The organism is Pseudomonas sp. GD03903 (assembly GCF_029840045.1).
GTDB lineage: Bacteria > Pseudomonadota > Gammaproteobacteria > Pseudomonadales > Pseudomonadaceae > Pseudomonas > Pseudomonas pseudonitroreducens.
Map to the genome: position 1 here is coordinate 275,742 of NZ_JAOCBT010000002.1, position 109,869 is coordinate 385,610.

General features: G+C 65.6%; 105 protein-coding genes and 5 tRNA genes (2 of these 110 running past the window's edge). 52 read left to right on the forward strand and 58 right to left on the reverse strand.

All coding sequences use genetic code 11. The annotated features are described in order from the left end of the window. The 3 genes from sugE to rdgC form a co-directional block, all read right to left on the reverse strand. A protein-coding gene (gene sugE / locus N5C91_RS03905; RefSeq protein ID WP_236171542.1) for a quaternary ammonium compound efflux SMR transporter SugE crosses the window boundary here: on the reverse strand, positions 1-40 show its beginning. The gene continues 275 nt to the left of window position 1, outside the view; 40 of the gene's 315 nt are visible here — the first part of the coding sequence; it begins with the start codon at positions 38-40; its stop codon lies beyond the left edge, outside the window. A gap of 134 nt (positions 41-174) precedes the next feature. Next, positions 175-1,131, reverse strand: a complete 957-nt coding sequence (locus N5C91_RS03910) for a bile acid:sodium symporter family protein (RefSeq protein WP_236201687.1) — start codon at positions 1,129-1,131, stop codon at positions 175-177. A 71-nt stretch (positions 1,132-1,202) separates the two neighbouring features. Next, positions 1,203-2,123 carry a recombination-associated protein RdgC gene (gene rdgC / locus N5C91_RS03915; RefSeq protein ID WP_024763419.1) on the reverse strand — a complete coding sequence of 307 codons (921 nt, stop codon included), beginning with the start codon at positions 2,121-2,123 and terminating at the stop codon, positions 1,203-1,205. A gap of 177 nt (positions 2,124-2,300) precedes the next feature. On the opposite strand from rdgC, the gene N5C91_RS03920 reads away from it, so the two are divergent. The 4 genes from N5C91_RS03920 to N5C91_RS03935 all read left to right on the forward strand — a co-directional run bounded on the left by N5C91_RS03920 (position 2,301) and on the right by N5C91_RS03935 (position 4,293). Continuing rightward, positions 2,301-2,376, forward strand: a tRNA-Val gene (locus tag N5C91_RS03920). A gap of 13 nt (positions 2,377-2,389) precedes the next feature. Continuing rightward, positions 2,390-2,466 (forward strand) — tRNA-Asp (locus tag N5C91_RS03925). A 286-nt stretch (positions 2,467-2,752) separates the two neighbouring features. Then, the gene (locus N5C91_RS03930; protein WP_236171537.1) at positions 2,753-3,493 is read left to right on the forward strand and encodes an FKBP-type peptidyl-prolyl cis-trans isomerase; all 741 of its coding nucleotides are present in this window, start codon (positions 2,753-2,755) and stop codon (positions 3,491-3,493) included. 374 nt (positions 3,494-3,867) lie between these two features. Further along, a complete protein-coding gene (locus N5C91_RS03935; protein ID WP_236171535.1) occupies positions 3,868-4,293 on the forward strand; it encodes a DUF1232 domain-containing protein in 426 nt (141 codons plus the stop codon). Here the strand turns inward: N5C91_RS03935 and N5C91_RS03940 are convergent. Next, positions 4,281-5,039 (reverse strand): transporter substrate-binding domain-containing protein, encoded by a 759-nt coding sequence (locus tag N5C91_RS03940; protein WP_279828228.1) that lies wholly within the window; start codon positions 5,037-5,039, stop codon positions 4,281-4,283. The two genes, N5C91_RS03935 and N5C91_RS03940, sit on opposite strands and share 13 nt — an antisense overlap. Positions 5,040-5,124: 85 nt before the next feature. Here N5C91_RS03940 and N5C91_RS03945 point away from each other — a divergent pair, with 85 nt between their 5' ends. The 3 genes from N5C91_RS03945 to N5C91_RS03955 all read left to right on the forward strand — a co-directional run bounded on the left by N5C91_RS03945 (position 5,125) and on the right by N5C91_RS03955 (position 6,291). Continuing rightward, entirely contained in the window at positions 5,125-5,442 is a 318-nt protein-coding gene (locus N5C91_RS03945; RefSeq protein WP_279828045.1) for a helix-turn-helix transcriptional regulator, read from the forward strand. Next, positions 5,439-5,804 carry a hypothetical protein gene (locus tag N5C91_RS03950; protein ID WP_236171532.1) on the forward strand — a complete coding sequence of 122 codons (366 nt, stop codon included), beginning with the start codon at positions 5,439-5,441 and terminating at the stop codon, positions 5,802-5,804. The genes N5C91_RS03945 and N5C91_RS03950 overlap by 4 nt, the downstream gene beginning before the upstream one ends. 70 nt (positions 5,805-5,874) lie before the next feature. Beyond that, the gene (locus tag N5C91_RS03955; protein ID WP_236171977.1) at positions 5,875-6,291 is read left to right on the forward strand and encodes a sel1 repeat family protein; all 417 of its coding nucleotides are present in this window, start codon (positions 5,875-5,877) and stop codon (positions 6,289-6,291) included. A gap of 1 nt (position 6,292) precedes the next feature. Here the strand turns inward: N5C91_RS03955 and N5C91_RS03960 are convergent, their stop codons facing one another. Beyond that, positions 6,293-8,041, reverse strand: coding sequence for a bifunctional diguanylate cyclase/phosphodiesterase (locus N5C91_RS03960; RefSeq protein ID WP_236171530.1), 1,749 nt, complete (start codon positions 8,039-8,041; stop codon positions 6,293-6,295). A gap of 89 nt (positions 8,042-8,130) precedes the next feature. Then, on the reverse strand, positions 8,131-10,209 hold the full coding sequence (locus N5C91_RS03965) for a carboxy terminal-processing peptidase (protein WP_236171529.1): 2,079 nt from the start codon (positions 10,207-10,209) through the stop codon (positions 8,131-8,133). A 138-nt stretch (positions 10,210-10,347) separates the two neighbouring features. On the opposite strand from N5C91_RS03965, the gene N5C91_RS03970 reads away from it, so the two are divergent. Together N5C91_RS03970 and N5C91_RS03975 are read left to right on the forward strand one after the other, a co-directional pair. Next, complete coding sequence (locus N5C91_RS03970; protein WP_279828046.1) at positions 10,348-11,310, forward strand: NAD(P)H-quinone oxidoreductase; 963 nt, start codon at positions 10,348-10,350, stop codon at positions 11,308-11,310. Positions 11,311-11,418: 108 nt separating this feature from the next. Further along, the gene (locus N5C91_RS03975; protein ID WP_279828047.1) at positions 11,419-12,501 is read left to right on the forward strand and encodes a M50 family metallopeptidase; all 1,083 of its coding nucleotides are present in this window, start codon (positions 11,419-11,421) and stop codon (positions 12,499-12,501) included. A gap of 5 nt (positions 12,502-12,506) precedes the next feature. Here N5C91_RS03975 and N5C91_RS03980 read toward each other — a convergent pair whose 3' ends face one another. From N5C91_RS03980 to N5C91_RS04005, 6 genes are read right to left on the reverse strand one after another with little or no spacing between them, the layout of a single operon-like run. After that, positions 12,507-13,160, reverse strand: coding sequence for an HAD-IB family hydrolase (locus N5C91_RS03980; RefSeq protein WP_279828048.1), 654 nt, complete (start codon positions 13,158-13,160; stop codon positions 12,507-12,509). Next, entirely contained in the window at positions 13,160-14,155 is a 996-nt protein-coding gene (locus tag N5C91_RS03985) for an ABC transporter ATP-binding protein (protein WP_279828049.1), read from the reverse strand. Before N5C91_RS03985 ends, N5C91_RS03980 begins: the two co-directional genes overlap by 1 nt. Further along, the gene (locus N5C91_RS03990; RefSeq protein ID WP_279828050.1) at positions 14,152-14,955 is read right to left on the reverse strand and encodes an ABC transporter permease; all 804 of its coding nucleotides are present in this window, start codon (positions 14,953-14,955) and stop codon (positions 14,152-14,154) included. The genes N5C91_RS03985 and N5C91_RS03990 overlap by 4 nt, the downstream gene beginning before the upstream one ends. Continuing rightward, a complete protein-coding gene (locus N5C91_RS03995; protein WP_045210307.1) occupies positions 14,939-15,781 on the reverse strand; it encodes an ABC transporter permease subunit in 843 nt (280 codons plus the stop codon). Before N5C91_RS03995 ends, N5C91_RS03990 begins: the two co-directional genes overlap by 17 nt. After that, entirely contained in the window at positions 15,778-16,587 is an 810-nt protein-coding gene (locus N5C91_RS04000) for an alkaline phosphatase family protein (RefSeq protein ID WP_279828051.1), read from the reverse strand. The genes N5C91_RS03995 and N5C91_RS04000 overlap by 4 nt, the downstream gene beginning before the upstream one ends. A 57-nt stretch (positions 16,588-16,644) precedes the next feature. Continuing rightward, positions 16,645-17,703, reverse strand: a complete 1,059-nt coding sequence (locus tag N5C91_RS04005) for an ABC transporter substrate-binding protein (RefSeq protein WP_236171521.1) — start codon at positions 17,701-17,703, stop codon at positions 16,645-16,647. A 325-nt stretch (positions 17,704-18,028) separates the two neighbouring features. On the opposite strand from N5C91_RS04005, the gene N5C91_RS04010 reads away from it, so the two are divergent. After that, entirely contained in the window at positions 18,029-18,745 is a 717-nt protein-coding gene (locus N5C91_RS04010; RefSeq protein ID WP_236171520.1) for a UTRA domain-containing protein, read from the forward strand. Between the two features lie 117 nt (positions 18,746-18,862). On the opposite strand, the gene N5C91_RS04015 is transcribed toward N5C91_RS04010, so the two are convergent. The 6 genes from N5C91_RS04015 to minC all read right to left on the reverse strand — a co-directional run bounded on the left by N5C91_RS04015 (position 18,863) and on the right by minC (position 23,567). Then, on the reverse strand, positions 18,863-19,270 hold the full coding sequence (locus tag N5C91_RS04015; protein ID WP_236171976.1) for a GFA family protein: 408 nt from the start codon (positions 19,268-19,270) through the stop codon (positions 18,863-18,865). Positions 19,271-19,312: 42 nt separating this feature from the next. Further along, entirely contained in the window at positions 19,313-20,602 is a 1,290-nt protein-coding gene (locus N5C91_RS04020) for a M18 family aminopeptidase (RefSeq protein WP_236201695.1), read from the reverse strand. A gap of 178 nt (positions 20,603-20,780) precedes the next feature. Beyond that, the gene (locus N5C91_RS04025) at positions 20,781-21,416 is read right to left on the reverse strand and encodes an RluA family pseudouridine synthase (RefSeq protein ID WP_279828052.1); all 636 of its coding nucleotides are present in this window, start codon (positions 21,414-21,416) and stop codon (positions 20,781-20,783) included. A 75-nt stretch (positions 21,417-21,491) separates the two neighbouring features. After that, complete coding sequence (minE, locus tag N5C91_RS04030) at positions 21,492-21,746, reverse strand: cell division topological specificity factor MinE (RefSeq protein ID WP_045210300.1); 255 nt, start codon at positions 21,744-21,746, stop codon at positions 21,492-21,494. Beyond that, a complete protein-coding gene (gene minD / locus N5C91_RS04035; protein ID WP_184589816.1) occupies positions 21,743-22,558 on the reverse strand; it encodes a septum site-determining protein MinD in 816 nt (271 codons plus the stop codon). The genes minE and minD overlap by 4 nt, the downstream gene beginning before the upstream one ends. Positions 22,559-22,619: 61 nt before the next feature. Next, positions 22,620-23,567 carry a septum site-determining protein MinC gene (minC, locus tag N5C91_RS04040; protein WP_279828053.1) on the reverse strand — a complete coding sequence of 316 codons (948 nt, stop codon included), beginning with the start codon at positions 23,565-23,567 and terminating at the stop codon, positions 22,620-22,622. A gap of 144 nt (positions 23,568-23,711) precedes the next feature. Between minC and N5C91_RS04045 the strand changes: the two genes are divergently transcribed. Next, complete coding sequence (locus tag N5C91_RS04045; protein WP_279828054.1) at positions 23,712-24,641, forward strand: lipid A biosynthesis lauroyl acyltransferase; 930 nt, start codon at positions 23,712-23,714, stop codon at positions 24,639-24,641. Between the two features lie 45 nt (positions 24,642-24,686). Beyond that, a complete protein-coding gene (locus tag N5C91_RS04050; protein ID WP_279828055.1) occupies positions 24,687-25,871 on the forward strand; it encodes a patatin-like phospholipase family protein in 1,185 nt (394 codons plus the stop codon). Positions 25,872-25,992: 121 nt separating this feature from the next. Here N5C91_RS04050 and N5C91_RS04055 read toward each other — a convergent pair whose 3' ends face one another. From N5C91_RS04055 to N5C91_RS04075, 5 genes are all read right to left on the reverse strand, one after another. Next, on the reverse strand, positions 25,993-26,853 hold the full coding sequence (locus tag N5C91_RS04055; protein WP_279828056.1) for a pirin family protein: 861 nt from the start codon (positions 26,851-26,853) through the stop codon (positions 25,993-25,995). A 140-nt stretch (positions 26,854-26,993) separates the two neighbouring features. Continuing rightward, a complete protein-coding gene (locus tag N5C91_RS04060; protein WP_279828057.1) occupies positions 26,994-27,806 on the reverse strand; it encodes a VacJ family lipoprotein in 813 nt (270 codons plus the stop codon). 4 nt (positions 27,807-27,810) lie between these two features. Beyond that, complete coding sequence (locus N5C91_RS04065; protein WP_236171510.1) at positions 27,811-29,160, reverse strand: serine/threonine protein kinase; 1,350 nt, start codon at positions 29,158-29,160, stop codon at positions 27,811-27,813. A gap of 85 nt (positions 29,161-29,245) precedes the next feature. Next, the gene (locus N5C91_RS04070; RefSeq protein ID WP_236171509.1) at positions 29,246-29,731 is read right to left on the reverse strand and encodes a GNAT family N-acetyltransferase; all 486 of its coding nucleotides are present in this window, start codon (positions 29,729-29,731) and stop codon (positions 29,246-29,248) included. Between the two features lie 69 nt (positions 29,732-29,800). Then, positions 29,801-30,367: a hypothetical protein gene (locus N5C91_RS04075; protein WP_236171508.1), complete on the reverse strand. Its 567-nt coding sequence runs from the start codon at positions 30,365-30,367 to the stop codon at positions 29,801-29,803. Between the two features lie 111 nt (positions 30,368-30,478). Between N5C91_RS04075 and N5C91_RS04080 the strand changes: the two genes are divergently transcribed. Beyond that, positions 30,479-30,844, forward strand: a complete 366-nt coding sequence (locus tag N5C91_RS04080) for a hypothetical protein (RefSeq protein WP_279828058.1) — start codon at positions 30,479-30,481, stop codon at positions 30,842-30,844. A 3-nt stretch (positions 30,845-30,847) separates the two neighbouring features. Here the strand turns inward: N5C91_RS04080 and N5C91_RS04085 are convergent, their stop codons facing one another. Beyond that, positions 30,848-32,407, reverse strand: a complete 1,560-nt coding sequence (locus N5C91_RS04085) for a beta (1-6) glucans synthase (protein WP_279828059.1) — start codon at positions 32,405-32,407, stop codon at positions 30,848-30,850. 74 nt (positions 32,408-32,481) lie between these two features. Continuing rightward, positions 32,482-32,694: a DUF2061 domain-containing protein gene (locus tag N5C91_RS04090; protein ID WP_236171505.1), complete on the reverse strand. Its 213-nt coding sequence runs from the start codon at positions 32,692-32,694 to the stop codon at positions 32,482-32,484. A gap of 286 nt (positions 32,695-32,980) precedes the next feature. Here N5C91_RS04090 and N5C91_RS04095 point away from each other — a divergent pair, with 286 nt between their 5' ends. From N5C91_RS04095 to N5C91_RS04140, 10 genes are all read left to right on the forward strand, one after another. After that, positions 32,981-33,835: a glycine betaine ABC transporter substrate-binding protein gene (locus N5C91_RS04095; RefSeq protein WP_236201704.1), complete on the forward strand. Its 855-nt coding sequence runs from the start codon at positions 32,981-32,983 to the stop codon at positions 33,833-33,835. 212 nt (positions 33,836-34,047) lie between these two features. After that, positions 34,048-34,359 (forward strand): DUF485 domain-containing protein, encoded by a 312-nt coding sequence (locus tag N5C91_RS04100; RefSeq protein ID WP_279828060.1) that lies wholly within the window; start codon positions 34,048-34,050, stop codon positions 34,357-34,359. Further along, on the forward strand, positions 34,356-36,023 hold the full coding sequence (locus N5C91_RS04105; protein WP_279828061.1) for a cation acetate symporter: 1,668 nt from the start codon (positions 34,356-34,358) through the stop codon (positions 36,021-36,023). The genes N5C91_RS04100 and N5C91_RS04105 overlap by 4 nt, the downstream gene beginning before the upstream one ends. Before the next feature lie 75 nt (positions 36,024-36,098). Beyond that, positions 36,099-37,889, forward strand: coding sequence for a DUF294 nucleotidyltransferase-like domain-containing protein (locus tag N5C91_RS04110; RefSeq protein WP_279828062.1), 1,791 nt, complete (start codon positions 36,099-36,101; stop codon positions 37,887-37,889). Next, positions 37,886-38,512 (forward strand): 3'-5' exonuclease, encoded by a 627-nt coding sequence (locus N5C91_RS04115; protein ID WP_279828063.1) that lies wholly within the window; start codon positions 37,886-37,888, stop codon positions 38,510-38,512. The genes N5C91_RS04110 and N5C91_RS04115 overlap by 4 nt, the downstream gene beginning before the upstream one ends. A 119-nt stretch (positions 38,513-38,631) precedes the next feature. Beyond that, on the forward strand, positions 38,632-38,790 hold the full coding sequence (locus tag N5C91_RS04120) for a DUF3309 family protein (protein ID WP_279828064.1): 159 nt from the start codon (positions 38,632-38,634) through the stop codon (positions 38,788-38,790). A 230-nt stretch (positions 38,791-39,020) separates the two neighbouring features. After that, on the forward strand, positions 39,021-39,320 hold the full coding sequence (locus N5C91_RS04125) for a hypothetical protein (RefSeq protein WP_236171500.1): 300 nt from the start codon (positions 39,021-39,023) through the stop codon (positions 39,318-39,320). Between the two features lie 169 nt (positions 39,321-39,489). Beyond that, a complete protein-coding gene (locus tag N5C91_RS04130; protein ID WP_236171499.1) occupies positions 39,490-40,302 on the forward strand; it encodes an SDR family oxidoreductase in 813 nt (270 codons plus the stop codon). Positions 40,303-40,542: 240 nt separating this feature from the next. Continuing rightward, complete coding sequence (locus N5C91_RS04135; protein ID WP_017522014.1) at positions 40,543-40,968, forward strand: hypothetical protein; 426 nt, start codon at positions 40,543-40,545, stop codon at positions 40,966-40,968. An 82-nt stretch (positions 40,969-41,050) separates the two neighbouring features. Further along, positions 41,051-41,380 carry a YnfA family protein gene (locus N5C91_RS04140; protein WP_279828065.1) on the forward strand — a complete coding sequence of 110 codons (330 nt, stop codon included), beginning with the start codon at positions 41,051-41,053 and terminating at the stop codon, positions 41,378-41,380. Between the two features lie 336 nt (positions 41,381-41,716). On the opposite strand, the gene N5C91_RS04145 is transcribed toward N5C91_RS04140, so the two are convergent. The 4 genes from N5C91_RS04145 to N5C91_RS04160 form a co-directional block, all read right to left on the reverse strand. After that, positions 41,717-41,947, reverse strand: a complete 231-nt coding sequence (locus N5C91_RS04145; protein WP_236171498.1) for a YheU family protein — start codon at positions 41,945-41,947, stop codon at positions 41,717-41,719. Positions 41,948-42,013: 66 nt separating this feature from the next. After that, complete coding sequence (locus N5C91_RS04150; RefSeq protein WP_279828066.1) at positions 42,014-43,216, reverse strand: osmoprotectant NAGGN system M42 family peptidase; 1,203 nt, start codon at positions 43,214-43,216, stop codon at positions 42,014-42,016. After that, complete coding sequence (gene ngg, locus N5C91_RS04155) at positions 43,213-45,012, reverse strand: N-acetylglutaminylglutamine synthetase (RefSeq protein WP_279828067.1); 1,800 nt, start codon at positions 45,010-45,012, stop codon at positions 43,213-43,215. The genes N5C91_RS04150 and ngg overlap by 4 nt, the downstream gene beginning before the upstream one ends. A gap of 70 nt (positions 45,013-45,082) precedes the next feature. Beyond that, a complete protein-coding gene (locus tag N5C91_RS04160) occupies positions 45,083-46,852 on the reverse strand; it encodes an N-acetylglutaminylglutamine amidotransferase (RefSeq protein WP_279828068.1) in 1,770 nt (589 codons plus the stop codon). 132 nt (positions 46,853-46,984) lie between these two features. On the opposite strand from N5C91_RS04160, the gene N5C91_RS04165 reads away from it, so the two are divergent. Then, positions 46,985-47,464, forward strand: a complete 480-nt coding sequence (locus N5C91_RS04165) for a MarR family winged helix-turn-helix transcriptional regulator (RefSeq protein ID WP_236171494.1) — start codon at positions 46,985-46,987, stop codon at positions 47,462-47,464. Positions 47,465-47,467: 3 nt separating this feature from the next. Here the strand turns inward: N5C91_RS04165 and N5C91_RS04170 are convergent, their stop codons facing one another. Together N5C91_RS04170 and mnmC are read right to left on the reverse strand one after the other, a co-directional pair. Further along, positions 47,468-48,217, reverse strand: coding sequence for a sulfite exporter TauE/SafE family protein (locus N5C91_RS04170; protein WP_236201712.1), 750 nt, complete (start codon positions 48,215-48,217; stop codon positions 47,468-47,470). 53 nt (positions 48,218-48,270) lie between these two features. Then, positions 48,271-50,238 carry a bifunctional tRNA (5-methylaminomethyl-2-thiouridine)(34)-methyltransferase MnmD/FAD-dependent 5-carboxymethylaminomethyl-2-thiouridine(34) oxidoreductase MnmC gene (gene mnmC / locus N5C91_RS04175; protein WP_279828069.1) on the reverse strand — a complete coding sequence of 656 codons (1,968 nt, stop codon included), beginning with the start codon at positions 50,236-50,238 and terminating at the stop codon, positions 48,271-48,273. A gap of 108 nt (positions 50,239-50,346) precedes the next feature. On the opposite strand from mnmC, the gene pap reads away from it, so the two are divergent. Next, the gene (gene pap, locus N5C91_RS04180) at positions 50,347-51,852 is read left to right on the forward strand and encodes a polyphosphate:AMP phosphotransferase (protein WP_236201714.1); all 1,506 of its coding nucleotides are present in this window, start codon (positions 50,347-50,349) and stop codon (positions 51,850-51,852) included. Between the two features lie 503 nt (positions 51,853-52,355). Here pap and lapD read toward each other — a convergent pair. Beyond that, positions 52,356-54,311, reverse strand: a complete 1,956-nt coding sequence (gene lapD / locus N5C91_RS04185) for a cyclic di-GMP receptor LapD (RefSeq protein ID WP_279828070.1) — start codon at positions 54,309-54,311, stop codon at positions 52,356-52,358. Between the two features lie 12 nt (positions 54,312-54,323). Continuing rightward, a complete protein-coding gene (gene lapG / locus N5C91_RS04190) occupies positions 54,324-55,025 on the reverse strand; it encodes a cysteine protease LapG (RefSeq protein WP_236171489.1) in 702 nt (233 codons plus the stop codon). A 208-nt stretch (positions 55,026-55,233) separates the two neighbouring features. On the opposite strand from lapG, the gene N5C91_RS04195 reads away from it, so the two are divergent. Genes N5C91_RS04195 through N5C91_RS04210 form a run of 4 tightly spaced genes read left to right on the forward strand, consistent with a single transcriptional unit; the run spans position 55,234 to position 61,658 of the window. Further along, positions 55,234-56,379 (forward strand): efflux RND transporter periplasmic adaptor subunit, encoded by a 1,146-nt coding sequence (locus tag N5C91_RS04195; protein WP_236171488.1) that lies wholly within the window; start codon positions 55,234-55,236, stop codon positions 56,377-56,379. After that, complete coding sequence (locus N5C91_RS04200) at positions 56,376-59,486, forward strand: multidrug efflux RND transporter permease subunit (protein WP_236201717.1); 3,111 nt, start codon at positions 56,376-56,378, stop codon at positions 59,484-59,486. Before N5C91_RS04195 ends, N5C91_RS04200 begins: the two co-directional genes overlap by 4 nt. Positions 59,487-59,532: 46 nt before the next feature. Then, on the forward strand, positions 59,533-60,225 hold the full coding sequence (locus N5C91_RS04205) for a heavy metal response regulator transcription factor (protein ID WP_236201718.1): 693 nt from the start codon (positions 59,533-59,535) through the stop codon (positions 60,223-60,225). Beyond that, a complete protein-coding gene (locus N5C91_RS04210; RefSeq protein WP_236201719.1) occupies positions 60,222-61,658 on the forward strand; it encodes a heavy metal sensor histidine kinase in 1,437 nt (478 codons plus the stop codon). Before N5C91_RS04205 ends, N5C91_RS04210 begins: the two co-directional genes overlap by 4 nt. On the opposite strand, the gene N5C91_RS04215 is transcribed toward N5C91_RS04210, so the two are convergent. Both N5C91_RS04215 and N5C91_RS04220 read right to left on the reverse strand, forming a co-directional pair. After that, positions 61,650-62,048 (reverse strand): YbaN family protein, encoded by a 399-nt coding sequence (locus tag N5C91_RS04215; RefSeq protein ID WP_279828071.1) that lies wholly within the window; start codon positions 62,046-62,048, stop codon positions 61,650-61,652. The two genes, N5C91_RS04210 and N5C91_RS04215, sit on opposite strands and share 9 nt — an antisense overlap. A gap of 51 nt (positions 62,049-62,099) precedes the next feature. Next, complete coding sequence (locus N5C91_RS04220; RefSeq protein WP_045212487.1) at positions 62,100-62,687, reverse strand: YecA family protein; 588 nt, start codon at positions 62,685-62,687, stop codon at positions 62,100-62,102. Positions 62,688-62,896: 209 nt separating this feature from the next. On the opposite strand from N5C91_RS04220, the gene recQ reads away from it, so the two are divergent. The 6 genes from recQ to N5C91_RS04250 all read left to right on the forward strand — a co-directional run bounded on the left by recQ (position 62,897) and on the right by N5C91_RS04250 (position 70,906). Then, positions 62,897-65,041: a DNA helicase RecQ gene (gene recQ, locus N5C91_RS04225; RefSeq protein ID WP_279828072.1), complete on the forward strand. Its 2,145-nt coding sequence runs from the start codon at positions 62,897-62,899 to the stop codon at positions 65,039-65,041. Between the two features lie 103 nt (positions 65,042-65,144). Then, positions 65,145-65,417, forward strand: a complete 273-nt coding sequence (locus N5C91_RS04230) for a hypothetical protein (protein ID WP_236171483.1) — start codon at positions 65,145-65,147, stop codon at positions 65,415-65,417. Between the two features lie 67 nt (positions 65,418-65,484). Then, the gene (locus N5C91_RS04235) at positions 65,485-66,681 is read left to right on the forward strand and encodes a GGDEF domain-containing protein (RefSeq protein ID WP_236171482.1); all 1,197 of its coding nucleotides are present in this window, start codon (positions 65,485-65,487) and stop codon (positions 66,679-66,681) included. Positions 66,682-66,778: 97 nt separating this feature from the next. Next, entirely contained in the window at positions 66,779-67,795 is a 1,017-nt protein-coding gene (locus N5C91_RS04240) for a DUF2804 domain-containing protein (protein WP_279828073.1), read from the forward strand. Positions 67,796-67,902: 107 nt separating this feature from the next. Next, positions 67,903-68,337: a transcriptional regulator SlyA gene (gene slyA / locus N5C91_RS04245; RefSeq protein ID WP_236171480.1), complete on the forward strand. Its 435-nt coding sequence runs from the start codon at positions 67,903-67,905 to the stop codon at positions 68,335-68,337. Between the two features lie 295 nt (positions 68,338-68,632). After that, a complete protein-coding gene (locus tag N5C91_RS04250) occupies positions 68,633-70,906 on the forward strand; it encodes a FimV/HubP family polar landmark protein (RefSeq protein ID WP_279828074.1) in 2,274 nt (757 codons plus the stop codon). A gap of 205 nt (positions 70,907-71,111) precedes the next feature. Here the strand turns inward: N5C91_RS04250 and N5C91_RS04255 are convergent, their stop codons facing one another. Then, complete coding sequence (locus tag N5C91_RS04255) at positions 71,112-73,316, reverse strand: patatin-like phospholipase family protein (RefSeq protein WP_279828075.1); 2,205 nt, start codon at positions 73,314-73,316, stop codon at positions 71,112-71,114. Between the two features lie 70 nt (positions 73,317-73,386). On the opposite strand from N5C91_RS04255, the gene N5C91_RS04260 reads away from it, so the two are divergent. The 3 genes from N5C91_RS04260 to N5C91_RS04270 all read left to right on the forward strand — a co-directional run bounded on the left by N5C91_RS04260 (position 73,387) and on the right by N5C91_RS04270 (position 75,409). Continuing rightward, complete coding sequence (locus N5C91_RS04260) at positions 73,387-73,671, forward strand: SelT/SelW/SelH family protein (RefSeq protein ID WP_236171477.1); 285 nt, start codon at positions 73,387-73,389, stop codon at positions 73,669-73,671. 123 nt (positions 73,672-73,794) lie between these two features. Beyond that, on the forward strand, positions 73,795-74,787 hold the full coding sequence (gene rfaD / locus N5C91_RS04265) for an ADP-glyceromanno-heptose 6-epimerase (RefSeq protein WP_279828076.1): 993 nt from the start codon (positions 73,795-73,797) through the stop codon (positions 74,785-74,787). A gap of 121 nt (positions 74,788-74,908) precedes the next feature. After that, complete coding sequence (locus tag N5C91_RS04270; RefSeq protein WP_236201726.1) at positions 74,909-75,409, forward strand: hypothetical protein; 501 nt, start codon at positions 74,909-74,911, stop codon at positions 75,407-75,409. Positions 75,410-75,643: 234 nt separating this feature from the next. Here N5C91_RS04270 and N5C91_RS04275 read toward each other — a convergent pair whose 3' ends face one another. The 3 genes from N5C91_RS04275 to N5C91_RS04285 form a co-directional block, all read right to left on the reverse strand. Next, positions 75,644-76,510, reverse strand: coding sequence for a DMT family transporter (locus N5C91_RS04275; RefSeq protein WP_279828077.1), 867 nt, complete (start codon positions 76,508-76,510; stop codon positions 75,644-75,646). An 87-nt stretch (positions 76,511-76,597) separates the two neighbouring features. Next, positions 76,598-76,939, reverse strand: coding sequence for a tRNA-binding protein (locus tag N5C91_RS04280; protein ID WP_279828078.1), 342 nt, complete (start codon positions 76,937-76,939; stop codon positions 76,598-76,600). Between the two features lie 73 nt (positions 76,940-77,012). Next, positions 77,013-77,777 carry an AraC family transcriptional regulator gene (locus tag N5C91_RS04285; protein ID WP_236171473.1) on the reverse strand — a complete coding sequence of 255 codons (765 nt, stop codon included), beginning with the start codon at positions 77,775-77,777 and terminating at the stop codon, positions 77,013-77,015. 138 nt (positions 77,778-77,915) lie between these two features. On the opposite strand from N5C91_RS04285, the gene N5C91_RS04290 reads away from it, so the two are divergent. Both N5C91_RS04290 and N5C91_RS04295 read left to right on the forward strand, forming a co-directional pair. After that, positions 77,916-78,725: a UDP-2,3-diacylglucosamine diphosphatase gene (locus N5C91_RS04290; protein ID WP_236171472.1), complete on the forward strand. Its 810-nt coding sequence runs from the start codon at positions 77,916-77,918 to the stop codon at positions 78,723-78,725. Further along, positions 78,722-79,753 (forward strand): glycosyltransferase family 1 protein, encoded by a 1,032-nt coding sequence (locus N5C91_RS04295; RefSeq protein WP_279828079.1) that lies wholly within the window; start codon positions 78,722-78,724, stop codon positions 79,751-79,753. Before N5C91_RS04290 ends, N5C91_RS04295 begins: the two co-directional genes overlap by 4 nt. On the opposite strand, the gene N5C91_RS04300 is transcribed toward N5C91_RS04295, so the two are convergent. Then, entirely contained in the window at positions 79,754-80,002 is a 249-nt protein-coding gene (locus N5C91_RS04300; RefSeq protein ID WP_236171470.1) for a hypothetical protein, read from the reverse strand. 214 nt (positions 80,003-80,216) lie between these two features. On the opposite strand from N5C91_RS04300, the gene N5C91_RS04305 reads away from it, so the two are divergent. Continuing rightward, entirely contained in the window at positions 80,217-81,350 is a 1,134-nt protein-coding gene (locus N5C91_RS04305; protein ID WP_279828080.1) for a GNAT family N-acetyltransferase, read from the forward strand. A 232-nt stretch (positions 81,351-81,582) separates the two neighbouring features. Here the strand turns inward: N5C91_RS04305 and N5C91_RS04310 are convergent, their stop codons facing one another. The 6 genes from N5C91_RS04310 to N5C91_RS04335 form a co-directional block, all read right to left on the reverse strand. Continuing rightward, positions 81,583-82,146, reverse strand: coding sequence for a cytochrome b (locus N5C91_RS04310; protein ID WP_236201731.1), 564 nt, complete (start codon positions 82,144-82,146; stop codon positions 81,583-81,585). Positions 82,147-82,287: 141 nt separating this feature from the next. Beyond that, positions 82,288-83,562: an AcvB/VirJ family lysyl-phosphatidylglycerol hydrolase gene (locus tag N5C91_RS04315; protein WP_279828083.1), complete on the reverse strand. Its 1,275-nt coding sequence runs from the start codon at positions 83,560-83,562 to the stop codon at positions 82,288-82,290. A 1-nt stretch (position 83,563) separates the two neighbouring features. Then, the gene (gene mprF, locus N5C91_RS04320; protein WP_279828085.1) at positions 83,564-86,197 is read right to left on the reverse strand and encodes a bifunctional lysylphosphatidylglycerol flippase/synthetase MprF; all 2,634 of its coding nucleotides are present in this window, start codon (positions 86,195-86,197) and stop codon (positions 83,564-83,566) included. 162 nt (positions 86,198-86,359) lie between these two features. After that, positions 86,360-86,436 (reverse strand) — tRNA-Met (locus N5C91_RS04325). Between the two features lie 115 nt (positions 86,437-86,551). Beyond that, positions 86,552-86,628 (reverse strand) — tRNA-Met (locus N5C91_RS04330). Between the two features lie 116 nt (positions 86,629-86,744). Continuing rightward, a tRNA-Met gene (locus tag N5C91_RS04335) sits at positions 86,745-86,821 on the reverse strand. Positions 86,822-87,039: 218 nt separating this feature from the next. Between N5C91_RS04335 and dinB the strand changes: the two genes are divergently transcribed. After that, the gene (gene dinB / locus N5C91_RS04340) at positions 87,040-88,098 is read left to right on the forward strand and encodes a DNA polymerase IV (protein ID WP_275094686.1); all 1,059 of its coding nucleotides are present in this window, start codon (positions 87,040-87,042) and stop codon (positions 88,096-88,098) included. Positions 88,099-88,115: 17 nt separating this feature from the next. On the opposite strand, the gene N5C91_RS04345 is transcribed toward dinB, so the two are convergent. The 4 genes from N5C91_RS04345 to N5C91_RS04360 all read right to left on the reverse strand — a co-directional run bounded on the left by N5C91_RS04345 (position 88,116) and on the right by N5C91_RS04360 (position 92,791). Further along, positions 88,116-88,514 (reverse strand): META domain-containing protein, encoded by a 399-nt coding sequence (locus N5C91_RS04345; protein ID WP_279828086.1) that lies wholly within the window; start codon positions 88,512-88,514, stop codon positions 88,116-88,118. After that, positions 88,511-88,951, reverse strand: a complete 441-nt coding sequence (locus N5C91_RS04350; RefSeq protein ID WP_236171464.1) for a hypothetical protein — start codon at positions 88,949-88,951, stop codon at positions 88,511-88,513. The genes N5C91_RS04345 and N5C91_RS04350 overlap by 4 nt, the downstream gene beginning before the upstream one ends. Positions 88,952-89,013: 62 nt before the next feature. Next, complete coding sequence (locus N5C91_RS04355; protein WP_279828088.1) at positions 89,014-90,003, reverse strand: 2-hydroxyacid dehydrogenase; 990 nt, start codon at positions 90,001-90,003, stop codon at positions 89,014-89,016. 16 nt (positions 90,004-90,019) lie between these two features. After that, positions 90,020-92,791: a response regulator gene (locus N5C91_RS04360; protein ID WP_279828090.1), complete on the reverse strand. Its 2,772-nt coding sequence runs from the start codon at positions 92,789-92,791 to the stop codon at positions 90,020-90,022. A 127-nt stretch (positions 92,792-92,918) separates the two neighbouring features. Here N5C91_RS04360 and N5C91_RS04365 point away from each other — a divergent pair, with 127 nt between their 5' ends. The 6 genes from N5C91_RS04365 (at position 92,919) to mazG (ending at position 100,536) form a co-directional block, all read left to right on the forward strand. Next, complete coding sequence (locus tag N5C91_RS04365) at positions 92,919-93,629, forward strand: response regulator transcription factor (RefSeq protein ID WP_279828091.1); 711 nt, start codon at positions 92,919-92,921, stop codon at positions 93,627-93,629. A 2-nt stretch (positions 93,630-93,631) separates the two neighbouring features. Then, positions 93,632-94,978, forward strand: coding sequence for a sensor histidine kinase (locus N5C91_RS04370; RefSeq protein WP_279828092.1), 1,347 nt, complete (start codon positions 93,632-93,634; stop codon positions 94,976-94,978). Between the two features lie 114 nt (positions 94,979-95,092). Next, a complete protein-coding gene (cysM, locus tag N5C91_RS04375) occupies positions 95,093-95,992 on the forward strand; it encodes a cysteine synthase CysM (protein WP_236171459.1) in 900 nt (299 codons plus the stop codon). Then, positions 95,992-97,362, forward strand: coding sequence for a 23S rRNA (uracil(1939)-C(5))-methyltransferase RlmD (rlmD, locus tag N5C91_RS04380; RefSeq protein ID WP_279828094.1), 1,371 nt, complete (start codon positions 95,992-95,994; stop codon positions 97,360-97,362). Before cysM ends, rlmD begins: the two co-directional genes overlap by 1 nt. Before the next feature lie 89 nt (positions 97,363-97,451). Beyond that, a complete protein-coding gene (gene relA / locus N5C91_RS04385) occupies positions 97,452-99,710 on the forward strand; it encodes a GTP diphosphokinase (protein WP_236171457.1) in 2,259 nt (752 codons plus the stop codon). Further along, positions 99,703-100,536 carry a nucleoside triphosphate pyrophosphohydrolase gene (gene mazG / locus N5C91_RS04390; protein ID WP_279828096.1) on the forward strand — a complete coding sequence of 278 codons (834 nt, stop codon included), beginning with the start codon at positions 99,703-99,705 and terminating at the stop codon, positions 100,534-100,536. The genes relA and mazG overlap by 8 nt, the downstream gene beginning before the upstream one ends. Before the next feature lie 186 nt (positions 100,537-100,722). Here the strand turns inward: mazG and N5C91_RS04395 are convergent, their stop codons facing one another. Then, a complete protein-coding gene (locus N5C91_RS04395; RefSeq protein ID WP_236171455.1) occupies positions 100,723-101,655 on the reverse strand; it encodes an aspartyl/asparaginyl beta-hydroxylase domain-containing protein in 933 nt (310 codons plus the stop codon). A gap of 161 nt (positions 101,656-101,816) precedes the next feature. On the opposite strand from N5C91_RS04395, the gene N5C91_RS04400 reads away from it, so the two are divergent. Further along, the gene (locus N5C91_RS04400) at positions 101,817-102,356 is read left to right on the forward strand and encodes a DUF2058 domain-containing protein (RefSeq protein ID WP_054908697.1); all 540 of its coding nucleotides are present in this window, start codon (positions 101,817-101,819) and stop codon (positions 102,354-102,356) included. 15 nt (positions 102,357-102,371) lie between these two features. Here N5C91_RS04400 and N5C91_RS04405 read toward each other — a convergent pair whose 3' ends face one another. Together N5C91_RS04405 and N5C91_RS04410 are read right to left on the reverse strand one after the other, a co-directional pair. After that, complete coding sequence (locus N5C91_RS04405) at positions 102,372-102,653, reverse strand: Rho-binding antiterminator (protein WP_236171454.1); 282 nt, start codon at positions 102,651-102,653, stop codon at positions 102,372-102,374. A 9-nt stretch (positions 102,654-102,662) separates the two neighbouring features. Further along, entirely contained in the window at positions 102,663-102,887 is a 225-nt protein-coding gene (locus N5C91_RS04410; RefSeq protein ID WP_236171453.1) for a thioredoxin family protein, read from the reverse strand. 114 nt (positions 102,888-103,001) lie between these two features. Between N5C91_RS04410 and N5C91_RS04415 the strand changes: the two genes are divergently transcribed. Further along, positions 103,002-103,571 (forward strand): MarR family transcriptional regulator, encoded by a 570-nt coding sequence (locus N5C91_RS04415; RefSeq protein WP_279828101.1) that lies wholly within the window; start codon positions 103,002-103,004, stop codon positions 103,569-103,571. An 86-nt stretch (positions 103,572-103,657) separates the two neighbouring features. Here the strand turns inward: N5C91_RS04415 and N5C91_RS04420 are convergent, their stop codons facing one another. The 4 genes from N5C91_RS04420 to N5C91_RS04435 all read right to left on the reverse strand — a co-directional run bounded on the left by N5C91_RS04420 (position 103,658) and on the right by N5C91_RS04435 (position 107,406). Then, positions 103,658-104,935 (reverse strand): outer membrane protein transport protein, encoded by a 1,278-nt coding sequence (locus N5C91_RS04420; protein WP_236171451.1) that lies wholly within the window; start codon positions 104,933-104,935, stop codon positions 103,658-103,660. A gap of 185 nt (positions 104,936-105,120) precedes the next feature. Then, the gene (locus N5C91_RS04425; protein ID WP_236171450.1) at positions 105,121-105,600 is read right to left on the reverse strand and encodes a hypothetical protein; all 480 of its coding nucleotides are present in this window, start codon (positions 105,598-105,600) and stop codon (positions 105,121-105,123) included. A 182-nt stretch (positions 105,601-105,782) separates the two neighbouring features. After that, positions 105,783-106,436, reverse strand: coding sequence for a tetratricopeptide repeat protein (locus tag N5C91_RS04430; RefSeq protein ID WP_236171449.1), 654 nt, complete (start codon positions 106,434-106,436; stop codon positions 105,783-105,785). Positions 106,437-106,551: 115 nt separating this feature from the next. Beyond that, a complete protein-coding gene (locus tag N5C91_RS04435; RefSeq protein ID WP_236171448.1) occupies positions 106,552-107,406 on the reverse strand; it encodes a sulfurtransferase in 855 nt (284 codons plus the stop codon). A gap of 79 nt (positions 107,407-107,485) precedes the next feature. On the opposite strand from N5C91_RS04435, the gene N5C91_RS04440 reads away from it, so the two are divergent. Continuing rightward, positions 107,486-108,280: a lysophospholipid acyltransferase family protein gene (locus N5C91_RS04440; protein WP_279828106.1), complete on the forward strand. Its 795-nt coding sequence runs from the start codon at positions 107,486-107,488 to the stop codon at positions 108,278-108,280. Positions 108,281-108,302: 22 nt separating this feature from the next. Here N5C91_RS04440 and N5C91_RS04445 read toward each other — a convergent pair whose 3' ends face one another. Next, positions 108,303-109,364 (reverse strand): SMP-30/gluconolactonase/LRE family protein, encoded by a 1,062-nt coding sequence (locus N5C91_RS04445; protein ID WP_279828108.1) that lies wholly within the window; start codon positions 109,362-109,364, stop codon positions 108,303-108,305. A 133-nt stretch (positions 109,365-109,497) separates the two neighbouring features. Here N5C91_RS04445 and rnd point away from each other — a divergent pair, with 133 nt between their 5' ends. Further along, positions 109,498-109,869: the 5' portion of a ribonuclease D gene (gene rnd, locus N5C91_RS04450; protein ID WP_236171445.1), read on the forward strand. Its footprint extends 768 nt past the window's final position; the window shows 372 of its 1,140 coding nt (coding positions 1-372); it begins with the start codon at positions 109,498-109,500; the stop codon falls past the right edge of the window.

Below are 109,869 nucleotides of genomic sequence, written 5' to 3' on the forward strand. Positions count from 1 at the left end.
CTTCGAACAGGCCGGCGACGAACAGAATGATCCAGGACATGGAACTCTCCAGACGGTGGATGGAAGGAAGGGCCGTCCCCGCTGGAGCACCGGAAGGTGGTGAGGTCGTCCTCACAATGTGCATTATTTTGCACAAAATCGGTGCGCCGGGCAACCCGGCGCAGGATTCCTGCCCTATTGCGGGGCCTGCTTCTGCGCCGATGGCTCGTCGCTCATGCGGCGGAACCAGGTGGACAGCGTGGCACCGGAGATGTTGTGCCAGACACTGAACAGCGCGCTGGGCACTGCCGCCAGCGGTGAGAAGTGCGCGCTGGCCAGTGCCGCGCCGAGGCCGGAGTTCTGCATGCCGACTTCCAGCGCCAGCGACTTGCGCTGCGCCAGCGGCAAGCCGAAGACCTTGGCGGTGAAATAGCCGAGCAGGAAGCCGAAGCCGTTGTGCAGGATTACCACGGCCATGATCAGCAGGCCGGACTCGGCGATCTTCGCCTGACTGGCGGCGACCACGGCGGCGACGATGATCACGATGGAAATCACCGAGATCAGCGGCAGCACGTCGACCACGTGGCGAACCCGCGCGCCGAGCATGCGCTGGGCGACAAGGCCGAGCACGATGGGCACCACGACGACCTGCAGGATCGACCAGAACAGTGCGCCGAAGGACACCGGCAGCCAGGCCGAAGCCAGCAGCCAGATCAGCGCCGGTGTCAGCAGCGGGGCGAGGAGGGTGGTCACGCCGGCGATGGCCACGGAAAGCGCCAGGTCGCCGCGCGACAGCCAGGTCATCACGTTGGACGCGGTACCGCTGGGGCAGCAGCCGACCAGGATGACCCCTACGGCGATTTCCGCCGGCAGATGCATCAGTTGGCAGAGCAGCCAGGCCATGCCGGGCATGATCACGAAGTGGGCGATCACGCCGAGGGTGACGCGCCAGGGATGACGGGCGACTTCGGCGAAATCCTCGACCTTGAGCGTCAGGCCCATGCCGAACATCACCACGCCGAGCATGGGCACGATGGCGATGGTGAGCGGAGTGAACAGAGAAGGGATGAAGAACGCCAGGATGGCGAAGAGCAGCACCCAGAGGGCGAAGGTGTTGCCCATGAAGCGGCTGAGCAGGATGAGAGCACGCATGGGCCGTCCTTCTGGTTATGCAGGCCTTGTCCAGTGCCAGGCACCGCGCGGGCGCGGCGCCTGTGGGGGGATCAGATGCCTTCTGGCATCGCCTCGCCGCCGAGTGCTTCGATCAGCGCCGGGAGGAACTCGGCGAAGGTCAGCATCATCAGGGTGAAGCTGGCGTCGAGCTGGCCGAGGGCGTCTTCACCGCCGTCCTGCTCCGCCTTCTCCTGCAGCATGTCTTCGAAGCGCAGGCGCTTGATCGCGACCTTGTCGTCGAGGACGAAGGACAGCTTGTCCGACCAGGCCAGGGACAGCTGGGTGACCAGCTTGCCGGCAGTCAGGTGCAGCTGGATTTCCTCGCTGGTCAGGTCCTGGCGCTTGCAACGCACTACGCCGCCGTCTTCGTGGGTATCACGCAGTTCGCACTCGTCGAGGACGAAGAAGTCGCCGGCGGCTTCCTGGGTCTTCACCCATTCGGTCAGGGTGGCGGTCGGCGCGGTCTTCACGGTCAGCGGCCGCACCGGCAGCGAGCCCAGGGCTTCGCGCAGGGTCGACAGCAGGTCTTCGGCCTTCTTCGCGCTGGAGGTGTCGACCAGGATCAGGCCGAGACTCGGAGCGATGGCGGCGAAGGTCACCGAACGGCGGATGAAGGCACGCGGCAGCAGGGTCTGGACGATCTCGTCCTTGAGCTGGTCGCGCTCCTTCTTGTAGACCTTGCGCATCTGCGCGGCTTCGATCTCGTCGACCTTCTCCTTCAGCGCGTCACGCACCACGCTGCCGGGGAGGATGCGCTCTTCCTTGCGGGCACTGATCAGGAAGAAACCCTCGCTGGCGTGAACCAGCGGTGCGTCCGGGCCCTTGCCGAAGGGAGCGGAGAAACCATAGGTAGTCAGCTCCTGGCTGGCGCAGGAGCGCGCCGGTTTGCTGGCCAGAGCCTTTTCCAGGGCATCGGCGTCGATCTGCAGATCCTGGGTGAGGCGGTATACGAGCAGATTGCGGAACCACATGAGGGGCTAACTCCTGGACACAAAGGATGCATTATTCCGTTCGGCGCGGTTCAGGCCAACCCCGTTTCGTCATTCACCCTCTTCATCTAAGCCTTTGGAACATCTGAAAATTTTTTTCATCGAGGGGCTTGCCAGGGGCAAATGTCCTCCGTAGAATGCGCCCCACTTCGAGACGAAGGGTGATTAGCTCAGCCGGGAGAGCATCTGCCTTACAAGCAGAGGGTCGGCGGTTCGATCCCGTCATCACCCACCACTCGAGGTCCGACGCAGCGGTAGTTCAGTCGGTTAGAATACCGGCCTGTCACGCCGGGGGTCGCGGGTTCGAGTCCCGTCCGCTGCGCCACATTTCGAAAAGCCCTCAGGTAGCAATACCTGGGGGCTTTTTCTTTGCCTGTCTTTTTTCCTGCGAAAGTCTTGCCTGCGAAAACTTCCCGTCAAGAATTGCCCGCTTCGATCACACGGATTGCGTGCTGGCGGTCTGTCTTATCCTGTTAATTTTCTTATAAGTTTGCTGTGGGAACTTCTCTCTCGGCAGTGGTTCCTATTGCCCATAGCCACTGGCCACGAGCGCCTGATAAGCTCGCGGCTTCATTACTTAAGCCATGACGGCGCAAAGACAAGGATTCAGCATGAAACAACATCGGTTGGCGGCAGCGATCGCGCTGGTCGGCCTGGTTCTCGCGGGCTGCGACAAACAGGCCGCCGAAGTGGAACTCAAGACTCCTGCGCAGAAAGCTTCCTATGGCATCGGCCTGAACATGGGCAAGAGCCTCGCCCAGGAAGGCATGAATGACCTGGATTCGAAAGCCGTCGCCCTGGGTATCGAAGATGCCGTCGGCAAGCAGAAGCAGAAGCTGACCGACGAAGAGCTGACCGAAGCCTTCACTGCCCTGCAGAAGCGCGCTGAAGAGCAGGTCGCCAAGAAGAATTCCGAAGCCCTGGAAGCCGGCAAGAAATTCCTCGAGGAAAACGGCAAGCGTGACGGCGTGGTCACCACCAAGTCCGGCCTGCAGTATGAAGTCGTGAAGAAAGCCGACGGCGCGCAGCCCAAGGCCACCGACGTCGTCACCGTTCACTACGAAGGCAAGCTGGTCGATGGTACGGTCTTCGACAGCTCCATCCAGCGTGGCAGCCCGATCGACCTGCCGGTCGGCGGCGTGATCCCGGGTTGGGTCGAAGCCCTGCAACTGATGCACGTTGGCGAGAAGATCAAGCTCTTCATCCCCAGCGAGCTGGCCTACGGCGCCCAGAGCCCGAGCCCGACCATCCCGGCCAACTCGGTCCTGGTGTTCGACCTCGAACTGCTGGCGATCAAGGACCCGAATCAGCCTGACGCCGCTGAAGCCCCGGCGGAAGAGCCGAAGAAGTAACTGAGTACCTTGGTACCAGAGAAAACGCCCCGTTACCCACGGGGCGTTTTCATTTGTGCGGAAAGCGCTCTGGAACGCTGTGCCGACCGTCGGGTCTGAAAGAGAGTAACCTTGGGCCCGGTGTTACCCTTATGCACATATTTGACGCAGTTGAAACAATGTCCTCCCCTTGACATTGGAGAGCCCATCGCTTAGCTGCAACTGCATGATTTTTAACGCATTTGTAGGGGTGAACAAAAAATCGCCGATCTGTCTGGAACCCTCGTGGCGCGGGCGTTTTGGCGATATCGAGGGTGCCTTTCAACAGAGTTATCCACAGGAAAGGTGGATAACCTGAACCTGCCCTGTACGAATTTTCCTATCGAGGTGAATCGATGAAAAAGCCTCCGGGATTTGACCGTTTTCTCAAGCTCGCCAGCCGCTTTATTGCCGGTGGGCGGGTGCCCGCCCTGCTGTTCGCGGTGGCGCGCAAGAGTGGCCGGGTCAAGCTGGCCAAGACCGATCTGAAGCTGCTGCAGGAACTGCTGGTTGCCTGGGTGCGCGGCGACTATCGCGGCATCAGCTCCCAGGCGCTGGTCTCCGTCGTGGCGGCACTGCTGTATTTCCTCTCGCCGGTGGACCTGGTGCCCGACTGGCTGCTGGGCGTCGGCTTCCTCGACGATCTGGCTGTGCTGGCCTGGGTGGTGCGCCGCTGGCAGTCGGAGATCGACGCCTTCAAGCTGTGGCGCGACGCACAGGGTGTGGAGACGCGCGAGGCCCTGAAGCAACTGCCGCCGCCGGAAGCGATTCAGCGCCTCTGATGCATCCGTGCAATCTGTTCGCCGAGCAGACGCTGGATGGAACCGTCGCTCACCAATGCCTGCAGTACGGCATCCAGCCGCTCGGCGGGGAGTGGTAGCGCCGGGCCGTACGAGCAATGGATGGAGTAGCGCTGCACGTTGCGGCTGTTGATCGCCACGGGCAGTGCGTGGTGCTCGGCGAGGAGAAACTCCAATGGTCGGCGCATCTCGATCAGGGCATCCAGGCGACCGGCTTCGAGCATGTGCAGTCGGGTGTCCAGGTCGCGCACATCCGCGCGCTTCACACGACCTTCGGCAAACGCCTGCATGAGCGTGACGGGATAGACATAGCCCAGGCTGGTGCCGATGCGAACATCGTGCAATTGGGCGAGGTCCCGCACCAGCGGTGCATCGGCGCGCTGGGCCAGGGCGTCTTCTTCCTCGAACAGGCTCGGTGACCAGTGCAGCTTTTCCGGCGCCTTCATCCACTCTGGGTTGTTGATGCACAGCAGGTGGATCGCGCCCTGTGCGAGCGCGGGCTCGGCGCGCTTGTCCGGGGTTTCGACGAAGCGAACCTCGAGGCCCAGGCGCTGTCCGACGGTTTCGCCCAGGTCGCGGATGAAGCCGGGCGCCAATTCATGGTCGATACTTTCGGCGTAAGGCATGCCGTTGCTTGGCGAATAGCCCCAGCGCAATTCCTCGGCGCCGCACAGGGCGCTGGCCAGGCATAGGCACAATGGAAGGAAGCGCAGCAAGTCGGTCCCCATGTCTGGTGGCGAGAGGCGGTGCGCAGTATAGCCGGCACAGGCGCGCATCAGGCTGTTAAGATGGCCGCCTGCAAGGAGTGTTGTCATGAACGTTCAAGTCATCATGCGTGACGGCGAAGCGGAGTACGCCGTGGTTCCCTGGGCCGAGTACCAGTCCCTGCTGGCCGCCGCCGGCCGTGGTGTCGCCCAGGTCATCAAACCGGTTGCCGCCCCGGCACTCGACGAGAAACCGGACTGGAAGGCATTGCGCGAAGCCCGCGGCCTTTCCATCGAAACGCTGGCGCGATCGGTGGGCATCAGCCCGTCCTACCTGGAACTGATCGAGAGCGGCGAGCGCGAAGCCAGCGACGCCATCCAGCATGGCCTGCGTCGTGCCCTGGGCACTGGGGAGTCCGCTTCTTGAGCGTGCAGATCAGTCGCAAGCATTGGGAAGGCCTGCTCGGCGAGCTGGAAGATGCCCGCCGCCAGCGCCATCTGCTCACCTACCGGGCGCTGATCGAGCGCCTGCAACTCCCGACCCCGGCGATGACCGTGCTGACCGCCGCGCTGGAGCACCTGGCGGCACTGGATGCCCGCGCCGGTCGCCCGCTGCGCAGCTCGCTGGTGATCAGCCAGGGCGCCAGCCGCCTGCCGCGCACCGGCTTCTTCGAGTACGTCGAGCGTCTGGGCCGCTTCTCCGGCGCGCCGGATGGCCCTGCCGCGGCCGGCTGGCATGCAGCGGAAGTGGTACGGGTCTTCGAGTTCGAGTACCCCGAGGAGCTTTGACGTGGCGAGCCCTCGCGAGCTGTTCTGGCGTTTGCGCGCGCGGTTGAGTTATGCCGTGGCGCGGCGCCTGATGGGCTGGCCGTGGATGGTCCGTCAGCCGAAGTCCTGGGCCTGGATGCAGGGCCAGTTCGCGCGCATGGCTGCCCTGGGCGACGTGGGTGCACAGAGCTTCTACGGGCATCTGCTGCTATTCCGCGGGCAGGGGCTTGGCGCCCGCGAGGAAGGTCTGCGCCTGCTGCGTCTTGCTGCTGTCGCCGGTGATCACAAGGCGGCCTACCAGGTGGGCGTGCAGTCGCTCACAGGCGATACGCGCCACGCCGGCGATGCGCAGGAAGCGGCGCGTTACTGGAGTCAGGCCGCCGAAGCGGGCCACCCGTTGGCGGCGCGCAAGCTCGGCGAGTTGTATCGCAGCGGCGGCCCGGGCCTTGCGCCTGATGAAGCCCAGGCTGAGCGCTACGAGGCGCGCGCCCGCCAGTTGGGCCTCTGAGTCATTCCGCCGTGAGGATGTGCAGGCTGTAGCCAGGCATGTTCTTCGCGTGGCGCTTGGCCTCCGAAGCCAGCCCGGCCAGTTGGCTGGCATCCAGGCGCTGCCCGGCGCCACTCTTCACGTGCACCACGCCGATCGACAGGGAAAGCAGTGGATATTCCTCGCGCTGCCCCTGGCGGTTGTGCGCGACGAAGCAGCCCGCGTCCAGGTGCTCACGGCTGTAGAAGCGCCGGCACTGGCCCTGGAAATCCTCCAGCAGGTGGTTGAGCCGCTCGCGCCAGTCCTGCGTCCCCAGCACCAGCATGAAATCGTCGCCGCCGATATGGCCGACGAAGTCCCGCGTCGGGTCCACGCGCTCGCCCAGGCACTGAGCCAGGCAGAGCAGGACTTCATCGCCGCGGGCATAGCCGTAGAGGTCGTTGAAGGGCTTGAAGCTGTCGATGTCGACATAGCACACCACCGCTTCGCGCCCCTGTTGCAGCAGGCGCGACAGGCACTGCTGGATGGGCACGTTGCCCGGTAGCAGCGTCAGCGGGTTGGCATGGCGGGCCTGGCGGATCTTCAGTTCGGTAATCAGCTTGAGCACGTCGATCACCCGGCCCAGGCCGAGATAGCGGCCGTTCAGGGTGATGATGAAATCTTCCTCGATGCGCTGGCGCGCGCGGCTGGTGAGCAAGCGGCTGACCTGCTGCAGCGACTGGCTGCGCTCTACCGCGAGGAAGTCATTGCTCATCAGCCGGCTGATCGGCTTGCGCGCATACAACTCCGGCGCGAAGGGCTTGAGCAGGGCATCGGACAGGGCGTGCCGATGGACGATGCCCACCGGCTGGTCGTTGCGGTCCAGCACCGCCAGGGAATTCAGGTTGGCCTGGGCGCGGAAGGCTTCCAGTACATCGCCGATGGGGGTGTCGTCGCGTACTGCCGGATGTTCCAGCAGCAGGGGTTCGAGGTCCGCTTGATCTTCGGCGAGCAACGCGCCGGCGCTGTCCACCTCCGGTAGCAGGGCGCGAGCGTCGCGCGGCGGGTTTTCGTTGGGGCGGCCGAGCAGGTAGCCCTGCACCAGGTCCACGCCCATCTCCGACAGTACCGCAAGCTCCTCGGGTATCTCGATGCCTTCGGCGATCACCTGGGCGCGGGAGGCGTGGGCCATCTTCAGGATCGAGCCAACGAACTCGCGCTTCACCGCATCCAGGTGGATGCCTTCGATGAAGTGGCGGTCGATCTTCACGTAGTCGGGGCGCAGCTCGGACCACAGGCGCAGGCTGGAGTAGCCGGCGCCCAGGTCGTCCAGGGCGATGGAGAAGCCCATGGCGCGGTAGTGATGCAGCGCGGTGTCGAGCAGGGTGAAGTCCTCGATCGGCGTCTGTTCGGTCAGCTCGATCACCACGTCGCTGGGCGAAATGCCGAAGGTCTGCAGCAACTGCAACGTACGGCCGGGCTGGTGGGTCGGTTCCAGCAGGGACTCCGGGGAAACGTTGAGGAACAGCTTGCCCTCGAGCTTCAGGTCGCGAAAGCGCGCGCAGGCCTTGCGCCGGCAAAGCAGCTCCAGCTGGCTCAGGCGGCCGCTGCTGCGTGCAATGCTGAACAATGGCAGGGGCGAGTGCAGGGGGCCGTTGGACGGGCCGCGGGTGAGGGCTTCGTAGCCCACCAGGCGCCGTTCCGAAAGCGACAGGATGGGCTGGAACAGGCAGTGCAGGTCGCCGTGAGCGAGGATCTGGTCCAGCGCGCTCAACTGCTCGGTGACGGTCATGACGGTTCTCGGTGGCTGGAAAAGCAAAGGGCCGGTTTCCCGGCCCTGTGCATTTCACGACAGCGTCATGACTGTTTGATTACATCCGATCAGTGTTTGGCGACCTGGGAGTCCAGATTCAGGTAGTCGATCAGGATGTGCCCGGACTCGGTCAGGTAGGCGTCGTCCTGCGGCTTGGTCTTGTCCTCTTCCGGCAGGGCGTTCTCGTCTTCCTTCTTCAGCTCCTTGAGCGGCTCCTGGCCCTTGGATTTGCGCAGGGCATTCTCCATGGCCAGTTGGCGGTTCTCGATACTGGTCTGCTGGGCGCGACGCTTGGCTTCGTTGAGGCTGACGGTTTTCTCTTTCATCAGCTCCTGGGCCAGGGCGAGGCGCTCGCGGGCGTAGACGAAGTCCGCGTTGTGCTCGGTGCGTGCGTCGTGGCGGGTACGCAGCTGGTCGAGGAACGGCTTGAACGGGTCGGCCTGGGCCTTCAGCGCGGGCTTGATGGTGTCCCATGGCATCGAGTCGGGCAGGGCGCTTTCGCCGATTTCCTTGTCGTCGACGATGGACGGGTAGCTGATGTCCGGAATCACGCCCTGGTGCTGGGTGCTCTGGCCGGAGACACGGTAGAACTTGGCCAGGGTCAGCTTCAGCTCGCCGTGGTTGAGCGGCTGGATGGTCTGCACGGTGCCCTTGCCGAAGGTCTGGCCGCCGACGATGAGCGCGCGGTGGTAGTCCTGCATGGCGCCGGCGAAGATTTCCGAAGCCGAGGCGGACAGGCGATTGACCAACACGGTCATCGGACCGGTGTAGAAGGCCTTGCCCTCGTCATCGTTGAGCACGTCGACGCGGCCGTCGCTGTTGCGTACCAGCACGGTCGGGCCCTGGTCGATGAACAGGCCGGTCAGCTCGGTGGCTTCCTGCAGGGAGCCGCCGCCGTTGTTGCGCAGGTCGATGACGATACCGTCGACCTTGTCCTTCTGCAGTTCGGCGATGAGCTTCTTCACGTCGCGGGTGGTGGACTTGTAGTCCGGGTCGCCGGCGCGATAGGCCTTGAAGTCGAGGTAGAACGCGGGCACGTCGATGATGCCCAGCTTGTAGTTCTTGCCTTCGTGGTCGATGGTGATTTCCGACTTCTTCGCCGCCTGGTCTTCCAGCTTCACCGCCTCGCGGGTGATGGTGACGATCTTGCTGGTCTGGTCGTTCGGCGCGTTGGTGGACGGAATCACTTCCAGGCGGACCTGCGAGCCTTTCGGGCCGCGGATCAGCTTGACCACTTCATCCAGACGCCAGCCGACTACGTCGACCATCTCGCCCTTGCCCTGGGCGACGCCGATGATCTTGTCGGAGGTGGCGATCTGCTTGCTCTTCTCGGCGGGACCGGCCGGTACCAGGCGCACGACCTTGACGTAGTCGTTGTCGCTCTGCAGTACGGCGCCGATGCCTTCCAGCGAGAGGCTCATGTTGATGTCGAAGTTTTCCGCGCTGTCCGGCGACAGGTACTGGGTGTGCGGATCGTAGGTCTGCGCGAAGGCGTTGATGTAGGCCTGGAAGATGTCTTCGCTGCGGGTCTGCTCCAGGCGCATCAGCTGGTTCTTGTAGCGCTTGGTCAGCTGTTCCTGGATGGCCTTGTTGTCCTTGCCGGCGATCTTCAGGCGCAGGACCTCGTCCTTCACCTTCTTGCGCCAGAGGTCATCGAGCGCGGCGCTGTCTTTCGCCCAGGGCGATTTCTCGCGGTCGATTTCCAGCGACTCGTCGGTGGTGAAGTCCATCTTGTCGACGCCCTTGTTCAGGGTCGCCAGGGCGAAGTCCAGGCGTTCCTTCAGGCGGTCGAGATGGCGCTTGTAGATGGTGAAGCCGGGCTCCAGTTCGCCGCTTTTCAGGAAGTCGTCGAACTGGGTGCGCCAGGGCGCGAACTGGTCGATGTCGGCCTGGGTGAAGTACATCCGCGCCGGATCGAGGGTCTTCAGGTAGCTGTCATAGATTTTCGCCGAGCGCTCGTCGTTCAGCGGCGGCTTGTTGTAGTGATGGCGCTTGAGCAACTCAACGATGTTGAGGCTGGCAATCACTTGGTCCCGGTCAGGCTGCAGGCCATCCCAGACGTTCGGGCTGCTGGTGGCGGCGAACGAGGAAAAGGCGGTGGCGCCGAGGATGAACAACAGGGCGGTGCGGGGCAAAAATCGCTTCATGCTGATTCGACTGATCGCGGAGTTATGACGCATATTAGGCCGTAATTGGCGACGCCGGGTTCAATCGCAATAGAAATCGGCGCGAAGAAAAGGCCCGACCTTACGGATCGGGCCCTGCGAGATCACTATGGAGGCAGCGTGAACGCATTGCAAGGCATCGAAGGGCGGGTGGAATGGGCTGAGCGCCCGAACCCGGCTTGCGCACAGGGGCAGATCCGCATCCAGGTCGCTGCCGCGGGACTCAACCGCGCCGATCTGCTGCAGGTGGCGGGTCTCTACCCGCCGCCGCCGGGGGCCAGCGACATCATCGGCCTGGAGTGCTCCGGCGTGGTGACCGAGGTCGGCGCGGGCAGTACCTGGCAGGTGGGCGACCGTGTTTGCGCCCTGCTGGCCGGTGGCGGCATGGCCGAGGAAGTGGTGGTGGACCAGCGTCATGCACTGCCGGTTCCGGCCGGCCTGAGCCTGGCCGAAGCCGCCGCGTTGCCCGAGGTGTACGCCACTGCCTGGCTGAACCTGTTCATGCTCGGCGCACTGCAACCTGGCGAGAAAGTACTGCTGCATGCCGGCGCCAGTGGTGTTGGCTCAGCCGGCATCCAGCTGTGCAAGGCCTTTGGCAGCCCGTGCTGGGTCAGCGTCGGCTCGGCGGATCGCCTGGCCTACTGCGAAGCCCTGGGCGCCGAGGGTGGCGCGCTGCGCGGCGAGAGTCTCGAATCGCTTCGGGATTTCGCCCCCTTCGATGTGATCCTCGACCCGGTGGGCGCCAACTACGCCAGGCTGGACCTGGAAATCCTCGGCCGTGATGGTCGATGGGTGGTTATCGGTCTGATGGGCGGTCGCAAGGCCGAGCTGGACCTGGCCCTGCTGCTGGGCAAGCGCATTCAGCTGATCGGTTCGACCCTGCGTTCGCGCGATGCCGACTTCAAGGCACAGCTGATCGCCGAGCTGGGGCAGAAGGTCTGGCCATTGTTCGAAACCGGCAAGCTGAGCCCGCAACTGGAGCGCACCTTCCCGGTCCGCGAGGCGCAGAGCGCCTTCGATGCCCTGGCAAGCAACCAGGTGCAGGGCAAGGTAGTGGTACTGATCGACGAAAGCCTCAGCTGATCCGACGCCTGACGCAGGGAGCGCGAATGCATGTCTGACTCACAGGAGCTCGCCGACAGCTCCCGGCGGGAGGATTTCTGGAGCTTGCCCAACTGGCTGAACGGCCCGTTGTGCCTGCTGCAGATAGCTCTGGGTATCGCCGCGACCATGCTGAGCGTGCTGCTGTTCATGCTCTCCTTGCCCAAGGAGCCCATCTGGATCGTGCCGGGATTCATCGTGGGGTTTTCCGCGGTGTTCCTGGCGGTCGTCACCCATGAGCTAGGGCACTTCCTGGCGGCGCGCTGCTGCAGGATCGTGGTATTGCGCGTGCGGATCGGCCGCTGGGATGTACGGATACTTCGCTCAGGCTGGAAACTCAGTCGTCGCCCCAGGACCGAGCCGCGATTGGGTGGCTTCGTCCTGGCCTTCATGGACCCGCGAGGCTCCTGGCGGCGCCAGCAATTGTGCTTCGTCGCTGGCGGCCCGCTGGCGAACCTGACGCTCGCCGCAGTCGCTGGCCTGGCCGCCATGCTGTTGGCAGGTGGGGCGGCGCAAGGGGCATTGCTGGCACTATCCGCCGCCAATGCCTGCCTGGGCGTCGCCAACCTGCTGCCGGCACAACGCAAGACAGTGATCAGCGATGGCCTCTGGCTGTTGCGCTGGTGGCGCGGCCTGGATATCAACCACCCGCAGTTGGCCTTCATGCGTCTGATGGGGCTGGCCTGTGCCGGGAAATGCTCGGATGAGCTGCCTGAAGAGGACCTTCGCCTGCTGGAGATTCAGCAGCAGCCGATGCCGCTACTGGCCCTGTATATCCGTCTCAGGGCGCTTCTGATCCAGGGCGAATGGCAGGCCGCCATGGCGCTTGGCGTCGTGTTCCAGGCACAACGCTCCAGCCTTCCCGAGACTACGCAGCGTGCCTTGTACGAGCTTTTGCGTCTGATAGCGGCGGAGCTGGCCTTTGCCGAGGCAATGGCGCGGCGTGATGCATCGGCTTTGTCCGACGACTTGTTGGTACCGCGTCTGCGCAGGGAGTACGCCGGCATCTGGGCGCGCTGCCTGGCACTTCGTGCCGAGCTGGCAGGGGATGAAGGCGAGCGGTGTCGACAACTGGCATTGGGGCTCGAGCATGCCGCCAATTCGCCGGACCTTTCCCTCGAGCGGGAAGAGTCACGAATCCAGCACTGCATGCTCCAGTCACTGCGAGGCTGATCAGCCTATTTCCAGTTCAGCACGTCCCAGCCCATCTTCTGTGCGTGCTCCAGCAACACCGGGTCGGCGTTCACCACGTGCGGCTTGCCCACCAGCTTGAGCAGCGGCAGGTCGTTGCGCGAGTCGGAGTAGAAGTGCGCCTCCGCCAGCGGCTTGTCGTCGCCATCGAGCAGGTCCAGCAGACGCAATACCTTGCCTTCGCGGTAGGTCAGCACGCCCACCGTGCGGCCGGTGTAGTGTCCGTTGACGACTTCCAGGTCGATGGCCAGCACTTCGTCGATGCCAATGCGTTCGGCGATGGGCTGGACCAGATGCACGCCCGAGGCGGAGATCACCAGCGGGCGGTCGCCAGCCTCGCGGTGGCGGGCGAGGGTAGTGCAGGCGTCACTGTGGATCAGGGGTTCGATGACGTCCTCGACGAAGGTTTCCACTTCGCGTTCGATCTCGTCCACGCTGCGCCCGGCCATCGGCTCCAGGGCGAAGGCCATGTAGTCCTCCATGGGCAGTTTGCCCAGCGCGTACTGCGCCATCAGTTCGGCGTCGCGCTTGAGGAACGACTCCGCGTCGACCCAGCCCAGATCGGCCATGCGCTTGCTCCACAGGCTCGCGCAGTCGCCGTCGATCAGGGTGTCGTCGAGGTCGAATATCACCAGGGCCATCAGGCCACCTCCCGAATGCTTTCAATGTCGATTTGCAGGCCGAGCTGGGTGCCGGCCGGGTACAGGCGCTCGGCGCTGCGGTTGAGGACGTCCACGGTCAGCTCTACGCCACTGGCGTCGACCCGGTAGCGGATCACGTTGCCCAGCAGGCTGTGGGAGAGTACCCGAACCGGGATGCCTTGGCCCGGCTCCACGCTCAGGCGCAGGGACTCGGGGCGAATCGCCACCTGCTGGCGGAAGGGGCGGTCCAGCAGCTTCGTTGCTTGCGCGGCGTCGAGCAGGTTGTAGTTGCCGATGAAGCCTGCGGCGAAGGCGTTCTGCGGCGCGGTGTAGAGTGTCTCGGCGTCGCCGCTCTGGACGATGCGCCCGGCGTTCATCAGCACGATGCGGTCGGACAGCGTCAGCGCTTCCTCCTGGTCGTGGGTGACGAACACCGTGGTCAGCTTCAGTTCCTGCTGGATCCGCCGGATCTGCTCGCGCAGGTGCTTGCGGATGCGCGCGTCCAGCGCCGACAGCGGCTCGTCGAGCAGCAGCAGGCGCGGGCGGGTGACCAGCGAACGGGCCAGGGCGACGCGCTGGCACTGGCCGCCGGAGAGCTGGTGCGGATAGCGTGCGGCCAGCGGGCCGAGTTCGACCATTTCCAGCACCTCGGCCACGCGCTGGGCGGACTCTGATGCTGGCACCTTGTGCATGCGCAAACCGAAGCCGACGTTCTGCTCCACGGTCATGTTGGGGAACAGCGCATAGCTCTGGAACACCATGGCGATGCCGCGCTTCTGCGGGCTCTTCGGCACGATGTCCTCGCCATCCAGCAGGATGCGCCCGCTGTCCACCGGGGTCAGCCCGGCGATGCAGCGCAGCAGGGTGGACTTGCCGCAGCCGCTGGGGCCGAGCAGGGTAACGAACTCGCCGCGTTCGGCGGCGAAGTCGATGTCCTGGAATACCGTGGTAGTGCCGTAGCTCTTGTTCAGTGTCTCGACGCTGAGGAAGCTCATGCCTTGTCCTTCTGTTTGGTATCTGAGCTCAAACGGTTCGCCGCCCAGGTGAGCAGCAGGACGAAGAGGAAGTACGAAACCACCACCGCGCTGGTGTAGTGGCCGCTGCTGTTGCGCATGTTGTTGAGGAACACCTGCAGGGTTTCATAACGGGTGCCCACCAGCAGGTTGGCGAAGACGAACTCGCCGATGAGGAAGCTGAAGGACAGGAACAGCGCCACCATCAGGCCCTTGCGCAGGTTCGGCAGCACCACCAGCAGGGCGGCCTGCCAGGTGCTGGCGCCGAGCAGGTGGGCGGCGTCCATCAGGTCGTGCAGGTTGATCGCCTGCAGGTTGTTGCTGATCGCCCGGTACATGAAGGGCAGGGCGATGGTGAAGTAGCAGCCGATCAGGATCCACGGCGTGCCCACGATGGGCAGCGGGCCGGACGCATAGAGCTGCAGCAGGCCGACCGACGACACCACCGGCGGCACCGCGAAGGGCAGCAGGATCAGTACGTTCATCAGCGCGTCCAGGCGCGGGAAGTAATAGTGGATGACGAACATCAGCGGCAGCACCAGCACCACGCTGAGGATCAGTGCGCCGAAGCACACCAGCAGCGACTGGCCGAAGGCGACGAGGAAGCGCGGGTCGCTCCATAGCGTCAGGAACCACTTCAGGGTCAGCCCGTCCGGCAGCACGCTGGCGCTCCATGAGGTGGCCAGCGAATAGAGCAGGGTGGCGGCCAGCGGCACCAGCAGGATCAGGAACAGTGCGTAGACCACCACGCGGTGGTACAGCGCGTTAGCGTTTCTCGACATGGTAGCTCCGGCGCAGCAGCCACTGGTGGGCTAGGGTAATGATGCTCATCAGGCCGACCAGCACCATCGCCAGGGCGCTGGCCATGTTCGGGTCAAGGAATACGTCGCCCGAGACCAGCCCGGCGATGCGGATCGGCACCACGTTGAAGTTGCCGGTGGTCAGCGAGTAGACCGTGGCATAGGCACCCAGAGCGTTGGCCAGCAGGATGACGAAGGTGCCGAGCAGCGCCGGCGTCAGCACCGGGATGCCGATGTGCCGCCAGAACGCCCATTGGCTGGCGCCCAGCAATGCGGCGGATTCGCGCCAGTCTTCGCGCAGGGCGTCGAAGGCCGGGTAGAGCAGCATCACGCCCAGGGGAATCTGGAAGTAGGTGTAGAGGATGATCAGGCCGGTTTTCGAATAGAGGTTGAAGTCCTCGATGATCCCCGCCTGTTTCAGCAGCAGCGTGATGGCGCCGTTGAAGCCCAGGATGATGATGAAGGCGAAGGCCAGCGGCACCCCGGCGAAGTTGCTGGTCATGTTGGCGAAGGCCATCACGAAGTCGCGCAGCTTGCTGTCCACCTGGCGCAGGGAGTAGCTGCCGAGGATGGCGATGGCCAGCCCGATCAGGCTCGACCAGAGAGAAATCTCCAGGCTGTAGCGGATCGCCTGCAGGTAGAAGGGCGAGCCGAAGATCTCGCTGAAATTGCCCAGGCCCCAGCCGTCGCCGGTGCGCACGCTGTTGATCATTACCCACAGCAGCGGCGCGAGCTGGAAGGCGAAGAAGAACAGCGCGAAGGGCAGCAGGCAGAGCAGGGCGAAGAGCTTTCCGGTGTTCGATCTCATGCCTTGAGCAGCTCCCGGCAGAGCGGTTTGTCGTGGGGCGCGCCGAGGATCTCGCACAGCGTGCCGCAGAGTTCGACCTGGCGTGGGCGCGCCTGGTCATCGAGGCTGAACGCCTCGCCGAAGACGAACAGCGGCACTTCGCGCTCCTCGGTGAGGATGCCGCCGTGGCTGCGGTCGTCGTTCATGCCGTGATCGGCGGTGACCATCACCTGGTAGCCGGCGGCCAGCCACTGGTGCAGGTACTCGGAGAGGATGATGTCGGCGTGCCGCGCGCTGTTGCGATACTGCGGCGTGCCGAGGCCATGCTTGTGGCCGGCGTCGTCGATGTTCATCGGGTGCACCAGCAGGCAGTTGGGCGCGTGCCGGCGGCGCAGCGACTCGGCATCGGTGAACAGGTGCGAGTCGGGGTAGTGGTCGGTCCAGTAGAAGTGGCCGTGCTGGATTGGCAGGGATTCATCGGCGGTATGACGGTCGCGCGCCGGGTCGAAGGGCGTGCGGTTGTACAGCTCGCTGACCCAGTGGTAGGCCGCCGCTGCGGTGCTCAGGCCGGCGTCGCGGGCGTAGTGGAACAGGCTGCGCTGGTTCGACAGGCGCGACACGTCGTTGTGCAGGATGCCGCTATCGATCGGGCGTACGCCGGTGAGGATGCATTCATAGAGCGGGCGCGACAGCGAGGGCAGCTCGCATTCGAGCCGATAGAGCAGGCCGCTGCCGGCGTTGCACAGCGCTTGCAGGTGGCCCATGCAGTCATGGGCGACACTGTAGTTGAGGCCGTCGAGGACGACCAGGATGACGTCGTGGCGCATGGGGTGGGGCCTTCGTCGCAACTCGGCCGCCCCGGCGCGAGCCGGGGCGGCTGGGCGTCACTGCATGTTGATGATGACGTTTTCCTGCCATTGGCGCGGCAGGCGCTTGGAGGTTTCCTCCCAGGCCTTGGGATCCTTGATCGGCTGGGCCTTGGCGTACTGCTCGTTAGGCAGCAGCTTGGCCTGCACCTCGGCCGGCAGGGTCAGGTGCTCGGCACGGATCGGGCGGGCATTGCCCTTGGCCAGGTTGATCTGCCCGGCATCGCTGAAGATGTATTCGCGGGCCAGCTTGGCGGCGTTCGGGTTCTTCGCGTACTTGTTGATGATCGTGGTGTAGCCGGAGATCACCGAGCCGTCGGAGGGGATCAGCACCTCGAAGCGCGACGGGTCGATCTGGTCGCGGTAGCTCAGGCCGTTGAAGTCCCAGACGATGCCGACCTCCACTTCACCCTTTTCCAGGGTGTTGATTACCGGGTTCGTCAGCGACAGGCGACCCTGCTTGGCCAATTGCGCGAAGAACTCCAGGCCCGGCTTGATGTTCTTCTCGTCGCCGCCGTTGGCGATACTCGCGGCCAGCACGCCGTTGACCGCCTGGGCAGCGGCGCTGACGTCACCGATGGTGACCTTGTACTTGCCCTTGAGCAGGTCGGCCCAGCTGTGCGGAACGTCCTTCACCAGTTGCTTGTTGACGATGAAGGCGATGGTGCCGGTGTAAGCGAGCGCCCAGTGGCCGTCCTTGTCCTTGGCCCAATCCGGCACCTGGTCCCAGGTGCTGGGCTTGTAGGGCTGGCTGACGTCCATCTGCATGGCAATGGGGCCGAAGGCGGCGCCGACGTCGCCGATGTCGGCGCTGGCGTTTTCCTTCTCGGCCTTGAACTTGGCCAGTTCCTGGGCCGAGCTCATGTCGGTGTCCATGTGCTTGATGCCGTACTTGCTTTCCAGGTCCTTCCAGGTGTCCTTCCAGTTCGCCCAGCTGTCGGGCATGCCCACGCTGTTGACCTGGCCTTCCTTGCGGGCGGCGGCTTCCAGCGATTGCAGATCGGCGTTGGCCGCCATGGCGAGGCTGCTGCCAAGGGCAATGGCCGATCCCAGCAGTGAAGCAAGCATGCGTTTCATTCGGTGCTCCTTCGGTTCAGTGTTTTCAGGCGTGGTCTAGATCAGCAAGACGCAGGCCAATCTATGCGGGGCGGATGACAGTTTGATGTAAGGCCCAGGCGCACCGGCCTGGCCTCGAGCGCCCAGCGGGGTATCGGGGAAAAGCGTAGACCATGGCCAATGCCTTGATCTGCCTGGTCTACGCTGGTGTCGTTAACTGGCATGAGCGCTGCTTGCAAAGAGGCTGTCACGGGACGGTCATCGGGCTTTCCTAGGATGAACGCACCCCGTCAGGGGAAAGAAATGCCCTGTTCTGGGGCTGGACTAGTCCAAAAGAGGGAATCGAATGCGCGATACGGCGCTACCCACGGTCACGGCGATCTGCCGCGCACTCATCGAGCAGATCGACAGCGGTCTGCTCAGTGCCGGCGGCAAGCTGCCGGCCGAACGCAAGCTGAGCGAACTGTTCGATACCACGCGCATCACCCTGCGCGAGGCGCTGGGGCAACTCGAGGCGCAAGGCCTGATCTACCGCGAAGAGCGTCGCGGCTGGTTCGTCTCGCCGCCGCGGCTGCTGTACAACCCGCTGGTGCGCAGCCACTACCACGCGATGGTGGAAGGGCAGGGACGCGTGCCGGCGACTGAGGTGCTGTCGGCGCGGCAGGTGCCCGCCAGCGCGGCAATCTGCGAGCTGCTGGGGCTGCCGGCACTCTCCAGCGTCTACCAGATCCGCCGGGTTCGGCGGGTGGACGGGCGGCTGGTGCTGTACGTCGAGCACTACCTCAACCCGGCGTACTTCCCCGGCATTCTCGACAGCGACCTGACCTGCTCGCTGACCGAGCTGTATGCCAGCCGCTACGACATTCGCTACGGCCGCGTGCGCTTCGACATGGTGCCCACCGCGTTGCACGGTGAAGCCGCCAGCGTGCTGCGCGTCGCCGAAGGCAGCCCGGCGCTGCGCATCACCCGCATCAATGGCGACCAGCACGGGCGCACCATCGATTGCGACCTGGAGTTCTGGCGGCACGATGCCATCCACGTGAGTGTCGAAGTGCCGGATTGATCGCCTACCGTCGAGCCTGATTTGTAGGAGCGTGCTTGCTCGCGAACGGAGTCAGCCGATGGCACCGGAGTTGGGTGGTTCGCGAGCAAGCTCGCTCCTACAGGATCAAAGGTCGATTCAGCGGTCCGGATTCCACTCCGGATAAGCCGGAATGCTGTCCTGCGCCAGCCACGGGCGATCGTGGGATACCCAGATATGCCGCGCCGGACGTGATCCTGGATCGTCGTCCAGGCTGGCAACGCGGACGATGACGTGAGGCTGGCCGTCGCGTTCGGCGATCAGCTGGGTGCCGCAGCGCGGGCAGAACTTGCGCAGCTTGCCGGGCGAGGATTCATACGCGGCAACCTTCTCCGCGCCACGGGTCCAGCGGAAGTGCTCGCGCATCACCCCGGCGGTACTGGCGAAGGCCGCCGAGTGGGCCTTCTGGCACGTCAGGCAGTGACAGTGGCCGATGGGCATGTCGAGGCCGTCGATCTCATAGCCGATGTCGCCGCACAGGCAGCTTCCGTCGAGGGGCATGTTCAGTCTCCGGAAAGAAAAACGCCCGGCGGCTGCCGGGCGTTCGGGTCAGGGCAGCTCGGCGCTGTCGTAGAAGGCGCTGAGGACCTTGGCCAGGTAATGCAGGTCCTGGCTGCCGGCCAGTTCGCGGATGGAGTGCATGGCGAAGGTCGGCAGGCCGATGTCGACGGTGCGCACGCCGATCTGGCTGGCGGTGATCGGGCCGATGGTGGAGCCGCAACCCATGTCGCTGCGGGTCACGAAGCTCTGCACCGGTACTTCGTTCTCCAGGCACAGGTGGCGGAAGAAGCCGGCGGTTTCGCTGTTGGTGGCGTAGCGCTGGTTGCTGTTGATCTTGATCACCGGGCCGCCGTTGAGCTTCGGGCCATGGTTGCCGTCGTGCTTGTCGGCATAGTTCGGGTGCACGCCGTGGGCGTTGTCGGCGGAGACCAGCAGCGAGCGTTGCACGGTCCGGGTGAAGGCGTCGCCCTCGGGCAGCAGTCGGCGCAGCACCTGCTCCAGGAACGGACCGTCGGCGCCGCAGGCCGAACAGGAGCCGACTTCCTCGTGGTCGGTGCAGACCAGCACGCCGCTCTGCTCGTCGTTGCTGCCCAGCAGCGCCTGCAGACCGGCGTAGCAGGACAGCAGGTTGTCCAGGCGCGCGCCGGCGATGAACGCCTGGTCGAGGCCGATCACGGCCGCGCGCTGGGTGTCGTAGAAGCTCAGCTCGTAGTCGAGGATGGCGTCGGCGGTGATGCCGTGTTCCAGTTGCAGCTGTTCACCGAGCAGGTCGCGGAAGTCGCGGGTTTCGCCCGCGGCGACCTGAGCGAGGATCGGTGGCAGCTCAGTCTGCGCGTTGATCGACCAGCCGAGGTTGGCTTCGCGGTTGAGGTGGATCGCCAGGTTGGGGATAACGGCGATGGGCGCCCTGAAGTCGATCAGTTTGCTTTCCACCTTGCCGGCCAGGCGGAAGGTGACGCGGCCGGCCAGCGACAGGTCGCGGTCGAACCAGGGCGCGAACAGCGCGCCGCCGTAGACCTCGACGCCCAGCTGCCAGTAGCCGTTGCGTACCAGCTCGGGGTTCGGCTTGACGCGCAGGCAGGGGCTGTCGGTGTGGGCGCCGACCAGGCGCAGGCCGTTCTCCAGCAGCGGCACGGTGCCGAGTTTGAAGGCGATCAGCGAGGAGTCGTTGCGGGTCACGTAATAGCGGCCACCGGCTTCGGTGCGCCAGGCCTCGCGCTCGTCCAGGCGCTGGTAGCCGGCCTCTTCGAGGCGCAGGGCGAGGGCCTGGGTGGCGTGGAAGGGGGTGGGGGAGGCCGCGAGGAAATCGATCAGGCCCTGGTTGAGTTCTGCACGCATGGGTAACTCCGGACAGCGAATGGCCGGAAGTTTAACGTAAATGCGCAAATCTGCGGCCAGGGGTCGCGCCAACAGGTGGGGCGAGCGTAGGAGCGGACTTTGTCCGCGATCGTTTCCCGCCGGCTCCGAGCCGGCCGGACATACATCGCGGACGGAGTCCGCTCCTACGAAAAAGGAATCAGAACGGTGCGGGCGACTCGAAGCGCAGGCGCTCGCCGGTCTGTGGGTGGGTCAGGGCGAGCATGCTGGCGTGCAGGCACAGGCGGTCGCGCAGGGTCAGGGCTTCGCCTTCGGCGTAGAGGCGATCACCGAGCAACGGGTGGCCGATGCTCAGCATGTGCACGCGCAACTGGTGCGAGCGCCCGGTGATCGGGGTGAGCTCGACGCGGCTCCAGTTGCCGTGGCGCTCCATCACGCGCCAGAAGGTCAGTGCATTCCGGCCCTGCTCGAAGTCGACCACATGGCGTGGTTTGGTCGGCGGGTCGTAGCGCAGCGGGGCTTCGATGCGGCCGCTGTCCAGTTCCGGCTCACCCCAGCACAGCGCGGTGTAGGCCTTCTCGGTCTCGCGGTCGTGGAACTGGCGCGACAGTTCGCGGTGGCTGTCGGCGTCACGGGCCAGCACGATCAGGCCCGAGGTTTCCCAGTCCAGGCGGTGGACGATGCGCGCTTCCGGGTAGCCGTTCTCCTGCAGGCGGGTGATCAGGCAGTCCTTGTTGTCGTCCGCGCGACCGGGCACGGAGAGCAGCAGGGTGGGCTTGTTCACCACCAGCAGGGCGGCGTCCTCATGGACGAATTCAATCTGGGAAAGCGGCATGGAAGCTCTTGCGCGAATAAGAATGACGAAAACGACTGCGGCGGCCGAAGCCGCCGCAGGTTCACCAAAGCCGGATCAACGCTCCGGCAGGGTGATGTTGAGTTCCAGGATCGAACAGCTGCCCTGGTTGGCCAGCTCGACCTGGACTTGTTCCTGGTCGATGGGCACGTATTTGCGGATCACTTCCAGCAGGTCTTTCTGCAACTGCGGGAGGTAGTCCGGTTGCGAACGGTTGCCGCGCTCGTGGGCGACGATGATCTGGAGTCTTTCTTTCGCGATGGATGCGCTGTTTTGCGCCTTCCGGCTGCGGAAGAAATCTAAAAGGCTCATTCACGTCCTCCGAACAGTCGTTGCAGGAATCCTTTCTTTTGCACATCGAGGAACCGATGGGGCATTTCCTTGCCCAGCAGTCGCTCGACGGCGTCGCTGTACGCCTGGCCGGCGTCGCTCTCTTCGTCGAGGATGACCGGTACGCCCTGGTTGGATGCCTTCAGCACGGCCTGGGATTCCGGAATCACGCCGAGCAGACGGATGGCCAGGATTTCCTCGACGTCTTCGACGCCGAGCATTTCGCCCTTGGTGACCCGCTCCGGGTTGTAGCGGGTCAGCAGCAGGTGTTCCTTGATCGCATCCTCGCCTTTCTCGGCGCGGGCGGACTTGCTGGCCAGCAGGCCGAGCATGCGGTCGGAGTCGCGGACCGAGGAGACTTCCGGGTTGGTCACGACGATCGCCTCGTCGGCATAGTACATGGCCAGGTGGGCACCTTTCTCGATGCCGGCCGGGGAGTCGCAGATCACATAGTCGAAGGTCTGCTTGAGCTCTTCGATGACCTTGCCGACGCCTTCCTGGGTGAGCGCATCCTTGTCGCGGGTCTGGCTGGCGGCCAGCACGAACAGGTTCTCGAGGCGCTTGTCCTTGATCAGGGCCTGGGTCAGGGTCGCTTCGCCATTGATGACGTTGACGAAGTCGTACACCACGCGGCGTTCGCAGCCCATGATCAGGTCGAGGTTACGCAGGCCTACGTCGAAGTCGACGATGACGGTCTTGTGGCCGCGCAGGGCCAGGCCGGTGCCGATGGCTGCGCTGGTGGTGGTTTTACCGACGCCACCCTTACCGGAAGTGACTACGAGGATCTTGGCCAAGGTGATTCACCCCAAAGAAAAAACGAAGAATTCTGGTCCCTGAAAGTCGCGGCAGTATCCGTTAAAGGCGGGTGATGTTCAACACGTCACCCGACAGGCTGACGTGCACCGCCTGGCCCCATTGCGGACTGCGTCGCAGGTCTTCGGCGACCTTGTAATTACCAGCGATGGACACCAGTTCGGCGGCCAGTTGCTGGCAGAAAATACGTGCGCTGGTATCGCCCTTGACGCCGGCCAGGGCGCGTCCGCGCATCGGACCGTACACATGGATATTTCCGTCGGCGAGAAGTTCCGCACCCGGGCTGACGGGGGCGAGCACGATCAGGTCGCCGCCGGCGGCGTAGATCTGCACGCCGCCGCGTACCGGAGTGGTTACCAGCTTGGTCGGTCGGACGACCGGTGCCGGCGGCTCGGCCGGTTTTTCCGCAACGGCTTCCGCGGCTGCTTCCGGCGTTTCGGCGGTTGCCTGGGCGTCAGCGTCTGTGGGTTTTTCCTGCTTGGCCTCGGCGGCCTGCTCAACCGGCTGCTGCGCCGGCTTTTCGGCCTGCACGCCGGCACCTGCAGCCTGTTCGACCACCTTCTCGGAGAGCTTCTCGCCACGCGGCCGACGTACCGGCGCGGCGCCGGTCACCTGCGGGACACTGTCCCTGGGTTCGACCGGACGCTCGCGGGAGGAACCCGAAGGCGGCAGCACCGGAATGTCGAACATGGTGGCCAGGCGGATGTCTTCCTCGCGGCTGGCGCGCACGGCCAGGGTGCGCAGGCCGTGGCGGCGGCAGATGTCCAGCACGCCCTGCAGGTCGAGTTGGCCCTCGCCATCGGGCAGTTTGTCGAGCGCCAGTACCAACGGGGTGTCACGGAAGAAGTTGGGCGCCTGGGCGACCTTGTCGGCGAGCTGGCGGTCCAGGCGCGGCAGGTCATTGTGGGCCAGTTCCAGAACGGTGACGGCCAGCATGCTGCCCTTGAGCTGGAATACGGGATCGTGGTCGAGAAGGTCGGCTTGGCTCATGGTCAGGCTGCATCACTAAATGGTGTGGACTTATAACGGAGCGCCCCGGCAGCCGCAAGCATGGCGGTAGGCCAGGGAGCGAAGGCGGGCGCGCTGTGCGCCGGCAAGGTAGAATGTCGGGCTTTGACCTAGCCGGAAAGTTCCATGGACCGCCCCACCTTTCGCCGTGAGTTCCTCCATCCTCGCCATTGGCCGCTCTGGCTCGGTCTTGGTGTGCTGTGGCTGGTGGTGCAGCTGCCATACCCGGCGCTGCTCTGGCTCGGGCGTGCGCTGGGAGCGCTGATGTACCGTGTGGTGGGCAGCCGCCGGGCGATCGCCGCGCGCAATCTGGAGTTGTGCTTCCCGGAGCTTTCCGCCGCCGAGCGCAAGCGCCTGCTGAAGGAAAACTTCGCGTCGACCGGCATCGCCTTCTTCGAAATGGCCATGAGCTGGTGGTGGCCCAAGGCCCGTCTGGCCAAGCTCGCCCACATCGAAGGCATCGAGCACCTGAAGAAAGCCGAGGCCGAAGGCAAGGGCGTGATCCTCATGGCCATGCACTTCACCACCCTGGAGATCGGTGCGGCGTTGCTCGGCCAGGTGCAGACCATCGACGGCATGTACCGCGAGCACGACAACCCGGTGTTCGATTTCGTCCAGCGCACTGGCCGCGAGCGGCATAACGCCGACGCCACCGCCATCGAGCGCGAGGACGTGCGCGCCATGCTCAAGGTGCTGCGCGCCGGGCGCGCCATCTGGTACGCGCCGGACCAGGATTACGGCGCCAAGCAGAGCCTGTTCGTGCCGCTGTTCGGTATCCAGGCCGCCACGGTCACCGCCACCACCAAGTTCGCCCGCCTGGGCCGCGCGCTGGTGCTGCCGTTCACCCAGTCGCGTCTGGCCGATGGTTCCGGCTACCGCCTGACCATTCACCCGCCGCTGGAGGACTTCCCTGGCGAGAGTGAAGAGGCCGACTGCATCCGCATCAACCAATGGGTGGAAAGCGAGATTCGTCGCCAGCCCGAGCAGTACCTCTGGGCGCATCGGCGCTTCAAGAGCCGCCCCGAGGGCGAGCCCAAGCTCTACGACAAGAAGTAGGCCGGGGCGGTCTACGCTGGTAACGACGCGACAAGGACTTCAGCTGTGACCGACTCCGCCACTGCACCGACTTCTCCGGCCGTCACCGGCCTCATTCTTTCTGGCGGTGGCGCGCGGGCGGCCTACCAGGTCGGTGTGCTGGCCGCCATCGCCGAATTGCTGCCCGAGGGCGCCGAGAATCCCTTTCCGGTCATCGTCGGTACCTCCGCTGGCGCCATCAACGCGGTCGGGCTGGCTTGCGGAGCACTCTCCTTCACCGGTGCGGTGGAGCGCCTGACCAAGGTCTGGAAGGGCTTTCGCACCGGGCAGGTGTACCGTGCCGACTGGCCCGGCGTGTTCAGCCAGGCCTTCAAGTTCCTCGGCCACAGCCTGCTGGGGCTAGGCAAGCGCGAGCCGGTGGCGCTGCTGGACAGCACGCCGCTGCGCTATCTGCTGGAACGCGAGCTGGACCTCTCCGGCATTGCCGCCGCCGTGCGCCGACGCAACCTGCGCGCGGTGGCGGTAACGGCGTTCGGCTACGAATCCGGCCAGGCGGTGACCTTCTACCAGGGCCGCGCCACCATCGATCCCTGGCTGCGCCACCGGCGTATCGGTGTGCCGACGCGCCTGCAGATCGAGCATTTGCTGGCCAGCTCGGCAATCCCGCTGCTGTTCCGCCCGGTGAAGATTCTCCGTGAATTCTTCGGCGACGGCGCGGTGCGCCAGCAGGCACCGATCAGCCCGGCGCTGCACCTGGGGGCCAATCGCGTGCTGGTCATCGGCGTCAGCGGCAACCCCACGCTGGGCAGCGCCAACGAGCAGGTCGCGAATTACCGCACCGGCCAGCCGCCGAGCCTGGCACAGGTAGGCATTCACCTGCTGAACAGCACCTTTATCGACAGCCTCGAAGGCGACATCGAACTGTTGCACCGCATCAACTTCCTCAGCTCGCTGGTGCCTGAGGAAGCGCGCCGCTCGACGCTGGGGCTGGCGCCGGTGGAGGTGTTGCTGATTTCGCCGAGCAGGCCGCTGGACGAGATCGCCGCGCAGTTCCGCCACGAGCTGCCCAAGCCGTTGCGCCTGTTCCTGCGCGGGCCGGGAGCGACCAAGGCGAGCGGGGCGGGGGTGCTCAGCTACCTGCTGTTCGAGCCGGGCTACTGCAATGCGCTGATCGAGCTGGGGTATCGCGATGCCATGGAAAAGCGCGCGGAGATCGCGCGCTTTCTGGGGATGGAGGAGTGGTCGCTGTAGGCCCGCGGCAGTATTGCCATGAGCGTAGGAGCGGACTCCGTCCGCGATTGGCATCAGGCGCGTGGGGAAACCATCGCGGACGGAGTCCGCTCCTACGTGTAGCCAGCCCTGTGCGTCTCGGTCAGACCGCGAACACACCATCGCGGTAGTCGCGCAGGGCCTGCTCGATCTCCTCGCGGCTGTTCATCACGAACGGGCCGTACTGCACGATGGGTTCGTTGAGCGGCTTGCCGGCCAGCAGCAGGACGCGCGCGCCCTGGTCGCTGGACAGCTGGATCTCGTCGCCCTGGCCCAGACGCACCAGGCGGTTGCTGGGGACGGTCTCGTCGCCGCGCTCACCCGGCACCTGCAGCGAGCCTTCGTAGACATACAGCATCACCCGATGGCCCGCCGGAATCTGCGGAGCCACCGAAGTGCCCGCCGGCAGGACCAGATCGTAATAGTGCGGTTCCGTGCCCGGACGCTGCACCGCGCCATCGACGGCGGTCTCGCCGTCGTCGAAGCGCCCGGCGATCACGGTCACGCCCACACCTTGCCCGGTGGTCACGCGCGGCACGTCTTCCGGCTCGATATCGCGGTAGCCGGCCGGGGCCAGCTTGTCCTTCGCCGGCAGGTTCAGCCACAGCTGGAAGCCACGCATGGCGCCTTCCACCTGCTCGGGCATCTCGCTGTGGATGATGCCGTGGGCGGCGGTCATCCACTGCACGCCGCCGGGCTTGAGCAGGCCGGTATTGCCCAGGTGGTCTTCGTGGCGCATGCGTCCTTCGAGCATGTAGGTGACAGTCTCGAAGCCACGGTGCGGGTGGGCCGGGAAACCGGCGATATAGTCGTCGGGGTTCTGCGTGTCGAACTGGTCGAGCATCAGGAACGGATCGAAGCGTTCGATGCCGGGGCCGCCGATCACTCGGGTCAGGCGCACGCCGGCGCCGTCGGAGGCCGGGTGGCCGATGTGCTGGTCGATCACGGTACGTAAGCGGGTCATGGGGACCTCCTTGATCTGTGAATGGAGATCATCCTAGTCCCAATTGATGGATCAATGGTTGCGAGTTTTTCAGCTTAACTATCGATGGATTAGATCTTTTGTCGGAAAGAAAACCGCCGCCCCAAGGCGGCGGTTTCGTCTCACTCCTGGATCTGCAGGCGCCGGGCTTCGGTATAGAAGTAGCGCAGCTTCTCGTACTCGAAGGGCGTGTTCATCTGCCCGTAGCGGAAGCCGTTGCTGTAGCGCTTGTCGATGATCTCCAGCACTGGCAGTTCCCAGTACTCGCGGCTGAGCTCGGAGTAGTTCAGGTAGTTCACTTCGCGGGCGGCGACGAAATCGGTGACCAGCCCGCTGGTGTCGCGCAGGTTGGACGGGCCGAGGATCGGCAGCATCAGGTACGGGCCATCGGGCACGCCCCAGTAGCCCAGGGTCTGGCCGAAGTCCTCGCTGAGCCTGGGCAGGCCCATGGCGGTGGCCGGGTCCCACAGGCCGCCGATGCCGAAGATGGTGTTGAACAGCAGCCGCGCGGTGCTGTTCGCCGCGCGCTGGGGCTTGAGCTGGGCAACGCTGTTGAGCAGCGTCGGTACTTCGCCCAGGTTGCTGAAGAAGTTGCTCACGCCCGTACGCACGAAGTGCGGGGTGACGTACTCGTAGCCGTGCACCACGGGCAGGAAGACCCACTCGTCGAAGCGGTAGTTGAAGTGATAGACCCGACGGTTCCACGACTCCCAGGGGTCGTAGACGTTGAGGGCGTCGAAGGTGGCGCGTTCGAATTCGCGCTGGTCCAGGCCGGGGTTGAACTTCAGCGCATCCAGCGGGTGCTTGAAGCCGTCGTCGTCCGGCGCCATGTCGAACTTGGTGGTGATGGGCGTCTGTACCGGTTGCGCGGTCTCGGCCTGGGCGACGCCGCAGGCCAGCAGCAGGGCAAGAGTCCAGGAATGGCGGAATGGCATGGAGTCAGTTCCCTGTCTGCGCGGTGGCCAGGCCGTCGGCCGGGGCACCCTGTCCCTTGAAGAAGCCCAGCATGTCCTGGGCGTTCACGCGGTAATTGAGGTTGCCGCAGTGGCCGCCGCGCGGGTAGAGCGTCAGGCGATCGCCAAAGGTGCGGCGCAGGAAGCCGATATCGCCGGGGCCGAGGATGACGTCGTCGGCGTTGTGCATGACGGCGATCTTCGGGCTCTGCTTCAGGTAGTCCTGCACGCCATACAGGCTGACCTGGTCGACCAGCTGCGGCAGGCTGCCGCCGTCGTACTTGGCGCGCCAGAGCGGCATCAGCTGGTCGGTCATGTAGCACTCGAAGTCGCATTGCATGGCGCGCTTGAAGAACGGCGTCAGGCTGGTGCCTTCGGTGATCGGGTACTTGGGCGGGGTGATCAGGCCGCGGCGGTTGATCAGGTCGGAAGTGAAGGCGATGTCGGCGGAGGAGAAGCGGAACACCGCGCCTATCAGCATGGCCATCTCTTCATTGGAGAGGTGCTGCCTGGACTGCTGCAGGTCGAAGAGGAAGGCGTCGTTGAGGTCGACGTAGCCCTTCTGGTTGAAGTAGCGGGTCAGCTTGGCGAGGATCACCTGGTAGAAGGTGTTGGTGTCGTTGATGCCCTTGACCTGGGTCTGCACCAGCTTGTCGAGGTTGCTCACCGAGGTGTAGAGGTTCACCGGCGGGTTGAGCAGCAACACACGCTTGAAGTTGAAGCTGCGGCGGGTTTCGTCGAGCTTGCTGACAAAGGCTGCGTGCAGCGCGCCCAGGCTGTAGCCGGTCAGGTAGTAGTCGCTGACAGGCAGGTCCGGATGCTGCGCGCGCACCGCCTGCATGACTCTGTACAGGTCGTCGGCATCGTCGGGCGTGTAGCCGGGGGTGGCGACGTGGGAGGCGCCCACCATGAAGTCCCAGCTGGTCGGCGAGGACAGTTGCACCACGTGGTAGCCGGCGCCGTAGAAGAGGCGCTTGAGATACTCCGGCGTCGTGCTGGCGTAGTTGGCGCCGGTGCCGGCGATGATGAACACCAGTGGCGCCTGGTGATCCTGTCTGGCCAGGCGGTAGTGCAGCTTCTTCACCGGCCAGAAGTTGCTCGGCAGCTCGTGCTCGCGCTCCGGGCGCAGGTTGAGCGCGTAGTCGGACTGGCGGATGTCGTCGTCCGCCGGCAGTTGCGGGCGCAATTCCGGCGGGGTGGTGGCGATGGTCGCCTCGAACGGGTTGATCAGCGGGAAGCCGTAGCTGGCCTGATCCACGTCGCGGGCCGCTGCCGGCCCGACGAGGCCCATTGCGAGGCAGCCGATCAGGGCAGCCACGCGGTGCAGAAATGTCATGGTTCGGAGTCCTTTCAATAGGAGGCCAACTCTAGGGTGACCGGCGATTAAGACCAGCACATTTCCGACAAGTGCAACTCGCTTGTCAGCCTTTGCGCGCGAGGTCCCTGAGCGCATCACCGGTTAGACGATAGACGCTCCATTCGTCCTGTGGGCGAGCGCCCAGGCTGCGGTAGAAACCGATGGCCGGTTCGTTCCAGTCCAGCACCGACCATTCCAGGCGTCCGCAATCGCGCTCTACTGCCAGCCGCGCCAGCTCCGTGAGCAGCGCCTTGCCCAGGCCGGCGCCACGCGCGGCGGGGCGCACGTAGAGGTCTTCGAGGTAGATGCCGGGCTGGCTCAGCCAGGTCGAGTAGTTGTGGAAGAACAGGGCGAAACCCTGGGCGGCGCCGTCCACCTCGCCGATCAGTACTTCGGCATAGGGCCGCGGGCCGAACAGGTGCTCATGCATGCGCTGGGCGTCGGCCTTCACTTCGTGGAGCAGTTTCTCGTAGTCGGCCAGTTCGCGGATCAGCTCGAGGATCAGCGGGATATCCTCAGGGGCGGCGGGGCGCAGGGTGACGCGCGGCATGGGTATGTCCTTGTGCTGCGAAATCCGTCGAGCATGCCCGGCGCCCCAGGCCGCTGGCAACCGCTCACTTCAGTAGCGTTCCAGGCTTTCCAGCCAGACCAGCTCGCAGGCGCCGGCGCCGGTGTCCTCGCGGGTCAGCGAACTGACCCAGCGCCAGCCGTCGTCGCCCTCCACACGCACCAGCTTGCCGGACAGGCGCACGTGCTCGCCGGCGCTGACCTGGGCGAGGGTGCGCGCCACGCCGTCGTTGGCCGGGATCATGTGCATGTTGGCGGCGTGGGTTTCCAGCTCCCGGCGGGGGATCGGCAGTTTGTCGGCGTGCCAGTAGAACCAGCGGTTGCCCTGGCTGATACGGATATCGGCGAGTACCCGCGGGTCGTCCATCGGGCCCCAGCCCAGTGCGAGGTCGGTGGGTGACAGCTCGGCCTCGCGGCCCAGGTGGTAATCCTCGCGGCCGAGTACGCGCGCCTCGATGCTGAAATCCTCCAAGGGATAGATGGAGTAGCGCTCGACGCGCATGCCGCCAGCGGACAGTGCCTGGCTGTGCTGCTGCGGTGCGTGGGGGCGCTCGGTCGGCCACAGCCACCAGAAACTGGCGGCCACGCAGACCAGCAGGAACAGGGTCGATCGCTTCATCGAAGGCTCCGTGGGTGGCGGAAGTTTACCCAGGGTTTGGCTGCTCTTGCATCGGCCCCCGCGCTGGTTATGCTGGGCGCCGATTCCCCGCCTGCCCGGAGTAGTGGCGCCATGCCCTGTCGTTTGCCCCTGATCGTTCTGCTGCTTGCCTTGGCGCTCTGGCTGGCCGCCAGCTATGGCGTGCGTTTCGCGCTGATGGAGGATGGCCGCTGGGTCGGCATCTGCGCCGACGAGGCCGCACGCTGGGAGTGCGGTGTGCGCTCGCAATTGGGCTGGGCGATTCATTTCGGCGTGTTCGGCAAGCTGGCGCTGGGGCTTTCGCTGCTGGCTTTCTTCGTACCGCGTCAGGTGGGCTGGTGGCTGGCGGTGCTGGCGATGCTGGTCACGCTGCCGGCGCTGGTGTTGTACAACGCCGGGCTCGCGGTGTTTGCCGTGGTGCTGGCCGGGTTGCGTCTGGTGCGCGCGTCAGCCCGCTGAGTCTCAGACCCTTCGTTCTGCCGGGCGTCGTCCGCGCAGCAGCGCTCCGAGCAGAAGCAGGCTGACCGCTGCCCAGCCCAGTGCCTGAAGATTGCTCAGCCCCTCCAGCGCCAGTTGCGCGGGAATCCCGACGGCGATGATCAGTGCCAGCAGCAGTGCCTCGCGGCGCGGTGCGGCGACCGGCCGGCACAGGTAGACCAGCGCCGGGAACAGCAGTGCCGCGCTGGGGAAGCTGCGGTAGCGCGCGTCGAAGACCATCCCGAGCATCAGCACCGCGCCGGCGAAACCGGCCGCCGCCAGCCATAGTCCGGCGTGGCGCTGCAACCAATCGAACAGCTTCGCGCGCCAGCCTGCCCGAGCCGACAGCGCCAGGCTGATGTGCAGCAGCACCAGCAGATTCAAGCCCACCAGTGCCGCCGACCAGAGCCATTCGCCCCAGAAGCGGCTGGTGATCACCGACAGCTCCAGCCACAGGCCGATGCAGGCGGCGCCGAGTGCGCCCGCCAGCGGCAACAGGAAGGCACTGCGGGTTGAGGCGGGGCGGCCGCCGACCAGCATTCCGGCGAGCAGGATCGCGCCGGAAAGTCCCAGCCACAGCGGCCAGCCTGGCAGGTTGCTGACCGGCCCGGCGAGCACGCCTTTCTCTTCACGGTCGGCGCTGAACAGCCCCCAGTAACCGCCCACCGCGCCTTCGCTCTGGCGCTTCCAGGGCTGGTCGAAGGCTTCGATCAGGTTGTAGCGCCAGCCTTTCTCCTCGGCCATGTGCACGAAACCGCGGATGAAGCGCGCCTCGTTGACCCGGCTGGGCAGGGCGGTTTCGCGTTGGCGACCCTCGCTGGGCCAGCCGGTTTCGCCGATGAGGATGTCCTTTGGCGCGAACTCGCGGCCGAAGTCATCGCGGATCTTCGCCACGTGGGCGAGGGCATCGTCGATGCCGCGAGGGTTGTCTTCCCAGTAGGGCAACAGGTGGATGGTAAGGAAGTCCACCGCCGGGGCGATCTCCGGGTGCTGGTGCCAGAACTCCCATACGTCGGCGTAGGTCACCGGCTGGCGCACCTGAGCCTTCACCTTGTGGATAAGTCCGGCCAGGTAGCGCCCGGTGACTTCCTTGCGCAGCAGGGTTTCGTTGCCGACGATCACCGCCTGAACGACATCCGGATACTCGTTTGCGGCCTTGATCAGCGCCTCGACTTCACGCTCGGTATCCACCGGGTTGGCGTTGACCCAGGCGCCGAGCATCAGCTTCAGGCCGTGCTTGCGCGCCAGCGCCGGGATGCCTTCCAGGCCTGTCATGGAATAGGTGCGCACGCAGTCGAAGCGCGTTGCCAGCAGGGCCAGGTCGGCGTCCATCTGCTCCGGACGCAGGACAAAGGGCTGGTCGAACGGCGACTGGTCCTTGGCGAACGGGCTGTACGACGCGCACTGCAGCTTGTGCGTGGGCGTCGCCGCATCGGGCAGGACGACCGGCTTGCCCAGGCCGTACCAGAGGCCGCCGAGGGCAATCAGGGCAAGCAGCAGGGCGAGAAGGTAAGGCAAAAGCGGAAAGCGCGAGGACTGGGGCATGGGGGCACGCGAACCGTGGCGAGGCGCGCATCTTAGCAACGCCGCTGGCCGCCGTCAGTGCCCGCGCGGGGCGTTCAGGCGTGACGGTGAATCCAGTTGTGCGTCGGCTGGGCCGCGTTGCCCTCGATACGCTTCCAGAACTTCTCGTGGAAGTGGAAGCCCACCGCGTTGCACAGCGGCTCGACGATCGCTACCAGGCCGCCCACGGCGATGCTGCCGGTCAGCGCGTAGGCGACGCTGAAGGCGATGATGAAGTGCATCAGGGTGAAGGTGACGGTCTTGAGCATGGTGGCGATCCTACAGGCGGAGAATGATTCTCCGTTACTGGAAGACTACTGCGGGGGAACCCTGTCGGGTAATCGAGCCTCTGTATGGAGGCGATAGGCCGGCACCCGCGTCGTGGATGGAATTGCGCAGTCGTGGATGGACGGGTTCTGTCGTGGATCGGACCGTTTGGCGTCGTTCTCAGAGCAGTTCGCCAGCAGCGGGCGCCGATCATGAAAGGGCGGCCAAGACCGCGAATGGCGCCGGGCCTGCCCGGACGCCGCAACGAAAAATCACGGGGAGAAAACCATGTCTATGATGCGACGCCTGTTGGGCCTGGGCGCAGGGCTGGTGCTGTCGGCGGCTGCCGGGCTGGCCGCTGCGGCGGCCAAGCCGGAAATCACCATCGGTTACGTGGACGGCTGGTCGGACAGCGTGGCGACCACCCACGTCGCCGCCGAGATCATGCGCGAGAAGCTCGGCTACCAGGTCAAGCTGATGCCGGTGGCCGCCGGGATCATGTGGCAGGGCGTGGCGCGCGGCAAGCTCGACGCCATGCTCTCGGCCTGGCTGCCGGTCACCCACGGTGCCTACTACGAGAAGATGAAGGACAAGGTCACCAACCTGGGCGTGAACTACCCGGGCGCGAAGATCGGCCTGATCGTGCCCGAGTATGTGAAAGCCAACAGCATCGAAGACCTCAAGGCGCAAAAGGATGACTTCGGCGGCCGCATCGTCGGCATCGACGCCGGCGCCGGGGTGATGCTCAAGACCGACCAGGCGATCAAGGACTACGGTCTGGACTACAAGCTGGTGGCCAGTTCCGGCAGCGGCATGATCGCCGAGCTGACCCGCGCGGAGAACGACAAGAAGGCCATCGCCGTCACCGGCTGGATTCCGCACTGGATGTTTGCCAAGTGGAAGCTGAAGTTCCTCGAAGACCCGAAAAAGGTCTACGGCGAAGAGGAGCATGTCGACAGCGTCGCCAACCCGGCGCTGGAGAAGAAGGCGCCGGAAGTCTGGGCCTTCCTGAAGAAATTCCAGTGGAAGGACGGCCAGGAAATCGGCGAAGTCATGCTGGCCGTGCAGAACGGCGAGAAGCCGGAAGTGGCCGCGAAGAAATGGGTCGAGGCGCATCCGGATCGCGTGAAGGAATGGCTGTGATCGCTTAGAACCCAGCCACGCGCGATACAGAAAAATCCCCCGCGAACCGTCTGGTTCGCGGGGGATTTTTTTATGCAGAGGCGTCTATTCCGGGCTTGTTCGCAAGAGAGGGCAAATCGCTACGACTAAAGTCGTCTGGAGTGCTTGCAGCGGACACATAAATTAGGGATCGACGACATCCGCGTCATCCCCGCTGTGAGGACAAGAACAAAATGAACGACAGCATCTACCAGCGGATTGATACCAATCCGCGCTTCAAAGAGTTGGTGGCCAAGCGCGAGCGATTCGCCTGGCTGCTCTCCCTGATCATGTTGGGCCTGTACGTGGTCTTCATCCTGCTCATCGCCTTCCAGCCGCAGTTGCTGGGTACGAAGATCAGCGCCGATTCGTCCGTCACCTGGGGCATCCCCATGGGCGTCGGGCTGATCCTCTCGGCCTTCGTGCTCACCGGCATCTACGTGCGCCGGGCGAACGGTGAATTCGACCGCCTCAACCAGGAAATCCTCAAGGAGGCCCAGCAATGAAAGGCCGAATTTCTGCCCTCGCTCTGGCCGGCCTTTTACCCGCGCTCTGGGCCCCCGCACTCTGGGCTGACGCCCTCACCGGCGAAGTACAGCGCCAGCCGCTGAACGTCTCCGCCATCGTCATGTTCGTCGCTTTCGTTGGCCTGACCCTGTGCATCACCTACTGGGCCTCCAAGCGCAGCAAGTCCGCCGCCGACTTCTACACCGCTGGCGGCAGCATCACTGGCTTCCAGAATGGCCTGGCGATCGCCGGCGACTACATGTCCGCCGCCTCTTTCCTGGGCATTTCCGCACTGGTATTCACCTCCGGCTACGACGGCCTGATCTATTCCATCGGCTTCCTCGTCGGCTGGCCGATCATCCTCTTCCTGATCGCCGAACGCCTGCGCAACCTGGGCAAGTACACCTTCGCCGACGTGGCGTCCTACCGCCTCAAGCAGAAGGACATCCGTACCCTGTCCGCCTGCGGTTCGCTGGTGGTCGTGGCCTTCTACCTGATCGCGCAGATGGTCGGCGCCGGCAAGCTGATCGAACTGCTGTTCGGCCTGAACTACCACGTCGCCGTGGTCCTGGTCGGCATCCTGATGGTGCTCTACGTGCTGTTCGGCGGCATGCTCGCCACCACCTGGGTACAGATCATCAAGGCCGTGCTGCTGCTCTCGGGCGCCACCTTCATGGCGATCATGGTGCTCAAGCACGTCAACTTCGACATCAGCACCCTGTTCTCCGAAGCCATCAAGGTTCACCCGAAAGGCGAGGGCATCATGAGCCCCGGCGGCCTGGTGAAAGACCCGATCTCGGCCTTCTCCCTGGGCTTCGCGCTGATGTTCGGCACCGCCGGCCTGCCGCACATCCTGATGCGCTTCTTCACCGTCAGTGACGCCAAGGAAGCCCGCAAGTCGGTGTTCTTCGCTACCGGCTTCATCGGCTACTTCTACATCCTGACCTTCATCATCGGCTTCGGCGCGATCCTGCTGGTCAGCACCAACCCGGACTTCAAGGACGCCACCGGCGCCCTGCTGGGCGGCAACAACATGGCCGCCGTGCACCTGGCCGACGCCGTGGGTGGCAGCTTGTTCCTCGGCTTCATCTCCGCCGTGGCCTTCGCCACCATCCTCGCGGTGGTTGCCGGCCTGACCCTGGCCGGTGCCTCGGCGGTGTCCCACGACCTGTACGCCAGCGTGCTCAAAGGCGGCAAGGCCAACGAGAAGGATGAACTGCGCGTGTCGAAGATCACCACCATCTGCCTCGGCGTGGTGGCCATCGTTCTCGGCATCCTGTTCGAGAAGCAGAACATCGCCTTCATGGTCGGCCTGGCCTTCTCCATCGCTGCCAGCTGCAACTTCCCGGTACTGCTGCTCTCCATGTACTGGAAGAAGCTGACCACCCGTGGCGCGAAGATCGGCGGCTGGCTCGGCCTGATCACCGCGGTGACTCTGATGATCCTCGGCCCGACCATCTGGGTGCAGATCCTCGGCCACGAGAAAGCCATCTACCCGTACGAGTACCCGGCGCTGTTCTCCATGGCCGTGGCCTTCATCGGTATCTGGTTCTTCTCCATCACCGACAAGTCCGCCGCTGCCGACGAGGAGCGTGCACGCTTCTTCCCGCAATTCATTCGCTCGCAGACCGGCCTGGGTGCCACTGGCGCCGTTGCCCACTGATCGCTTGAGCTAACCTGCCGGGGCCGGAGGTGGAGACACCTCCGGCCCTGCTTTTTTGACAGGGATGGATAACGGATGTCCGACGATTTCAATTTCGCCTCGCCGCCCTTCGACCAGCTCCGTCCGCTGGAGCGCGAGCAGCTGCGCGACGCGCTGAGCGTGGGCTATTACACGGTCGACGAAGTGCTGCTCGAAGCCGGTGCGCCGGTGCCCTGCCTGTTCGTCCTGATGAAGGGCGTGATCGAGGAGCGCGGCGAGGACGGCAAGCTGTTTGCCCAGTACGCTGGCGAGGACCTGTTCGACGTGCGCGGGCTGTTCTCCGGCAGCAGCAAGCACCGCTACCAGGCGGTGGAAGAGAGCATCGTCTACGAACTGCCGGCATCGGTGTTCCACCAGCTGTGCGCGGACAACCCGCAGTTCGCCCGCTTCTTCCGTGCCGACCTGGCCAGCAAACGGCAGCTGGAGCGGCGAGAAGGGCAGAACCTGGCCGAGTTCATCCTCACCCGCATTGCCTCCGAGCATTTGTTGCCGGCCATCGAAGTCGAACCCACGCTGCCGCTGGGCGATGCCGCACGACTGCAGCTGAGCCAGGGCGCGGATGCACTGCTGGTGCGCGAGGACGGCGCACTGGGCATCGTCACCCGCACCGACCTGATGACCGCGCACTTTCGTGATGGCTTCAGCGAGGCGCAGCCCATCGGCCCATTGGCGCATCGGCCGTTGAGCCATGTCGAGCTGGGCGACTTCCTCTTCGACGCGATGATCCTCATGACCCGCCGGCGCATCGAGCGCGTGGCGGTGTGCGAGGAGGGCAGGGTGGTCGGCCTGCTGCACCTGACCCAGGTACTCAGCCTGTTTTCCACCCATTCCCATGTGCTGGCGCTGCGCATTGCCCGCGCCGAAAGCGAGGCCGAATTGCGCGCTGCAGCGGAAACCCTGCACACGCTGATCGCCACGCTGGCGGGCAACGGCATTCGCCTGCGCTTCATCATGCAACTGGTCAGTGCACTCAACGAGCAACTGCTCGAGCGTCTGTTCGAGCTGCAGGTGCCACCGGTATTGCGCGGCCGCTGTTGCCTGCTGGTGATGGGCAGCGAAGGGCGTGCCGAGCAACTGCTGAAGACCGATCAGGACAATGCGCTGATCCTCGACGACGGCCTGCCGGTGGAGCAGGGCCTGTTATTGATGCAGCGCTTTTCCGCGGCGCTGCTGGAGTTCGGTTATCCACCGTGCCCTGGTGGCGTGATGGCCAGCCGGCCGGAGTGGTGCAGGCCATTGTCGGAGTGGCAGCGCGAACTGCGCGAGCTGCCACTGCAAGGTCGCCCGGAACAGCTGATGCGCCTGTCGATCCTCGCCGATGCCTGGCCGGTGGCGGGCAACCGGCGGCTGTTCGATGGCTTGCGCGAATGCCTGGATGCGCTGGCCGGCGACAGCGGCCGCTGGATGAGCGACCTGGCCCTGCCGGCCTTGCAGTTCGATACACCGCTGACCTTCCTCGGCCAACTGAAAACCCAGGACGCGCACCTGGACGTGAAGCGCGGCGGCATCTTTCCCATCGTCCACGGCGCCCGCGTGCTGGCCGTGCGCGAAGGTCTGGAGGAGCGCGGCACGCTGGGCCGGCTCGCCACCCTGAAAACCCTTGGCGTGCTGGATGAGTCGCTGGTGGACAACCTGGTCGAGTCCTTCGAGCTGTTCCTCCAGCTGCGCCTGCGCCAGCAACTGGCCGGGCAACGTGATGGTCGCGAACAAGGGCTCGACGTTTCCCGCCTGAGTCGCCACGAGCGCGACCTGTTGCGCTTCGGCTTGCACACGGTGAAGAAGTTCAAGCAGAGCCTGACCCGCCAATTCCACCTGGAGACCCGATGAACGCCTGTGTCGCTGCACCCGATCCGCACTGGTCCGCCTGGCGCCGCCGCCTCTATTGGTGGCAGCACGATCCGGCAGAGGCGGAGGAGCTGGTGTCGCTGGACCTGGAAACCACCAGCCTCGATCCGCGCAAGGCCGACATCCTCAGCATCGGCGCCGTGCTGATCCGCCGTGGCAAGCTGATCCTCGGCGAGCGCCTGGAGCTGCTGGTAGAGCCGCCGCCATCGTTGGACGGCGAGTCGATCCGCATCCACAAGCTGCGCCGCGCCGACCTCGAAGGCCAGCTGCCACTGGTGGAGGCGCTGCGCCGGGTGCAGGAGTTCGTCGGCGAACGGCCGTTGCTGGGCTACTACCTGTCCTTCGATGTCGCCGTGCTGCGCCGACACCTGCGCGAGCAACTCGGCGCGCGGCTGGACAACCCCCGCGTCGAGGTCTCCGAGATCTATCACCGCAAGATGAGCCGGCGTTTCCCCGACCTGCACCTGGACCTGCGTTTCGACACCCTGGCACGCAATCTGGAAATCCCTGTCGAAGGTCGCCACACCGCCATCGGTGATGCGCGCACCGCCGCATTGATGTTCCTGCGCCTGCGCAAGGGATCGCTGCCCCGTGACCTGAGTTGATCCTGTGCCTGCAGATTCTTTGAATCTTCCGCGCACCCACCCAGTCGGAATCTACAAGCGCTGGCCAATCGCAACACCGCGAGCCATCGCCCCTCGTCGACTGAAAGAGGAGAGACGATATGGGACTCGGGACCATTCTTTTGATCATCCTGATCTTGATACTGATCGGTGGCCTGCCGGTCTTCCCCCACTCGCGCAACTGGGGTTACGGCCCCTCGGGCGTCATCGGTGTGGTACTGGTCGTGCTGTTGGTGCTGTTGCTGCTCGGACGCATCTGACTGGGCGCTGGCAAGAGCATCGCGGATGAATCCGCTCCTACGAATTGCACTGCATTATCCCTCTGCGTAGGAGCGGACTCCGTCCGCGATCACTCCACCCTCGCTCTGACGCGTATCCGCTTTCCCCGCCTGCGTCACCGCGCCGATACGCCACAGGGTGATTCGTCGCACAGCCCTTGGCGGGTGCCTGTACTAACATACTGGGCCTTTGCCATCAGGGAGTCGTAGGGATGCTGGGCGTTGTACTGGTTGTGCTGGGCGTGGTGTGGTTGCTCGTCCAGTGCGGGCTGGGCCTGCCGCCGCTGGCCGAAGCCATGACCCTGGACCCGGTGGTCGACCCGGACCGTTATTGGCAGTTTGCCTTCCTCGGCCCGGCCCTTCCCGTGGCGCTGGGTATCTTCATGCTGCGCTACCGCATCCGCGGCCTCGCCCAGCTCAAACGCGAGCGCATCAACTGCGCTGCCCACCTGCTCGTCTCCGCCGGTATCGCCCTGGTGCTGGGCAAGCTCTGCGTGCTCCTCCAGGCCTGACCCTGCACCCCGCTAAGCGCTAGTGCGCCGGCGGTTTGCCAGGGGCATTCAGCGGCCTGATTTCACCGCTGGTAGCCGAAAGCCTTGGTTACACTTCGGGCCACAATCGTCGACTCGAACGTTGTCGATCACCCGTCCCGAACAAGACAAGAAAAGGCAGACCTCCCCTATGCAAAATCGCATCATGATTACCGGCGCCGGTTCCGGCCTCGGACGCGAAATCGCCCTGCGCTGGGCCCGCGAGGGCTGGAAGCTGGCGCTGGCCGACGTCAACGAAGCAGGCCTGCAGGAAACCCTGAAACTGGTACGCGAGGCCGGCGGTGAGGGCTTCACCCAGCGCTGCGACGTGCGCGACTACAGCCAGCTGACCCAGCTGGCGCAGTCCTGTGAAGAGAAATTCGGTGGCATCGATATCATCGTCAACAACGCCGGTGTCGCTTCCGGCGGCTTCTTCAGCGAACTGTCGCTGGAAGACTGGGACTGGCAGATCTCGATCAACCTGATGGGCGTGGTCAAGGGCTGCAAGGCGTTCCTGCCGCTGCTGGAAAAGAGCAAGGGGCGGATCATCAACATCGCCTCCATGGCGGCGCTGATGCAGGGCCCGGCGATGAGCAACTACAACGTGGCCAAGGCCGGTGTGGTGGCGCTCTCGGAAAGCCTGCTGGCCGACCTCAGCCTGGTGGATGTGAAGGTCCACGTGGTTTGCCCGTCGTTCTTCCAGACCAACCTGCTGGACTCCTTCCGTGGCCCGAGCCCGGAGATGAAGACCCAGGTCGGCAAGCTGCTGGAAAGCTCGCCCATCAGCGCCGCCGATATCGCCGACTACATCCACCAGGAAGTCGGCCGCGACGTCTTCATGATCCTGCCCCACGAGCAGGGCCGCATGGCCTGGCAGATCAAGCAGCAGAACCCGCAGGCGATCTACGACGAAATGGCGAAGATGGCCGAGAAGATGCAGGCCAAGCGCCGCAGTCTTTCGTAATCGCAAGGCTTTTTCGCCCCCTTTCGGTGCAATGAAAGACAGGGCTTGCCCAGGCCGGTGCAAAGGTTTAGTTTTAATCACCGGCCTGCCTGGCTGATGTACGTTGGACCCCGGTGAAAGCCCCGCTCATTTCGCGGGGCTTTTGCTTTTTCGGGCTACTGCGCAGCTGTGGGGATTCGCGCTTTGCGGGACGTCAGGCCTGTGTTAGAAGGCTCCGGTGTCATTGAAGGAAGAACCCGCTTGCACTCCGAATCCATCGTCTATGGCTGCATCCGCGACTGGCCCGGCGACTCGATGGAGCGCCGCCTGCGCCGCGCCGCCAACCGCAAGGTGCTCGACAGCCTGCCCATGGGCGAAGCCTGGCCGTTCCTCGGCCGCGAAATGTTCAGCCGCTGCGAGACCGAAGGCGCGGGCCTGTACCAGTCCCAGGTGATCCACTTCGGCGCCAGCTACCAGACCATTGAGTACGAGTGGAAGCTCTGGGTCGAACAGTTCGAAGCCCTGCTGCGCCGGCTCTACTGGGCCAGCGCGGTGGTGCACCTGGAAACCGAAGTCAACGGCAGCCACACCTTCCGCTGGGAGTCCGAGAACGGCTTCCACAGCCCGCGCGAGGGCGAGCTGAAAGTGCGCTGCGCCTGGGAACGCGAGGGCGGCCTGCGCGGCTGAGCTCTCCGGCTGGAGATTCCCAGCCGCCAACTCTCCAAGGCCCAGGCTCCTGAAGGCCGAGGCTGCTAAAGGAAAGACCGCCGTGATCAACTACCTCTGGTTCGTCCTCGCCGCCTTCTGCGAGATTGCTGGCTGCTACGCCTTCTACCTCTGGCTGCGCCTGGACAAGAGCGCGCTGTGGATCATCCCCGGACTGCTCAGCCTGACGCTCTTCGCCCTGCTGCTCACTCGCGTCGAGGCGAACTATGCCGGGCGCGCCTATGCCGCGTATGGCGGCATCTACGTCGCCGCCTCGCTGTTCTGGCTGGCTTTCGTGGAGAAGAGTCGCCCGCTGTGGAGCGACTGGGTCGGCGTGGCGCTCTGCGTGATCGGCGCCAGCGTGGTACTGCTCGGGCCTCGCCTCGCGCCCTGAGGCGAGTGAGTACTTAATCGCGGATAACGCCACTGGCGGTTTCCGCCCTGCATATGAAAGGGACCGGTACCTGTAGGAGCGAGCTTGCTCGCGAACAGAGTAGCCAGTTGCGCCTGAGTTGCCGGCGAACGCCAGGTTCGCGAGCAATAACGATGGCGCCCCCTCGCTCCTACGAAAAACGCTCCGGTCTATCAGCTGAGCTTCATCGTAGGATGGGTGGAGCTTGCGATACCCATGCTGTGAGGGCGCGCAATCGATGGGTATCGCTGCGCTCCACACCATCCTACGGGGTGTTCATCCTGTGCGGTGGGCGTGAGGTGTTTCTGAGCGGGTGCTTCAGTCCTCCAGCCACTCCTTCGGCGCTTCGCTTTTCAGCATCAGCTGGCACTGCTGGCTTTCCGGGTCGAAGACGATCACCGCCTCGCCGCGCTTGAGTGCATGGCGTGCGCGCTCCACGCGCACGTCCAGCGGCGTGTCGTCGCCGTTGTCGGTGCCTTCGCGGGTGACGAAGTCTTCCAGCAGGTTGTTGAGGGTGTCGGCTTCGATGAGCTCAAAGGGAATCAGCATGGCGGGGTACTCGAAATCGCAGCGCGGGATTGTAGTCCCGTGCTGCGACCAGCGCAGCTTCAGTCGTCAGTCCTTGTTCTTCTCGGAGCCGTCGCCGTTATCGATCAGGTCGTCCACCGGCGGCACATGGGTGGTGCTTTCCATGTGCACCGGATGCTCCAGTTGCTTGCTGAAACGCTCCAGCGTGCCTTCGCTGGGTTCGGCGTCGCTGTCGAACACCGGTGGGCTGAGCATGTAGGCGGTGAGCAGTTTCGCCAGCGCGGACAAGCTGTCGATGTGGGTGCGCTCGTAGCCATGGGTGGCATCGCAGCCGAAGGCCAGCAGCGCGGTACGGATGTCGTGGCCGGCGGTGATCGCCGACTGCGCATCGCTGTGGTAGTAACGGAACAGGTCCCGGCGCACCGCGACCTCATGGCGCTCGCCCAGGCGCAGCAGGTGTCGGGACAGATGGAAGTCGTACGGCCCGCCGGAATCCTGCAAGGCGACGCTGACGGCGTGCTCGCTGGAGTTCTGCCCCTCGGCCACCGGCGCAATGTCGATGCCGACGAATTCGCTGACGTCCCAGGGCAGCGCGCCGGCCGCGCCCGAGCCGATTTCCTCGGTGATGGTGAACAGCGGGTGACAGTCGATCGGCGGTACCTGGCCGCTTTCCACGATGGCTTTGAGCGCGGCCAGCAGCGCCGCGACGCCGGCCTTGTCGTCGAGGTGGCGGGCGCTGATATGGCCGCTCTCGGTGAACTCGGGCAGCGGATCGAAGGCGACGAAATCACCGATGGCCACGCCGATCGATTCGCTGTCGGCGCGGCTGGCGGTGTAGGTGTCCAGGCGCAGTTCGACATGGTCCCAGCTGATCGGCAGGGTATCCACGGCGGTATTGAACGCATGCCCCGAGGCCAGCAGCGGCAGCACGCTGCCACGGAACACGCCGTTCTCGCAGAACACCGTGACCCGGCTGCCCTCGGCGAAGCGACTCGACCAGCAGCCCACCGGCGCCAGGGCCAGGCGGCCATTGGGCTTGACCTCGCGGACGATCGCGCCAATGGTGTCCAGGTGCGCCGAGACGGCACGGTCCGGGCTCTTGCGCCGGCCCAGCAGGGTCGCGCGGATAGTCCCGCGGCGGGTCATCTCGAAGGGTACGCCGATCTCCTCCAGCCGCTCGGCGACGTAGCGCACGATGGTGTCGGTGAAGCCGGTGGGGCTGGGGATGGCGAGCATTTCCAGCAGCACGCGCTGCAGGTAGTTCAGGTCCGGTTGTGGCAATGGGGTCATGCCGGGGCCTCCACGTTGGGGTGTGGCTGGTCACGGTTGTCGCGATGCAGCAGCTCGCGGCTCAGCGGGAAGAGCAGGTCGACGAAGCGCTCGGCGGTGGGCTGTGGCTCGTGGTTGGCCAGGCCCGGGCGTTCGTTGGCTTCGATGATCACGTAGTCCGCCTGGTCGGCCTCGGTGACCAGCAGATCGAGGCCGGTGACCGGAATCTCCAGCACCCGCGCCGCGCGAATGGCGGCGTCGGCCAGCGCCGGATGCAGGCGCTCGGTGACGTCTTCCAGGGTGCCGCCGGTATGCAGGTTGGCGGTGCGGCGTACGGCCAGGCGCTGGCCGCTGGGCAACACGTCGTCGTAGCTGAAACCGGCGGCAGCCAGGGTGCGCTCGGTCTCGCCGTCCAGCGGAATGCGGCTTTCGCCACCGGTCGCGGCCTGGCGCCGGCGGCTCTGCGCCTCGATCAGTTTGCGGATGCTGTGCCGGCCGTCGCCGATCACCTCGGCAGGGCGGCGGATGGCGGCGGCCACCACTTCGTAGCCGATCACCACGATGCGCAGATCATTGCCGGGGTGGTAGCTCTCGAGGATGACGCGGGTGTCGAACTGCTTCGCGTGGGCGATGGCGCTCTCCACTTCTTCCGGCGTGCGCAGGTCCACGGCGACGCCCTGGCCCTGTTCGCCGTCCACCGGCTTGACCACCAGCGCGCGGTGTTCTTCGAGGAATGCGGCATTGTCTTCAGCGCTTCCGGCCAGGCGCTGCTGCGGCTGGCGCAGGCCGGCACGGTCGAGGGCGCGATGGGTGAGGGTCTTGTCCTGGCACAGGCTCATGCTCACGGCGCTGGTGAGGTCGCACAGCGACTCGCGGCAGCGGATGCGCCGGCCACCCTGGGTGAGGGTGAAGAGCCCGGCATCGGCGTCCTGTACCTGGACCTCGATACCGCGGCGATGGGATTCGTCGACGATGATCTTCGCATAGGGATTGAGGCCCTTTTCCGGCCCCGGCCCGAGGAACAGCGACTGGTTGATGCCGTTCTTGCACTTGATGGCGAAGGTCGGCAATTCCCGGAAGCGCAGCTTGCGGTACAGCGACTTGGCCTGCTGGTTGCCGTGCAGCACCGACAGGTCCAGGTAGGCCAGCCCGCGGCTCATGAAGTGTTCGATCAGGTGGCGCACCAGCGCTTCGCCGACGCCGGGCCGGCTCGACTGCGGGTCCACCGCCAGGCACCAGAGGCTGGAGCCGCCTTCGGGGTCGCGGAAGGCCTTGGCGTGATTGATGCCCATGACGGTGCCGATCACCGTGCCGGTCTCGGCGTCTTCCGCCAGCCAGTAGGCCGGGCCGCCCTGGTGGCGCGGCGTGACGTTGGACGGGTCGACCGGCAGCATGCCGCGCGACAGGTACAGGCGGTTGATCGCCGTCCAGTCGTCGTCGCTGTGCACGCGGCGGATGCGGAAGCCGCGGAACGGCCGGCGCGCCGGGCGGTAGTCGGTGAACCACAGGCGCAGCGCGTCGGATGGATCGAGGAAGAGTTGCTGCGGGGCGTGGGACAGCACCTGCTGTGGTGCCGCGACGTAGAGGGCAATGTCGCGCTCGCCGGGTTGTTCGTTGAGCAGTTCGGCGGCCAGCTTCTCCGGGCTGGAGAAGGTATGGCCGATCAGCAGGCGCCCCCAGCCGCATTGCAGGATCAGCGGGCCGTGGCTTTCCGCGTGGTCGCCGGCGAAGCGCGCCTGCAGGCGCTCGTAGGTTGGTGTCTGGCCACGCAGCAATCGCTGGTTGTGGGGATGGGGCAGGTTGGAATGGGGTTTCATCTTGCGCTCCCTGATAAGCATCTGTCCTGGGCTGTGGGGAAGGCGACGCCACACGCGGCGCCGCCTGGCTCTAGAGGCCTTGTTCCGTCAGCCAGAGATTGAGGGCCGCCAACTGCCACAACTTGGAACCGCGCAGCGGAGTGAGGTCGCTCGCCGGGTCGCTGAGCAGGCGGTCGAACATCGCCGTCTCGAACAGTCCACGGTCCTGGCTCGGGTCCAGAAGCAGCTCGCTGACCCAGGCGCGGGTATTGCCTTGCAGGTGTTTCAGGCCCGGTACCGGGAAGTAACCCTTGGGCCGGTCGATCACCTCGCTGGGAATGACCTTGCGCGCGGCAGCCTTGAGTACCTGCTTGCCGCCATCGCCGAGCTTGAAGCGCGACGGAATCCGCGCCGACAGTTCCGCAACGCGGTAGTCGAGGAACGGCACGCGGGCCTCCAGGCCCCAGGCCATGGTCATGTTGTCGACGCGCTTGACCGGGTCGTCCACCAGCATGATGGTGCTGTCCAGGCGCAGTGCCTTGTCCACCGGGTCTTCCGCGCCGGGCTGGGCGAAGTGCTCGCGGACGAACTCGCTGGCCACGTCCTCGACTCGCAGCGCTTCGCGCACGGTGTCCAGGTACTCGCCATGGGTTCGATCGAAGAAGGCCGCGCGGTACGCCTGCAGCGGGTCCTTCGCGCCGGCCACTTTCGGGTACCAGTGGTAGCCGGCGAACAGCTCGTCGGCGCCCTGGCCGCTCTGCACCACCTTGCAGTGCTTCGAGACTTCCCGCGAGAGCAGGTAGAAGGCGATGCAGTCGTGGCTGACCATCGGCTCGCTCATGGCGCGGAAAGCCGCCGGCAGCTGCGCGATGACCTCGTTCTCGTCGATGCGCAACTGGTGGTGGCGGGTGCCATAGCGTTTCGCGATCAGGTCCGAGTACTGGAATTCGTCGCCGCGTTCGCCGCCGGCATCCTCGAAGCCGATGGAGAAGGTCAGCAGGTCCTCGACGCCGGCTTCGTGCAGCAGGCCGACCAGCAGGCTGGAATCCACCCCGCCGGAGAGCAGCACGCCGACTTCGCGGGCGGCGCGCTGGCGCACGCTCACGGCGTCGCGCAGGCTGCTCAGCAGGCGGTCTTCCCAATCGCCCAGGGTCAGCTCGCGCTCGTCCGGCAGCGGGCCGTAGTCCAGGGTCCACCAGCGCTGGCGCTCGGTGTGGCCATCGGCGTCGATGGTCATCCAGGTGGCCGGCGGCAGCTTCTGCACCTCGGCCAGCAGGGTGCGCGGAGCGGGCACCACGGCGTGGAAGTTCAGGTAGTGGTTGAGCGCCACCGGGTCCAGCGCCGGGTCGATGTCGCCGCCCTTGAGCAGCGCCGGCAGGCTGGAGGCGAAGCGCAGGCGCTTGCCGGTCTGCGACAGGTACAGCGGCTTGATGCCGAGGCGGTCGCGGGCGATGAACAGGCGCCGTTTGTCGCGTTCCCAGATGGCGAAGGCGAACATGCCATTGAGGCGTGGCAATAGTTGTTCACCCCAGGCGTGGTATCCCTTCAGAAGTACTTCGGTGTCGCCTCCGGAAAAGAAGCGGTACCCAAGGGCTTCCAGCTCGCCGCGCAGTTCGGGGTAGTTGTAGATTGCCCCGTTGAACACCAGCGACAGGCCCAGGGAGGTGTCGATCATCGGCTGACCGGAAGCTTCGGCCAGGTCCATGATCTTCAGTCGCCGGTGCCCCAGGGCCACTGGCCCTTCGCTGTGGAAGCCCCATGCATCGGGACCTCGCGGGGCGAGGTGATGGGTGATGCGTTCGACTGCGGCAAGATCCGCAGCCTGGTTATCGAAACGTAGTTCTCCTGCTAGTCCGCACATGTCCTTACCGGATCTCCGTTGGGGATGAAGTGGGTGGCGCCTCATGGACGTCTTAGGGGATGACCCGTCGATCTGGCGAGAGTTCTATTTGATTTCATTGAGGAAATGTGACGGAACAGCAGGTGGACTGAGATGGCCGACAGCAAGACTTCGATGCGCAACGCCCACGCACTCTCCATGCTGCAGGCCCTGAGACGGCTGCAGCAGGCGGCAGAAGTGCACTCCAAGAGCCTGGGCCGCGATGGCGAACTGACGCCGCTGCAACTGCTGATCCTGCAGGTCGTGGAGCTGGAGGGCGAAATTACCGCTGGTCAGTTGGCACGCCAGGTGGCGTTGTCGCAGTCGTCCATTTCCAGTGCGCTGACGCGCCTGGAAAGCAAAGGGCTGCTCACCCGTCGACGTGACGAGGACGACCGGCGCAAGCAGTGGCTGAGCCTCGAGGTCGTCGGGCGCAGGGCGCTTCGGGATGGGCCGACGCTGCTGCCAGAACATGCCCTTGAGCGCTTCGCCGGGCTGCCGGAGTGGGAGCAGCACGCCATCCTCGCCGGCCTGCTGCGCGCCGCCGAGCTGTTCGAGACGCCGGGCTCCGGCGCCGAGGAAGAAGAGTTCTGAGCCTCAGCTCATCAGCTTCTGTGCGGCCAGCGACAGACTGACTGCCACCAGCATCAGCGCGAACAGGCGCTGCAAGGTCGCGCCACCCAGGCGCACGGCCAGGCGGTTGCCGAACAGTACGCCGAGCGCGCCGCCCGCCGCCAGGCACGCCAGCAAGGGCAGTGGTGGCTGTGCGTGGGTCAGATAGAGCAGGAATCCACCGCCGGACACCAGCGCGATCACCGCCATGGACGTCGCGGTTGCCGCCATCATCGACAGCGGCGTGAACCACAGCAGCCCTGGCACGATCAGGAAGCCGCCGCCTACACCCATCAGGCCGGAGAGCATGCCCACCGCCAGCCCGACGCCCAGCAACGGTCCATTGCGCGTCGGCTTGTCGCAGACGCGCGGCTGGCTGGAGCCCTGCCACATGCGCCAGGCCGACCACAGCACCAGCAGGCAGAAGCCGACGATCAGCCAGGCGTCCGGGATGAACTTGCCCAGCCACTGGCCGGCGGCGTTGCCCGGCCAGCCGGTGATGACCAGCCAGAACAGCGGTTTCCACGCCACCTGGCCCTGCCTCGCACGTGGCACCGCGCCAATCGCCGCCGACAGCGCGACGGCGCCGAGGCTGACGCCGATGGCGTCGTGCAGTGGCAGGTGCAGGCTGAGCAGCAGGGGCAGGGCCACCAGCGAGCCGCCGGCGCCGGTCAGGCCGAGCAGGAGCCCGAGGATCAGGCCGATGGCGGAGGATTCAAGCAGCAGTGCATCCATGTCGGTGGTCCGCTCTGGAAGCTGGCGCGGCCCGTCGCTGGGCCGTGCGGTGATCAGGCGTTCTTCTGGCCGCGCACGACATCGCGGAGGAAGAAACGGTTCGGGTGGCAGGCCTCGGCCACGGCGCGTGGCAGGGGGAGCGGTTCGTCATCGATCCACGCCGCCAGCAGCTCTCCGGCCAGCGGTGCGGTAACCAGCCCACGGGAGCCATGGGCGCTGTTCAGGTACAGGCCATCGAGCCAGGGGCAGGGCGTATCCGGTACCTGGCGCGCATCCTTGCCCAGTACAGCGTAGGCGCTGGCGAAGGCTTCGCGGTCTGCCAGCGGGCCCACCAGTGGCAGATAGTCGGGGGTGGTGCAGCGGAAGGCGGCGCGGCCCTGCAATGTGGCCGGGTCGAGCCTGGGAATGTGCAGGCGCTCGCTCAGGTCTGTGGATATCTGGGCCAGCAGATCGAGGTTGCCCAGGTGTTCTTCCAATGATGGCTCAGTGTCGTCTCGTTTGAATTCGAAACTGGCGCCCAGGGTGTGCTCGCCGTGGCGGGGCGGGGCGACGTAGCCTTCGGCGCAGACCACGGTGCTCAGCGCCGCGCTGTCGGCGGTGGCCGGCACGCGGGTGATCTGCCCGCGGATGCGTTTCATCGGCAGTGTCTCGGCCCCCGCAAAACGACGCACTTCGGCGGCGGTGGCGAGGATCGCGACAGGCGCGCTGGCGAGTCTGTCGTCGCCGCTCCAGGCGCTCCAGCCCTCGGCTTCGCGTTGCAGGCGGACTTCCGCGCCGGTCAGCACGCGGATGTTCGGATGCTGCGCCAGGTGCCGGCACAACGCCGGGGGATGTACCCAGCCGCCTTCGGGATAGAACAGCCCTCCGGCGGGCAAGCCGATACCGGCAACAGCTTCGGCCTCGGCCTTGCCCAGCAGGCGCAGCAGTGTGTCCGGGAAGGCTTCGGCAAGCTTCGCCTGGCGTCCGGCCTCGGCCTCGTCGAAGCCCAGTTGCAGCACGCCGCAGTCGGACCATTCCGCGCCTTTCTGCAGACGCTGGATCAGCCGCCGGGTATGCCCGAAGCCGCTGACGATCAGCCGCGACAGCGCCGTGCCGTGGGCGGACAGCTTGAGATAGAGCACGCCCTGGGGATTGCCCGAGGCTTCCTCGGCAAGGCCCGCGTGACGCTCGATCAGCGTCACCTGCCAGCCGCGCGCGGCGAGGCTGGCGGCGCTGGCGCAACCGGCCATGCCGCCGCCGATCACCAGTGCCGCGCGTGGCCCGTCTGGGCGGGCGGGGCGGCTGTACCAGGGTTTGCCGGCTGGCGGCTGGACGCCGATGAACTCGCCCTGGGACATCTCCCATTTCTTGCCGAAGCCCAGGGTGCGGCGAATCTTGAAGCCGGCCGCGCCCAGTCCGCGGCGCACGAAGCCGGCGCTGGTGAAGGTCGCGATGGTCGTGCCCGGCGCCGAAAGGCGGGCGAGTTGGGCGTACAGGGTGTCATTCCACATCTGCGGGTTCTTCGCCGGGGAGAAGCCGTCGAGGAACCAGGCGTCGATGCGTGCGTCCAGTTCGGGCAGGGTGTCGAGCACGTCGCCCACCAGCAGCGTCAGCACCACGCGGCCGCTGGCGAAGACGAAGCGCTGGAAGCCTGGGTTGATCGCGACGTACTGCTCCAGCAACTGCGTCGACAGGTGCGCCAGCTCCGGCCAGAGGGCGAAGGCGCGGCGCAGGTCGTCAGGCGCCACCGGGTATTTCTCGGTGGTGACGAAGTGCAGTCGCGCATCGGCCGGAGCTTGTTCCTCGAACAATTGCCAGGCGCAGAGGAAGTTCAGCCCGGTGCCGAAGCCCGTCTCGCCGATGCACAGGCGCCCGCCCGCCGGCATTGCGGCGAAGCGTTCGCCCAGGCGATTGCCGTCGATGAACACATGGTGCGTCTCGGCGATGCCGGAATCGCGGGAGAAGTACACATCGCCATAGACGCGCGAAGTGGGCTGGCCGTTTTCGTCCCAGTCGATCTGGGCGCTGCTGATGTCTGGCATGAAGGGAGGCGGGCAGTGAAACGAAGGCCGCAGTTTAGCCGATCCGTACCGAGGACAGGCTGCGTCACTTCCGCTACCTTTTATGCACTTCGGAACAAGGAGAGCTGCATGTTCGAATCCGCCGAGATTGGTCATTCCATCGACAAGGAAACCTACGAGAAGGAAGTCGCGGTGCTGCGCGAAGCACTGCTCGAGGCACAGTACGAGCTCAAGCAGCAGGCACGCTTCCCGGTGATCATCCTGATCAACGGCATCGAGGGCGCCGGCAAGGGCGAGACGGTGAAGTTGCTCAACGAGTGGATGGACCCGCGCCTGATCCGCGTGGAAAGTTTCCTCCTGCCCAGCGACGAGGAGCTCTCGCGGCCCCCGCAGTGGCGCTTCTGGCGTCGCCTGCCGCCCAAGGGTCGGACCGGCATCTTCTTCGGCAACTGGTACAGCCAGATGTTGTATGCGCGCGTCACCGGCGAGATCAAGGACAGCCAGCTCGATGGCCTGATCAATGACGCCGAGCGCTTCGAACGGATGTACTCCGATGAAGGCGCGTTGATCTTCAAGTTCTGGTTCCACCTCTCCAAGAAGCAGCTCAAGGAGCGCCTCAAGGCACTGGAGAACGACCCCACCCGCAGCTGGCAACTGAGCGAGATCGACTGGAAACAGAGCGAGGTCTACGACAAGTTCGTGCGCTACGGCGAGCGTGTGCTGCGCCGCACCAGCCGCGACTATGCCCCCTGGTACGTGGTGGAGGGCGCCGATGAGCGTTACCGCAGCCTGACGGTCGGCCGCACCATTCTCGAAAGCCTGCAGGCCGCGCTCAAGCGCAAGGACCGCCCGACCCCGCAACCGCATGCCGCCCCGCTGGTTTCCAGCCTGGACAACAAGGGGCTGCTGGATGCGCTGGACCTGAGCCTGAAGCTGGACAAGGACCAGTACAAGGAACAGTTGGCCAAGGAGCAGGCACGCCTGGCGACACTGATGCGCGACAAGCGCTTCCGCAGCCACTCGCTGATCGCCGTGTTCGAAGGCAACGACGCCGCCGGCAAGGGTGGTGCCATTCGCCGCGTGACCGATGCACTGGACCCGCGCCAGTACCGCATCGTGCCGATCGCCGCGCCCACCGAGGAAGAGCGCGCGCAGCCCTACCTGTGGCGTTTCTGGCGGCACATTCCGGGGCGCCGGCAGTTCACCATCTTTGACCGCTCCTGGTACGGCCGTGTGCTGGTGGAGCGGGTCGAGGGCTTCGCCAGTGACGCCGATTGGTTGCGCGCCTATGCAGAAATCAATGATTTCGAGGAGCAGTTGGCGAACTACGGCATCGTGCTGGTGAAGTTCTGGCTGTCCATCGACCAGGAGACCCAGCTGGAGCGCTTCAAGGAGCGTGAGTCGATTCCGTTCAAACGCTTCAAGATCACCGAGGAAGACTGGCGCAACCGTGACAAGTGGGACCAGTACGTGGATGCGGTGGGGGATATGGTCGACCGTACCAGCACCGAGATCGCGCCGTGGACGCTGATCGAGGCCAACGACAAGCGTTATGCGCGGGTGAAGGTGCTCAAGACCATCAATGATGCGCTGGAGGCGGCTTACGGAAGCGCGAAGAAGGGCAAGAAGGACTGACGTCTCGTGTAGGAGCGAGCTTGCTCGCGAATGCGGCCTTCAAGGCCTGCTCCGGCGCTTGCCCTTGTGTAGGAGCGGGCTTTGTCCGCGATGTGTCTGCCTAGCTTTGAGGTTTTCAGCGCCGCTTCAGCGTGCGCTGAGACTTCTCGTTTCGCCCCCTCGGGCGACCCACTTTGGCAAACGCCCCAAAGTGGGCAAAGGTCTTGCCCCGGACATCCGGTTTTTCGCTTGGGGCGAAAAATACCCTCGCTGAAGCGAAGTTTCAGGGGCACGCCACGACGGGCCATCCCTGGCCCATCGTGGCTCTCGCGGCATCCATGCCGCTCAACCCCTGAAACTCCGCTTCAACGAGGCCTCCTGAACGGTGCGGTTCGGAGTGCTCGTATGTTTTTCTGGAAATCTTTAAGAGCCGGAGCCGGATCGAGGGATTGAGGGCTTTCGTAGGAGCGAGCTTGCTCGCGAACTGACTCCGCAGGGGGCTCTGTTCGCGAGCAAGCTCGCTCCTACAAGGTGTTTTTCTGCGACGGCTTCGGCGCGCCAATCAGCCGCCCCATGGCCCCGGCAATCCCCATCTCCCGCAGCACCTGCAACTCGCCCTCGGTCTCGACCATCTCGGCGATCAGCGGCAGGTCGATGCTGTTCGACGCGCGGTACATGGCCTCGATGAACAGGCGCTTGTCGTTGTCCTGGTCGATGGCGCGGATGTAGCTGCCGTCGATCTTCAGGTAGGCAAGACCGAGGCGGGTCAGGTTGCCGATCAGGCTGAAGCGCCCGCCGAAGTGCTGCAGGCCGAGCTTGGCGCCGACCTCCTGGACCGACTGGGCGAGTTTTTCCAGCTCGGCCGGTGGCGGCAGGTAGCGTTCGTCCACTTCCAGCGTCATCAGCTGCGCTTCCTGCGGGTGGGCACGCAGGATTTCGAAGAGCTGGCGCAGGGGCTCGGCGCTGCGCACGGTTTCCGCCGAGAGCGACAGGGCCAGTGGCGCCGGTTGCTGGGCGAGGTGGGCGAGGGCGTGTTCGAGCATGGCCAGGTCGAAGCGCGCCGACCAGCCGAAGCGCTCGATCCAGGGCAGGAATTGCCCGGCGGCCACGGCCTCGCCCTTGGGATCGAGCAGCCGCGCGAGGACTTTCTGGTGCAGCAGCTCGCCATTCTCGGCGCAGGCGCGCACGGGCTGGAACCACAGCTGCAGCTTGCCCTTCTGCAGGGCGTCGTCGAGCCAGTCGCGCCAGGCGCGGGAGTCCTGTGCGGGCTGGCTGCCGGAGCTGTCCAGGCGTTGCCAGGTGCGGTCCGGGGTGGCCTGGGCCTGGGCCAGCGCCTGGTCGGCGCGCGACAGCACGCCGGCGGCGGGTTCGCCCGGGCGGAAGGCCGCCAGGCCCAGGTGCGCCACCGGCTTACAGTCGCTGGCGCCGGTGCCGCGGAGGTTTTCCAGGGCGGCGCTGAGTTCGTCCGCCAGGTGCTCGGCACTGGCGCTGTCGACGCCGGGGGCGAGCAGGGTGAACTCGCCACCGCGGCTGCGCGCGGCCAGCCAGTCCGGGGTGCCGTACTGCTCGCGTTCGCGTTCCAGCAGTTCGGCCACGTCGCGAATCAGCGCGTCGGTGCGCTGGCCACCCAGGCGCTGGTTGAGCCCGGCCAGATCATTCAGGCGCAGCAGCAGCAGGTAGCCGGCGGCGTTCTGTTCGCTGGGCGAGAGTTGCGCGTCCAGCCGCGCGTCGAACAGGCGGCGGTTGGCCAGGCCGGAAAGGCTGTCCTGGTAGGCCTCCTCGCGCAGTTTCTCGCTGCGCGTGGCTTCCTCGGCGAACAGCGCCTTGAGCTTGTCGACCATCTGGTTCATCGCCTGTACCACGCGCCGCAGCTCCGGGGTGCGCGGTTCCTTGGGCAGGGTGAGGAATTCGCGGCGAGTGATGGCGTGGGCCTGCTGCACCATCTGGTCCAGCGGTTTGAGTTGGGTGCGCAGCAGCCAGCCGCCGAGGATCGCGCTGACCAGCCCGCAGGCCAGCAGCCAGGCGAGGCTGCCCAGCGCGCCGTCCCACAGCTTGGCCAGGGCGAACTGCGGGTGACTGACGACCTCGACCCGTGCGGCCTGTTCCCAGCCGCGCATGATCAGCGCGTCGCCGCCCTGGGCCTTGAGGTTGACCAGCTTGGCGAACCAGGCCGGCACCTGCTGGTTCTGCGTGTCGCTGTCGCGCTCGACGATGACCTTGCCCTCGGGAATGCTCACCACGCGAATCGTTGCGAAGTAGCCGGAGTCGAAGATCGAGCTGACCATCAGCTCGATCATCGCCGGGTCGTCCACGTGCGGTGTCAGCGACAGGCCCAGCGCGGTAGCGGCGTCCTGGGCGTGCGAGCGCAACTGGCCGATCAACTGCTCGCGGGAGCTTTCCAGGCTGGCGGCGAAGCTGCCGGCGAAGGCCACCACGAGGAACAGGCAGATCGCCAGGAACAGTTGCTTGAGCAATGACATGCCGGGGTTCTCCTATCGCGTCTCGTCGAGGTCCAGGCCCTCGGCGCGCATCTTGGTCAACAGGTCCTGCCAGCGCGACAGCTTCTTGCTGTCGCCGGTGCGCTTGCCGCCGCCGGGGCCAGGCAGCCACAGCCCCTCGGCGTTGAAGGCGTAGACGGGCAGGAGGTCCTTGCGCTGGGAGGCGGGCTTGATCTGCGGGATCAGGTTGTCCAGCACCAGCGGTTCGGCGGTGGGGGAGGCGTAGTAGGTGAGCACCATGTGCGCCTGGTTCTGTTGCAGCGCCTTGACGTAGGTGATGCGCAGCTTGTCGCTGGCGACGCCGAGACGGCGCAGGGTGACGAACTTGGCGATGGAGTAGTCCTCGCAGTCGCCGGCGCCCTTGTAGAGGGCTTCCACCGGCGTCGCCCAGTAGTCCTCCTGGTGCCATACGGTACGGTCGTCGGTGAACACCAGCGCGCCATTGAAGAAGGCGTTGACGGCCTTGAGCTTGGCCATCTCGTCGAGATTCTCGCTGTCGTCGATCAGCCGGCCCCAGGACTCGATGCGGGTCTTGCCGGCGCCAAGGTCGCTGTAGCGCTGCTCGGCATTCTTCAGGATGGTGTCGAAGTTCCAGGCGGCGCCGGCAGTCAGCGTGAGAAGCGCGAGCAGCAGTGCGCCGGCCCGCAGACGCAGCGGGCTGGCGAACAGCCAGAGGGCTCCTCGGGGTGGCTGCATCGCCAGCGCTCCATGTGGGATGTGTGGAGTCTAGGCGGTCCCGGAAAACTTGCGCTGGCGCATCGCCATGGAGCGCAAAGCCGCGCGATACGGGCGCTGCCGGCGAAACTGACAGGATTGTCATTTAAGGGTCAGCGTTCGGTCCCGGGCGTTGGCTTATAACCTCAGGATGCGGCCGCCATGGCCGAACCAGACGCAGGAGAGCGGCATGCAGGGGCAACGGCGGGTTTGGCTGGCGGCGGGATTGCTGGGGGTGGTGGCACTGGGCGCCGGGTTGTGGAGCCTAGCTGCACGGCAGGCTGCCCCCCAGGCGGCGGCCCAGCCAGCCGGTGTGCCGGTGACCCTGGCGCGCGTTGCCCGCGAGGACCTGACTCAGAATCTCGATGGCGTCGGCACCGTGACCTCGCTCGCCAGTGTGCTGGTGCGCCCGCAAGTGGAGGGCCAGCTCACCGCTTTGCTGGTGGAGGAGGGCCAGATGGTCAAGCAGGGCGAGCTGCTGGCGACCATCGACGACCGCGCAATCAAGGCTGCGCTGGAGCAGGCTGAGGCGACCAAGCAGAGCAACCAGGCGCAGCTGCGCATCGTCGAGCAGGACCTGGCGCGCTACCAGACGCTGATCCAGCGCGGCTCGATTTCCCGGCAGACCGTGGAGCAGAGTGAGGCAGAGGCCGCCCGCCTGCGCGCCACCCTGCGCGGCAACGACGCCACCATCGATGCCGAACGCGTGCGTCTGTCCTACACCCGTATCACCTCGCCGGTTGCCGGCCGTGTCGGCATCCGCAATGTCGACGTCGGCAACCTGCTGCGCACCAATGACAGCAATGGCCTGTTCACTGTCACGCAGATGTCGCCGATCTCGGTGGTCTTCGCCCTGCCGCAGGAAAGCCTGCCGCAGTTGCAGCCGCTGTTGAGCGGCGACTCCCCGGTAGTGGCGCGCAGCCGCGATGGCGGCCAGTTGCTCGGTGAGGGCCATCTGCGCAGCATCGATAATCAGGTAGCTGCCAGCACCGGGACCATCCGCGTTCGCGCGGTTTTCGACAACAAGGACGGCCAGCTCTGGCCGGGACAGTTCGTTGCTATCGACCTGCAGTCCGGCGTGCTGCGCAACGGTCTGGTGCTGGACAGCCGTGCCGTGCGCCGTGGCCTGGACGGTGCCTTCGTGTTCCGCATCGAGGATGGCAAGGCGCAGAAGGTGCCGGTGCGCATCGTCCAGGAAGTGGATGGCCGCACGCTGGTCGAAGGCCTGGCGGCAGACGATGAAGTGGTGCTCGATGGCCACTCGCGGCTGACCCCTGGCGCCCGCGTGGAGGTGCAGGGCGATGTGCAGGCCCTGGCCCGCCGGAGCGAGCCGTGATGGTGCGCGCCGGCATGTCAGGCTGGTGCGTGCGCCATCCCATCGCCACCTGCCTGCTGACCATCGCTTCGCTGCTGCTCGGCCTGCTGGCGTTCTTCCGCCTGGGTGTGGCGCCGTTGCCACAGGTGGATTTCCCCACCATCCAGGTGCAGGCGCTGTTGCCCGGCGGCAGCCCGGAGACCATGGCATCGTCGGTGGCCACGCCGCTGGAAGTGCAGTTCAGCGCCATCCCCGGTATCACCCAGATGCTTTCCACCAGCGCGCTGGGCTCGACCACCCTGACCCTGCAGTTCGACCTGGACAAGAACATCGACGTCGCCGCCCAGGAGGTCACCGCCGCGATCAACGCCGCTGCTGGCCGCCTGCCGGCGGACATGCCGAACCTGCCGACCTGGCGCAAGATCAACCCGGCGGACAGCCCGATCATGATCGTCCGGGTGAACTCCGAGCTGATGCCGCTGATCGAGCTGAGCGACCTGGCCGAAGTGCTGCTGTCGCGCCAGTTGAGCCAGATCGCCGGAGTGGGGCAGATCTTCGTGGTCGGCCAGCAGCGCCCGGCGATCCGTATCCAGGCACAGCCGGAGAAGCTTGCCGCGTACCGCCTGACCCTGGCCGACCTGCGCCAGTCGCTGCAATCGGCGAGCATCAACCTGGCCAAGGGCGCGCTGTTCGGCGACGGTCGCGTGTCCACCCTGGCGGCCAACGACCAGTTGTTCAGCCCCGCGGAATACGGTGACCTGGTTGTCGCCTACCGTGCCGGCGCACCGGTGTTCCTGCGCGACCTGGCGAAGGTGGTGAAGGCGCCGGAAGACGACTATGTGCAGGCCTGGCCGGACGGCAGGCCGGGCGTTGCGCTGGTGATCCTGCGCCAGCCCGGCGCGAACATCGTCGAGACCTCCGATGCCATCCAGGCCGAGCTGCCGCGCCTGCGCGAGATGCTGCCGGCGGGCGTCGAGGTGGAAGTGCTCAACGACCGCACCCGCACCATCCGTGCCTCGCTGCACGAAGTTGAGCTGACCCTGCTGCTGACCATGGGCCTGGTGGTGCTGGTGATGGGGCTGTTCCTGCGCCAGCTTTCGGCGACCCTGATCGTTGCCACGGTGCTCGCGGTATCGCTCAGCGCCAGCTTTGCGGCGATGTACCTGCTTGGCTTCACGCTGAACAACCTGACGCTGGTGGCGCTGATCATCGCGGTGGGCTTCATCGTCGATGATGCCATCGTCGTGGTGGAAAACATCCACCGCCACCTGGAGCAGGGCAAGGACCGGGTCGAGGCGGCGCTGGCAGGCGCCTCGGAGATCAGCTTCACGGTGGTCTCGATCAGCTTCTCGCTGATCGCTGCGTTCATTCCCCTGCTGTTCATGGGCGGCATCGTCGGCCGGCTGTTCCGTGAGTTCGCCGTCAGCGTCACGGCGGCCATCCTGATCTCGGTGCTGGCCTCGCTGACCGTGGCGCCGATGCTCGCCTCGCGCTTCATGGGCAAGCCCCATGCTCATAAAGAAGGGCATGGACATGATGACGGCGGTATCGCCGGCTGGCTGCTGGCGCGCTACGCGAAGGGACTGGACTGGTCGCTGCATCACCAGCGCACCGTGCTCGCCGGCTTCGTGGTCTGCGTGGCCATCGCGGTGGCCGGCTATGTGGGCATTCCCAAGGGCTTTTTCCCCTCCCAGGACACCGCCTTCGTCTTCGGCACCACCCAGGCTGCCGAGGACATCTCCTATGCCGACATGGCCGAGAAGCACAAGCAACTGGCGGATATCGTCGCCGCCGACCCGGCGGTGCAGAGCTACAACCACGCCATCGGCATCACCGGCGGTAGCCAGAGCCTGTCCAACGGGCGCTTCTGGATCGTGCTCAAGGACCGCGGCGACCGCGACGTGTCGGTGGACGAGTTCATCGACCGTATCCGCCCCAAGCTGGCCAAGGTGCCGGGCATCGTTCTCTACCTGCGCTCGGCCCAGGACATCAACCTCGCCACCGGGCCGGTGCGTACCCAGTACCAGTACGCCCTGCGCAGCAATGACAGCGCCGCGCTGGCGTTGTGGGCGGACCGCCTGACCCAGCGGCTGAAGGCGGAAGGCGGCCTGCAGGACGTGTCCAACGACCTGCAGATGGGCGCCAGCGTCACCTCGTTGCAGATCGACCGGGTGGCGGCGGCGCGCTTCGGGCTGTCTGCCGAGGACATCAGCCAGACGCTCTATGACGCCTTCGGCCAGCGCCAGGTGGGTGAGTTCCAGACCGAGGTCAACCAGTACAAGGTCATCCTCGAACTGGATTCCCGGCAGCGCGGACGCGCCGACAGCCTGGCGTGGTTCCACCTGCGCTCGCCGCTGACCGGCGAGATGGTCCCGCTGGCGGCGGTGGCGCGGATTGCGCCGGACACGTCCGGGCCGCTGCAGATCAACCACAACGGCATGTTCCCGGCGGTGACGCTGTCCTTCAACCTGTCGCCGGGCGTGGCCCTGGGCGATGCGGTGGGGCTGGTGCAGCGCGCGCAGCAGGAAATCGGCATGCCGTCAAGCATCAGCGGCGAATTCCAGGGCGCGGCGGCAGCCTTCCAGAGTTCGCTGGCCAGCCAGCCGCTGCTGATCCTCGCGGCGCTGTTCGCGGTCTACGTGATCCTCGGTGTGCTCTACGAGAGCTTCGTGCACCCGCTGACGATTCTTTCCACCTTGCCTTCGGCGGGCATCGGCGCGGTATTCCTGCTCTGGGGCTGGGGCCTGGAGTTCTCGGTGATGGCGCTGATCGGCCTGGTGCTGCTGATCGGCATCGTCAAGAAGAACGGCATCCTGATGGTCGACTTCGCCCTGGCCGCGCAACGCCAGCGCGGGCTGTCGCCTTACGATGCGATCCGCGAGGCGTGCCTGGCGCGCTTCCGGCCGATCATGATGACCACGCTGGCCGCGCTGCTTGGCGCCATTCCGCTGATGATCGGCTTCGGTACCGGCTCGGAACTGCGCCAGCCGCTGGGCGTGGCGGTGGTGGGCGGGCTGATCTTCAGCCAGGCGCTGACCCTGTTCAGTACGCCGGTGGTGTACCTGGCGCTGGACCGGGTCTTCCACCGCCCGCAGCCTGCGCCGGTGATTGCCGGAGGTGCGGCATGAAGCGCGGCTGGGTAGCATGGCTGGACGCTGCGAACGGAGGGCAGGCATGCGCGTACTGATTGTCGAAGACGAGAGCAAGACCGCCGATTACCTGCAGCGCGGCCTGAGCGAGCAGGGCTTCACCGTGGACGTCGCGGCCAACGGTATCGACGGTCGGCACCTGGCGCTCAATGGCGAATACGACGTCATCGTGCTCGATGTGATGCTTCCCGGTATCGACGGCTACGGCGTGCTGCGTGCACTGCGCGAGCAGCGGCAGACGCCGGTGATCATGCTCACCGCCCGCGAGCGCGTGGAGGACCGCGTGCGCGGCCTGCGCGAGGGCGCTGACGACTACCTGATCAAACCGTTCTCCTTCCTCGAACTGGTGGCACGCCTGCAAGCGCTGACCCGCCGTGGCGCGCACCTGGAAAGTGCCACGCAGATGCGCATCGCCGATCTGGCCATCGACCTGGTCAGCCGCCGCGTGCAGCGCGGCGGCACGCGCCTGGAGCTGACCGCCAAGGAGTATTCGCTGCTCTGCGTGCTGGCCCAGCGCAGTGGCGAAATCCTTTCCAAGACCGCTATTGCCGAGCTGGTCTGGGACATCAATTTCGACACCGATACCAATGTCGTCGAGGTCGCCATCAAGCGCCTGCGCGCCAAGCTCGACGGGCCGTTCGACACCAAGCTGCTGCACACCATCCGTGGCATGGGCTACGTGCTGGAAAGCCGCGCCGCCCAGGAGCGTGAAGTGTGAAGGGGCTGTCGCTGTCGACGCGCCTGGCCGGCATGTTCGCCGTTGCCGCGCTGGGCATCTTCCTGCTCATCGGCTCGGCGCTCTACTGCGTACTGGACGGGCAGATCGAGCGCCTGCAACGCTCGGAGCTGGACACCCGCTTCAACATGGTCGCGCGCATGCTCGACAAGCCCGACCTCGCCGAGCGCTGGCCGCACATGCAGCTCAAGCTCAATACCCTGAGCCAGGAGTACCAGCTGATCCGCTTCTGGATCGACAGCGACGACTCGCGTTTCCGCTACGGCCAACCCAACGATGCGGTGCGACGGATGCTCGGCAGCGGTAACGGCTATGCCGAGCTGGAGCTGCCCGAACACGACTCGCCACTCAGCGCCCGCGTCGGCGTGCTGCCGGCCAGCGGCTCGCGGCCGGCGCTGGTGCTGCTGGCGGCGATCGACAGCGTGGCGTTCCAGCACGCCCGCCACGCCATCCTGACTACCCTGTTCGTGCTGTCGGCGCTGGGTATCGCGCTGGCGACGTTGTGTGGGCACTGGATCGCCAGGGTCGGCTTGCGGCCGGTGCACGAGCTCTCCGCCGAGGCGCGGCAGATCAGCCCAAGGCAGTTGTCCCAGCGACTGCGCCTGGAAGGCTTGCCGGCCGAGCTGTCGGCGCTGGCCGGCGCCTTCAACGAAGCACTGGACCGGCTGGAACAGGCTTATCTGCGCCTGGAGTCGTTCAACGCCGACGTCGCCCACGAGCTGCGCACACCGCTGGCCAATCTGATCGGCCAGAGCCAGGTGGCGCTGTCCCGCGAGCGCAGCGCGCAGGATTACGAGGAAGTCCTGCAATCCAACCTGGAAGAGCTGGAGCGCCTGCGCGCCATCGTCAACGACATGCTGTTCCTCGCCCGTGTCGATCAGGGCGGTCTGGCGGCCGAGCGTGTGGAAACGTCACTGGCGGCCGAAGTGGCGACGACTCTGGACTTCCTCGAAGTGATTTTCGACGAGCAGGACGTACAGGTGAACCTGCGCGGCGATGCGCGCGCCTGCGTCGAGCGCGCACTGTTCCAGCGCGCGGTGACCAACCTGCTGTACAACGCCGCCCAGCACACTGCGCCGGGCGGGCGCATCGAGGTACGCCTGAGCGGCGAGCGTGGCGCCGCGCTGGTGGAAGTCAGCAATCCCGGCGAACCGATTACCGCCGAGCAACGCGCACGGCTGTTCGAGCGCTTCTATCGCGCCGACATGGCCCGCGCCAACAGCCAGAGCAACCATGGGCTGGGGCTGTCCATCGTCAAGGCGGTGGCGAGCATGCACGGCGGCTCGGTGTTCGTGCGCAGCGAGGGCGGGGTGAATACCTTCGGCTTTACCGTGGATGCGGTAGGGCCGGTGCTGGCAGCGCCAGAGCTGGAAGAGGGCGGTCGGGTGCCGCAGCTGACGCCGCGATCAGTCTAGGCGGCGAGTCTTGGTACGGATCAGATAGATCGTCACCAGCGTCGCACTGGTCAGCATGAACGCCCAGGCCCAAGGCCGCTGCACGATGAATCCTGAAATCAGGATGCTGCACCACATCAGGCTGATGGCGTAGACCTTGCCCTTGAGTGGAATGCCTTCGCCGTCGAGGTAGTCGCGGATCCACGGGCCGAGTTTCGGGTGGCTCACCAGCCAGTCATAGAAGCGCTGCGAGCTGCGCATGAAGCAGGCGGCGGCAAGCAGCAGGAAGGGCGTGGTGGGCAGCACAGGGAGGAATATGCCGATCACGCCCAGCGCGACGCTGAGCCAGCCGACACCGAGCAGGCAGTAGCGAACCCAGGCGTGGCGGCTCTGGCGGATTTCTCGTGGCATCGACGTACGCGAAGCGAATCCGGAGCCGCGTTGCGCGGCTCCGGCAGTGGATCAGTGGGTGCGCGGCTTGAGCAGGGCCGGTTTCTCTTCCGGGGCCTGGCACAGCAGGAACAGGTTGGTCAGCAGTTCGGGAATCTGCGCGACCATGTCGTCCACCAGCCCGCGGTCGCTGGCGATCTCGTCGAACTCGGGTTGTTCGTCGAACAGGCCGGAACCAACCATGATCGGCAGCAGCAGTTCGCTGACTTCTTCCTCGGCCTGCTCGAACCAGATGGCCTCGCGCAGGAATACCCCTTCCATGAAGCCGATGCACCAGCCGCGGATGTCGGAGTCGTCCGGCTCGTCGCCCAGGTAGGGTTCGCAGGGCAGCTCCAGCTCTTCGTCACCGGCCATCTGGCGGATGATGTGCGCCTTGAGCTGGACCAGGGTCGATTCGATCTCGCTGCGCTCTTCCTCGCTGCGGTAGTGCGGCGGCTCGGCGAACAGGGCGTCGATCCACTCGCGCTCCGGCACTTCCTCCGGGCAGATCGCCAGGGCGGTCAGGTAGCCGTGTGCCGCCACGTAGTCCAAGGCTTCCTCGTGCAGGTCATCGGCATCGAGAAAGGCTTGCAGGCGGGACAATTGGTCGGCGAAGGACATCGGGTACTACCTCGGAGGTGATCGGTCCCGAATTGTAGTCTTTCCGCCGCCCCGCGGCAAAAGCCAAATGCCCGTGCAACCCGCGCCGACGCAGGGCTCCGACACATGGCTCGGACGCATGTGACGGATTTTTCCGCAGTTTCCCGGACAAGGTGCCGGTCGCGGGCGGATCGCTTGCGTATAATGCGCCGCTTCATTCGGAGTCCCCCATGCTCGATCAGGCCCTGCGCATCCTCAAAGACGTTTTCGGTTACGACGCCTTCCGCGGCAATCAGGCGCGGATCATCGAGCGCGTGGCCAGCGGCGGCGATGCCCTGGTACTGATGCCCACCGGTGGCGGCAAGTCGCTGTGCTTCCAGGTCCCGGCGTTGCTGCGCGACGGCCTGACGGTGGTGGTCTCGCCGCTGATCGCGCTGATGGAAGATCAGGTTGCCACCCTCGACGAGCTGGGCGTGCCGGTGGCGGCGCTGAACTCCTCGCTGAGCCCCGAGGCCCAGCGTGAAATCGCCGATCGCCTGCAGCGCGGCGAGATCAAGCTGCTCTACCTGGCCCCGGAACGCCTGGTGCAGCCGCGCATGCTGGCCTTCCTGCAACGGCTGCAGATCGGCCTGTTCGCCATCGACGAAGCGCACTGCGTGTCGCAATGGGGCCATGACTTCCGCCCCGAATACCTGCAGCTGGGCCAGCTCGCCGAGCTGTTCCCGCACGTGCCGCGAGTCGCCCTGACCGCCACGGCGGACATGCGTACCCGCGAGGAGATGATCCAGCGCCTGCACCTGCAGGACGCCGAACAGTTCCTCTCCAGCTTCGACCGGCCGAACATCTTCTATCGCATCGTGCCCAAGGAGCAGCCGCGCAAGCAGTTGCTGGGCTTCCTGGCCGAGCGCCGGGGCGATGCCGGCATCGTCTACTGCATGTCGCGCAAGAAGGTCGAGGAAGTCGCCGAGTTCCTCTCCGCCCAAGGCTTCCCGGCGCTGCCGTATCACGCGGGCCTGTCCAACGACCTGCGCGCCTATCACCAGAAGCGCTTCCTCAATGAGGAAGGACTGATCATGGTCGCCACCATCGCCTTCGGCATGGGCATCGACAAGCCCAACGTGCGCTTCGTCGCCCACCTGGACCTGCCCAAGAGCCTGGAGGCGTACTACCAGGAAACCGGCCGCGCCGGCCGTGACGGCCTGCCCGCAGACGCCTGGATGGCCTACGGCCTGCAGGATGTTCTGCTGCTGCGGCAGATGATGCAGAACTCCGAGGGCGATGAGCGGCACAAGCGTGTCGAGCGCCACAAGCTCGAAGCCATGCTGGCACTGTGCGAGGAAACCCGCTGCCGTCGCCAGGCGCTGCTGGCCTACTTCGACGAGGTGATGCCCAACCCTTGCGGCCATTGCGACATCTGCGTCGACGGCGTGGAAACCTGGGACGCCACCGAGCCGGCGCGCCAGGCGCTGTCGGCCATCTACCGCAGCGGCCAGCGCTATGGCGTCGGCCACCTGGTGGACGTGCTGCTGGGCAAGGACACCGAAAAGGTGCGCAGCGTCGGCCACCAGCACCTGGCGGTGTTCGGTATCGGCAAGTCCCGTGGCGAGGACGAGTGGCGTACGCTATTCCGCCAACTGGTCGCCCGCGGCTTCGCCGACGTGGACGTCGATGGCTTCAACGGCCTGCGCCTGACCGAGGCGTGCCGGCCTTTGCTGCGCGGCGAAGAGACGCTGGCCCTGCGCCGCGATCCGAAGCCGCAGCGCAACAAGTCTTCTTCCTCCGGCGGGGCCAGTTCGGCCAGCCAGCTGGTGCGCCAGGAAGAGCGCGAGATGTGGGAAGCCCTGCGCACCCTGCGGCGCAAGCTGGCGCAGGAGCACTCGGTGCCGCCCTACGTCATCTTCCCCGATGCGACCCTGCTGGAAATGCTCCGTAGCCAGCCACGTTCGTTGTCCGAAATGGCCCAGGTCAGCGGCGTCGGCGCGCGCAAGCTGGAGCGCTACGGCCAGGCGTTCCTCGATGTGCTCACCGAATCCGCGGAGGCGCCTGCCACGCCGGCACCGGTGGCCGACCTCAGCCACGAACTGGTGACGCTGGCCCGCGCCGGCATGACCCCGGCACAGATCGCCCGCCAGCTCGATTGCAGCGAGAAGAACGTCTACAGCCTGCTGGCCGAGGCCATTGGCAAGCAGCAGCTGGGCCTGGAACAGGCGCTGGACCTGCCCGAGGAACTGCTCGGTGAAATCCAGGATGCCTTCCTCGACGAAGATGGTGAGCTGCCACCGGTGACAGCGATCGCCGAGCTGTTCGAAGGCCGCGTGCCGCTGGGCGTGCTGCACTGCGTGCGCGCCGCCCTGCAGGCCGAGCTGGAAGTCTGATCGCGCCGAAATAAGGCGTTACAGATGAAATATCAATGTGCCAGCAACGGCGCCTTTTCCCACCAGTCATAGCTGTCAGTACGGATCACTTTCGGAGTGACAGATGGCGAGTTGGGTGCGGGTAGTGGCGGGGCTGCTGGTCGTCGGGCAACTCAGCGGATGTGCCAGTGGTGGCGGGCTGACCGAAGGTGGCAAGAACGCCTTGATCGGCGTTGCCGCAGTGGCGCTGGTGGCGGGCTTGGTGATCATGTCCAAGGACGACGATGACGACGACCGGGATTGCCGCCAGCACCACGGCCGCTCCGATCGCCGTTACTGCAACGACTCGCATTACAGCCACGATCGCTACCGCAATTCCCGTGATGATCGCTGGTGATCGCCTGGCTCCGTCAGTTTCGTGACGGAGCAAAACGACAAACTTGTGACGCACGTCCCGAACAGCTATGGTGGCACTTAGACCTCCACGAGAAGAGGTGAGCGTGCCACAACAACAAAGCTGGCTGGACGACGTCCGTTCCAATGCCTATGCCGAACAGCTCTCCCGGGGCTTTCGCCGCCTGCGTTTCGAACCCGACCTCGAAACCCAGTACCGCCATTACCTGCTCGAAGACAGCTTCGATCTCAAGCGCACCGCGCTGACCATCGGCGTGCTGATCTGGCTGGCGCTGGCGGCCATCGACTTCCTCCTCATCCGTGGTCCGGAACACTGGCAGATGCTGGCGGTGCGCATCGGCGTACTGGTCCTGCTGGGTGTCTGTGGCGGGCTGATCCTGCAGCGTCGGCATATCCACCTGCTGGTGCCGCTGAGCCTGGCCTGCATCCTCAGCGTCGGCATCGGTGCGGCGGCGGTGGCGGGCATCGCCCACACCGTGGACCAGAGCTATCCCTACGAAGGGCTGTTGCTGGTCAGCATGGCTGCGTACTTTCTGATCGGCCTGCGCTTCGCCGAGGCGGTGGGCTGCGCTTCGGTGATCCTGCTGGCCTACGTGGGCTTCGAGCTGTACGCCGGGCTGCCGCTGCCCAAGCTGATCAGCAACGTGGTGTTCCTGCTCTTCGGCAACCTGGTCGGTGCGGTGGGTTGCTACCTGCTGGACTACAAGTCCCGCCAGCATTTCCTGATCAGCCGCCTGCTGAAGGTCATGGCCGAGCATGACGCGCTGACCGGCCTGCACAATCGCCGCAGCTTCAACCGCCAGCTGGAGCGCCTGTGGCGCCAGGCGCAGCGTGAGAGCGTGGGGCTGGCACTGCTGCTCTGCGATGTCGACCACTTCAAGGCCTACAACGACCGCTACGGCCACCAGGCCGGCGATGGTGTGTTGCAGCGTATCGGCGAGGTGCTGATGGCCAGTGCCCGGCGCCCGCTGGACATGGCCGTGCGCCTGGGCGGCGAGGAGTTCGCCGTGCTGCTCTATGGCGCCAGTGAGCGCGAGGCCAGGGAACGCGCCGAGGTAGTGCGCGAGTCGGTGCAGGCCCTGGGTATCGCCCACGAGGGCTCGCTGACGGCCGACGAGGTGACGCTGTCCATCGGTGTTTCCTGCCTGTGGCCGGAGACCGGCCACCCGCTGCGCAGCATCTATGAGCACGCCGACCGTGCGCTCTATGAAGCCAAGGCGTTCGGACGCAACCAGGTCGTCGCCTGATGGCCCATTCCGTCCCCCGAGCTGGCGCCGTGCGTGACTGCGGCGTGCGCAGGCCCGGTGCTAGCATGCGCCGGACCTTGCCACCGAGCCCGCGCCCATGCAGCAGCTGATCCAGCCCAACGGCCAACCGCACTACGGCATCTTTCCCGGCACACCGACGACCATCAACCACCGCGACTTCGATTTCCGCTCACCGATGGGGCGCCGCCTCGGCGCGCTGAGCAAGTGGCGCAGCTTCCACCAGTTCCAGTACTTCGGCCTGATCAGCCCGACACTGATCGGCGGTTGCGCGCTGGCTGACCTCAGCCTGCTGTCCATCGGTTTCGTCTACCTCTACCACCCTGAAAGCGGGCGGATGATCGAACGCCAGTTCAAATGCCCGCTGGGCATGGGCTCGAACTTCTCGCAGACGCCCAATGATGGAGTCTGCGAGCTGCGCCAGGGACGTAACCTGCTGCGTCTTGAGAATGGCTCGTCGCCGCTGGAGAAGCGCCTGCTGGTCGAGCTGGATGACGGCACCCGCATCGACGCGCGCTTCAGCGAGGAACAGCCCGCGTTCGAGCCCATGAGCCTGTGCACCCCGACGGCGGTGAACGGTTGGGTCTACGCACGCAAGGTGGCCGGCGTGCATTGCCACGGCGAGGTGCGCAGCGCGCTGGGCGACTACGACCTGCGTGAACTCGATGCCTATGCGCACCACGACTGGTCCGCCGGCTACATGCGCCGCGAGACCTTCTGGAACTGGGCGTGTCTGTCCGGCGAGGCGCAGGGCCAGCGCGTCGGGTTGAATCTGTCGTGCGGGGTCAACGAGACCAGCTTCACCGAGAACTGCTACTGGCTCGACGGCCAGTTGCTGAAGGTCGACAGCGTGCTCTTCGAGTTCGACCGCGATCACCCGCTGCAACCCTGGACCATCCGCTCCTACGACGGCCAGGTCGAACTGCGTTTCGAAGCCCACGGCCTGCACCAGGAGCGCCTCAACCTCGGGCTGCTGGCGAGCAACTTCAAGCAGATATTCGGACGCTTCAGCGGTGTGCTCAAACCTCCAGGGCGGGCGGAGGTGCGCATCGACAACCTGTGGGGCTTCGTCGAAGACCAATATGCGAAATGGTGAGGCTTCAGGTCACACCCTGCGACAATCTGTCATTGTACGGGCTTGATTAGCTGGCTAATAATTAGTCAAATCAACTTAGCCGATTCACTCCCGAAATTTGCGGAACAATGTCAGATAACGATAAGCACTACTTCGGTACCCAACTGGCCCAGGCTTCGCGTGCATGGCGGGCTGAACTCGACCGCCGTCTCAGCCACCTCGGCCTGTCCCAGGCGCGCTGGCTGGTGCTGCTGCACCTGGCGCGTCATTCCGCCGCGCCGACCCAGCGCGAGCTGGCCCAGTCGGTCGGTGTCGAGGGTCCGACTCTGGCCCGTCTGCTCGACGGTCTCGAGGCCCAGGGCTTGGTCCGCCGCCAGGCCGTGGCCGAGGACCGCCGCGCCAAACGCATCGCCCTCACTCCCAAGGCAGACGTCCTGATCGCCGATATCGAGAACATTGCCGCCGCCGTTCGCAACGAAGTGCTGGCGGGGATTACCGAGGAAGAAATCGCGCTGTGTCAGAAAACGCTCAGTCGAATTCTCGGCAACCTCGAGCGAAACTGAGCAATTCATCACGTTATTCGGGTAAAGTAGCCATTTTTCTGGCGGTCCTTGACGGGGCCGCTGGCCATTCGCTATCCATCTCTTAACCATTCGCCGGTTTTTCGACGATTTATCTTGACCAATTCTCGTGCAACACCTAATCCGTGATATCAGACGGCCTGTACCCTGCAAGGTACAGAGGGGTGGTGCGTGACGGTCTGCAGTCCGGCATGGCTTCAAGTATGTGGACAGGCTCAGCCTGCTGCTTTCGAGTAGTCAGGGAATGGCGTGCAGACCCGGACAATGGGATGGGGTTATGGCTCGAATAAATAGAATTCCGCTGACGCTTGCCGCACTTTCGGTTTTTGTCTCCGCTCACGCGAATGCCCTCGGGCTTGGCGACATTACGCTGCATTCCGGGCTGAACCAGCCACTGGATGCAGAGATCGCGCTGCTCGAAACCGGCGACATGACGTCCGACGAACTGATAGCGAAGCTCGCCAGTCCCGCCGACTACGAGAACGCTGGCGTCGACCGCTTCGTGTTCCTGCAGAGCCTGCGCTTCACCCCGGTGATCCGCAACGGTCGTGGCTACATCAAGGTGGTGTCCACGCAGCCGGTGCATGAGCCGTACCTGAACTTCCTGATTGCGGTGGAGCGTCCCAACGGGCGCATGCTGCGCGAGTACACCCTGCTGATCGACCCGCCGGAGTACAACAGCGCCAATCGCAGCATGGCTGCCAATGTGGCGCGCAGCGATGCGGCTCCTTCGCAGTCTTCCAGCTATCGCCCGGACGGCTACCGTTCCGAACCCGTGCGCCGTGCGCCGACGCAACCGCCGCTGCCCGCGGGTGATGGCCGCTATACCACGGTGCGCAATGACACCCTGTGGAAGATTTCGTCGCACCTGAGTGGCACCGCTGCCTCGCGTACACAGTTGATGGACAGCATCGTCGCACTGAACCCGCAGGCCTTCGTCAATGGCGACCCGCATCGGTTGAAGGTTGGCCAGACGCTGATCCTGCCGCAGGGCCAGCAATATGGCGGTGGCGCAACCGTTGCCGCAGCAGCGCAGCCGTCTGCCGTGTCCCCCGCAGCAACTGCCGCACAGACCTCCGATGCCGCGCCGGCGCCTGCAGCCGCTGTGGCTCAGGCGCAAGGCAATGCCGTCGCTCCGGCGGCGCCGGCTGCTGACGCCAACCTCGCCAAGGTCGAAGCCGACCTGGTCCTGGCCAACGCCCAGCGCGACCAGATGAACCAGCGCATGGACGACCTCCAGAAGCAACTGGAGTCCCTCCAGCAGGCGTTGCAGAGCCGCGATCAGCAGGTGCAGTCGCTCCAGGCCGAACTCGATCGGCGCCAGGGGGCGGTCGCCTCCGGCAATGCGCCGGCAGTCAATACGCCGGCGGTTGATGCTCCGACCACCAATGCACCAACCACCAATGCACCGACCAATGCCGTGCCTGCTGCCCCTGACGCCGTGGCGCCAGCGCAACAGGCTGCTCCTGCGGCAAGTGCCGCTCAGTCGGCAACCCCGGCGCAGGATGCGCAGGGCACCGCTTTCAACTACTGGCCGTGGCTGGGCGCAGGAGCGCTCGGTGCGCTGCTGGTCGGCCTGCTGTTCGCGCGTCGCAAGCGCGAGGAAAAGCCGGTCGAGATGCCGCCCCTGCGAGCCGCCGCGCCTGCGCCGGTCCAGCCGCTGCCGCCGGCCAAGCCGCTGGCTGCGGCGGTGGTGGCTCCGGTACCGGTGCCACATCCGGTCGTGGTGGCCACACCGGAGCCGGGCGTCGCCCGCCTGCCGGCTGCCAGCGCGGACAGCCTGGAGGGTGCGGATATCTACATCGCCTACGGCCGCTTCACCCAGGCCCGCGATATGCTGCGCAAGGCGGTCAACGCCGAGCCGGGCCGTCGCGAGCTGCGCATGAAGTTGCTGCTGGTTCTGGCCGAGCTGGGTGATGTGAGCGGTTTCCAGGAGGAAGAACATGCCCTGGTGGCCGCCGGCGGAGATCAGAAGCAGATCGACCAGCTCAAGTCGCGCTACCCGGCGATGCTGATTCGCCCCGAAGACACCCTGCAGCCGCCCACGGGCGAAACGCTCACCGACTGGGACGACCTGGAACTGGGCGAACCCGTTAGCACTCCGGTGGAGCAACCCAGGGCCACGCAGGAACAGCCAGACTTCGCCATGAACCTCAGCGAGCTGTCGCTGGACCTGGACTGGGACAAACTCGACAACCCCTTCGAGTCGCCAAAGCAAGGCAAGGCAGCACCCAGCGCCGCCCAGGAAGTGCCGTCGGACTTCCGCAGCAACCTGCACGAGCTGCCGGAAATCACCGAGCTGGACCTGGGCGAGCATGGCGAGATGTTCGGCCATGGCAGCAAGGCCCAGGTAGAAGACGACCTGACCTTCGACCTGCCGGACGATATCGGCCACGAGCACGACGAGCTGCTGGCCAGCCTCGATCGCGCCCGCCAGTGCATCGACCAGGGCAACCTGGAAGAGGCCTACGCTATTCTCAAGCAGGTGATCGCCAGTGGCGATTCCAAGGCCAAGGCCGAGGCGCGCGAACTGCTGGCGCTGATTGCCTGACCCGCTGTCTGAATGAAAAAGCCCGGCAGCTGCCGGGCTTTTTCATGTGCGAGAGGCAGATATTGCTCAGCTCCCGAGGGTGGGGCCGCTAAGGCTGTTGCAGGAGCGAGCTTGCTCGTGAACGGTGTTTTCCGGCGGGTTTGCCGCTGGGCAGTTCGCGAGCAAGCTCGCTCCTACAGGTTTCCTGCACCTTCTGCGTGAGGCCTTAGAAATTGCGGCCCAGGTTGATGTAAACCGCGTGCTCGCTGGCGTCGTTCAGGCCATAGCTGAACGACAGCGGTCCCAGTGGCGTCTCGAAGCCCATGAGAATACTGCCGGCGTTGACGTAGCCGGTGTCGTAGCTGTTGTCGTTGTTCCATACCCGCCCGCGTTCCAGGCTGCCGCCCAGGTAGAAGGGGAAGTCCAGTGGCAGGAAGGAGCGCTCGGTCATGCGCCGGTAGTAGATGACCCGCCCGAGGCTGTAGTTCTGCCCTGCCAGTGCGTCCTGGCGGTAGCCGGAAATCTGCCGCGCGCCGCCCAGCAGGAAGCTCGACACCACCACGTCGGCATCATCGAGCGTGCGTCCGTAGCCACCGCCCAGCACCCAGGTGTTCGGGCCGCTGCTCAGTGCCTTGTCCAGCCGGAAGTCCCATTGCCGGTAGCGGTCGTCGTCGCCCAGGGACGGCGTGTGCTCGCGGAAGGAGGTCTGGATGTTCTCGCCTTCGCGGGGGAAATCCACGTTGTCCATGGTGTCGAAGGAATACTGCAGCTGGGCGTAGCCTTCGTTGAAGTGATAGTCGGGCAGGCTCTGCTCGCCGACCCGCACGTCGGCCTTGCCGAAGGCCTGGGCCACGCCGAGGCGGAACTCGCCGTTATTGGCGATCTGCCGGCCAAGGTTGATGCCATAGCCATAGCGCTCCAGGCGGTACTCGGCAATCGGGTCGTCGTTGTCGGTGGCCTCGACGTTCTGTGCTTCGTTGAACAGATAGGGCGCGACGAAGTAGCGCGAGCCCACGTCCAGCGGCTGGTAGAACTCGCTGTAGACTTCCTGCTGGTCGCCGATCTGCAGGCGCGTCAGCCATTCCGCGCCGAGTCGGTTGATGCCGTTCATGCGGTAGCTGCCGCCGACGTTGAAGGTGCTGTCGCCGCGCAGGTCATCGGAGAGGTTCAGGCCCAGGCGCAGATAGTCGGTACCGCCGCGCTTGCCGTAGGCGTGGATGACCAGCACGTTGTCGGACTTGCCATCCGCGCTCTTCTTGTTGTGCACCACGCGGTACTGCACCTGGTCGAAGTAATCCAGGCCGTAGAGGGTGCTCATGTCGCGCTGCAGGCGTTCCAGGTCCAGGTGCTCACCCAGCGGTTGGCGGATGTAGTGAAGGATGACGTCATCGCTGACCTTGGAGTTGTTCTCCACCTCGATGCGATCGATCACCGGCTGGCGCTCGCCCGGGGTGCGCGCTTCGCTCAGCGCCACGGCTTCGGCGTCGGCAGGCTTGCGCAAGGTTGCCAGGCGCGGGGCGAGGATGCTGGTGGCGCGGTAGCCGGCATCGATCAGTTGCGGCACGCGGCCGAAGTCGGTGGAGCTGTAGCCGCTGAGCGGCGGTTGCACGAGGGTGTCGCTGGATTTCAGGGTGGCCAGTTGCGCCTCGGAGTTCTTGCGGGTCATCAGGGTCACCGACTGGTTGAGCATGTCGACCACCGTGGTCAACTGCTTGCGGTCCAGCAGCGGGTTGCCGATATCGACCACGATGACCACGTCGACGCCCATCTGCCGTGCCACGTCCACCGGGATGTTGTCGACCATGCCGCCATCCACCAGCAGCTTGCCGTTGACCTCCACTGGCGCGAACACGGCGGGGATCGACATGCTGGCGCGGATTGCCTGGGGCAGGTGGCCCTTGGAGAACACCACTTTCTCGCCGGTGGAAATGTCGGTGGCCACCGCACGGAAGGGAATCGCCAACTGGTCGAAGTTGCGGGTATCGCTGGTGTGCACCAGCAGGCTTTCCAGCAGCATCGACAGGTTCTGCCCCTGGATCGCGCCTAGCGGCAGGCCGAGGGTGCCGTCGTCGCGGAAGCTGAGCTTCTGCTTCACCAGGAAGTCGCGGTCGTCCTGCTTGCGGCGGAAGGGCACGTCGACCCGTGGCGGCGAATCGGACAGCGCCTGCTTCCAGTCCAGTTCCAGCGCCAGTTGTTCCAGCTCCCTGGGCGTATAGCCCGCCGCATACAGGCCACCGATCACCGCGCCCATGCTGGTGCCGGCGATGGCATCGACGTGGATGCCCTGTTCGTCCAGCGCCTTGAGCACGCCGATATGCGCCAGGCCACGCGCCGCGCCGCCGGAGAGGACCAGGCCGATCTTCGGCGGAGTGTTGGCCGCCAGGGTGCCGAGGGGAAGGAGCAGAAGGAGAGCGAACAGCAGTCGGCGCATGAAGAGAAGAGTCCGGTAGGGCGTTTCAGACCGGTATTATAGGTTCGCGTCCTACTGCAGAGTCTGATTCATGTCCGAAGCCAAAGCCGAAATCGTCATCACCTATTGCACCCAGTGCCAGTGGCTGCTGCGCGCCGCCTGGCTGGCCCAGGAGCTGTTGAGCACCTTCGGCGACGACCTGGGCAAAGTCAGCCTGGTGCCGGGGACGGGTGGGGTTTTCCATATCAGCTGCGATGGCGAGCAGATCTGGGAGCGCAAGGCCGACGGCGGTTTCCCCGAGGCCAAGGTGCTCAAGCAGCGCGTGCGCGACCGCATCGATCCGCAGCGCGACCTGGGCCATAACGATCGTTCCTGACGAGTTGCGCTACCGGTCGGCGGAACCATTCGATAGCTGGCTAACTTCCTTGCTTCATATCAACGGGGTACAGCGGTACCACTTTTAGTCTGAGGGCGCCCATTCTCCACAGGAGGTGCCTTCATGAGCATCATTGTCACTGGCGCCGCCGGCTTCATCGGCAGCAACCTCGTCAAGGCGCTGAACCAGCGCGGCGAGACCGACATCATCGCGGTCGACGATCTGACCGAGGGCGACAAGTTCGCCAACCTCGCCGACTGCGACATCAGCGATTACCTCGACAAGCGCGACTTCATCGAGCGCTATGCCCGTGGTGATTTTGGCGTGGTCCGTGCGCTGCTGCACCAGGGTGCCTGCTCCAGCACCATGGAGCGCGACGGGCGCTACATGATGGACAACAATTACCGCTACAGCTGCGAGTTGCTCGACGCCAGCCTGTCGCTGGGCGTGCCGTTCCTCTATGCCTCGTCGGCAGCGGTGTACGGCGGTGGCCAGGAGTTCCGCGAGATGCGCTCCTGCGAGCGGCCGCTGAACGTCTACGGCTACTCTAAGTTCCTCTTCGACCAGCGCGTGCGCAAGGTCCTGCCCACGGCGCGCACCCAGGTGGCCGGGTTCCGCTATTTCAACGTCTATGGGCCGCGCGAGCAGCACAAGGGGCGCATGGCGTCGGTGGCCTTCCACTGCTTCAACCAGTTCCGCGAGACGGGCAAGGTGAAACTGTTCGGCGAGTACGGCGACTACCCGGCCGGGGGACATCTGCGCGACTTCGTTTCAGTGGAGGACGTGGCGAAGGTCAACCTGCACTTCCTCGACAACCCCGAGCGCAGCGGCATCTTCAACCTGGGCAGCGGCAGCGCCCAGCCCTTCAACGACGTGGCCCTGGCGGTCATCAATACACTGCGCGAACAGCAGGACCAGCAACCGCTGACCCTGGACGCCGCGATCCGCGCCGGGGTGCTGGAGTACATCGAGTTTCCGGATGAGCTGCGCGGCAAGTACCAGTGCTACACCTGCGCCGATATCGCCTTCCTCCGCGAAGCGGGCTACCGCGCGCCGATGATGGGCGTGGAGGAGGGCGTCGAGCGTTACTGCCGCTGGTTGCTGCAACAGGACTGATACCGCGTGTATCGGGCTTTTTACCCAGTCTTTACCCGGAGCTGACACTGCGCACGGGGCCGGCGCGAGACAATTCTCACCACGAAAGGCGGACGGTGGATCGCCCGTGACCGGAGGTGAAATGAAGCTGTCCTCGCGCATTGCGCTGAAATCCGTCGCCACGCTGCTGGCCCTGAGCCTGTCCGCCGCCGCGGTGGCCGGCCCTCATGGCCCGGGCGGCCCCGGTGGTCCGGGGCCTGGTCCGTACCATGGCTGGGGGCCGGGGCATGGCTATGGCCTGCCGGATTACGCGCGGGAAGTGTGGATCGGCAGCATGCTCTACTTCGTCGCCGCCGGAACCTACTACCTGTGGAATGCCGATCGCCGCCAGTATGTGGCGGTGGAAACGCCGCCGGCCGTGCAGGTTGCGCCGACCACCAGCTATGAGGTGATCGCCTATCCCGCCAGCGGCCAGTCGCCGGAGCAGCAGAGCCGCGATCGCTACGAATGCCACAGCTGGGCCGTCGGCCAGAGCGGCTTCGACCCGGCCGCCGCTACCCAGGCGCCACCGGCGGGCATGTCCGATACCTACCGCCGCGCATTGGGCGCTTGCCTGAGCGGGCGCGGCTACAGCATCAACTGATTTCCCGGCGCCTTATCCACAGGCGCCCTACCGAACAGGCCGCCTCGCAGGCTGTCGTGCGATGACTCCTTGGCATTCCCTCCCCGGGGCAAGGTTCGAGATACGCACGCTGCGGGGCGGCCTTCTTTTTTGCGCAGCCACTACCCGGCAACTGACTGTAGGAGCGAGCTTGCTCGCGAACAGACCTTGCTCCGCTGCCAAGCGCTTCGCGAGCAAGCTCGCTCCTACAGGTGGCTAATGCGAGCCGCGTGCGCTGAGGAAGGTCGCGAAGATGATCAGCGCGCCGCCCGCCAGCATCCGCAGACTCGGCTCTTCGCCGAATAGCACGGCGGCGAAGGCGATGCCGTAGACCGGCTCCAGGGCGAAGATCACCGCCGCGGTGCGTGCCTTGATCAGCCGCAGGCTGGCGACGAACAGGCTGTGCGCGACACCGGTGCAGAGCACGCCCAGCGCCACCAGCCACAACCAGTCCATGCCGCGAATCGCGGGCAACTCGAAGAGCACCAGGGGCAGCAGGCAGGCGATGATCGTCAGGTTCTGGCACAGCGCCGCCTGGATCGGATCGATGCCGCGCACGCTCACCCGGTTGGCCAGCGACAGCAGGGCGAACAGCAGGCCGGAGAGGGTGCCCCAGAGCAGGCCGGCGGTGGCGCCATCGCGCAGGTCCAGGGTTGGCGTGACCATCACCAGGCCGATGCATACCAGCGCCACCACCAGGTATTCGCCCTTGCGGATGCGCTCGCGGAACAGCAGGCCCTCCAGCAGTACGGTGAAGGCCGGGAAGCTGGCGAAACCCAGGGTCGCGACGGCGACGTTACCGACCTTCACGGCGAGGAAGAATGTCAGCCAGTGGGTGCACAACAGTATGCCGCCACCCAGCAGCATGGCGGCTTGCCTGAGTGTGGGGCGCTTCTGTTGCCGTAGATGCCCGACAAACACTGCTGCCAGTGACAGTGAGCCGAACAGCGCGCGACCGAAGACGATGACCAGAGGGCCGGCGAGGATGAGCTTGCCGAAGATGCCGGACAGCCCGAACATCAGGGCGCCGATGTGCAGGCCGATCAGGGCGCCGCGGGGAGTGAGTTGGGTTATGCGATTCATGCCTGAGCTCCCGCCGATTGCTGTGGCGGGGCCTTGTCGGGAAAGAGGCACGCGCGCCGGGCCAGCCGCCGCGCGCTAAAACGAAAGTCAGGCCAGTCGTGCGCCATTGGGCAGCGGCTTGTCGAAGCCGGCCAGCACCACTTTCTCGTCGCTGTCGTAGGCACCGGTGACCAGCACTTCCGAGCGCACGCCGGCGATGGACTTGGGCGCGAAGTTGCACACGCAGAGCACCTGGCGGCCGATCAGTTCGTCGGCTTCATAGTGCGCGGTGATCTGCGCACTGGAGGTCTTGAGCCCCAGCGGGCCGAGGTCGACCTGGATGATGTAGGCGGGTTTGCGCGCCTTCACGTTGGGTTCCGCCTGGACGATGGTGCCCACGCGCAGTTCGACGCGCTCGAAATCCTGCCACTCGATGGTGTCTGCCGACATCGCTGCTCTCTTCTGTTAGCCAGTTCGATGGCCGGCAGTCTAGGCCCTGGGCGCGCGGCTGTCTGTCGCGCGGCTAGCGGGAATTGTCGCGCGCCTGCTGGCGCAGTTGGCGTGGGGTGGTGCCGAATTGACGCACCAGCGCGGCGGTGAAGGCGCTCTGCGAGGCGTAGCCGACCTGCGCGGCGATTTCGCCGACCGACTGGTGCGAGCCGCGCAGCAGGTCGCAGCCCAGTTGCAGGCGACGTTGGCGTACGTAATCCATGGGCGTCTGACCGGTTTCGGCGAGGAAGCGGGCATGGAAGCGCGCGGCGGACAGCCCGGCGAGCCGTGCCAGGTCGGCCACTTGCAGCGGGTGCGCAGCATGGCGGTCGATGTAGCTGTCGAGGCTGGCCAGCGGCAGTTGCGCCGGCTCCTCGATGCGCTGCTGGCCGGCGGCGAGGCTGGCCAGCAACAGGATTGCGCCCTGGCGCGCCAGCACCGGGTCATGCAGCGAGCTGCCAGCGAGCCAGTGCACCAACTGCGCCTGGTCGTTGCTGAGCAGGCGCTGGCCGGGGGTTTCCAGCAGGCGTCGGCCGGCGTCGCTGTGCAGGCCCAGGCTGCCGAGCAGGTCTTCTTCGTCTTCCAGGTCCACCACCAGGCAGCGGCTGCCGTCAGGGCTGGCGCAGGCGTGGTGCTCGTCACGCGGCACCACGGCGAAGGTCTGCCGGGTCACCAGGCTGCCGCGCCCGCCCACTTCGAAATCCAGGCTGCCGGACAGCCCCAGCACCAGCTGCGCATGGCTGTGGCTATGGGCGAGGTGGTCGTGGCTGTAGTTGCGCAGGGAGAGGATCTGGCTCATGCAGGGCTGCTTTCTGTGCTGGCTGGCAGGCTGACAGTCTAGCGCGCCGTGGGCTGTAACGGGACTGTCGCCAGTCGGTCATGTGGACTTCACCGCCCGCGTCGACACTCGGAGAAACCCCACTGGAGGTCGCCGACGATGAGCAGCGCGCAACGCATGACGCCGACGAAGAAACAACGGGTACGGACCCTGTGGATATCCGATGTCCACCTCGGTACCCGCGACTGCCAGGCCGAACACCTGGCCGGCTTCCTCAAGCGCTACCACGCCGACCGCATCTACCTGGTGGGCGACATCATCGACGGCTGGAAGCTGCGCGGCGGCATCTATTGGCCGCAGGCGCACACCAACGTGATCCGTCGCCTGCTGACCATGAGCAAGCGCGGCACCGAGGTGATCTACGTCACCGGCAACCACGACGAGTTCCTGCGCCGCTATTCCTCGCTGCTGCTGGGCAACATCCGCCTGGTCGACGAGATCGTCCACACCACCGCCGACGGCCGCCAGTTGCTGGTGATCCATGGCGACCAGTTCGACGTCATCACGCGCTATCACAAGTGGCTGGCCTTCCTCGGCGACTCCGCCTACGAGTTCACCCTGACCCTCAACCGCTGGCTGAATCACTGGCGCAGCCGTTACGGCTATGGCTACTGGTCGCTGTCGGCGTACCTCAAGCACAAGGTGAAGACGGCGGTGAACTTCATCAGCGACTTCGAGGAAGCCATCGCCCACGAGGTACACAAGCGCGGCCTCAACGGTGTGGTCTGCGGGCACATCCACCACGCGGAAATTCGCCAGATCGGCGAGGTGGAGTACCTCAATTGCGGCGACTGGGTGGAATCCTGCTCGGCGCTGATCGAGCACTGGGATGGCAGCATCCAGCTCTATCGGCTGGCCGAGGAGCAGGCTCGTGTCGAGGAGCCCGCAGTGGTCGAGTCGGCAGCATGAGGCTGCTGATCGTCACCGATGCCTGGCTGCCGCAGGTCAACGGCGTGGTCACCAGCCTCAGGGCGCTGGTGGCAGAGCTGGAGGAAATGGGCCATGTGGTCGGCCTGATCACCCCGCAGGACTTCCGCCACCGCCCGTGCCCGAGCTACCCGGAGATTCCGCTGGCGTGGGACCTGTGGAAGGTGGGCGAGAAGATCAGCCGCTTCGCTCCGGACTGCGTCCACCTCGCCACCGAAGGCCCGCTGGGCTGGGCCGCTCGGCGTTGGCTGGTGCGCCGGGGCCTGAAGTTCAGCAGCGCCATCCATACGCGCTTTCCCGAGTACGTGAACAACCGCTGGCCCTGGCTGCCGCTGGATTGGGGCTATGCCTTCCTGCGCCGTTTCCATGCACCGAGCCAGGCCGTGCTGGTGAGCAGCGAGCGCATGTGCGGGGTATTTGCCGATCACGCCTTCGGCAACCTGGCGCTGTGGCGCAAGGGTGTGGATATCCGGCGCTTCCAGCCGGGCACAGGCGCGCCGCGGGAGGCGCCGGTATTTCTCTATGTCGGCCGGCTGGCACGGGAAAAGAATCTCGAAGCCTTCCTCGCACTCGACCTGCCGGGGGGCAAGCGCGTGGTGGGCGATGGCCCGCAGCGCGCCGAACTGGAGGCGGCTTATCCACAGGTGGAGTTTCTCGGCTATCGGCACGCCGACGAACTGGCCGAGGCCTATCGCAGCGCGAGCGTGCTGGTCTTCCCGTCGCTCACCGACACCCTCGGCCTGGTGATGATCGAGGCGCTGGCCTGCGGAACACCGGTAGCTGCATTCCCGGTGGCGGGGCCGCTGGATGTGCTGCAGCAGGGCGTCACCGGAGTGATGGACACCGACTTGCGCAGCGCCTGCCTGCGGGCGCTGGAACTGGATCGCCTGGCCTGCGTGCAATGGGCGCGCGGGCAGACCTGGCGGGCGTCGGCGCAGGAATTCCTGGCACTTCAGGTGCGCCTGGCGGAGCTGCCGGTCAGCGAGAGGCCGGACTACGTGAACGGTTGATCAGAACAGCCGGCGATCATGGTCCAGGCTCTGGTCCACCAGCCATTTACCGTGAGCGATGGAGGCGTGCTGTGCCTTCTGCAGATCCGACATGAAGGCGAACTCCACCGGCAGCGTCTTGCGCCTGGTGGTCTGCCCGTCCGGAGCCGTGATGTGGCAGCCGGCAGCCCAGGGCGTGGGGATACCGGGGTGTTCGACGACATCGGCGGTGATGGTGTACTGGCGGTACTCGCATTGCATCAGGCTCATGGGACGTCCTCCTGGCGGTTCGCCAGCGGCCCGAAACGGGCGGGTGGCGGGCGGAACGGTGCCGACGCCGCGCGCCGGCAAGCCTTGATAACCCCCAACATAGACCACCTGACAGACCTCTCCGTCGGATACCGACGAACGTGAATGTCACCTTGGCCGGAGATTTCCCGGCCGAATCTTCCCAATGCTGGCGCGCCGCGCCAGACTGTCAGCCATGCCTATCCAGACCCTTTCCCGCCTTGCCGAAATCGACGCCCGCCAGTGGGACGCCCTGCTGCCGGACGACCAGCCGTTCCTGCGCCACGCCTTTCTCTGCGCCCTGGAGGAAAGCCGTAGCGTCGGTGGTCGCACCGGCTGGAAGCCAGCCCATCGCGTGCTGCTGGACGACGACGGCCGCCTGCTGGCCGCTGCGCCGGCCTATCTGAAAAGTCATTCCTACGGTGAGTACGTGTTCGACTGGAGCTGGGCGGATGCCTGCCTGCGCGCCGGAATCCCGTACTACCCCAAGCTGCTGGTCGGCGTTCCCTTCACGCCGGTGGGGGGCGCGCGCCTGCTGGGGGCCCCGGAGGCGGCCCTGAGCCTGGTCGGCGCGCTGGCGGGGGAGGTGGACGAGGGGCGTTGTTCCGGCGTGCATGTGAACTTTACCGATGCCCGCGCCGATGCCTTGTTCGGCGGCGCGGATGGCTGGCAGGAGCGTCTGGGCTGTCAGTACCACTGGCGCAACCGCGGCTACCGCGACTTCCAGGACTTCCTCGATGCGCTGAGCTCGCGCAAGCGCAAGCAGATCCGCAAGGAGCGCGAACAGGTCGCCGGGCTGGGGCTGGATTTCGTCTGGATGGAGGGACGTGAGCTCTCCGAGGCGCACTGGGACTTCGTCTACGCCTGCTACAGCAGCACTTATGAGGTGCGTGGGCAGGCGCCTTACCTGAGCCGCGAGTTCTTCAGCCTGCTGGGGGCGCGGATGCCCGAGGCGATCCGCGTGGTCTTCGCCCATCAGCATGGGCGACCCGTGGCGATGGCCTTCAGCCTGCTGGGCGGTGACACGCTGTACGGTCGGTACTGGGGTTGCCTGGCGGAGTTCGACCGCCTGCATTTCGAAACCTGTTTCTACCAGGGCCTGGACTTCGCCATTGGTCATGGGCTCCAGCGCTTCGACGCCGGAGCGCAGGGCGAGCACAAGCTTATCCGTGGCTTCGAGCCGGTGATCACACGATCCTGGCACCGCCTGGGGCATCCGGGGCTGCGGGATGCGGTAGAGGAGTTCCTGGCAGGGGAGAGGGCGGGCATCCTGGCCTACGCCGAAGAGGCCCGCACGGCGCTGCCCTATCGCCAGGACTGCTCTTTGTAGGAGCAACGGTCTTTTTCGGGAGGCCCGTACCGATGCTTTCCCCTCTGGCTACGGTCCCCTCTCCCCGCGGGGGAGAGGGTGAAGGCCGACCCGTGCGCAGAAGCATCTCGTAGGAGCGGACTTTGTCCGCGATCGTTTACCGCCGCTCAGGCCAACCCGGGAGCGCGGCCAGCCGATCGCGGACGGAGTCCGCTCCTACGGGGAGGTGGCAGCGTGTGCCGTGCGCGAGAAATTACTCCGGTTTAGCCTCACCCTTGCCCGGCAGCATGCGTACCAGGGTGTTGTCGCGGCTGATGTAGTGGTGGAACAGTGCGGCCAGCGCGTGGAGGCCGATCAGCCAATAGCCGAGCACGGCGATGGTCTCGTGCCAGTACTTCACCTGCTTGGCCAGGTCCGGGTTCTTGTCCACCAGGTGCGGCAGCTCCATACCCCAGAACGGCACCGGCTTGTCGGCAGCGCTGAGGATGATCCAGCCGGCCAGCGGCAAACCGATCATCAGGCCGTAGAGCGCCAGGTGCGCGAGCTTGGCCAGGGCCATCTGCCAGACCGGCGGTGCCGGGACGATCGGCGGAGTCGGGTAGATGAAGCGACCGATGATGCGCAGCCAGACCAGGACGAAGACACTCAGGCCGAGCATGAAGTGCCACTGGGAGAACAGCGCGCGGGTGTCGCTGCCTTTGGGGAAGTTGGTGCGGTATTCCATGCAGAAGTACGTGGCGGCGATCAGCACTAGCATGATCCAGTGCATGGCTATGGACAGGCTGCCATAGCGGGACGGGGTCTTGGACAGGCTCATGACGGTTCCTTGTTTGGCTCGATTATCTTGACGCCCCGTTCTGGCGACGGGTTGTCAGTATCAGCATAGAGCCTTAACCCTGCCTGAAACACCGTGAAGGCAAAGTGAAAGGGCCGCGATGTGCGGCCCTTTTGATGTCGGTCAGCCTTCGTCGTCGGCTGACTGGCGGGAGCGGATGGCGTTCACCAGCCGCTTGGCCAGGGCCGGGTAGTCTTCGTCGAAGTGATGGCCACCGGGCAGTTGCAGGTTCTCACCCACGGCCTGGGGCTGGGTACAGCCACTTTCGTCCTTCTCTTCGATGCCATACACGCAGAGCACTTTCGGCCCCGGCAGGCGCGCCATTTCCGGGCCGGTGGAGGCTTCCTGGCCGGCTTTGCCGAGCCAGCCCTGCACCTCGATCTCGAAGCTGCCGCTGCGAGCGAAGGCCAGCAGGATCACCGAGCTGACGTCCTTCTTGGCGTCCGCCGGCAGGCGGTTGTAGATCGCCGGCAGCACGTCGGCGCCGAAGGAGTAGCCGGCCAGCACGAAGTGCTTGGCGCCCCACTTCTCGCGATAGTGCTGCATCAGCAGCGCGAGGTCGGCAGCGCTCTGTTCCGGAGTCTTGTGCTCCCAGAAGTAGCGCAGGGCGTCGACGCCCACCACCGGGTAGCCCAGTTCGGCCATCTGCGCGGCAACGTCACGGTCCAGATCGCGCCAGCCACCGTCGCCCGAGTAGAACAGGGTGACGGTTTCCGAAGGCTTGGCTGCCGGGACTTCCACCACCGGCACGTTGTCGCCGCCGCCCTGCAACTGCTGACGCAGTTGATCGGCGAGAACCTTGGGCAGCGGTGTGTCGTAGTCGGTGATTACCGTCTCGGCGTTCTGCAGGCCACGGGCGAAGCGCGCGCTGGCATCGTCCGGGTTGTCGTTCCAGGCGGCCAGCCAGTGGCCGTGGGCAGCGCTGGTCGGCAGCGGGGTAGCGGCGCAATCCGGTTTCTCCAGGGAGAAACCGACCGACAGGGCCTTGGCCTTGTCGTCGCTCTGCCCAGCCAGCCAGCGGAAGGCCCAGGCGCTGCCCGGACCGATGCCGGCGACCAGAGTCGGCTGGCCGTCGAGCAGTTCGCCGGCGGCCTTGATGCGTGCCTGCTGGGCCTTGCAATCGTTCTCCGGGAAGACGAACTGCACCACGCGGGCACCGCTGTCGTGGGCCAGCGCCAGCAACTGGGCGTCATCGAGCTTCTGGTCGGCCTGCACAGCCAATAGCACGCGTGCGTTAGGCTGTTTGCCGGGGTTGGCCAGGCTGGCGGCGCTGCCATCGGGCAACTGGCGGTGGTCCAGGGAAGCCTGCGGAGCCGGGCGGCTCCAGAGCAGCAGACCGACAGCGATGATGACCAGCAGGAGTAGGGCGAGCAGGTGTCGCCAGCGTCGTTTCAACATATCAGCGTTTTACCAATCCACTCAGGCCGCCTGCAATGAGGGCAGCCGTATCGGCCAGGGCCACCAGCGGATCCAGTCCGGCAGGCACGGCCAGGTAACGGGGTTCCCAGTCGGGCTGGAACTTGTCCTTGAAGCGTCGCAGCCCCTGGAAATTGTAGAACTGCTCACCCCGGCGAAAAACCAGCGCGCCGAGACGTTGGGTCAGCGGGGCGCCGCGGCGTGGCTGCAAGCCGGCCAGGGGCACCATGCCGAGGCTGAAGCGGGTGTGCCCGCTCTCCTTGTAATGCAGGATCAGGCCGAGCATGAGGAACTCCATGGTCAGCTTGGGCGCGTCAGGGACCACGCGCATCAGGTCGATGCTCGCCAGTTCCTTGCCGGTGGTTTCCAGCAGGTTGGCGAAGGCTACGGCGCGGCCCTGGAAGCGGACCACGACGACGCGGAAGTAACGCAGGTATTCGGGGGTGAAGCGGCCGAGGGAGAAGCCCTTCTCGCGGACGTTCTTGCCGCCCAGCCAGGCATCGGAAATAGCCCGCAGCTCATCCATCGGCGCCTGGCCGGCATCATGGAACTCCAGGCTCAGGCCGTCGCGCTGGCCACGGTTCCAGGTGTAGCGCAGGTCCTTCATCTCCTTGCCCTTGCTCTCCAGGTCGAAGCGGCGCAGGTCGACCCGCGCCTCCTCGCCGAGCTTGAGCGCGGTCAGGCCGATGTCCATGTACAGCGGCAGGTTCTCCGCGCGCACCTGGTAGAACACCGGGCGCGCGTGGTGCAGATCGCAGAGGTCGCGGAACTGCCAGATCAGTTCGGCGCGGGCCTGGGCCGGGCCGACCGGATCGAACAGGGCGACCAGGCTGCGGCCGCGGCGGGCATACATCAGGAAGGCATCGTTGCCCTCGTGGAACAGCAGTGCCTTGTCGCCGGAGAGGGCCAAGCCGCCATCGGGCTGGGCGGAGTTGGCCAGGATGGCGGCAGCGCTATCCAGTTCCTCGCGGGTTGGCGCGTGGATCGCCGGCGGTGCGGTGCGCAGCAACCAGTACAGCGCCAGGGCGGCGAGCAACAGGCAGCTGCCCAGGGCGGCGCGCAGGCCACGCGGGGCGTCGGCATCCAGGGCGAACTGCCACCAGAGTTCATGGCTGTAGGGCACGTCCTGGTAGGCGAACAGCAGCAGCCAGATCGATGCGGCGATGACGCAGGCGGCGGCGCCCAGGTACAGCGGCGAGAAGGGCAGGTCCATCAGGCGGCTGCGGCGGTAGAAGGCGCTGCGGAAGATCACCAGCAGGGCGGCGGTGAAGCTGAGGATCAGCGCTTCTTCCCAGTCGAAGCCCTTGAGCAGTGACAGCGCGGCGCCGGCGATCAGCAGGCCGAGGGTCAGCGCCCAGGCCGCGGAGAGGCGGCGGCGCAGGCCGTAGGCGAGCAGCAGGCAGAGTACGCCGATCAGGCTGGCGGCCAGGTGCGATGCATCGATCAGGCGATGCGGCACGAGGAAGCCGACTTCGTCCAGGCGTGTGTCGATGGACGGCGTGGCGCCGGAGAACAGCAGCACGATGCCGGAGATGAACACCAGCAACGAGAGGATCTGCGCGGCGAAGCCGGAGGTGATGCGCACGGCCTGCTTGGCGACCAGGACGCGGCGGGCCTCGAGGAACAGCAGCAACAGACAGGCGACGATCAGCGGCAGGACCACGTAGATCAGGCGGTACAGCAGCAGCGCGGCGGCCAGTGGTGCGGCGCCCAACTGGCCGGCGAAGGCCGCCAGCAGCACCGCTTCGAATACCCCGACGCCGCCCGGTACGTGGCTGAGCACGCCAGCGGCCAGGGCGATCAGGTAGACCAGCAGGAAAGCGCCGAAGGGTGGGGCTTCCGGCAGCAATAGATAGAGCACGGTGGCGGCTGCCGCCACATCCAGCGCGGTGATCAGCAGTTGCAGCAGCGACAGGCGCAGGCCCGGCAGGCGCAGGGTGCGGCGGCCGACGCGAACCAGGTGGCTGTCTGGCGATGGTTGTTCGGGCAGGCGCCGGCGCTCGATGCCAACCACCAGCAGCAGGCACAGGGCGATGATCGCCAGGGCCAGCACGGCCACCAGCCATTGCGGCAGGTGCAAGGCCAGTGAGGCGTCGGAGAGATCACTCAGCGCCGCGAGCGCCGCCAGCACCGGCAATGCGCAGCCCAGCGACAGGCTGGCGAACAGCGTCATCAGCGCGACATCGCCGGCACCGAGCCCCTGGCGGGCGTAAAGGCGGTAGCGTACGGAGCCGCCGGAGAGCATCGACAGACCGACGGCATTGCCAATGGCGAACGCGGAGAAGCCGCCGGTCAGCAGCGTCGGGGTGGGTAGCTTCACGCCGGCGAAGCGGCTGGCCGACCATTCATAGCCGAGCAGGAAGATGAAGCCGATCACGGTCGCAGCGAAGGCGCCGAGCAGCGAGGCGGTGGGCACGTCGAGCAATGCGTCGTGCAGAGAATAGGCGTCGATGTCGCGCAGCAGGTGATAGCAGGCGATCAATGCGAGGCTGAACAGCACCAGCGTCACGCCCAGGCCGAGTGCCTGGCGGTTGGCGCTGACCCAGTTGAGCCAGGTCGCTCGGCTGGGAGCGTCTTCGGCGGCAGGGGTATCAGGTGTGGCGGGGTTGGCGCTCATCGGGCACCTCAATCGATTTAGCGCGACAGAGTAGGGGCACTGACGCGAATTCCCAAGTCCCCGGAAGAGTATTTTCCTGATCCGTGAGACGCCACCCGTGGGCGATCTTTTTTGGGCACAACGAAAAAAGCCACTCCTAAGAGTGGCTTTCTTCTTGATGTCTGGTTGCGGGAGCAGGATTTGAACCTACGACCTTCGGGTTATGAGCCCGACGAGCTACCAGACTGCTCCATCCCGCGGCGGCCATTCTACGGATATGAAGCCTTGTGTCAAACGATATTTCGTTTTCGATCAATAATTTAAATCGCGCGCAAACGAAAAAGGCCACTCCGAAGAGTGGCCTTTCCCAGTGTCTGGTTGCGGGAGCAGGATTTGAACCTACGACCTTCGGGTTATGAGCCCGACGAGCTACCAGACTGCTCCATCCCGCGCCGGCCATTCTACGGAAATGAAAGCCTCTGTCAATCGATATTTGTCGCGTGATCAATAATTTAAATGACGCACAAACGAAAAAGGCCACTCCGAAGAGTGGCCTTTTCACGGTGTCTGGTTGCGGGAGCAGGATTTGAACCTACGACCTTCGGGTTATGAGCCCGACGAGCTACCAGACTGCTCCATCCCGCGCCGGCCATTCTACGCAGATGGGCTCGTGTGTCAATGAAAATCGGGAAAAAGTGATTTTCTATCAGATATTTAGCTGTGCTGGTCGGCGGCGGGGCGTTGTTCGACGATGGGCATTTCCTGGCTGTGGATAACCGGGGCCGCGGCTTTTTGCATTAATATGGACCGCTGTTCAGTCGCCATTACGGGCGGCTTTCGTTGGTGATGCAGGCGCCTTCTTCGTGACTCGGCAGAGAAAGATCATCCACATCGATTGCGACTGCTTCTATGCCGCCATCGAGATGCGCGACGACCCCAGCCTCGCGGGCAAGCCGCTGGCCGTGGGCGGCTCGCCGGACAAGCGTGGCGTGGTCGCGACCTGCAATTACGAGGCGCGCGCCTACGGCCTGCATTCGGCCATGGCCATGCGCACGGCGGTGAAGCTGTGCCCGGACCTGACCATCGTGCGCCCGCGCATGGACGTCTATCGCGAGACGTCGCGGGATATCCACGCGATCTTCCGTGACTACACCGAGCAGATCGAGCCGCTGTCCCTGGATGAGGCCTACCTCGACGTCAGTGACAGCGAGCGCTGCGGTGGAAGTGCCACGCGCATTGCCCAGGAGATTCGCCAGCGCGTCTGGGAAACCCTGCACATCACGGTGTCCGCCGGGGTGGCGCCGAACAAGTTCATCGCCAAGATCGCCAGCGACTGGCGCAAACCCAACGGCCTCTTCGTGGTCACGCCCGACGAGGTGGATGGCTTCGTCGCCGAACTGCCGGTAAAGAAGCTGCATGGCGTGGGCAAGGTCACCGCGGAGAAGCTGGCGCGCCTGGGCATTCGCACCTGTGCGGACCTGCGCGACTGGTCGCGCATCCAGCTGGCCAAGGAGTTCGGCAGTTTCGGCGAGCGGCTCTGGGGGCTGTCGCGGGGCATCGACGAGCGCCCGGTGCAGGTGGACAGCCGGCGCCAGTCAATCAGCGTGGAGAACACTTTCGACCAGGACCTGCCGGACCTGGCGGCCTGCCAGGAGGAGCTGCCATCGCTGCTGGGCGAACTGGAGCGGCGCATGACGCGCCTGGACACCAGCTACCGGCCGGGCAAGCCATTCATCAAGCTGAAATTCCACGATTTCACCCAGACCACCATGGAGCAAGCGGGCGCCGCACGGGATCTGGAGAGCTATCGGCTATTGCTGGGACAGGCCTTCCAGCGTGGCAACAAGGCGGTGCGGCTGATCGGTGTGGGCGTGCGCCTGGTCGATCTGCGCGGCTCCCACGAGCAGCTCACGCTTTTCTAGTGCCGGCAGAGAGCGCCTCAGCCTTCGGGCCACAGGCGCATGGCGCGGCCCGAGAGCGGCCACAGGCGCAGCTCGCCTTCGTCGGTGATATCCCAGCGCTGGACTTCGCCGAGCATCTTGAGGAACTGCTGTTCCTGCTCCATCACCAGGTCCGCACACAGCTTGCGGGTGGCGCCGGGCTGGCCGAAGGTCAACTGCTCGCCTTCAAGCTTGTAGCTGGCGAACCAGTGGTTGCAGCCTGCGCTGCCATAGGCGCGGCCACTGCCGTCCAGGGTCAGGCTGATGTGCGTGTAATCAATCAGCGGACGTTCGCCGATCCATTCGACGCGGTAGGTCTGTTCGGCTTCCGGAACCGGCTTGCTCGCGCAGCCGGCCAGGGCCAGCGCGGTAAAGGCGCCGGCGATCAGGGCTTTCATGCAGTCTCCTTGCTCTGACATTCCGGGCAGAGATGGCGGTTGCCAGCCTTTGCCCATCCGAGTTCGGCGATGCGCTGCTCGGCGGCGGGCTGCTGGGCAGCCTTGCCGAGGGTGGCATCGACGGCGAATTCGAAGTCCAGTGTAGCCCCACAGCCGTCGCAGTTGACCTTCCACTCGTGGATACCCAGTTCACGAAACACCGGGCCTTTGGCCACGGCCATCCACTGCCCCGGCGGGTTGATCAGGTGGCGGACCTTTTCCACAGCCAGGGTCATGCTCAGGCTTTTGCTGCCCTTGAGGCTGACCAGCAGGGTGTCACCGGCCTTGATCGAGCCACCGATGCCGGTGACCTGGTAGCGGCCCGGAGTCAGGGCGCGGCACTCGTTGAGGGTGAATTGCGGGTTGAGCAGGGTGTAGCGGAAATCGTGCTGGGCCATGGGTCCTCCGGGAAAGCGCGGCATTCTAGGTGGCATGGCGCGCGGATGCGAGTGCCATCCGATCAGCCCTCGACCAGATTGACCGGGGTGCCGGCCTGCCAGGCGGCAATGTTGGAAAGCGTGGTCTGGGCGATCCCCGCCAGCGCTTCGCGAGTGAGGAAAGCCTGGTGCGCGGTGATGATCACATTGGGGAAGGTCAGCAGGCGCGCCAGCACATCGTCCTGCAGTGGCTGGTCGGAACGGTCGGCGAAGAAGATGTCGGCTTCTTCTTCATAGACGTCCAGGCCCAGGTAGCCGAGCTGGCCGCTCTTCAGCGCCTCGATCAGCGCCGGGGTATCCACCAGGGCGCCGCGGCCGGTATTGATCAGCATGGCGCCGCGTTTCATGCGCGCCAGGCTGCGAGTATTGATCAGGTGTTGGGTGGCCTCGTTGAGCGGGCAGTGCAGGCTGATGATGTCGGACTGCGCGAGCAGCTCGTCGAGTTCGACAAAGCGCCCACCCAGGGCCTCGATGGCGCGGTTGGGATACGGATCGTAGGCCAGGATGTGGCAGCCGAAGCCGCTCATGATGCGGGCGAAGACCTCGCCGATCTGCCCGCTGCCGATCACGCCCACGGTGCGCCCGTGCAGGTCGAAGCCGGTCAGGCCATGCAGGGAGAAGTCACCTTCGCGGGTACGGTTGTAGGCGCGGTGCAGGTGCCGACATAGCGCCAGGACCAATCCCACGCCATGTTCAGCCACCGCGTGGGGTGAATAGGCCGGTACGCGCACTACGGCCAGCCCCAGCGCGTGGGCGGCGGCCAGGTCGACATGGTTGTAGCCGGCCGAGCGCAGGGCAATCAATTTAGTGCCGCCGGCGGCCAGGTGCTCGAGCACCGGGCGCGACAGGTCGTCGTTGACGAAGGGGCAGACCACCTCGAAGCCCATGGCCAGGGCAACAGTGTCCTCGCGCAACTGCGCCTGCTGGAAATGCAGTTCGAAGCCGTGAACGTGGTTGGCGGCAAGGAAGCTGTCGCGGTCGTGGGTCTGGTTGCTGAACAGGATGATGCGCATCGCTTGGATTCCGTCCTCAGTGCGGCTGGCCGGCCTCTGCTTCCAGGTGGCCTTCGGTCGCTTGTGCCAGTTCGGCCATGGCCTTGTCGAGTTCGTCCAGCGCGGCAGGGGCGTCCGGTTCGTTCTGCTTGAGCAGGGTTTCGGCGCGCTGGCAGGCAGCGCGCAGCATCGGTACGCCGCAGTAACGGGTGGCGCCGTGCAGGCGGTGGATGCGCTCGAGCAGGGTGTTGCGGTCGTTGCGCTCGCGGGCCTGGCGAATTACCTGGCGGTCGGCGGACAGCGAGGCGAGCAGCATGCCGAGCATGTCGGCGGCCAGTTCCGGCTTGCCGGCGGCCAGGCGCAGGCCTTCTTCCGGATCGAGGACGCTGAGCCCGTCGAGCTTGGATTCGGCGTGACGCGGGCGTTCGTCACGCGGCTCGCCCAGCGCCAGCCCGGTCCATTTGAGGATCACCTGGACCAGTTGGCGCTCGTCGATCGGCTTGGTCAGGTAGTCGTCCATGCCGCCTTGCAGCAGGGCGCGCTTCTCGTTGGCCAGCGCGTGGGCGGTGAGAGCGATGATCGGCACCGGGCTGACCTCGCGGTCGCCTTCCCATTGACGGATCGCCTCGGTGGCCTGGCGGCCATCCATGACCGGCATCTGCACGTCCATGAAGACCAGGTCGAAGCGCTCGCGCTGCACCGCCTCGACGGCGGCGAGGCCGCTGTCCACGGCAGTCACTTGCGCGCCCATGTCGGTCAGCAGGGTCTTCACCAGCAACAGGTTGGCCGGGTTGTCATCGACGCAGAGCAGGTGCGGCGTGCGCTCGAGCCGGCCGTTGGCGGATTTGTCCTTGCGCAACGGGCGCAGGTGCAGCAATTCGTTCATCGCCTGTTGCAGCTTGCGCGTGCAGGCGGGTTTGCTCTGCACCTGGGCATCGGGCAGCACGTCGTTGTAGTGCGCCTGTTCGATGGTCGGGCACAGCACCAGGCTCTTGCAGCCATGCTGTTCCAACTCGCGGATGGACTGGCGCAGCGCCTCGGGCGGGTGTTCGGCGGCGGTCACTCCGAGCAGCGCCAGGGTGATCGGGGCCTTGTCCGACGGTCCGGCCAGCAGCGCCTTTTCCAGCGCGGCGAGGTCGGGAAACTCGGTGACTTCCAGGCCGCAGTCTTCCAACTGGTGGTGCAGCGCGGTGCGGGTCAGTTCATGGGGCTCGTACAGTGCCACGCGCAGGCCGCCGGCCATGGCGGGCGGAAGGTCGTCGCCGTCGTCGCGGGCCTTGGGCAGGTTGAGGCTGATCCAGAATTCCGAGCCATCGCCAGCACTGCTTTCCACGCCGATTTCACCGCCCATCTGTTCGATCAGGCGCTTGGAAATCACCAGCCCAAGACCGGTGCCGCCGGCCTGGCGCGACAATGAGTTGTCGGCCTGGCTGAAGGCCTGGAACAGCGCGCGCAGGTCGGCGTCGGTCAGGCCCACGCCGGTGTCCTGTACGCTGATGCGCAGTTGCGCGCGGTCGTCGCTCTCGTCTTCGAGCATGGCGCGCACGGCGATACTGCCGTCATGGGTGAACTTGATGGCGTTGCTCACCAGGTTGGTCAGCACCTGCTTCAGGCGCTGCGGGTCGCCCACCAGCTGCAGCGGAGTGTCGCGGTAGATCAGGCTGACCAGCTCCAGGTGCTTTTCGTGGGCGGCGGGGGCGAGGATGGTCAGGGTGTCCTGGATCAGCTCGAGCAGGTTGAACGGGATGTTCTCCAGTACCAGCTTGCCGGCCTCGATCTTCGAGAAGTCGAGAATCTCGTTGATGATCCCCAGCAGGCTCTCGGCGGACTTGTGGATGGTGCCCAGGTAGTCCTGCTGGCGGCTGGTCATCTCACTCTTCTGCAGCAGGTTGGTGAAGCCGAGGATGCCGTTGAGCGGGGTGCGGATCTCGTGGCTCATGTTGGCGAGGAACTCGGACTTGATCCGGCTCGCCTCCAGGGCTTCCTTGCGCGCCAGGTCCAGTTCGATGTTCTGGATCTCGATGGTCTCCAGGTTCTGCCGCACGTCCTCGGTAGCCTGGTCGATGTTGTGCTGCATCTCTTCCTGGGCGCTCTGCAGCGCCTCGGCCATGCGGTTGATGCCGCCGGCCAGCTCGTCCAGTTCATGGCTGCCGAGTGCCGGCAGGCGAGTCTCCAGGCGGCCTTCCTTGAGCTGGGCGACGCCCTGGGCGATCTGCCCCAGGGGCGCGTTGATCGCGCGGCTCATGCGCAGGGCGAGGAGGGCGGTGACGGCGAGACCGGCGCCGATCAGCAGCAGGCTGGTGAACAGGCTGCGGTAGCCGCGCAGCAGGGTGCCATGGTGCGACAGTTCCAGTTCGACCCAGCCGAGCAGTTTCTCGGCGTCGGCATCCGGGTCGCCGGACAGGCTGCGATGCTTGCCCAGTACCGGCAGGAGGAAATGCGTGGTGTCGAGGTTGCTCGCCATGCTCAGGTGCGAGCCGTCGCCACTGGGCATCGGCGTCAGTATGCTGGGGCCGGCGTGGACCAGCTTCTCGCGGTCCGGTCCGAGGAAGGTCACGGCGCGCACGTCGGGCTGGTCGAGCGCTTCGTTGGCGATGCGCTCGAGCAGCTCGTTGTTGTGGTTGGCCATGGCCGGCGCCGACAGCGGCGCCAGTTGTTCGGCGATCAGTTGCCCGCGCTCGATCAACTGGGCATGCATGTCCGACAGCTGCACCCAGGTGAAATAGCCGCCGAGCACCAGCGCCAGCAGGCTGGTGGGCAGCAGGGTGAGCAGCAGTACCCGTCCCTTGATGCCGAGATCCTTGAACACGCGCTTCCTCCGATGCGTTTATCCCCGGCAGTGTAGCGGTTCGGACCTGCGCCGGAAGCCCTTTGCCTTGCCGAGGATGCGTGGAATCGTGAATACTTCACGCAATTGCTAATCACTCTTATTTGATATGAACGCCATAGCTTCGTCCGGCCTGCGCTTGCTGACCATCGAGGACGACCCGACCCTGGGCGCCCACCTGTCTTCCCACCTGAGCGAACGTGGCTTCGAGGTCACCTGGTGCCAGGATGGCGACGAAGGCCTGGCCCAGGCGCGCGGCGGCGACTATGACCTGGTGCTGATGGACATCATGCTGCCGGGCACTGGCGGCCTGGATATCCTCCGCACCTTGCGCCGCGAGCGCGCGGTGCCGGTGATCCTGATGTCGGCCCTGGGTGCCGAACAGGACCGCATCGCCGGATTTTCCCAGGGTGCCGACGACTATCTGCCCAAGCCTTTCAGCCTTGCCGAGCTGAGCGTGCGGGTGGACGCGGTGCTGCGCCGCGTGGCCCTGGAACGCGGCAACCAGTCGCTGAATGCGGCCCCGACCGGTCTGCAACTGGACCCGCAGAGGGACGACGTCGGCCTCGATGGTCAGTGGGCCGGGCTGACCGGCACCGAGTACCGCCTGCTGGAAACCTTCCTCGGCAGCCAGGGCGAGACGCTGAGCAAGCCCTTCCTTTATCAGCACGTGCTGCACCGTGCCTTCACTGCCCACGACCGCAGCCTCGACATGCACGTCAGCCACCTGCGCCGCAAGCTCCAGGCCATCGGCTACGTACGCCACCAACTGCACACGGTGTGGGGCAAGGGCTATGTGTTCGCCGAGGCCGAGGACTGAGCATGCCCGGCCGTCATTCGCTGTTCTGGAAGCTCGCTGTTGCTCTGGTGGTGCTCTGCCTGTCGGTGATCTGGCTGTCCTGGAACTGGGGCAAGCAGATGGAGCGCGACAGCTACAACCTCTCCGAGGCGGCGCGGCAGGTGCTGGCGGGCTATGCCGACGAGGCGCAGCAGGCCTGGCGTGCCGGCGGCCCGGCGGGCGTCGATGCCTGGCTGGCGCAGATGAAACTGCGCGAGCCGGTGTGGATGGTCGTGGTCGATGCCCGCCTGCAGTCGCTGGGCACGCAGCCACTGCCGATGGCGGACGTGGCGCACCTGACCTTCCAGCGCGGGCTGGACTGGCCGGTAAGCTCGCGTTCGGTGACGCTGCCGTACATCGGCATCCCCTTTCCGGACGAGCCGGCTGCCGGCCGGCTGGTGGTGCAACTGCCGCAGCGTTTCCAGCCCGGTGGCTTGACCTTCCTGCGTCAGTCCATCAGCCATGCGCTGGTGCCGACGATCCTCGCGCTGCTGCTCTGCGGGTTGATCTACCGGCGCCTGGTGCGTCCGTTGAAACGCCTGCGCGAACACGCCAATGCCCTGCAGGCGGATAATCTTGGCTCGGTCGCCGGCCCGGAACTGGTCGCTCGCCGCGACGAACTCGGCGAGCTGGGCCGCGCGCTGGACCACATGGCCGAGCGCCTGCGCGGGCATGTCGGCCTGCAACGCCAGCTGCTGCGCGACCTGTCCCACGAGCTGCGCACGCCGCTCAGCCGCCTGCGGGTGGCTGGGGACAGCCCGATCAGCGAAGCCGCGCTGCGCCAGCGCGTGGAGCGCGAGGTCGACGTGATGCAGCGCCTGGTCGCCGATACCCTGGAGCTGGCCTGGCTGGATACCGAGCGCCCGCGCCTGGAACTGGAAGAGATCGACCTGCGCTCGCTGTGGGAGCTGCTGGTGGACGATGCGCGCTTCGAGGCGGGCTGGAGTGCCGAGCGCTTCCTTTATCAGGTGCCGGCGGACTGTCGCGTGCGCGGCCACCTCAACGGTCTGGCCCAGGCGCTGGAAAACCTGCTGCGCAACGCTATCCGCCATTCGCCGGAAAACGGCCGGATCCGCCTGGGCGGCCGGCGCGAGTCCGGCGGCTGGCACCTGTGGCTGGAGGACGATGGCCCGGGTGTGGCGCAAAGTGACCTGGAACGCATCTTCCTGCCGTTCACCCGGCTCTCCGATGCGCGCACCGGCGAAGGCTTCGGCCTGGGCCTGAGCATCGCTCGCAGTTCGCTGCGCATGCAGGGTGGCGAGCTCTGGGCGGACTGCGCCGATGCGGGCCTGCGTGTACACCTGCGCCTGCCGGACGCGGCGGCGGCCTGACAGCGTCCAGGCGGCGGCCTGTCCTGCGGAAACATGGCTTGTTAGGAAGTTTCGTATGGCGGGGCCGCTTTTGCCGGTATCATAGGGCGCCCTGTTCCAGATCCGAGTGCTTCCATGACCGTGCAGTACCCGACTATCGCCGATTGCGTCGGCCATACCCCGCTGGTGCGCCTGCAGCGCCTGGCCGGGGAAACTTCCAACACCCTGCTGGTGAAGCTCGAGGGCAACAACCCCGCGGGTTCGGTGAAGGATCGCCCGGCGCTGTCGATGATCGCCCGCGCCGAACTGCGCGGCGACATCAAGCCCGGCGACACGCTGATCGAGGCCACCTCCGGCAACACCGGCATCGCCCTGGCGATGGCGGCGGCGATCAAGGGCTACCGCATGATCCTGATCATGCCCGACAACTCCACCGCCGAGCGCAAGGCCGCCATGACCGCCTACGGCGCCGAGCTGATCCTGGTGACCAAGGAACAGGGCATGGAAGGCGCCCGCGACCTCGCCGACCAGATGGCGCGCGAAGGCCAGGGCAAGGTGCTCGACCAGTTCGCCAACGGCGACAACCCGATTGCCCACTACCACTCCACCGGCCCGGAAATCTGGCAGCAGACCGGCGGTGAGATCACCCATTTCGTCAGCTCCATGGGCACCACCGGCACCATCATGGGCGTGTCGCGCTACCTCAAGGAGCAGAACCCCAACGTGCAGATCGTCGGCCTGCAGCCGATGGAAGGCTCGGCCATCCCCGGCATCCGCCGCTGGCCGCAGGAATACCTGCCGAAAATCTTCGACGCGACCCGCGTCGACCGCGTTGTCGACATGCAGCAGAGCGAAGCCGAGGACGTGATGCGTCGCCTGGCCCGTGAAGAGGGCATCTTCTGCGGCGTGTCGTCCGGTGGTGCGGTGGCCGCCATGCTGCGTCTGTCCCGCGAGCTGGAGAACGCGACCCTGGTGGCGATCATCTGCGACCGTGGCGACCGTTACCTGTCCTCGGGCGTGTTCGACTCCAACTGATGGCCAAGCAGAGATCCGGCCTGCGCTTCCAGCCCAGCGGTGGAGCGCGCAGCCCTGCAGTACCGGTGGGCAAGAAGCAGCGCCTGAACATCGAGCGCCTGGCCCACGACGGCCGCGGCATCGCCCATATCGACGGGCGCACCTGGTTCGTCGACAACGCTCTGCCGGGCGAGGTGGTGGAGGCCCGCGTGCTGTCCGCTCGCGCGCAGATCGTCGACGCCCGTAGCGAACGCATCCTCACCGCCGCCGCCAATCGCCGCGCCGAGCCTTGCCCGGTCGCCGGCACCTGCGGCGGCTGCAGCCTGCAGCACCTGTCCCACGCCGATCAGTTGGCGCTCAAGCAGCGTACCCTGGCCGAGCAACTGGAGCGCTTCTCCAGCCTGGTCCCGCAAGAATGGGCTGCGCCACTGGTCGGGCCGGAATTCGGCTACCGTCGCCGCGCCCGTCTCGCCGTGCGCTGGGACGTGAAGGCCAAGCGCCTGGACGTCGGTTTCCGCGCCGCCGCCAGCCAGGCCATTGTCGCCTTCGACGACTGCCTGGTGCTGGTGCCGGAATTGCAGGTGCTCGCTCGTGAGCTACCCGAGCTGCTGCGTGGTTTCGCCAAGCCGCAGAGCCTCGGCCATGTCGAGCTGTTCCACGGCACTTCCAGCGCGCTGCTGCTGCGGCATATCGAACCTTTGTCCGATAGCGATCGCGGGCGACTGCTGGAATTCTGTTCGGCACGGGATGTGCAGTTGTGGTTGCAGGGTGACGGCGAACCGACGCTCTGCTCCGACGGTGCAGAAAACAGTGGGAACCGCGAGCTCGGCTTCCGGCTCGAAGCCTGGAATCTGACCCTGGCCTATCGCCCCGGCGACTTCGTCCAGGTGAACGAGCCGGTGAACGAGGCGATGGTCGCCCAGGCGCTCGACTGGCTGAAGCCAGGCAGCGATGAGCGCGTACTGGACCTGTTCTGTGGCCTGGGTAACTTCGCCCTGCCGCTGGCGCGCCAGGTGCGCGAGGTGGTGGGCGTGGAAGGTGTGCAGACCATGGTCGCGCGCGCCGCCGCCAATGCCGCTGCCAACGGGCTGGGAAATACTCGGTTCCACCAGGCGGACCTGACGAAACCGCTTGCCGACGCCTCCTGGGCGGCGGAGGATTTCACCGCCGTACTGCTCGACCCTCCGCGTGACGGAGCCTTCGAGCCGGCACGGCAGATGCGTTCACTGGGCGCGGAGCGGGTACTCTATGTGTCCTGCAATCCGGCGACCCTGGCGCGCGACGCGGGTGAACTGGCCCGACAGGGCTATCGCCTGAAACGCGCCGGCATCCTCGACATGTTCCCGCAGACGGCCCATGTCGAGGCCATGGCTTTGTTCGAGGCAGGCTAGGAAGGCCTGCGCAATCCGACCGGCTCAAGCAAGAAAGGCCGGCGCAGTGAGCGGTGTGTTGTGGCGCACCGTGGGGAAGGGTAGACACGATGGTACAGGTGAGAGCGCACCAGCCGGTCAACACCGACGGCAGCATCAATCTCGAGGCCTGGCTGGACCATGTCCAGACCCTGGTCCCGGGCCTGGATCGCCAGGTCCTGCTGGAAGCCTGCGAGTTCGCTCGCGAGGTGGAAGACAGGGCTGTCAGCACGGCTGACAACACCTGGGCAGACGGCACCTCCAGCTTCCAGACGGGCCTGGAGATCGCCGAGATCCTGGCGGACCTCAAGCTCGACCAGGAATCCCTGGTCGCCGCGGTGATCTACCGTGGCGTGCGTGAGGGCAAGGTCAAGCTGGAAGACGTGGCGCAGCGCTTCGGCCCTGTCGTCGCCAAGCTGATCGAAGGCGTGCTGCGCATGGCCGCGATCAGTACCAGCCTCAGCCCCCGGCAGTCCCTGGTGCTCGGCACCCAGGCGCAGATCGAGAACCTGCGCAAGATGCTGGTGGCCATGGTCGACGACGTGCGCGTCGCGCTGATCAAGCTTGCCGAGCGCACCTGCGCGATCCGCGCGGTGAAGAACGGCGACGAAGAAAAGCGCATGCGTGTCGCCCGCGAGGTGTTCGACATCTACGCTCCGCTGGCCCATCGCCTGGGTATCGGCCACATCAAGTGGGAGCTGGAGGACCTGTCCTTCCGCTACCTGGAACCCGACCAGTACAAGCAGATCGCCAAGCTGCTGCACGAGCGCCGGCTGGACCGCGAGCAGTACATCGCCACCGTGATGCAGCAGCTCAAGGACGCCCTGGCCGCCACCGGCATCAAGGCGGACCTGTCCGGCCGCGCCAAGCATATCTATTCCATCTGGCGGAAGATGCAGCGCAAGGGCCTGGATTTCAGCCAGATCTACGACGTGCGCGCGGTGCGCGTGCTGGTGCCGGAAATGCGCGACTGCTACACCGCGCTGGGCATCGTGCACACCCTGTGGCGGCACATCCCCAAGGAATTCGACGACTACATCGCCAACCCCAAGGAAAACGGCTATCGCTCGCTGCACACCGCGGTGATCGGCCCCGAGGGCAAGGTGCTGGAAGTGCAGATCCGCACTCACGCCATGCACGAGGAAGCCGAACTGGGCGTCTGTGCGCACTGGCGTTACAAGGGCACCGACGTCAAGGCCAGCTCCAACCACTACGAAGAGAAGATTTCCTGGCTGCGTCAGGTGCTCGAGTGGCACGAGGAACTGGGCGATATCGGCGGCCTGGCCGAACAGCTGCGGGTGGATATCGAGCCCGACCGGGTCTACGTCTTCACCCCCGACGGCCACGCCATCGACTTGCCCAAGGGCTCCACGCCGCTGGACTTCGCCTACCGCGTGCATACCGAGGTCGGGCACAACTGCCGCGGCGCCAAGATCAACGGCCGCATCGTGCCGCTGAACTACAGCCTGCAGACCGGCGAGCAGGTGGAAATCATCACCGGCAAGCAGAGCGGGCCGAGCCGTGACTGGCTGAACCAGAACCTGGGCTACGTCACCACCTCGCGAGCGCGGGCGAAGATCGTCCACTGGTTCAAGTTGCAGGCGCGCGACCAGAACGTAGCCGCCGGCAAGGCCATGCTCGAGCGCGAACTGGGCCGCCTGGCGTTGCCACCGGTGGACTTCGAGAAGCTCGCCGAGAAGGCCAACTACAAGACCGGTGAAGACCTCTTCGCCGCGCTGGGCGCCGGCGACCTGCGCCTGGCCCACGTGGTCAACTACGCGCAGCAACTGGTCGAGCCCGAGCGCGGTACCGAACAGCTCGAACTCATTCCGCGCAAGCCGAGCAAGATCGGTCATGGCAAGCGTGGCGACATCCAGATCCAGGGCGTCGGCAACCTGCTCACGCAGATGGCCGGCTGCTGCCAGCCGCTGCCGGGCGACCCGATCGTCGGCTACATCACCCTCGGCCGCGGCGTGACCATTCACCGTCAGGACTGCGCCACCGCGCTGCAACTGGCGGGGCGCGAGCCGGAACGGATCATCCAGGTCAGCTGGGGGCCGGTGCCGGTCAGCACCTACCCGGTGGATATCGTCATTCGCGCCTACGACCGCTCCGGCCTACTGCGCGACGTCTCGCAGATGCTGCTCAACGAACGCATCAACGTGCTGGCGGTGAACACCCGTTCGGACAAGGAAGACAACACCGCGATCATGCGCCTGACCATCGAGATTCCTGGTCTGGATTCCCTGGGACGCCTGCTGGCGCGCATCTCCCAGCTGCCCAACATCATCGAGGCGCGCCGCGACCGCGCAGGTGCCAAGGATGCATAAGCTCGAAGACCTGCTGTACCTGATGGCCCGCCTGCGCGACCCGCAGCACGGCTGCCCCTGGGACCTCAATCAGAGCTACGCGAGCATCGTCCCGTACACCCTCGAGGAGGCCTACGAAGTCGCCGACGCCATCGAGCGTGGCGATTTCGACCACCTGCGCGAGGAACTCGGCGACCTGCTGTTCCAGGTCGTCTACTACGCGCAGCTGGCACGGGAAGAGGGACGCTTCGAATTCGACGCGGTGGTCGACGGCATTACCAGCAAGCTGATTCGCCGCCATCCCCATGTGTTCCCCGATGGCGACCTGTACGGCGAACCGGACCCGGCGAAGCTGGAGGAAGCGGCGGTCAAGCAGCGTTGGGAAGAACTCAAGGCCGAGGAGCGGGCTGCCAAGGCCGCCGAACCGGTGCAGTTGTCGCTGCTGGACGACGTGCCCAGCGCGCTACCGGCGCTGAGCCGCGCGGCCAAGTTGCAGAAGCGCGCCTCCCAGGTCGGCTTCGACTGGGCCGATGCGCTGCCGGTGGTAGACAAGGTTCGCGAGGAGCTGGACGAGGTACTCGAAGCCATGGCCGGTGGCGACACCGAGGCCCAGGCGGAAGAGGTGGGCGACCTGCTGTTCGTGGTGGTCAACCTGGCGCGCAAGCTCAAGGTCGACCCGGAAACCGCACTGCGCGCCGCCAATGCCAAGTTCGAACGGCGCTTCCGCTACATCGAGACGGCCCTGCGCGACCAGGGGCGTACGCTGGAAGACAGCAACCTGGAAGAGATGGATGAACTGTGGGGCGCCGCCAAGCGCGACGAGAAGAATCCGCTCAGTTGTGGATAAGTATTGCCACCGTTGAATTGGTGCCCATGAAAAAGCCCCGCAATCGCGGGGCTTTTGCTATTGGTAGGAGCGAGGGGGACGCCCAGTTCTTGCTCGCGAACCGCTTGACGGCCCGACGCCGCCGGAAAATCTGTTCGCGAGCAAGCTCGCTCCTACAGGATGCCGTCGGCGCGTCGTGCCTGCTCGTCAGCCGAACAGCCAGCGCAGAATCAGCACCAGCAGCACCACCGCCAACACTGGCCGGCCGATGCGGTAGGCCTTGGGATAGGCGCGCTTGAACACCTTCACCTTGCTACCCACGGCGTTGCCGAAGCGGATCAGCACCGAATAGGCCTGGTTGATCCCGCCGACGCGCTCGCCCTCGACATTCTGCGGCGCCGTGGCGCGGCCGAGGAAGGCACTGACGCGACGGTTGATGCGGGTCAGCAGCGGCGACTTGAGTGGGCGCTCGATATCGCAGAAGAGGATCAGCCGCGACTCGTCGGTTTCGTTCTTCACCCAGTGGACGAAGGTCTCGTCGAACATTACGTCCTGGCCGTCGCGCCAGGCGTAGGGCTGGCCGTCGACGAAAATGCGGCAGTCATCGGAGTTCGGCGTCGCCAGCCCCAGGTGGTAGCGCAGCGAGCCGCCGTAGGGGTCGCGGTGCTTGTTCAGGTGGCTGCGCGGCGGCAGGCGGGTGAACATCGCACCCTTGACGTTGGGAATGCTGCTCACCAGCTCCACGGTCTTCGGGCACAGCTGTTGCGCCGAGGGCAGGGGGCCGTCGTACCAGGTCAGGTAGAAGCGCGTCCAGCCCTTCTTGAAGAAGGAGCCGAAGCCGGCCTCGTTGTTGTTCAGGGCGTCGCGGATATAGCCCTCGTCGAACAGCTTTTCGGCTTCCTCGCGGATCATCTGCCAGTTGTCGCGCAGCTTGTCGAGTTCGGGGAAGCGCTCGCGGTCCAGGTACGGCTTGGACGGCACGCTGGAGTTCAGGTACATCAATGAGTTGTACGGGGCGAACCAGGCCGAGTGGTTCACCACCTGGCGGAGGAAGGGTAGACGCACCTTGCCGCGCAGGTGCACGTAGAGGATGGCGATGAGGAAAATGGCCAGTATCGCGAGAACGATGAGCTTCAGCATGGAGGTAACGAGTCCGCTCCAGTTGAGTGAATTCGAGCCAGGCACTTGCGCTGCGCCGGCACAGGCCCGAGGATTATACCCCCTGAGGACAGTCCCGCAGCACCTATGCGTTGGTCTGGGATTTGTCCGGCATCGATTGGGCTGTTGGAGAGCCTTGATTCATGAGCATGTCATTGCGTGATCAGTTGCTGAAAGCCGGGCTGGTCAACGAGAAGCAGGCCAAGCAGGCCGGCAAGCAGAAACAGAAGCAGCAGCGCCTGGAGCACAAGAACCAGGTAGCCAAGGACGACAGCCAGCGCCAGGCAGCCTTGCAGGCCCAGGCCGAGAAGCAGGCCCGTGACGCCGAGCTGAATCGCCAGCAGCAGGAAAAATCCGAAAAGAAGGCCAAGGCCGCACAGATCAAGCAATTGATCGAGGGCACGCGCCTGCCGAAGCTGGAGTCGGACGACTACTACAACTTCGTCGACAACAAGAAGGTCAAGCGTATTGCGGTCAACGATCTGATCCGCGACAAGCTCAGCCGTGGCAGCCTGGCAATCGTCAGCTATGACGGGCGCTACGAGATCGTGCCGCGCGATGCCGCGCTGCGCATCCAGGAGCGCGACGAGCGCCGCATCATCGTCCTCAGCGAGCCCAGTGGCGAGCCGGACGAGAACGATCCGTACAAGGATTACGTGGTGCCCGACGACCTCATGTGGTGACGTCGTTGCGCTCGCTCAGCCGGGCGCATCCAGCTCCACCCTTGCAAACCGCGCCTGCGCCGACAACGGCGTAATGGCGCGCAGACGGTCCAGCCGGAGCTCCCGGCTGGCACCGTCCACCCGCACCTCCAGAAACTCCTCCAGAACTCCGCACGCGTTTCTTCGCGTTTGCGTGGTGAAGGCCTGGGCATCGAACACCAGGCCATCACGCAACTCGATACGCAGCCAGTAGCGGTAAAGGCAGGCGATCTCCAGATAGTCATGGAGATCGCAGTGCAATGGCTGGTAGTCGCTCATGCCCCGGCCTTACTTGAGGTCGGCCAGGGAGGCGCCGAAGTTCAGGTGCAGCACCTGCCCATCGACCACCAGCGCAGGCACCGATTTCACCCCGGCTGCCTCGGCCTCGGCCACGCGCGGCGCCTGCTCGCCCAGGTGCACGACTTCGACTTCGCGGTTCAGCAATGGCAACAGCGCTCGTTCGGCTTCTACACAGACAGGGCAACCGGCATGGTAGTAAACGGCTTTGCTCATGATCCTTCTCCTGATCAGTTAAGTATCGATTCGATACCAGTTCAGTCTGAGGCGTAAAAGAATCTTCTGTCAAACTGGTTTTTGATCGATACTATCTATCGAGAGGATTAGCCCATGCCCGATACGACCCTTTACGACTACCTGGAACGCATCGCCAGCCTGATGCGCGCCTGGGCGCGCGAGCAGCCGCTGATGGCCGATCTGCAGCCGATCCAGCTGAGCGCGCTGAACTACCTGGCGCGCTGCAACCGCTATTCGAATACGCCGCTGGGGGTGACGGACTTTCTTGGGCTGACCAAGGGCACGGTCTCGCAGTCGCTCAAGGCGCTGGAAGCCAAGGGGCTGATCGCGAAACGCCCGGATGCGCAGGATCGCCGCAGCGTGCACCTGGAGCTGACTCGGGAGGGCAGGGGACTGCTCGATGCACTGGTGCCGCCGGCGTTCCTGCGCCGCGCCGAAGAGTCGCTGGGAGAGCGTGGCGAGTTGCTGGTCGAACTGCTGCAGGAGCTCCTGGTAACCGTGCAGCGCCAGGAGAACGTGCCGGGCTTCGGCCTGTGCCGCACCTGTCGTTTCCACCAGAAGCTGGATGACGGCGCGCTTTGCGGGCTGACGGGAGAGCGGCTGGAAGCGCGCGAAGGCGAGCTGATCTGCCGCGAGCACGCCGCACCTGAGGAAGCGGCCTGAGCCGAAACGTCCGTCTTTGCGGGGGGGCGCGTCGGAAATGAAAAAGCCGGGCATCAGCCCGGCTTTTTCGTTACGCAGTGGCGCTATCAGAAGCGATAGGTCATCTGCGCGGTCAGGCCGTGGGCGCTGTTGTCGTACTTGGCACTGTAGGCCGGCTGCAGTTGCAGGCCTGCCAGTTCCTGACCATCGGGCTGGTTCACGCCGGCAGTGGATTCCCACAGGTAGGCGTAGGCGACGTCGAAGGTCATGTCGGCGTTGGGCGAGTAGCCGGCACCCAGGGTGAAGATCTTGCGATCGCCCACCGGGATACGCACGGTACGGTGCTCGTTGGTGGTCGGCGACGGATCGTAGGCGAAGCCGGTACGCAGGACCCACTGGTCGTTGACCTGGTAGGAGGTACCGATCGCGGCGGACCAGGTGTCGTGCCAGCTCAGGTCCTCACCGATGGTGTCGAAGGCGGCCAGCGGGGCGCCGGTGTTCTGCACTTCGATGGACTTCAGACGGCTCCAGCGCGTCCAGGTGGTGCCACCGTAGACGGTCCAGCGGTCATCCAGTTTCTGGGTGACGGACAGGTCGAGGGACTCGGGCAGGGTGATGTCCAGGCTGGCATCCATGCGCGAGTCGAACAGACCCATCGGGGAGTTGGAAACGGTGGTGTGGCCCTTGAGCTCGTACTTGACCTTGGAGTGGTAGGTCGCGCCGAGGGAGGTGCTTTCGGTCGGGGTCACCAGGATGCCGACGTTGAAGCCAGCAGCGGTGTCGTCACCCTTGATGCTGATTTCGGTGTCGTTCGGCGCGCCGAACAGGCCCTTGGTGGCCAGGTCGTTCTCCAGCTTGCCGTCGATGCGGTTGATGGTCGGGCCGAAGCCGACGGCAACCACGTCGTTGAACTTGTAGCTGATGGTCGGCTGGACGGTGATCACCTGGACCTTGCTGTAGGAACCGTGGGAACGGCCCTGGAAGCTGCCTTCGTAGTCGTTGATGATGCCGTAGGGCACGTAGATGCCCAGGCCGACGCTGACCTTGTCATCCAGCGGAGTGGCGATGTAGCCGAACGGTACGGCAGCCAGCGGTACGGAGTCGCCCTTGTTGGAGCCGGTGGCCGAGCTGTGCGCGCTGCTGATGTCGTCCTTGGCCGAGACCACGGCCAGGCCGCCGCTGATCTCGGTGCGCTTGAGCTTGGACATGCCGGCAGGGTTGCCGTAGATGGTGCTGGCGTCCAGTGCGGAGGAGGCTCGGCCCGCGTAGGCGGTGCCGGCGCCACTGGCGCTTTGTTCGTTGATCGCGATGCCGTTGGCGAGGACTTGGGCAGAGGCGGCGCTAATGGTCAGGGCTAGTGTGGTCTTGAGCCATGTTGTTTTCATTGTAAGAGCAACTCCTGTGTTTATCGGCGCGCAAGCTACCAAGATTCCCGGGTCTTGGGTAGTGGTCGGCAGGCGCTCTACCTTGGGCTTCGGGGCTCAAACGAGCGTTCCAACTGATTGATGTCCGTTCGTCGCTGTATGTAAATATTTTCTGACCGATTGGTCACTATCGATACGAGGAATTTTCAGGCGACCCGGCTGAAATTGCCGACGTAGCTGTGCCAGGCGTCGACAAAGTCGTGGAGGCGCCCGTGAGGATGGAAAACCCGGCGCCAGACACGGGCCAGTTCCATGGGGTCGTCGGTCAGCGGCACTGGTAGATGCTCAGCCTCCACCAGCATCCAGGCGATGGCCGTGCTGTAGCGCAGGTTGACCGTCAGTTCCAGGTGCGGCGCGTCGAGGAAGGCATGCTGGCTGGCCAGCCCTCGCACGCGGCTGGCCAGCTCCGGGTCCAGCGCCAGGAATCCGTCCCAGAGCGTCTGGTGCCGCTGTTCACCAATGCGATACAGCCCGTGGCCATGGCTGTCATCGAGGGCGCTCCCCAGCGCCGACTGACAGGCCGCTGCCCCCAGCAGCAGCGATTCGGCCGCGACACTGTGACGCCCCAGATACTGCAGGGTGGGGCGGATCACGTACTGGCAAAGATCGTTCGCGGCGATTCCCATGACATCCTCGTCATCAATGACCGGCGGGGCTGGGCGTCTTGGCAGCTTCTGATGATTATCCTCGGCCCCGCCGGAAGCGGACTTAGCCGCTCGAGTTGAAGTGTAGTGCGATGAAGATGATGTAAAGGACTGTTTTTAAATCGTTTCGTCGGCGCGGCTTTCCTTCATATTCCTCCTGGCGATTAGATGCTCGGTGGTAACTCCGGCATCGCAGAGAGCTTTTCCTCCGCCTCTTCATGGCCCTGGTCCGCCGCCTTCTGGTACCAGGCACGGGCCTGTGCCGGGTTTTTCGCCACGCCGCGGCCCTTGGCATAGCTCTCCGCGACCTGGAACTCGGCATCCACGTCGCCCTGCTTGGCCGACAGCAGATAAAGGGCGAAGGCCTTCTTGTAGCTGCGGGTCACGCCGGTGCCGTTCTCGTACATGATCGCGAGGTTGAACTGGGCATCCTTGTCGCCCTGGTCGACGGCCTTCTGGTACCAGTACACCGCCTTGGCCGAGTCCTGCTCCACGCCGTCACCGTTGTCGTAGGCGTTGCCGAGGTTGTACTGCGCGCAGGCATGCCCTTGTTTGGCAGCTTTCTCGTACCAGTAGGCGGCTTTCTCGTAGTCCTGGTCGTACTCGTCGCTGCCGGAGTCATACTCCAGGCCGAGTGTGTACTGGGCGCTGGCGTGGCCGGCCTTGGCGGCCTTCACCAGGTCCTCGCCATAGAGGTCGGACCATTGGTCCTGGATTTCGCAGGGCGTCGCTTCCAGCGAGGCGGCGTAGGCCGGGGCGGCGCTGCACAGGCCGAGCAGCAGGCTGGCGAGCAGGGTTTGGCGGATGCACGAAGGCATGGGATCACTCCTTTGAAGACTGGGCACGAGTCTGACCGATGCCCTGACACCTATCCATAGGAACGGAAGGCGCTGGTGTGAAGCGCCTTCCGTTTTTTCCGCCAGAGCGGGGAGATCAGTCGCCCTTGGCCACCGGGCGGCGGGTATCGGTGATCCATTCGCTCCAGGACCCGGCGTACAGGCGCCCCATCGGATAGCCCGCCAGGCTCAGGGCGAACAGGTTGTGGCAGGCGGTGACGCCGGAGCCGCAGTAGGCCACCAGGTCCTCGGCCGGGCGTCCGCGCAGCAGGCCGGCGAAACGCTGGTGCAGGTGCTCGGGGCGCAGGAAGCGGCCGTCGTTGCCGAGGTTGTCGGTGAAGGCCGCGCACTGGGCGCCGGGGATGTGCCCGGCGACCGGATCGATGGGTTCGACCTCGCCACGGAAGCGCGGCAGTCCGCGGGCGTCGATCAGTGGCAGTTCGGCGTTGCCGAGCTTGCTGGCCAGTTCGCTGGCGCTGATCAGCAGGCTGTTGTCCGGCTCGCCCTTGAAGTCGCCGGGGCGCAGCGGCGTTTCGGCGGTGGTCAGGCGCAGGCCGGCGTTGCGCCAGGCGGTCAGACCGCCGTCGAGCAGGTACACACCCTCGCTCTTGCCCAGCCAGAGCAGCAGCCACCAGGCGCGGGCGGCGAAGGCGCCGGGACCGTCGTCATACAGCACCACTTCGCTGTCGGCGTTCAGCCCCCAGGCGCGCAGATGCTCCAGCAGGTGCTGCGGGTCGGGTAGCGGATGACGACCGGTGACCCCGGGAATCACCGGGGCGGAGAGGTCCCGGTTGAGGTCGGCGAAGTGTGCGCCGGGGATGTGGTTCTCCTGATAGCTGCGCGCGCCGTAGGCGGGGTCTTCGAGGGCGAAGCGGCAGTCGAGCAGGACGAGATTCGGGTCATCGAGGCGGGCGGCCAGTTGCTCGGGCGTGAGCAGGCGGGCTTGAGTCATGGGCGCGTTCCTGTGTCGTGACGGGGCTGAGGCGCATCATAAGGCTTGTACGATGAAAAGTTGGGGGGAGTTGGCGAACATGCACAACCGGCAATCGGCACCGCGCAAGGCGGGCCCGCTGCGCGTCGCCCTGGTGGGGCTGGCGACCGTTCTGATCACCCTGGGCTACAGCGTCCGGGTCCTGGTGCTGGGCGCCATCGGCCGGCTGCGCCGTGCCAAGGTTGACGGCTTCACCCGCGACTGGTCCGGCAGCCTGCTGCGCCTGACCGGAGCGCGCCTGAGCCGCCATGGCGAGGTACCGGACTTCGGCGATGGCCGCCGCTACATGATCCTCTGCACCCATTCCAGCTTCTACGATATTCCGGCGATTTTCGTGACCATGCCCGGCTCGATCCGCATGCTCGCCAAGCGCGAGCTGTTCGCCGTGCCGGTGTGGGGCGCGGCCATGCGCGCGGCGGAGTTCCCATCCATCGACCGGCACAACCGCCACCAGGCCATGGCCGACCTGGCCAGGGCGCGGCAGATGATGGAGAGCGGCATCGTGCTCTGGGCCGCTCCCGAGGGCACGCGCTCCAGGGATGGCAGGCTGCAGCCGTTCAAGAAGGGCTGCTTCCGCCTGGCCCAGCAGACCGACGCGATCATCGTCCCGGTGGCGATTCGCGGCATCCAGCAACTGCTGCCGGCCGGCGGCCTCAAGCTGAATCTCGGGATGCCGGTGGAAGTGCATGTCGGCGCGCCGATCGATTCCACCGATTTCACCGAGCGCGGTGTCGATGCGCTGATGAGCGAGGTACGCGGGCGCATGCTGGAGCTGCTGGAGCCTTCCGCGCACCCCGTGCCGGCGCCGGTCCGTGAGGAGCAGGCGCCGGCTTGAGGCGTCAATCGGGCTGCTGCCCTCAGTGGATGGGCAGGCGGCCGATGCGGTCGTTCTCCAGGCTGCCCAGGTAGAGCACGCCGTTCACCGGCTTGGCGGAAGTCACCATGCGCAGGTGCTGGCCGCTGGTGTCGTGCAGGCTGCGCACGATCTCGCCTTGCTCGTTCACCTGGATCACCAGGCCATAGGGCACCGGCTTGGGCAGGACCGCGCGCGGCAGCTTGGTGAGCTGGCGTTTCAGCCAGGGCATCTGCTGGATCGCATCGGCGTCTGCCTTGCGCGGCGAGGGCAGGGCGACCCAGAAGGTGCCGCTGCGATCGCTGGCGAGGTTGTCCGGCAGGCCCGGCAGGTTGTCGATGAACACGTCGTGCTGCCCGGCCTTCTCGCCCTTGAGCCAGTAACGCGTGATGCGGTAGCGGTAGGTCTCGTTGACCAGCACGAAGTCCTCGTGCTGCGACAGCGCCACGCCGTTGGCGAAATACAGGTCCTTGAGCAGCGTTTCGGTCTTGCCGGTGGTCGGGTCGTAGCGCAGCAGGCGGCCGTGGGGGCGGGCTTCGAGCAGGTCGAGGATGTAGTCGGGCTGGTGGAAGCGGCTGGAAGCGTCGCTGAAATAGATGCGCCCGTCGCTGGCGATGTCCAGGTCGTCGGTGAAGGCGAAGGGAACGCCATCGGCCGAATCGGTCAGGACGCGGATCCTGCCTTGCGGGTCGACCTGCAGCAGGCCTTTCCAGGCATCGGCGACGATCAGGTTTCCGGCCTTGTCGAATGCCAGCCCGAGCGGGCGTCCGCCGGTTTCGACGAAGGTTTGCGCCTTGCCGTCGGCGCCGATGCGCACGATGCGCCCGTCGTCCAGCCCGGCAAACACCTGGCCCAGGCTGTCCACGGCGGTGTCTTCGGGGCCGACGATCTGGCCCTGGGCAAGCAGTTCGGCCTTCATCAGCGTGTCGTTGGGTTCCATCACGCCGGTCATTGGCGGCGCCTTGGGAGGCGTCCAGGCCAGCGGATCGATGGGGCTGGGCGTGACGGCCAGATAAACGGCGAGGGCGGCGACCAGCAGGACGACCAACCCGAGAAGCTTCTTCATGTAAAGCTGCCTTATTGTTGTTGTGGGCGGGGCAAAGCGTAGAGACCGCTGGCCGATCGTCACAGACCGATGGCCGAGTGGAATGCTCGCACATCATGCATCTCTATATACTGCGCGCACCGAAACGAAGGAGATGTTCGTGACCGCCCTCGATATACAGTGGATTCGCGACGATGCCACCCTGGAGCGCAAATGCCAGGACTGGAAAGAACTGCCGTACCTCGCGCTCGATACCGAGTTCATGCGTGTCGATACCTTCTACCCGGAAGCCGGGCTGGTGCAGGTGGGCGACGGCACCGGGGTGTGGCTGATCGACCCGCTGCTGATCCGCGACTGGTCGCCGTTTGCCGCATTGCTCGAATCGCCGCTGGTGGTCAAGGTGTTCCATGCCTGCGGCGAAGACCTGGAAGTCTTCCAGCGCCTGACCGGCAGCCTGCCACAGCCGCTGTTCGATACCCAGTTGGCCGCCGCCTACCTGGGCATGCCGCACTCCATGGGCTACTCC

Excerpts from the sequence above, each read along its gene's own strand:
- N5C91_RS04270 (WP_236201726.1), top strand. The coding sequence starts at position 74,909 with ATGAAGCTGTCCTCGCGCATTGCGCTGAAATCCGTCGCCACGCTGCTG.
- N5C91_RS04105 (WP_279828061.1), top strand. The coding sequence starts at position 34,356 with ATGAAAGGCCGAATTTCTGCCCTCGCTCTGGCCGGCCTTTTACCCGCG.
- N5C91_RS04345 (WP_279828086.1), bottom strand. The coding sequence starts at position 88,514 with ATGAAAGCCCTGATCGCCGGCGCCTTTACCGCGCTGGCCCTGGCCGGC.
- minE (WP_045210300.1), bottom strand. The coding sequence starts at position 21,746 with ATGAGCCTTTTAGATTTCTTCCGCAGCCGGAAGGCGCAAAACAGCGCA.
- minC (WP_279828053.1), bottom strand. The coding sequence starts at position 23,567 with ATGAGCCAAGCCGACCTTCTCGACCACGATCCCGTATTCCAGCTCAAG.
- mazG (WP_279828096.1), top strand. The coding sequence starts at position 99,703 with ATGCATAAGCTCGAAGACCTGCTGTACCTGATGGCCCGCCTGCGCGAC.
- N5C91_RS03990 (WP_279828050.1), bottom strand. The coding sequence starts at position 14,955 with ATGTCGAGAAACGCTAACGCGCTGTACCACCGCGTGGTGGTCTACGCA.
- N5C91_RS03985 (WP_279828049.1), bottom strand. The coding sequence starts at position 14,155 with ATGAGCTTCCTCAGCGTCGAGACACTGAACAAGAGCTACGGCACTACC.
- N5C91_RS04010 (WP_236171520.1), top strand. The coding sequence starts at position 18,029 with ATGCGCGATACGGCGCTACCCACGGTCACGGCGATCTGCCGCGCACTC.
- N5C91_RS04425 (WP_236171450.1), bottom strand. The coding sequence starts at position 105,600 with ATGGGAATCGCCGCGAACGATCTTTGCCAGTACGTGATCCGCCCCACC.
- N5C91_RS04235 (WP_236171482.1), top strand. The coding sequence starts at position 65,485 with ATGGTGGCACTTAGACCTCCACGAGAAGAGGTGAGCGTGCCACAACAA.
- cysM (WP_236171459.1), top strand. The coding sequence starts at position 95,093 with ATGACCGTGCAGTACCCGACTATCGCCGATTGCGTCGGCCATACCCCG.
- N5C91_RS04260 (WP_236171477.1), top strand. The coding sequence starts at position 73,387 with ATGTCCGAAGCCAAAGCCGAAATCGTCATCACCTATTGCACCCAGTGC.
- N5C91_RS04370 (WP_279828092.1), top strand. The coding sequence starts at position 93,632 with ATGCCCGGCCGTCATTCGCTGTTCTGGAAGCTCGCTGTTGCTCTGGTG.
- N5C91_RS04255 (WP_279828075.1), bottom strand. The coding sequence starts at position 73,316 with ATGCGCCGACTGCTGTTCGCTCTCCTTCTGCTCCTTCCCCTCGGCACC.
- N5C91_RS04250 (WP_279828074.1), top strand. The coding sequence starts at position 68,633 with ATGGCTCGAATAAATAGAATTCCGCTGACGCTTGCCGCACTTTCGGTT.
- mnmC (WP_279828069.1), bottom strand. The coding sequence starts at position 50,238 with ATGCCAGACATCAGCAGCGCCCAGATCGACTGGGACGAAAACGGCCAG.
- N5C91_RS04400 (WP_054908697.1), top strand. The coding sequence starts at position 101,817 with ATGAGCATGTCATTGCGTGATCAGTTGCTGAAAGCCGGGCTGGTCAAC.
- mprF (WP_279828085.1), bottom strand. The coding sequence starts at position 86,197 with ATGAGCGCCAACCCCGCCACACCTGATACCCCTGCCGCCGAAGACGCT.
- N5C91_RS03980 (WP_279828048.1), bottom strand. The coding sequence starts at position 13,160 with ATGGCCCTGGTGATATTCGACCTCGACGACACCCTGATCGACGGCGAC.
- rfaD (WP_279828076.1), top strand. The coding sequence starts at position 73,795 with ATGAGCATCATTGTCACTGGCGCCGCCGGCTTCATCGGCAGCAACCTC.
- N5C91_RS04350 (WP_236171464.1), bottom strand. The coding sequence starts at position 88,951 with ATGGCCCAGCACGATTTCCGCTACACCCTGCTCAACCCGCAATTCACC.
- N5C91_RS04230 (WP_236171483.1), top strand. The coding sequence starts at position 65,145 with ATGGCGAGTTGGGTGCGGGTAGTGGCGGGGCTGCTGGTCGTCGGGCAA.
- N5C91_RS04065 (WP_236171510.1), bottom strand. The coding sequence starts at position 29,160 with ATGACATTTCTGCACCGCGTGGCTGCCCTGATCGGCTGCCTCGCAATG.
- N5C91_RS04355 (WP_279828088.1), bottom strand. The coding sequence starts at position 90,003 with ATGCGCATCATCCTGTTCAGCAACCAGACCCACGACCGCGACAGCTTC.
- N5C91_RS04405 (WP_236171454.1), bottom strand. The coding sequence starts at position 102,653 with ATGAGCGACTACCAGCCATTGCACTGCGATCTCCATGACTATCTGGAG.
- N5C91_RS04170 (WP_236201712.1), bottom strand. The coding sequence starts at position 48,217 with ATGGATGCACTGCTGCTTGAATCCTCCGCCATCGGCCTGATCCTCGGG.
- N5C91_RS04060 (WP_279828057.1), bottom strand. The coding sequence starts at position 27,806 with ATGCCATTCCGCCATTCCTGGACTCTTGCCCTGCTGCTGGCCTGCGGC.
- N5C91_RS03945 (WP_279828045.1), top strand. The coding sequence starts at position 5,125 with ATGAACGTTCAAGTCATCATGCGTGACGGCGAAGCGGAGTACGCCGTG.
- N5C91_RS04125 (WP_236171500.1), top strand. The coding sequence starts at position 39,021 with ATGCTGGGCGTTGTACTGGTTGTGCTGGGCGTGGTGTGGTTGCTCGTC.
- N5C91_RS04290 (WP_236171472.1), top strand. The coding sequence starts at position 77,916 with ATGAGCAGCGCGCAACGCATGACGCCGACGAAGAAACAACGGGTACGG.
- N5C91_RS04085 (WP_279828059.1), bottom strand. The coding sequence starts at position 32,407 with ATGCCCCAGTCCTCGCGCTTTCCGCTTTTGCCTTACCTTCTCGCCCTG.
- N5C91_RS04295 (WP_279828079.1), top strand. The coding sequence starts at position 78,722 with ATGAGGCTGCTGATCGTCACCGATGCCTGGCTGCCGCAGGTCAACGGC.
- N5C91_RS04115 (WP_279828063.1), top strand. The coding sequence starts at position 37,886 with ATGAACGCCTGTGTCGCTGCACCCGATCCGCACTGGTCCGCCTGGCGC.
- N5C91_RS04120 (WP_279828064.1), top strand. The coding sequence starts at position 38,632 with ATGGGACTCGGGACCATTCTTTTGATCATCCTGATCTTGATACTGATC.
- N5C91_RS04055 (WP_279828056.1), bottom strand. The coding sequence starts at position 26,853 with ATGACCCGCTTACGTACCGTGATCGACCAGCACATCGGCCACCCGGCC.
- N5C91_RS03940 (WP_279828228.1), bottom strand. The coding sequence starts at position 5,039 with ATGGGGACCGACTTGCTGCGCTTCCTTCCATTGTGCCTATGCCTGGCC.
- N5C91_RS04415 (WP_279828101.1), top strand. The coding sequence starts at position 103,002 with ATGCCCGATACGACCCTTTACGACTACCTGGAACGCATCGCCAGCCTG.
- N5C91_RS03995 (WP_045210307.1), bottom strand. The coding sequence starts at position 15,781 with ATGAGATCGAACACCGGAAAGCTCTTCGCCCTGCTCTGCCTGCTGCCC.
- N5C91_RS03965 (WP_236171529.1), bottom strand. The coding sequence starts at position 10,209 with ATGAAGCGATTTTTGCCCCGCACCGCCCTGTTGTTCATCCTCGGCGCC.
- N5C91_RS04410 (WP_236171453.1), bottom strand. The coding sequence starts at position 102,887 with ATGAGCAAAGCCGTTTACTACCATGCCGGTTGCCCTGTCTGTGTAGAA.
- N5C91_RS03955 (WP_236171977.1), top strand. The coding sequence starts at position 5,875 with ATGGGCTGGCCGTGGATGGTCCGTCAGCCGAAGTCCTGGGCCTGGATG.
- N5C91_RS04280 (WP_279828078.1), bottom strand. The coding sequence starts at position 76,939 with ATGTCGGCAGACACCATCGAGTGGCAGGATTTCGAGCGCGTCGAACTG.
- N5C91_RS04300 (WP_236171470.1), bottom strand. The coding sequence starts at position 80,002 with ATGAGCCTGATGCAATGCGAGTACCGCCAGTACACCATCACCGCCGAT.
- N5C91_RS04110 (WP_279828062.1), top strand. The coding sequence starts at position 36,099 with ATGTCCGACGATTTCAATTTCGCCTCGCCGCCCTTCGACCAGCTCCGT.
- N5C91_RS04080 (WP_279828058.1), top strand. The coding sequence starts at position 30,479 with ATGCCCTGTCGTTTGCCCCTGATCGTTCTGCTGCTTGCCTTGGCGCTC.
- N5C91_RS04310 (WP_236201731.1), bottom strand. The coding sequence starts at position 82,146 with ATGAGCCTGTCCAAGACCCCGTCCCGCTATGGCAGCCTGTCCATAGCC.
- N5C91_RS04315 (WP_279828083.1), bottom strand. The coding sequence starts at position 83,562 with ATGTTGAAACGACGCTGGCGACACCTGCTCGCCCTACTCCTGCTGGTC.
- N5C91_RS04285 (WP_236171473.1), bottom strand. The coding sequence starts at position 77,777 with ATGAGCCAGATCCTCTCCCTGCGCAACTACAGCCACGACCACCTCGCC.
- N5C91_RS04075 (WP_236171508.1), bottom strand. The coding sequence starts at position 30,367 with ATGAAGCGATCGACCCTGTTCCTGCTGGTCTGCGTGGCCGCCAGTTTC.
- N5C91_RS04395 (WP_236171455.1), bottom strand. The coding sequence starts at position 101,655 with ATGCTGAAGCTCATCGTTCTCGCGATACTGGCCATTTTCCTCATCGCC.
- N5C91_RS04305 (WP_279828080.1), top strand. The coding sequence starts at position 80,217 with ATGCCTATCCAGACCCTTTCCCGCCTTGCCGAAATCGACGCCCGCCAG.
- N5C91_RS04095 (WP_236201704.1), top strand. The coding sequence starts at position 32,981 with ATGTCTATGATGCGACGCCTGTTGGGCCTGGGCGCAGGGCTGGTGCTG.
- N5C91_RS04440 (WP_279828106.1), top strand. The coding sequence starts at position 107,486 with ATGCACAACCGGCAATCGGCACCGCGCAAGGCGGGCCCGCTGCGCGTC.
- slyA (WP_236171480.1), top strand. The coding sequence starts at position 67,903 with ATGTCAGATAACGATAAGCACTACTTCGGTACCCAACTGGCCCAGGCT.
- N5C91_RS04090 (WP_236171505.1), bottom strand. The coding sequence starts at position 32,694 with ATGCTCAAGACCGTCACCTTCACCCTGATGCACTTCATCATCGCCTTC.
- recQ (WP_279828072.1), top strand. The coding sequence starts at position 62,897 with ATGCTCGATCAGGCCCTGCGCATCCTCAAAGACGTTTTCGGTTACGAC.
- N5C91_RS04220 (WP_045212487.1), bottom strand. The coding sequence starts at position 62,687 with ATGTCCTTCGCCGACCAATTGTCCCGCCTGCAAGCCTTTCTCGATGCC.
- lapD (WP_279828070.1), bottom strand. The coding sequence starts at position 54,311 with ATGTCATTGCTCAAGCAACTGTTCCTGGCGATCTGCCTGTTCCTCGTG.
- N5C91_RS04275 (WP_279828077.1), bottom strand. The coding sequence starts at position 76,510 with ATGAATCGCATAACCCAACTCACTCCCCGCGGCGCCCTGATCGGCCTG.
- N5C91_RS04045 (WP_279828054.1), top strand. The coding sequence starts at position 23,712 with ATGGACCGCCCCACCTTTCGCCGTGAGTTCCTCCATCCTCGCCATTGG.
- N5C91_RS04165 (WP_236171494.1), top strand. The coding sequence starts at position 46,985 with ATGGCCGACAGCAAGACTTCGATGCGCAACGCCCACGCACTCTCCATG.
- N5C91_RS04215 (WP_279828071.1), bottom strand. The coding sequence starts at position 62,048 with ATGCCACGAGAAATCCGCCAGAGCCGCCACGCCTGGGTTCGCTACTGC.
- relA (WP_236171457.1), top strand. The coding sequence starts at position 97,452 with ATGGTACAGGTGAGAGCGCACCAGCCGGTCAACACCGACGGCAGCATC.
- N5C91_RS04150 (WP_279828066.1), bottom strand. The coding sequence starts at position 43,216 with ATGACCCCATTGCCACAACCGGACCTGAACTACCTGCAGCGCGTGCTG.
- N5C91_RS03960 (WP_236171530.1), bottom strand. The coding sequence starts at position 8,041 with ATGACCGTCACCGAGCAGTTGAGCGCGCTGGACCAGATCCTCGCTCAC.
- pap (WP_236201714.1), top strand. The coding sequence starts at position 50,347 with ATGTTCGAATCCGCCGAGATTGGTCATTCCATCGACAAGGAAACCTAC.
- rdgC (WP_024763419.1), bottom strand. The coding sequence starts at position 2,123 with ATGTGGTTCCGCAATCTGCTCGTATACCGCCTCACCCAGGATCTGCAG.
- N5C91_RS03930 (WP_236171537.1), top strand. The coding sequence starts at position 2,753 with ATGAAACAACATCGGTTGGCGGCAGCGATCGCGCTGGTCGGCCTGGTT.
- N5C91_RS04005 (WP_236171521.1), bottom strand. The coding sequence starts at position 17,703 with ATGAAACGCATGCTTGCTTCACTGCTGGGATCGGCCATTGCCCTTGGC.
- ngg (WP_279828067.1), bottom strand. The coding sequence starts at position 45,012 with ATGAAACCCCATTCCAACCTGCCCCATCCCCACAACCAGCGATTGCTG.
- N5C91_RS04160 (WP_279828068.1), bottom strand. The coding sequence starts at position 46,852 with ATGTGCGGACTAGCAGGAGAACTACGTTTCGATAACCAGGCTGCGGAT.
- N5C91_RS04100 (WP_279828060.1), top strand. The coding sequence starts at position 34,048 with ATGAACGACAGCATCTACCAGCGGATTGATACCAATCCGCGCTTCAAA.
- N5C91_RS04130 (WP_236171499.1), top strand. The coding sequence starts at position 39,490 with ATGCAAAATCGCATCATGATTACCGGCGCCGGTTCCGGCCTCGGACGC.
- N5C91_RS03935 (WP_236171535.1), top strand. The coding sequence starts at position 3,868 with ATGAAAAAGCCTCCGGGATTTGACCGTTTTCTCAAGCTCGCCAGCCGC.
- N5C91_RS04000 (WP_279828051.1), bottom strand. The coding sequence starts at position 16,587 with ATGCGCCACGACGTCATCCTGGTCGTCCTCGACGGCCTCAACTACAGT.
- N5C91_RS04025 (WP_279828052.1), bottom strand. The coding sequence starts at position 21,416 with ATGCCGCTTTCCCAGATTGAATTCGTCCATGAGGACGCCGCCCTGCTG.
- lapG (WP_236171489.1), bottom strand. The coding sequence starts at position 55,025 with ATGCAGCCACCCCGAGGAGCCCTCTGGCTGTTCGCCAGCCCGCTGCGT.
- N5C91_RS04420 (WP_236171451.1), bottom strand. The coding sequence starts at position 104,935 with ATGAAAACAACATGGCTCAAGACCACACTAGCCCTGACCATTAGCGCC.
- N5C91_RS04020 (WP_236201695.1), bottom strand. The coding sequence starts at position 20,602 with ATGCGTGCAGAACTCAACCAGGGCCTGATCGATTTCCTCGCGGCCTCC.
- N5C91_RS04435 (WP_236171448.1), bottom strand. The coding sequence starts at position 107,406 with ATGACTCAAGCCCGCCTGCTCACGCCCGAGCAACTGGCCGCCCGCCTC.
- N5C91_RS04070 (WP_236171509.1), bottom strand. The coding sequence starts at position 29,731 with ATGCCGCGCGTCACCCTGCGCCCCGCCGCCCCTGAGGATATCCCGCTG.
- N5C91_RS04445 (WP_279828108.1), bottom strand. The coding sequence starts at position 109,364 with ATGAAGAAGCTTCTCGGGTTGGTCGTCCTGCTGGTCGCCGCCCTCGCC.
- N5C91_RS03910 (WP_236201687.1), bottom strand. The coding sequence starts at position 1,131 with ATGCGTGCTCTCATCCTGCTCAGCCGCTTCATGGGCAACACCTTCGCC.
- N5C91_RS04145 (WP_236171498.1), bottom strand. The coding sequence starts at position 41,947 with ATGCTGATTCCCTTTGAGCTCATCGAAGCCGACACCCTCAACAACCTG.
- N5C91_RS04430 (WP_236171449.1), bottom strand. The coding sequence starts at position 106,436 with ATGCCTTCGTGCATCCGCCAAACCCTGCTCGCCAGCCTGCTGCTCGGC.
- N5C91_RS04195 (WP_236171488.1), top strand. The coding sequence starts at position 55,234 with ATGCAGGGGCAACGGCGGGTTTGGCTGGCGGCGGGATTGCTGGGGGTG.
- rlmD (WP_279828094.1), top strand. The coding sequence starts at position 95,992 with ATGGCCAAGCAGAGATCCGGCCTGCGCTTCCAGCCCAGCGGTGGAGCG.
- N5C91_RS04205 (WP_236201718.1), top strand. The coding sequence starts at position 59,533 with ATGCGCGTACTGATTGTCGAAGACGAGAGCAAGACCGCCGATTACCTG.
- N5C91_RS04240 (WP_279828073.1), top strand. The coding sequence starts at position 66,779 with ATGCAGCAGCTGATCCAGCCCAACGGCCAACCGCACTACGGCATCTTT.
- N5C91_RS04365 (WP_279828091.1), top strand. The coding sequence starts at position 92,919 with ATGAACGCCATAGCTTCGTCCGGCCTGCGCTTGCTGACCATCGAGGAC.